Consider the following 115,343-nt stretch of genomic DNA (forward strand, 5'->3'; position numbering starts at 1 on the left):
AGACCCTTTGAAAACACCTTAAAAACCCTTTAAAAGAAAATAAATTGGTACAAAACCTGGTGTCAAAATATACAAAACCTGCTGGCAAGCTACACAAAACCTGCTGGCAAGCTACACAGCTTGAAAAGAAAATGGTAGCGGAGGAGGGATTTGAACCCCCGACACAAGGATTATGATTCCTCTGCTCTAACCTACTGAGCTACTCCGCCACATAAAAATATGAGCACATGACTTCATCTTTTGCGGATATAAGAGGTAGAATAGTAAGATGTCAAGCGTCGTTTTTAAGCTTTTCTCTTGTCATTCTATTTTATCATCGATATGGAGTATTAGGGAAATATAATTTTTATATGATGAGGTGAGGTAAGGCATAAAAATGGCGCCACGTGTAGCGGTTTTAGGATGCGGTCATTGGGGTGGGAATCATATACGAACACTCCAAAGTCTTGGGGCTTTAACAGCAGTTTCTGATGTTGATAGTGCTCGTGCAGCAAGTTTTGCGAGTATGTATGGCGTTAATGTTGTCGCGCCTAATGATATTTTCACTTATAGAGATATTGACGCGTTGGTGTTAGCACTACCTCCGCAGCTTCATACAGAAAATGTTTTGCGTGCTGTAAAAAATGGTAAAGATGTTTTGGTTGAAAAACCAATAGCTTTGAATATTACTGACGCTGAACGCCAAGTAAAAATTGCTCGTCAATACAAACGGATTTTTATGGTGGGGCATATTTTAAGATTTCATCCTGCTTTTGAAAAAATGTGTGAATTGGTGAAAAGCGGAGAACTGGGGGAGGTGCGTTATATTTATTCTCATCGGTTAGGCTTTGGAAAATTTCATACACAAAGTGATGCTCTATGGGATCTTGCGCCGCATGATCTCTCAATGATTTTGGCTGTCACGGGATGTGAACCTTCTGAAGTTCGCGGTGAGGGCGGAGCTATCATTGATCAGTGTTCTGATTTTGCTCATATTCATATGACTTTTCCAAATGGTATCCGTAGCCATCTTTTTACTTCACGCTTGAGTTCTTATCGTGAAAGGCTTTTAACGGTTGTTGGTACAAAGGCTATGCTTGTTTTTGATGATATGAAACCATGGAACTGTAAATTGGCATTGCACCGTTTTTCCGTTTGGAAAGAGAGTCAAGAGTGGGCTTTTAGCACTGATGAGGTGAACTATATTGATGTGTGTGAAGGTTTGCCGCTTACTTGTGAATTACAGCATTTCCTTCATTGTATTAAAACGCGTCAAGCACCTCGCACAAATGGTGATGATGCCATTGCTGTTTTACGGATTTTAACTGCTGCTCATGTCAACTATCAGAGATAAAAGAGATAAGTAGCCCTTTTGCATTCTTGTGATGATTAATGGAGTTAGTATGCAATTCATCGACCTTGGAGCGCAGCGTGCGCGTATTGAAGACAAAATTAATTCTGCAATTGCGCATGTGATCGCCAGTGGTAAGTATATTTTGGGACCAAAGGTGACAGAATTTGAAGAGCGATTGGCCGATTATCTTGGTGTTAAACATGTGATTGCATGTGCCAATGGAACAGATGCATTGAAGATGCCTCTTATGGCTAAAAATATTGGTCCAGGTGATGCTGTCTTTTGTCCTAGTTTCACGTTTTCTGCAACCGCTGAAGTTGTCGCTTTGGTGGGTGCTGAACCTGTTTTTGTTGATGTTTTACCTGATACATTCAATATTGATGTTGGAAAACTTTGTGATGCAATCGAAATGATTAAAAAAGAGGGGCGTCTTAAACCAAAGGCAATTATTGCTGTTGATTTGTTTGGCCTTCCTGCTGATTACGCGCAAATTGCTAGAGTGGCAGCAAAAGAGAAGCTGTTTGTGATTGAAGATGCTGCACAGTCAATGGGAGGACGAAGCGGTAATACTATGTGCGGTGCTTTTGGTGATGTGGCTGCTACAAGTTTTTATCCTGCAAAACCGTTGGGCTGTTATGGTGATGGAGGCGCTATGATGACCAATGATGATCATTTGGCAGAACTTTTGCGTTCGATTCTCTTTCATGGTAAAGGTGAAACGCAATATGACAATGTGCGTATCGGTATGAATTCGCGTCTAGACACTATTCAAGCTGCAATTTTATTAGAAAAGTTTGGTATCTTTGAAGAAGAGATGGAAAAGCGTGTGGTGATTGCTCAATATTATTCCAATCATTTAAGAGATATTGTGACAGTTCCAGAAGTGGGAGAGAATGTTCGTTGTGCCTATGCACAGTATACTCTTAAAGTAAAAAAACGTGATGAATTAAAGGACTACTTACAGAAAAACTCTATTCCTACAATGGTTTATTACAAAACTCCTTTGCATCAACAGCCCGCTTATAAGCATTTTCCTTATGTAAAAAGTTCTCTTGATGTTTCTGAATCCCTGGGAGCCCATGTTTTAAGTTTACCCATGCATCCTTATTTAACGCAAAATGAGCAGGATATGATCATTCAGAAAATAAAAGATTTTTATCATTCTTGAGAGAATATCTTTCTCTCTAAAAGTTCGTTAATAGTGGGCTTTATTTTGCTGATCTCTTGGAAATATTTTTTAAAATAAAGCCCAAATTACCACTGGACTCTTCAGTGTGTCTTTGTATCCTAAAAGACAGATGTGATGCTTTTTTATCTCAGATGGTAACGGCAATATTTATGCTACAAAGATAGAGTTAGTATTATCAATCTAGATGTTTATTTGAGCTATTTTGAAGATAAATTATGTAAGAGGTGTTTTTTTTGTGCAGGTTATTTTTTTGCGAATGCGCGATGCGAGATCGTTTGTGTTTTTGGAATTTTTAATCAATGTGCAGATGGGGGATGTAGCTCCTTCCTGTAGTGCTATTTGAGCAGCTAATGTTGCTGCTAATTCCTTTGTTTCTTCACGCAGTTCATCTAAGAGTTGCTGGTTTTCCGTTGTATCGGGCGCATTGATTTGAATTTTTTGTAAACGTTGTTGATAATGTGCGATTTTTTCACGCATAGTTTTAATTTCCCTTATGAAATTATTTGTTGAGATAAGATTTTGTTGGGTTGTGATAGCTTCCTTTGAGGAAGAAGATATGTTTTGTGTGGGAAAACATAGTTGGTAAAGCTGTTCTGTTGTTTGGCTAAGTTGTATTTTTTGTTGTGCATATTTTTTTTGCAAAAATTCATATTTTTGTTCATTGCGCGCAAGTTCCATAGCGTGTTGTGCACAGAGAAAATTGTAGTTTGCTTGCACTTCAGTGAGCGAAAATGGAATTTGTGCAGAAACACTCTTCTGCGCAAAATGAACAGCTTTACGCCAAATAAGGGGGGTCAAAAGCACCAATAACCACGCTGTGGAAGCAACTCCAAGAATAAAAAAAAGAAGCGATTGAATAAGCATAAATTCCCTTTTTAAGAACACTCCGTTTAAAATGGATTCCATGTCGGTTTTGGTGTTAATTTTAAATATCCTACATTGATGCCAAGGCGTGCACCAATACCTGTTCGGACGGGAACGAGTAAGACATTGTGGTGTTTTAGGACATGAAAACCAACACCTGCAATTAAATAGGCCGAACCTGAAATACCACCATAGCGTCCCCATAAATTATTTATATGATTAAGATCGTAAACTAAGATCATGAGACGAGAACCTTGGCCACCAAAATCCCATCCTACAGAAGGGCCTTGCCAAAAAACTTTATGTTGACCGTAGAGTTTTGTAAAAAGTCTTCCCTCACCATAGGTTAGTCCCGCAAAAAAGGCGCCAGAAGCCTCTTCCCCTAAAATATAGGCATTTGGATAACCGTATTGTGAAAAGATATTTTCAATTGCTGCTGCTATACCGCTTGTTGTTTTTCCAAAAAAAATATGACCAGAATCAATGATTTCTTGCAGAGAATAATGAGGTTCATGTTGTTCTATTGGTTGAACTTGTGCATTTGCAGTGTTGATGATGATGAATAAAAGGAAGATAAGAGATACAATGTTTTTGTACCAGCGTATTAGAAAAGAGAGGGCCATAGAGTTTTTCCCTTTTGTTGGTTACAAACAAGGAGATCATATTAGGATTTTCATTCTATTCAAATAAAAAATAAGATGTAAGGTTATTTAAATTCTTGAATTTGTTTCTAAAAAATTAGCGTGATTGTTCAATTTTTCTATATGTATGCATTGGATGTTAAGAGTTTTGCTTTAAAAGCAAGCTTGTTTTTAAATTTTTGGAGTTCTCAATAATTATGACATTAGCTGTTTCTTTGAAGCCTATGGATCTTGCGGCTTTGCTTTGTAGCCGTCTTTGCCATGATTTGATCTCACCTGTTGGTGCTATTCAAAATGCGATGGAGCTTTATGATGAGGGAGGAGCTGAAGAAGATGCTTTGCAATTGGTGCGTTGGTCCGTTGCGAGTGCTTCTGCGCGTCTACAATTTGCACGATTGGCTTTTGGCTTTGCAGGTGCAAGTGGGGGACAAATAGATACACGTACCGCTGAGCAGGTGGCTCAACAATATATGAAAGAAGAAAAAGCAATTTTAAAATGGCAAATTCCTGCTCTGCTTTTACCAAAAAATGAAGTTAAACTTTTGCTTAATTTGTTATTGATTGCAAATACAACTGTTTCTCGTGAGGGAGAAATCGTTGTTATGATTATGCAAGAGGAAAATAAACGTTCTTTTCGCTTTGAAGTTTGTGGTAAAAATCTCCGTATTCCTTCTCATTTTCTTGCATTGTATAATGGAGAAATTCAGGAAGAGCTTATCGATGCTCATGGTATTCAATTTTATTACACAGTCTTACTTGCTGAAATGACAGATATGAAAATAAATATCAATGAAACTGAGGGGTGTCTTGTTTTAGAAAGTGTGAAGAATCTTTGAATAAGATACAAGTGCCTAAGCCATATTTGGAAAGGATGGCTTAGAATATATTCGTGAGCGATGAGATTATATTTGGAAATGGGAGGGTTGAGGATCCTAAAGCTTTAAGCCTTTTTCTCTATTAAGAGATTGCTTGTATGGAAGCCTTTATTTTGTAACAGAGAAAAAATCTCGGCCCGCTACACTCCGAGATTTTACAATGTGCGTTTTCACTGCTTAAGCGGTTTTACGTACGTTTTCTTCAACGGGATCACGTAATACATAACCACGTCCCCAAACCGTATCAATATAATTTACGTGAGAAGAAACAGCTTCTAATTTTTTCCGCAGTTTACAGATAAAAACATCAATAATTTTAAGCTCTGGTTCATCCATTCCACCGTAGAGATGATTGAGAAACATTTCTTTGGTGAGTGTCGTACCTTTGCGCAGAGAGAGAAGCTCTAGCATTTGATACTCTTTCCCAGTTAAATGAACAGGACGTCCAGAAACTTCGACTGTTTTTGCATCAAGGTTAACAGTGAGATCGCCGGTAACAATAACTGATTGCGCATGCCCTTTCGAACGGCGAACAACCGCATGAATACGCGCAATAAGCTCATCCTTATGGAAGGGTTTTGTCATATAATCATCAGCACCAAAGCCAAAACCACGCACTTTATCTTCAATGGCATTCATACCAGAAAGAATGAGGACAGGGGTTTTTATTTTTGCTAATCTGAGGGTTCGCAGGACATCATAGCCTGACATATCAGGTAGATTTAGATCAAGCAAAATGATATCATAATCATAAAGCTTTCCTAAATCGACACCTTCTTCACCTAGATCAGTGATATAAACATTAAAATTTGCTGATTTAAGCATGAGCTCAATGCTCTGTGTCATTGCTTTATCATCTTCAATTAATAATACGCGCATTTTAATCCCTCACTTTGCTCTTTACGAATCAGAAAGAGCACTTTGCATTTTATCATCAGGTAAAACTACCGTTGATAAAAATAACTTACGAAACCAAACGCTTAATAATAAAGCGTTTATGAATATTTCAGCAGTACGCGTAACAATCACCACTGAATTCCCCACTATCCATGATAGTGGTTAACAAAATATTTTTATTTTTAAAAGAGGTTAAAAAATATTTTAGAAAAATAGCATATTTGTGAACTTAATGAAAAAATAAAATGCTTTTTCCACGGAAAATTGACTTTAAGAAAATCTTATAAGGGACTACTTTAATTGCTTTTTTAAAATTGCAGTTTTTGTTTACTGAGCTTTAAATCTCTTTGTTCTATAGTGAAAGCGAAAAGTGAAGAAATGGTTATTTCTTTTGAAAAAATATTGTGTTCGTCAAGTACTTTAAGGAAAGGCAGAAATTATCGTTTTAAATTTGAAAATGGATTGTTTTCGTCAGAAAAAGTCCAACTAACGTATATATTAAAGTGTGAATAGGAATTTTGAGCAGGCGTAATCAAGGAGTAGTGAGTATGAAGCCACGGGAAAGTATAGTGCGATTGAGGATGTTTCAAGTGCGTGGGAAGTATCGTGAAATTGCACAGCTTGAGATGATGATTGCAGAATTTGAGCGAATGGTGTTGGAATTAGAAGCGCAAATTATTAACGAAGAACGTAAATCTGGCAACAATGATGTTCACCATTTTGCTTATTCTGCTTTTGCTCGTGCAGCGCGGCAGAGACGCGATAATCTTGTAAATTCGATTCGTGATTTGCAGTTGCAAAAAACAAATGCTGAAATGACTCTTCATGAAATCAATGGAGAGCTACAGCGTGCACAGCTTCTTGAGGCGCGGGAAAAAAAAGCATTCACGGATGATGAGAATGTTTTAAGTCACTCTAACTCAATGACGGGCTGATAAAAACTATCGTTTAAAAATTAATATTTTGAGATGTTTATGTGTTGAGATGCGAAAAAACAGCCAAACTTTTTCAAGTTTGGCTGTTTGTATTTTAAGCTATTATCGAATCACTATCACTGGCGAATTAGTGCCTGTAATGTTGGATTTTGGTGGTTCGTAATCCAGCCAAACCGTGTTCATCGATCAAACTTTGCCATGAAAGAAATTCTTCTACGGTTAAAGTATAGCGTTGACACGCCTCATCAAGACTTAACAATCCACCTCTAACAGCCGCAACAACCTCAGCTTTGCGACGGATTACCCACCGCCTTGTGGTTTTGGGCGGTAGATCAGCAATGGTAAGCGGACTTCCATCTGGTCCAATAACATATTTCATTTGTGTTTTTATCAGGTTGGTCATTCTATCCTCTACCTTTAGTCAAGGATTTGATTCGTTTGTAAAACATGAAATTTAAAAAAGAGCTAAACGCGTTGAAAAAAAATTAATAAAGTAAGCAAGACAATAAAAAAATATGCTTCAAAGTGAAGCGCGCAAAGTAATCTTTTGTAATATTTCTATCGATTTTTTTGAAGAATAGAAAAGATTTTTATTGTGCCTTATTTTCATCATTCTTTTTTTGTCTGCAGCCGCTTTTAAGAAAGTGATGCTATTGGTTGTGGAAAGGATAAAAAAACAATATAAGAGAAGGGTGAATAGCATAAAAGCAATGAATAGCGCATATTAGGGGCATTAATATACAGGTGTCCATTAAAATAGAGAATGAATACATGTTTTTGAACAGTCTTGATTTACCAGGACGTCCTGAGAATTCCCGTATTGTTGTGGCAATGTCGGGTGGTGTTGATTCATCGGTTGTGGCAGGCCTTTTGAAAAAGGAAGGCTATGATGTCATTGGGATTACCTTGCAACTTTATGATCATGGTGCAGCAACACATCGGGTGGGGGCATGTTGTGCTGGACAAGATATTGAGGATGCTCGCCGCGTAGCAGAGACATTGGGTATACCTCATTACGTTCTTGATTATGAAAAGCGTTTTCGTGAAGCGGTCATTGATCCTTTTGCAGAAAGTTATGCTCATGGTGAGACTCCTGTGCCATGTGTGGCGTGCAATCAGACTGTTAAATTTGCTGATCTCTTAGCAACGGCGCGTCAATTAGGTGCGGATGCTTTGGCAACGGGGCATTATATTCGCTCGCGTTCCCATGGTGTGCATCGGGCACTTTTTCGCCCTCTCGATAGTGATCGCGATCAGAGCTACTTCCTCTTTGCAACGACACAAGAGCAGATTGATTATTTGCGTTTTCCGCTAGGTGACCTTCCCAAAGCACGGGTTCGTGAAATAGCGGCAGAAATGGGGTTTGTTGTTGCCAATAAGCATGATAGTCAGGATATTTGTTTTGTTCCGCAAGGAAAATATTCTGATGTTATCACAAAATTGCGTCCAGAGGCTGCTAATCCTGGAGTTATTGTGCATATTGATGGACAGGTTTTAGGAAAACATGCGGGAATTGTTCATTATACCGTTGGACAACGCCGTGGTATTGGTGTTGCAACGGGTGAAGCGCTTTATGTGGTTTATCTCGATGTAGAAAATGCGCGGGTTATTGTTGGCCCACGTGAAATGTTGGAAACACATAAACTCTTTTTGCGTGATGTGAATTGGCTTGGAGATGAGCCGTTGGATAATTTTCCCTCCGATGGTGTCGAGGTAGCTGTAAAAGTTCGTTCAACCCGTCCTCCGCATCTTGCGCGTTTGCATTATCAAGAGGGTGTTTTTTCCGTTGATTTGTTGGAACGTGAGAATGCTGTGGCACCAGGACAAGCTTGTGTTCTTTATGATGGGAAGAGTAATGAAGCGCGTGTGCTTGGAGGAGGGTTTGTAACTCGTTCAGAACGTGCTGCGGATACTGAAGTGATGTTGAAACGCCTTTTGTGCAATCTGGAAACAAAAACGGCTGTTGCTTCAGACTTTAAAACAATGGCATCTTGTAAATAAAAGTAATCTACTTACCGGATATTTTGCTATTTACAGTGGTATTGCTTTTAGGAGAGTTTTGCAAAATCGCTGAAATGGGCAAGTGCAATACCTGTTGCTGTGGCGACATTAAGGCTGTCAAAACCGTGAGCCATGGGAATGCGTAAGGTTTCTGATTTTTGTAGGACATGGGTTGGTAAGCCGTCACCTTCTGTTCCCAAAATAAGAGCTGTCTTTTTTGTTGGTTTTGCTTGCTTTAGAGTGTGGGGTGCAGAGGGGGAAAGCGAATAGAGATGAAAATCTGCAGCGTTTAGCGTTGCCATAATGTCATCAATATCCGCACCTTGCGTATAGGGCACCTTGAGAGCTGCTCCAGTAGAAACTCTGATGGATTTGCGGTAGAGTGGATCGCATGAGGTTTTATCAATGATAATACCATGGCTGGCAAAAGCAGCTGCATTGCGAAAAATGGCTCCCATATTATCGTGATTAGAGATACCACATAAAACCAGAATCAAAGCTTCAGTCGGGAGTTCTTGTAAAAAAAATTGTAATGATGGGAGTGTTGTACGTTTACCAATACCAAGCACACCACGATGTACATGAAAGCCGGTAATATCATCCATGATTTTTTGATGGACACAATAAATGGGGCATGTTGGCTGTGTTTTTTCTAAAAGGGGCATCAGGCTAGGGAGGCGTTCTCTCACTATAAGCAGAGAGAGAGCAGAAAATTCTTTGGAAGCTAGCAATGTCGATAATATAACTTTACCTTCAGCTATAAATTGATGTCGTCGTCCAACAAGATCTTTTTCACGGATATTATGATAGTCTCGCAAACGTAGATCATCAGTTTCAGAAATTGTTGTGATATTTAAATGCATAGAGGAGATTTAATATTCTTTTTTCTCAATTGCTAGATGTTTAATATTTGCTTTTGTTTGAAGGGAAGGATAAAAAAAATTTATTATTTTAAAACTTATGATAGAATTGTGTTGACAAAATACAACCATAGGTATAATGTAAGAATACCGAGTGCGGTACAATGTAGTTTGTTTTCGTATCGGATGCAGGGTCTTAGGTCCCCGCTATTTCCTAAGCTCTGCATACCCTTAATCTCTAAGGGAAAAGAATCTGGGTCCCCAATGCTCAGATTCTTTTTTTTTGGGGGGAAGCGTTCTCTTTTTTGCTCCAGTTGAGGTATGAGGTTGCATTGGAAGGTGACGCGATCTTTTTTATTGTGTGCAATGCTACTGATATATTATGCGTGTTTTGGGGCTCATAGAAAGATTGATAAAGAGTGCATAAGAGTGATGCGTTTGAGAAAAAACAGGCATTTTTTCGATGATATATTTATGAAGTTACTTAAAAGTTTATGAGATGATAAAGATAATACCTTTGATTTTTCTCAAAGGAGATTTTTATTTCTTGTTGGAGTCTCTGCGTTACTTTATTTATGGTGTTATATTGTGTAACAGCTTTGGTATTGAGATGACAATGATGCGCTGTGAGATTCGTTTATCTTGTAAAATTTCTATGAAGTTGCAGGAGTAATGGTAGTATATCAAGAATGTCACAGGGAGTAGAGTTTAAAATGCTCTTCCTTATTTTGTAAAGAAGAATGGGCGTGGTGATGGGTGCCAAAATCAATATACAGAACTTAACCCTATATTCTATCTTCGTTGCATGTATCGTTTTCGCTTTGAAATATTGGGCATATCACATCACCGGTTCGGTTGCGCTTTATTCGGATGCATTGGAATCAATCGTCAATATACTTGCATCATTGGCGGCGTGGTGGGCGGTTAAAGTGAGTATGAAGCCGGCTGATCACGATCATCCTTTTGGACATCATAAGGCAGAATATTTTTCTGCGATTCTTGAAGGAATCCTGATCATTATTGCAGCAATTATCATTTTGAGAGAAGCATGGATGGCTCTCTCAACCGTAAAATTATTACAAAAGCCCGGGGTGTGGCTCGTTATTCATGTTGTGGCAAGTGTTATAAATTGCATGTGGGGTTGGATTCTCATCCATCAGGGAAAAATTCACCGTTCACCAGCTCTTAAAGCTGATGGAATACATTTCATAACAGATGTTTTTACGTCCCTTGCCATTTTAATTGGTTTAGTTGCTGGTTTTTTCAGTGGATGGGGTGTTTTAGATCCAATTTTAGCGATTATTGTTGCTGTTAATATTCTTTTGCAAGGCTGGAAGGTTATTAACAGTGCTGTTCAGGGTTTAATGGATGTTGGCGTTGAATTGAATGAGACTATGCGGATTCGTGAGCTTATTTCTGCAAATGCACAGGGAGCACTTGAAGTTCATGATTTGCTTACCCGTGTTGCTGGTAGAGTGACTTTTATAGAATTTCATTTGGTTGTACCTGCGGTGATGTCGGTAGGAGAAGCACATCGGATTTGCGATAAAATTGAAGGTGCTCTTCAAGAAGAATTTGATAATGTGCGTATTTCTATTCATGTTGAGCCTGAGGAAGAGGCTAAGTTGCCTCCGGGTACAACGGTGGTTCCTTTTCTCTAAAAAGATTTTTTCCAATTCTCTATCGTAGCATGTAACATTATGTTTTAGGGAGAGTATAAGGCATATTTCTATACCCAAGGTGCTTTTCTGTAGCTGATTTTTTGGCATTGGCCAGATAAAGATAAGGTTGAAGTAAAATATTGATGACAAGACTTATCCGATAAGCTGGTGAGGTGGAAGCATATAAGTCGTTGGTAGGTAATTTGGGAGAAACCAATCTGCCCTTTGTTTTATGGTTAAGAATTTTTGTTCTGCTAAACGGGGAAAGAGAAAAAATTGTTTTAACCCAAAGATGTCTTTATTGTTTGCTTGTTTTTACAATTTTTAGGGTTTACAAAATGTTTAAAGATTTATTGTTTCACTACAGGCGATTTCGTTTTTTTGATTGGTGAGGCTATAGCGTTGCAATTGGCAGCGCCATTGAGAGCTTTCACCATCAATGGCAAATAAATTAAATCCTGCGGGTGGTTTTTTATCACCAAAAGCTTGTGATGCGGAGGAAACACCAACAATAGGAATTTTTCCTGTTGCGCCTTGAATGGTCTTCAATGTGGGAAGATGGGTATGTCCATGAAGAACGAGTTCACAGCCATGATGTTTGATAATGTTTAAAAAACGCTCGATGCCCCATAGTTTCTTATGCCAAAAGGTGGCGTGATGAAAGGGGGGATGATGGATAATGACAACACGAAAAAGTTTGCGTGTTGCAGCTTCATTTAAAAGTTGCGATAAAGCTTGTGCTTGCTTTTTGCCAAAATAACCAAAAGCTTGAAAAGGTGGTGTCGCAATGGCTGAGGAAGCACTGATAATAGCGACGTTCTTGCGAATACGCATATAAGGAAAAGCCTTTTTTTGAAGGGTATCACCTTCGATCCAAGGTTTGAAAAGGGTACAGGCTTTTTGAAATGCTCCACGGACATAGGCATCATGATTGCCAAATGTTAAGGAAATATTTTGAGGCTCTCCTTGGTTCAATAACCAATGACGCGCTTGTTCAAATTCTTTATCAAGAGCAAGATTAACAAGATCACCAGAGATGACAAGATGATCAGGATTTGTCTTTTTCAAGTGATCCATTAAAATGTCTAGGACATTTGTTGCCATTTGGTTCTTACGCTTTTTTTGCCAATTCAGATAGCCCGTAAGACGCTTTCCACAGAGTTCAAAGAAAGAAGGTTGCGGCAAAGGTGCAAGATGCACATCTGATATATGAGCAAGATAAAACATAGACGTTAGCATAGCGTTGAAAATGATTTAGGCAATAAAATAGGAAAAAAAAGAGAGGAGGACAAGCTGGTGCATTTCCGAGGTAAAAAAGGTTTGTAAAATGAAAGAACAATTTCTCAACAAGAGGAAGAAAAGCTTTTGAGAAAGCTATGCTTTATTGTTTTTTTACATTATAAAAGATGACTTGGATTCTCAAGGTTTTTAAATGACTTGAGATCATAAGCTTTTAAAAGTAACAAATAAGTGAATGCTGTGATAAGAATCAGAGGCATTATAAAATCATAACAGGAATTTTTGGACTTTTTAACGGCTTTCACGATACCACATGCTGTTTAACAGGATAAGACAGATAAGCAGTGCAAAGAAACCAGAAAAGATCGACAAATGGAAACTCTTGATTAAACGGGTCTCTGTTGCTTCTTTTAGTACAATTGAATGAGCAGATGAGGATGTTGTACCGGTTTGTGACCGAATCAGCTTTATAGGAGGAAGATGAATACCTTCTTTTTCCTTGTCGTGTAAACGTGCGATGTATCCGCCAGTATGTTTACTGATGGGAGCGAGTTTTTCTTTTGTTGAAATGACATCAAGTAATTCGAGATTATCAAGTACAGTTACAAAAGAGAGAGTTGTTAAGTCGCCATTTTTGATGGTAAAAACTCCTGTTTCATCAATATCTATTGTTGCAGCAAAGATCCCTTCTTGCTCTTTTGTAAGGGTGATATTTTCTTTTTTTCCAGAGGGAAAAGTTATTTCGGCTGGTTCTGGGTGATCTTTGAGTGTTTGGCGATAGATGGTTAAACGATGATGGTTGCTGGTAGCAGTTAATTTTTCCTCTTCAAGTTCTGGCTCTTTCATAAGCCAATGGGCAATTCGGCGATAGAGAGCTGCATAGGGTCCTCCACCTTCGAAACCTCTTGCCCAAAGCCAACTTTCATCAGAAAGCAACATGCCCACACGCCCCTGACCAACATGGGAAAGAAGTAAAAGAGGTTGTTCATCTGCTCCTTTCATCAGAGCAATGCCTTTGTGTGTGTTTTGAATAGCAATTTGTCGTAGCCACCGTCCCCATTGAGAGGCTGGAAAGTTAAGTGTTGCAAGGTTTTTTGTGACAGGATGGCGTTCACCTTCTTTGGTTAACTTTGGGCGAAAAGGCTTTTGAAGAATAGTACCATTGGGTAACGCGGGGAGGATGCTTATTAAAGGTGTTTTCGCAAGCGAGTTTTGTTGCGTAAACTCAGGTCCTGTTACCATTAGCAACGCACCACCCTGTTGTACATATTGCGCGATATAATCATAATAGATTAACGGGAGAACACTAGAGTGTTGATAGCCATCAAGAATGATGAGATCAAAATTGTTGATCTCTTCAACAAAGAGCTTTTTGGTAGGAAAAACAACAAGTGATAATTGGCTTAAGGGTGTGTTATCTGCTTTGTTGGGAGGACGCAAAATGGTAAAATGAACAAGATCAATATTGGAGTCCCCTTTTAAAAGATCACGCCATGTTCTCTCACCATTATAAGGTGCACCTGAAATAAGAAGGACACGCAAATTTTCTCTAATCCCTTCAATAATCGCTATGGCGCGGTTGTTTTCAGAGCTTAATTCGCCTTTGTATGTCTCTGTGGTAACTTGGATGATATTTTTTTCAGCATGGGGAAGGGTTATTTCCGTTTGAAAAATACTGCCGGGGGTTACAGAATAATGACCAACTTCTTGTCCATTGATGCTTACAGTAATATCTGCTTGCTTTGGAAGAGATTGTTGGGTTTGCCCCTTATCTTCTACTAAGATAGAGAGTATTTGTGGTTTATTGATAAGGGCAAAGCGAGGAGGAGAAATAATTTTGACTTGGCGGTCAAACTCACTGGACCTTCCTGTGATGAGGGCATTGAGTGGTGCTTGATGGTGAAGCTCTATAATATCAGGAATGTCATGGACTTGTCCATCGGTGATAAAAATTGTTCCTGCATAACGAGATGGTGGGATATCAGATATGGACTGTGTTAAAGCCTGAAACAAATTTGTTGAGGGTGCATATTGGTTATCAGCAAGTCTTCCAACTTCAATAAAGCGTGGTTCAAATTGCGGGTAATGTGCCAATGCTTTTGTAAGTTGTCTACGTGCTTCATCACTGTCGTTTGTACGTGTGCCAAATGTTTGGCTTTTGCTGCGATCAATGACAATGCCTATCGTACTTTTCAGTGGTTCGCGCTGCTCTTTGATGATCATGGGATTGAGTAAAGTAAGGAGGAGCACGATCAATGCTATAAGGCGTAATAAAGAGCCTTGACGTTGTTGAATGAGGCTAATAATGACAAAAAGGGTGGATATTCCTCCTAAGAAGAGAATCCAAGAGAGAGGCAAAAAAGGCTGAAAAGTAAAGAATGGGGTCATTGCCTTCTTTCCCTTTTAAAGCGTTCTAAAAGTGCTGGAACATGCACTTGGTCTGCTTTATAGTTTCCTGTAAGCACATAGAGAACTATATTTAATCCTGCACGAAAAGCCCATAGACGTTGCATCGGATCATTGGGAACAAGTGGATATTTCCACATGCCTTTTTCGTCTAGTGCCCAAGCACCAGCAAAGTTATTTCCAGTAATCAGGAGAGAACTGACATTATCACCCAAGCTGAAAAGACTTTCGTTTTTTTTATTGGTTGAGGATGATGTTTCAACCCACAAAGGTGAACCACGGTAGAGACCTGGAAAGTCTGGCATAATATAAAAAGAACGAGCAATCACATGATCTGTTGATGCTGGTTCAATGGCTGGGATATTTAATCCCTTTAAAATGCTTCTTAATCTTTGTGTGGCTGGGGTGGCGGTGTCTTCAAGAGTGAGGCTGGTGGTTATTTGATCGCGTGTGTCAAATAAAATTGTGCCTCCATGTTTCATAAAGCGATTTATTTTTTCAAGACTCTTTTGTGTTGGTAGAGGACTGTTTGCATCAAGGGGCCAATAAATGAGAGGATAGAAGGCAAGTTCGTCTTTCTCAAGATCAAGTGCTACCACAGAGCTTGGTGCGAGCATTGTCCGCTCTGCGATGAATCGGCTTAAGGCTTCTAGACCACTTTTACTCGTTGCATCAATTTCATGATTATTTGTTATAATGTAAGCAAGATGTGTTGCACCTGCTGCTTGTACTATGCTTTCCGTATGGCTTTCTGTGTTTTGTGCATGAACGATTGGAGTCTGTGAAAAGAAGATCATGAGACCTATTGTGAAGGGGAGAAAAAGCAGCATATTGTTTCGTCTGTTGAGAAAAAAATTGCCTCCTATCCATAAAGTTAAAAAACTATCCAAGGCGAAGAGTAACATGGCTAATGCTAAAAGTGGGCCAATAAGATGTTGTTCTTTTGTGTCGTAAGATAAAAGATTTTTGCTTAAAGAAGGTGATGGAGATTGTTTTATCAAGTGTGATGAAGGATTTAACACATTGAGTGCATAAAAATTATTTTTGACACCATAGAGTCCGGGGGGAGTACGATAGGAAGGAAGGGGTGGATATTTGGCATTAAGAACCAGTGGAACAACATGAGAGGGGGGCGTTTGTAATTGTCCATCAGCAGTTATTGTTCGCCACGGATTTTGTATGGTTGTTTGTGTTGTTATGTGTGTTGGATTTGTGTTTGCATAAGCACTCAATGTGATTAGTTTTTGCAACATTTGTGCAAAAAAGCCAGAAAGAGGAAGATTGGACCATGTGGGATCAGGGGCAATGTGGATAAGAATGAGTGTTCCTTTACCACGTCCTGATGCTGTAATAAGGGGTGTTCCATCAGAAAGAGCGAGCCATGTCTTGTCAAAAAGATCGGGGCTTGGTTCTGCTAGGATTTGGCGTGAGACCGTAATATCTTCTGGAAAGGGAAGATCAGAGAATAGGCTATTTTTTGCAAATGGCGCAAGTTTTTGCGGTTTCGTCCAAGACATAATACTACCAAGCAAACGTTTACCAGGGCGTAAAGATACTGGAAGGAGGCTATCATAGTGTTCTGCGCTACTCAGATTTTCTCCCGCAAAGCGGATAAGTGTTCCTCCTTTATTGACGAAGTCAGACAGCTTTTTTTCTGCCTCTTCTGACATGTTTACAATATCACCCATAATGAAAACAGAAGGATTTTGTTTCAGTAAGTGGTCAATATCCGTTGAAAGTTCTCTTCCACCAGCTGTTATAAGCTGTGTATGATCCTGGAGTGCTTTGATAATATAATAAAATGGAGAGAGTAACGGTTGTACCATTTCATTGGTATTTGATGAGAGAAGAGCAACACGGCTTACTCTCTTATGGCTGTCCACTAAGAAGGTCGCAGCTGCATGGGCTTGGTTGCTCACCTTTATCCAAGCAATGTCATTACGCAGTTCAAGTGGTATGCTAAAAGGAACAAAGGTGGTGGTTTTTCCCTCAAGAAAGTTTGCTTTAAATTGGCCAAGCAATTGATTGTTTGAATCGTAAAGTTCTAGTGTAGTGGGAGATTTACCGTGTGTTGTTGCACGGATAATGCGTGCGACCATGTTTCCGTTGTCATTTTCTATGGCCGTTATGCCAAATAAATCGGAAATATCGGCTAAATACCATAAGAGTGTTTCAGGTTTTAATTGTTCAATGAGAGCAAAAGTTTGATCGTCTTCCCTTGTTTGTAATCCATCACTGAAGTAAGCAATATCAAGGGGTTTTCCTTTATTTATTGCAATCAGTTTTTGTAGTGCATGCACACGATTGACGGGCCAAGGGCGGGGTTGCAAATGCATTAAATGTTGTTTTACAACTTTTGCAGGAAGAGGACCTTTATTGGAGTCATGATTTTCAGCGGTGGCAAGAAAATAAATGTCTTTTTGCTGTTTTTCTGCTTGTGCAAGGAGATTTTGAGCAAGAGAGATGCGTTTTTTCCATTCTTTTGCAGAGGCCCATCCATTATCGATAATGAGTGCAAGGGGCTGTGATCTGGATAGTATAATTGGCTTTTGATTCCAAATGGGGCGCGCTAAAGCGATGATAATCAGTGCGGCTATGGTTAGTCGTAGTAACAATAACCACCAAGGTGTGTGGCTTGCTTTTTCCTGCTGATTAATTGATTTTGGTAGAAAACGTAAAGGAGGAAAGGGTTCTTTACGCGGTGAGGGAGGTGTTATGCGTAACAACCACCAAATGATGGGCAGGGATAAAAGTCCAAGTAACAGCAGGGGAGCAGCAAAACTCAAAGCGACCTCCTGATGTGAGAGGGAGAGCTTCCCATTTGGTTTACGAGATGCAAAATAGTTTTAGTGAAGGGTTTATTTGTTGTACTTACGTGATAGGTCCATCCTTGGCGTGAGCAAAAATTTACTAATTCTTGTCGTCTTGCTTGATACAGCTTGCAATAGTTTTCACGAAGGTTTTCTGCTTTTCCAAAAGTGTGCTTTTCGTTTGTTTCGGGATCAAAAAATTCAGTACAACCTCTATAGGGAAAGTCTTCTTCTGCGGGATCAGCAACTTCAATTAAATGCGCAGTAACCTGTTTTGTAGATAAAGTGCTTAAATGTTGGATGATTTCTTCAGGATGATCGAGAAAGTCACTTATTATGATGGCATGTGAAAAACGCGTAATCGTTGAAAAATCCGGCAATGGACTTTCATTTTGATGATTTGTCAAAGTAAGCGCTATGCGTTCTATGACATTGGATGCCATGGTAGGAGGCATGAGATTGGGGATCGCAATATGTTCGCCACTTTGTGCAAGAAGTAACGCCAATGCAAGGGTCAGAATGATGGCATGATCACCTTTAGAGATTTTAGAAAGGCGCGAACAATAATGCATAGATGCACTTTGATCAGTCCAAAGCCAAATCGTTTGTGTCATTTGTGATTCATGTTCACGCAGGTAAGTATGTTCATCACGTGCTGAGCGACGCCAGTCAATGCGTGTAATGGACTCTCCTTCAATATAAGGGCGAAATTGCCAAAAATTTTCTCCCTGACCACGTCTGTGCTGTCCATGCCATCCCGTTATCAGTGTTTGGGCAATCCGATGTGCTTGTAGAAGGAAAGACGGCATTTTTGCAGTATCTTCGTGCAATTTGCTAGCAAGTGATATGGGAGAGGTTTTTGAAACTTTTTTGCCAATGGCCATTTTTAAAGAGCGTCTTTCACAAGATTGTTGATAATATCTTTTATGGTTATACCTTCGGCACTTGCAGAAAAATTGAGTGCCATGCGGTGTTGTAATACGGGATAGGCTAGTGCTTCAACATCATCAAGAGAGGGGGCTAAACGCCCATAATAAAGTGCTCTGGCGCGGACACAAAGGGAAAGTGCTTGCGATGCGCGTGGACCAGGTCCCCAAGTAACATAAGTATTTGCAAGGCTGTTATCTTTATGAGGGCGAGCCGAACGAACGATTTTTAAAATGGCTTCTATAACATTTTCTGAAAGCGGTATTTTCCGAACAATCTTTTGAATTTTTTGCAGTTTTTGCGTTGACAAAATCGGTTTTATATTCTGATTTTTCTCTCTTGTTGTTTCTAAAATAATACGCCGTTCTGTCATAAGATCAGGATAGTCAATATTAATTTGCATCAAAAAGCGGTCTAGTTGTGCTTCAGGAAGCGGGTAAGTCCCTTCCTGTTCGAGAGGGTTTTGGGTTGCAAGCACATGAAAAGGTTGTGGCAAATCATAACGCTGACCTGCAACGGTGACATGATATTCCTGCATGGCTTGTAAAAGAGCTGATTGCGTGCGTGGAGAGGCTCGATTAATTTCATCCGCCATTAGAAGTTGGGTAAAAATAGGTCCTTGAAGGTAGCGGAAAGAACGTTTACCACTCTTATCGGAATCCATAATCTCAGAGCCTATAATATCCGATGGCATGAGATCAGGGGTAAATTGGATGCGTTTTTCATCAAGCCCTAATACTGTTGCTAAAGTTGCAACAAGACGCGTTTTTGCAAGTCCTGGAGCTCCCACAAGAAGAGCGTGTCCACCAGCAAAAATAGTGATCAAAGCATATTCAATCACATGATTTTGCCCAAAAATAACTTTGTCAATTTCTTGTTGTAGAATATCCAATTCTTTGTGCACGTTATCAATATCATCAATAACCGCTTGGGCTTCATTGTTGATATTGGCCTTTTTCATAGAACTGGCTGATGTATCGTGTTGACTCATGTTTCTTCCTTAAGGCATTTGTGGCAAAATCGATAATTTTCTCTGTATGATAATGAATATTTTATGATTTGTAGCAGAAAATGCGAAGAAAAGAAGGGTAATATATTGTTTTTTTATCTTCGCACATATGTAGAGTGATCTATTTGAAACAAACAAGTGTGTTGTGTAAGGAATATATGGAAAATAGTATTCTCCAGAAAATATCTGTTTAAAGCCAAAGAAGACAATTTTTTGAAAGGTTAAAAGGTTGAGCATTAGACAAGATTTCAAACAAGTTGAATGGTTGCAACATCATGATATCCAAATGCTTCTTCGCATTTTATCTTTGGATGGTGAAGAGGCACGTATTGTGGGCGGGGCAGTGCGCAATCAGCTGTTAGGGCAACCTATTTGTGATATTGATATTGCTACAACTTGTTTGCCACAGCAGATTATAACACGCGTAGAAGAAGCAGGATTTAGAGCTGTTCCTACAGGTGTTGCGTTTGGTACAGTGACGGTGGTTTCTCAGTCATGTTCCTATGAGGTAACAACGCTTCGCTCTGATATTGAAACAGATGGTCGTCATGCGAAAGTGGCATTCGGTCGTGATTGGAAAAAAGATGCGGAACGGCGGGATTTTACCATTAACGCGCTTTATTGTGATGCTGCTGGTTGCCTTTATGATGATGTGGGAGGCTTGAATGATATTGCCAGCCAGACAGTGCGCTTTATCGGCATTGCAGAAAATCGTATTCGCGAAGATTATTTACGTATTTTGCGGTTTTTTCGCTTTTTTGCTTGGTATGGTATGGGGCGACCTGATGTGGAAGGCTTGAAGGCATGTGTTCGTTTAAAAGATGGTTTGCATAAGCTTTCATCGGAGCGCATTTGGGGAGAAATGAAAAAATTGCTCGCTGCTTTAGATCCAACGCGTGCTCTTTTATGGATGCGCCAAAGTGGCATTTTGACACGTATTTTTCCTGAAACAGAAAAGTGGGGCATTGATGTGGTACACGCATTGGTGAAAACAGAACAGGCTCTTGGCTGGAAAGTTGATCCGTTGTTACGGCTAGAAAGTCTGCTCCCTCCTGATCCTGTGCGTCTTCATGAAATGGCAAAGCGTTTGCGTTTATCCCATAAGGAAACAACGCGGTTAAAAGAATGGGCACAGTTGGAGAGGATTGCCCAAAACTGTTCAGAGTTTTTTTTACAAAAACTGCTTTATTTACATGGTCAGCAGTCTGTTTTAGATCAGTTGTCTTTGTCTATTGCTTCATCATATGTTGATGCTTCGGAGAAAAGCCAAGCTTTACAAAAAACAGAAGATTATGTCAGGCTTTATCAGCTTGCTCAAAGGTGGCAGATTCCTACTTTTCCTGTGAATGGCAAGGATTTGATCCAGAAAGGTTTTTCTAAAGGTGTTCTTTTAGGAAAAAAGCTCAAAGAGCTTGAAATGATATGGATTGAAAGCGGATTTCTTATGGATCGTAATGCATTATTAGAAAAAATTAATTTATAATATTCATTTTTTTAAATATTCTTTTATTTTTTGTTTTATAATAAATTGGTTGTTGATAGCAAAAATGATGTGAGAGAGTGTTATTTGTCGTGTCATAAATCTTATCAAGACAATGATGTAAGACGCATTTATTGCGCATTAAAGATATAGTTTTGTCTACGGTTTTATTTCAGTTGTTTGTTGTGTCACTCATGAAGTTGAGTACAATATTCAGGGGCTGTCGTTGGCGTCTATGGGATAAACATATAAGTTGGGAGCCAAGAAAAATTCACCAAGGGTAATCATTCTTCATGATAGACTGGTACTGATAAACGCCTTGTTCTTTACAAGGAGGAGATTGAATAATTTCCTTTATCATTTGGTTTGATGAATATGATTTTCCCCAATGATTTATAAAGGTGTTTTTAAACTTATTCCAGAAGCATATTGAAAAATATAAGATTTTAGTGGCATTGTAAGATTCTAGAAAGATGGCGCGCTTTCACTTTTTTGATAATCATTGATCTTGTGTAGACTATTGTGATTTCATCAATATATTGAATCCCTTACGGAGATTTTTGTATTTTCTTTGTTAAGTTTCTCCCTTTTCATAATAACCAATTTGGCGAAGTGCTTCTCCTGTTGTTATGGCCACACTCACAGCCAGATTTAAAGAGCGTGCGTGTGGTTGCATGGGAATTTTTAATGTGCAATCAACGGCTTTATGAACATAATCAGGAACGCCTGCTGATTCACGACCAAAAAGTAAAACATCATTTTTTTGATAGTGTATCTGTGTGTAGCATGTTTCTGCCTTTGTGCTCAAAAGCAAAAGACGACGCTTAAAGTGTCTCATGGTGTTGATGAAATGTTGCCAATCAATATGGCGTTCCAGCGAGGCATATTCGAGATAATCTAAGCCCGCGCGCTTAAGATTACGATCGGATAAGTTAAAGCCGGCTGGTTCAATAATATGAACACGTAAACCAAAACAGGCGCTAAGGCGCAAAATTGTTCCAGTATTACCAGCAATATCAGGTTGAAAAAGCGCAATATGAAGTGTCATGTTTTATGTAGTAGGATTTTTTCTTCGTATTTGTAAAGAAGCTCTATAGCTTATTCGAAAAATATCATTGCGAGCAGGTGGTTTTAGTGTTTGGCTGTTATTTCTTTTGGATTTTAAGGCGGGTGTACCCAAGTTTATGATAAGAGGAATCAAGTATGAACTGTGAGAGGTGATCATTGTTCAAAAAGTTTCACGACAAATGTTGCTCTTTATAAGAGCAGATTTTATCAAAAGATTTTTTTAGGACTGTTGTGTTCGTGCAGTTTTTTTTGAAACACTTATCAAAGCGGCGTATCCATTATTAATCAAGAGGACTTGTGTGATTGTATCGATTATCAAACATGCATCGCTTTTTAAACAATATCAACTGTTATATAAGTTCGATGAAAGAGGTCGCCTATTGAATGCAAAATTGCGTTTTCTTTGTACAGCTTGGCTTGAGAGGGGCTGTGTATCAATTGTTTCTTCATGACAAAGATTTTGCTGTTGTTTGAATTTTTGAGACACTGAAATGTTAGAGTTTAATAAATGAGAGGCTTTACAATAAGTGGTAATGCGAGAGCAGAGAATATATTGTGGTTGGTATCACTTCTCTTTAAGTTACATTGGAGCGGTGAACAGAAAAACTTCAGTATGGGAATATAAGTCGTAGGAGAGATAAAGGCTTAGTGAAGAGAGAAGGTAGCAGAGGGAGATTATGATTTGTTACCACTGAGTTGAGAGAGAAAAGATAAGAAGAGAACAAATTACACAAATGATAAGAAGTCTTTTCTGAAATGTTTTTTTATGGTTTAAATAACTGAGGATTGTATCATAAGGGCGGGGATGGGAGAAACTGTTTTAGGGAGTACTCTTTAGTTAAGATAATGAGTGAGCAGACAAGGCGGGATTTTCTGTTTTTATTAACAGGTGTTACAGGAGCAGTTGGGATAGGTGCTGTCATGTGGCCTTTTATCCGTCAGTTGCGTCCAGATGAAGCTGTTTTAGCCTCTTCCTCTATTGAGGTTGACCTTTCTAGTATTGAAGAGGGTATGTCAGTGACGGTCAAATGGCGTGGACAGCCTGTTGTTATTCGTAACCGAACTGCAAAAGAAATTGCTGAGGCGCGTGCTACTAAATTGAGTCTTCTCAGAGATCGTCAGGCCCGCAATCCTAATCTTGAAGGTGAAGAGGAAGCGACGGATTTAGCCCGTTCAGCAGGCAAGGGGCATGAGAATTGGCTTATTCTCATTAATCTTTGTACACATCTTGGTTGTGTAACACTTGGTCAATCGGGACGATTTGGTGGATGGTTGTGTCCATGTCATGGGTCTGTTTATGATACAGCTGGAAGAGTGCGATCGGGACCTGCTAACTATAATCTCGCTATTCCTCCTTATCGATTTCTTTCTGATACTTTACTGAAAATAGGATAAAGTGATGGCAAAATTTCCTCCCTATTTTCCTAAAACTGCTCTTGCTCGTTGGTTTGATAAGCGTTTTCCTCTTCCTCGTTTTTTTTACAATGCATTTGTTATTTTTCCGGTACCACGTAATCTTAATTATTTTTATACATTCGGCGGTATTTTGACCGTTATGCTTTTATCACAGCTTTTGACGGGGCTTGTATTATCGATGCATTATGTACCAGATGTTCATTTGGCTTTTGAAACAGGTGAACGCTTTAGGCGGGAAGGGCAGTTTGGTTGGCTTTTTCGTCCATGGCATTGTGTCGGATCATCGTTCTTTTTTATTGCTGTTTATATCCATGTAGCACGTGGGCTTTATTATGGTTCTTATAAAAATATGCGCGAAATGGTTTGGGTTACGGGCATGTTTATCTATATCACTATGATGGCAATAGCATTTTTTGGTTATGTACTGGTTTGGGGGATGATGTCTGTTTCTGCTGCTTCAGTGGTTGCTGGCTTTTTCAAAGCTATTCCTTTGGTAGGAACATGGTTGCATGAGACATTGCTTGGTGGTTATAGCGTGGGACAGGCGGCATTGAACCGTTTTTATGTGCTCCATTATCTTTTGTCCTTTGTGTTACTTTTTTTAGTAGGGCTTCATATTTTTGCAATTCACCAAGTTGGACAGGGTAATCCGACCGGTCTTGCAGTACAATCGGATGAGGAAACTGTTCCTTTTGCACCTTATGCGCTTATCAAAGATATTTTTGCTATTACTGTTTTTCTAATCTTTTTTGCTTGGTTTTTGTTTTATATGCCTGATTATATGGGACAGGCTGAAAATTATGACGTTGCTGATCCTTTAAAGGCGCCTCTTCGTGTGGTGCCGGAGTGGTATTTTTTGCCTTTTTATGCTTTACTGCGTGCTATAACTTTTAATATTGGTGCTCTTTCATCAACTTTTTTGGGGGTTATTCTCTTAGCCGGTTCGGTTTTTGTGTTGATTTGTGTTCCATGGTTAGATCGCTCTCCAATATGCTCCGCAAGATATCGTCCTATTTATAAAATTTTCTTTTGGGTATTCATTGCTGATGTTGTCTTTCTTGGCTATCTAGGTTCAAGAGAAATCAATGACAGTGTTGTTTTATGGACGCAATTGGCGACCGCTTATTATTTTATATTCTTTTTAATTATTTTGCCACTCCTCCCTCTTTTTGAAAAGGGGCGTCCTCTTCCTTCTTCCATTACTGAAGATATGAAAAAGAAAAAAAATAAACTATGGTAAAAGCTTTTATCAGATTGATTATAGTTGTGATAGGCTTTTCTTTTCACAGTTTTGCTGGTACTGTTTCTGATAAAGAGGAGGAATTTGTTTCTTTCCCCTTATATGCTCCTAAAAGACAGGAATGGAGTTTTTCAGGACCATTTGGGGTTTATGATCAAGCACAATTGCGGCGTGGATTAAAGGTTTATAAGCAGGTTTGTGCTAGTTGCCATGGGTTAAAATATGTAGCTTTTCGCGATTTAAAGGCTCTAGGCTATGATCAAGAGCAGATTAAGGCTTTGGCGGGGCAATATCAGGTGAGCGATGGTCCTAATCGAGAAGGAAAGTTTTTTAAGCGCGCCGGGGTTATAACAGATCATTTTCCTTCTCCTTTTGCTCATAAAGAAGAAGCAAGGGGTATTCTTCATGGCGCTTATCCTCCGGATTTATCACTGATGGCACGGGCGCGTGCCGTATCTTTGCCGTTTTCTACTTTGATTACTGATGTGTTAACGCACTATAATACTGCTGGTCCAGATTATATTACAGCTCTTTTAACAGGATATCAGGAGGCTCCAGAAAATACAGAAATTGCTAATGGTTCTTGGTATAATCCCTATTTTATTGCCGGAAATTCTTTGACTATGGCGCCTCCGTTGAATGATGGTGTTGTGTCTTATGAAGATGGAACTCCAGAAACTGTTAAACATTATGCGCGTGATGTTTCTGCTTTTTTGATGTGGGCTGCTGATCCTCATATGGAAATTCGGAAAAAAACCGGTTTTCGTGTTATTTTATTTTTAATCATTTTTGGGGGGCTTGTTTATATTTTAAAAACTCGTATTTGGCGTGATTTAGAAGAAAAACTGGAGAAGACGAAAGACTGAAAAGAAAAAATATTAGGATTAATGGTCTTAAAAGAGTATAAAGAGTTTAGGGAACAAATCTGATTATGATGCATTGACACTTTATAAAGTAAAAGCAAAGTAAAAATGGAGATGTTAAAATGAAAAAAATTGCCTATACTGCTCTTATATCAGTTTTGATGGTTTCTAGTACTTACGCTCAGTCTTTCGAAGTGCCTTCTAAAGCTGAAATGATTTCGTCGATGGGCACCGTACAGGTGGGATCAGATATGTCTGTGCGTTATGTTACACCTTTAGCAACGGATTTTGTTGCTTCGAGTCTTATTGGTGCAGATGTATACAATATAGAAAACGAAAATATTGGTGAAGTAAAAGATATTATTTTGCGTGAAAATAACATTGCAGGATTTGTTATTGCTGTTGGTGGGGTCCTTGGTATAGGGGAGAGTTATGTAGTCGTTTCTCCAGAAACAATCCAGATGACAAATGATTATGGTAAGTGGAAGCTTATCACCAATGCGACAAAGGATTCTTTAAAGGAAGCTCCAACATTTAAATACGAAGGACGTTGGGCACGCTAATTTTATATTTCCATTCTCTACGGTTAGAACAGTTGCTGTCATAATATATGATGGCACTGTTTTTTTACAGATCTTTTGAAGGGAAGAAAAATTTTAAGCAAAAAGTTTTTGCAGTTTCTTAAAGATATCAAAGGCAAATTAAGATTAAAGCTTAATGATTATGACGGTGCAGGAAACGAATGTTTTTAATTTATTTGGAAGAAAAGTACTTTGGAGATTTAGGGTAGCTAAAAATACCTCAAATCGGATACTTAATTCTTCATACATTAGAGAAACCATAAGAGAGGAAGGGGAATGAAAAGCTTATTCCTCTCTTTATTTCACGTTCTTCATCTTAAAAAGATTTATAAAACGACGTATTGTTGATAATAAAAGGTCGTTGTTATTTCTTTAGTAGATGTAAAATATTGAGATGAAGCGAACATTAGGTATTATGTTTAAACAGCATAATATCGCCGTCTTGTACAATGTATTCTTTTCCTTCATCGCGGGCTTTACCAGCTTCTTTTGCGCCGTTTTCTCCTCCTAAAGCAATATAATCCTCGTAGCTGATGGTTTGAGCGCGGATAAAGCCACGTTCAAAATCTGAGTGGATAACCCCCGCTGCTTGAGGTGCTTTCGTGCCACGTGTGATTGTCCACGCTCGTGTTTCCTTAGGACCACAGGTGAAATAAGTAATGAGGTCAAGCAAAGAGTAACCAGCGCGAATGAGGCGGTTTAGACTTGGTTCAAAGAGCCCTAGGGCATTAAGGTACTCTGAAGCCTCTGCGTCATTCAGTTGGGTAATTTCAGCTTCAATGGAAGCAGAAATGATAATGCTTTGAGCACTTTGCTCTGTTGCCATTTTTTCGACCGTTTGGGTAAAGTTATTCCCACGAGCGGCATCATTTTCACTTACATTGCACACATAAAGTACGGGTTTAGAAGTGAGAAGATTTAAACTCTCAAGGATGTGGTGTTCTTCGGCAGAGATATCTTTGCGTAATAACCGGACAGGATTTCCTTTTTGGAGTAAACTTAATGCTGCTTCCATCATGGGAAGAGTTGTGAGAGCTTCTTTATCTTTTCCAGTAGCACGTTTACGAATTTGTATGATGCGCCTCTCAAGACTTTCAAGATCTGCGAGCATAAGCTCTGTTTCAACGGTTGTGGCATCAGAAGCGGGGTCAATGCGTCCTTCTACATGGGTAATATCTTCATCTTGAAAACAGCGTAAAACATGAATAATAGCATCAACTTCACGGATATTGGCTAAAAATTTATTGCCCAAACCTTCCCCTTTTGAAGCGCCACGTACAAGCCCAGCAATATCAACAAAACTGATGCGTGTGGGAATGATTTCTTTTGAGCCAGCAATGGCAGCAATTTTTTCCATCCGCAAATCTGGAACAGCAACTTCACCAGTATTGGGTTCAATGGTACAAAAAGGATAATTGGCAGCTTGTGCCGTGGCTGTTTTTGTGAGTGCATTAAAAAGAGTGGATTTCCCAACATTAGGCAATCCCACAATACCGCATTTAAAACCCATGAGTTTGTCTTCTTTTCTGTTGATTTTATGATTAATATAAAGCTTATTGAGCGTTTTATAGCATATTTTGAGAAGAGTTATAGTCTCTTGTTGCTGTAGATAAGGAAAAAGTCTATGTTGAAAAAACAATTTGTTTTTTTCAACATATTGAAAAACTTTCTACTTTAATGGGTAAGAGAATTTTAAATTAACGTTAACAATGTGCTAAGTTTTTCATAGTATGCAAGTCTACATGAAGAATTAATTGGAGAAAATAGAAGAGTGTTATCGCGTCGTGCCTTTTTAATTGCAGCACCTTTGGCTTTGGTTGGATGTGCTACGCACAAGTCAAATGTATCGTTGGGTTCTTCTCAACAAATGAAGTATATTCCAGCAGAAATGCAGGCTTTATATGGTCCTATAACGAATGAGCCTTACTTATTGCCCGCTGTTGATCTTGCGACAATTGATCCCAAATTTTGGCGTCAAAGGGTCATTTATTATACTTCTTATCCTCCTGGGACACTGGTTATAGATACGCAGGAGTGTTTCCTTTACCTTATTGGTGAAAATGGAAGAGCTTTGCGTTACGGTATTGGAGTTGGGAAAGAAGGCTTAGCATTTGAAGGTGAAGGGGTTGTACAGCGTAAGCGCCGATGGCCCAATTGGACTCCTACGGTGGCAATGATGGCTAGAGAACCAGAACGTTATGGTCATTTGGGGCAAGGAATGCCACCAGGTCCTGATAATCCATTGGGGGCACGAGCACTTTATCTTTTCAAAAATGGACAGGATACATTGTTTCGCATTCATGGTTCCCACGAATCTTGGTCAATTGGCCGTGCTATTTCAAGTGGATGTATTCGTTTGCTCAATCAAGATATTATTGACCTTTATGACCGTGTTCCTGTTGGCTCTCGTGTGGTGGTGTTACAAAACAATCAGAGATCAAAAGTTTACAGCCGACAATCTGCAGCTTTTGATCCACTACAGTCAACCATTAATCCGAGTGAATTCTTTTAAATTTAAAGAATACAAGCCATTTTAATCAACATGTGGCTTAATCTTTAATGAGGGTGTTCCTGTTGGTGCGTGGTGTCGTGGTGTTGTAAAACAATGAGAGTGCTTCTAGAATTTTAAGTCAAGAATCAAGTCAATATGATTCACTATAGTCTCTTTTAAATGCAGATGGATTTTTGAGGGCGTATTTAACTCGCGCTTGATTTGATAATGGTTGGACTTGCTGTTTGCTCCTCTTCCTTTGAAAAAGAGGGAATTGCGTGTGAGAATGACACAAAAAGACTGATTCATAAAGCGATATTTTTTATGTGCCTTCGCAGAAAAGCGCCATTATCGCAGGTTTTTATTTCTCATTGTTTGTGAAATTTCATTGATAAAGAGAGATTTATCATCTTTTATAAGGAGAGCAATGTTCTTTGTAATTGTCTCTAAGAGAAGAGATAACCATTCTTGGTCAGATTTTGTGAAATTCCCTAGAACATATTGGTGGACAAGCTCTTTAGAATGAGGGCGTCCAATTCCTAAGCGTACACGGCAATAGTCAACACCGCAATGGGCATCGATAGACTTTATACCGTTATGTCCATTATTTCCTCCACCGATTTTGATACGGATCTCCCCTGGTAATAAATCTAACTCATCATAGATGATGATCAAATTTTTCAAATCAACCTTATAAAACCGCAAGGCTTCACCAATAGCTTGGCCAGAAAGATTCATAAAAGTTTGAGGCTTTAGGAGAAAAATCTTTTCACCATTTATGAGACCATTGGTGATTTCAGCTTGAAATTTTTTTGACCATGGAGAAAAAGACAAGGATTGGTAAATTGCATCAATCGCCATGAAACCGATATTATGGCGATTATTTTGGTATTGTAAACCAGGATTTCCAAGACCAGCAATAAGCCACATGCGCGCCTGCAGTAAAGTATGAGAGGTTAATCAATATCTTATTAAGTTAAGGCGGGAAATTTCCCGCCTTCTAAAATTTATGCGTTTTCTTCGTTTCCATTTTCTTGTTCGGAGCTTTCATCACTGACATCCATACCAGCAGGAGCTGCGATGGTTGCAATAGTGAAGTCTCGATCTTGAATGACGGGGGTAACATCTTTTGGGAGTTGCACCGCTGAAATATGGATAGAATCACCAATAGAATAGCTGGAAAGGTCTATTTCAATTGCTTCGGGGATAGCATTTGCTGGAGCAGTACATTCAATTTCGTGACGCACAATATTGAGAACACCTCCTCTTTTAAGCCCAGGAGCCGTATCTTCATTGAGGAAGTGTACAGGAATATTCACTTCCACAACGGATTTCGCTGAAATACGAAGGAAATCTACATGGAGAGGAAAATCACGTACCGGGTCTAATTGGTAATCTTTGGGGAGAACTGTAATTTTCTCTTTACCAATTGCAATTGTTGCAACGGTGGTACGAAAGCCACCAGCGTGAATTTTATAGAAAATTTCTTTATAGGGAACTGTGATTGCCAAAGGTGGTTGTTTTTCACCATAAATGACAGCAGGAATGAGACCGTTACGGCGAAGTTCACGGGAGGACCCCTTACCAACCCGCTCGCGTATTTCGGCCTTAAGAGTATAGCTTTTGCTCATAATTTAAGTCCTTTTACATGATTGGAGATCCATCAAAAACCAACAACAGTTTTCGCATGAATATGAAGATATGCGCTAGTCAACAGCGATTGCTCCATTCTGCGTTGCCTCCAAGGGTGTCTACGCAGAAGTTTGTTCTATAATTCAAACTCTACACAGATGCAAGAGTTGTGGGAAAAATCGATGATTTCTACCGTTAGAAAAAAGGAAATGTTACAAACATGATTTATTTGGAGAATAAATATCAGCCGATATATTCAAAAGCAAACACTGGAGATGTTATGAAAGTTGAAATCGCCTTGGGTGAGACAGCAGAATGTAATGCTTTGCGTAAATCCGTACCAGCATGTATTGATTTGGAAGAATTATTGGCGACACGTCTTTTGGTACAAGGCAATTCTGGTTCAGGAAAATCATATCTTCTGCGACGTCTTCTTGAACAAAGTGCTGCATGGGTGCAACATTGTGTGATTGATCCAGAAGGCGATTTTGTTACTTTGGCAGATAAATTCGGTCATGTTATTGTTGAAGCACAGCGCAGCGAATTGGAATTGACGCGTATTGCTCATCGCATTCGCCAACATCGGGTTTCGGTAGTGTTCAACCTGGAGGGGTTAGATACGGAACAACAGATGCGCGCTGTGGGCGCTTTCCTTGGTGCATTGTTTGATGTGGAGCGTAATTATTGGTATCCTATGCTTGTTGTTGTTGATGAAGCACAAGTGTTTGCTCCAGCAGCAGCAGGAGAAGTTTCTGATGAAGCACGTAAAATTTCACTGAGTGCTATGACCAATCTTATGTGTCGAGGGCGCAAACGGGGGCTTGCTGGTGTTATTGCGACACAGCGTTTGGCTAAGCTTGCTAAAAACGTTGCTGCTGAGGCATCAAATTTTTTAATGGGGCGAACTTTTTTAGATATTGATATGGTGCGTGCCGCTGATCTTTTGGGAATGGAACGTCGTCAAGCAGAAATGTTTAGAGATCTTGAGCGAGGGCACTTTATAGCTTTAGGACCTGCTTTATCACGACGTTCTTTACGGATTATCATTGGTCCCGTTGAAACATTGGCACGTTCTTCTAGTCCAAAATTAATGCCACTTCCAACAGAGCGAATGGATGCAAAGGAACTTGTTTTTACTGCTTCGCCAGAGGAAATTTTAATTCCCTTTAAACAATCACGAGAACCAGCGCGAGAAAAATCAATTCATGCAATATTAGAAGAGGCTGTGCATAAAAAACAAGAGTTGTTGGAAGAAAATCCGAGCTTATTTCCTGAACTTGCTGTGGTGGAGAGAGAGAGCCAAATAGAAGATATTCTTCGGGAAATTCTTGACGATCCTGAGGTATTCTATCGCTCTACAGCTTTACTTTATCAAGATTTCTTGGTTCGTTGCCGTATTCATGGTCTTTCAGGAGATCCTTTAAACCTTTCGCAGTTTCGGCGCAAATTGGCTGTTGCCCAAGCTTGTGTTGACGAACAAACTGCTGTTAGTGAAAGCTGGAAACGCCTTTTGCAGCTATCGGAAAGTTTGGAAGATGATGTTCAAGGTGTTTTTTTGCATGTGGCACAGGCTGCTTTGAGCCGAAAACCCTGTCCATCGGATGCATTTTTAGCACGCCTTTATGGAACTCATTCTTTAAGTCGTGCACGTCGTCTCTTAAGCTATTTTGAAGAACGCGGTTTTATTGTTATCCATACACATTTTGATGGTCAGCGTATTATAGCTTTTCCTGAGTTTGGTGTGGAAACAGCACCAGGAGATCCCAAAGTCCCCCTTTAACCAAATAGGCTTGAGACAGATTGTTCTGCCGCTGTTCTTGCGATTGCTTCGCCAATCAGGTCAGCGATTGGTAAAACACGGATATTGTGTGCTTTCTCTATTGCTTCTGTTGGCATAATGGAATCCGTAATAACCAATTCTTTCATCTCTGACTTGGTAATACGCTCAATGGCATTTCCAGAAAGAACACCGTGTGTGATATAAGAGGTTACACTACTTGCACCGTGTTTAAGGAGAGCACTTGCTGCATTGCATAATGTTCCACCTGAATCAACAATATCATCGAGCAAAAGACAATCTTTTCCTGAGACATCTCCAATAATATTCATAACCTCTGATTCACCGGGACGCTCCCGACGTTTATCAACGATAGCTAGCAAACTGTTCAAGCGCTTGGCAAGAGAGCGTGCGCGTACAACCCCCCCAACATCTGGTGAAACAACAATAACATTTTCAAGAGAGTAATGCATTTTGACATCTCGCGAAATAACCGGAACAGCATAGAGATTATCCGTTGGAATATCAAAAAAACCTTGAATTTGTCCGGCATGAAGATCCAATGTTAAAACACGATGGGCTCCTGCTTCGGTAATCAGGTTGGCAACAAGTTTTGCGGAAATGGGGGTGCGTGGTCCAGGTTTACGATCTTGGCGAGCGTAACCAAAATAGGGGATGACAGCAGTGATACGTCGTGCCGAAGAACGGCGAAGCGCATCAATCATGATAAGTAATTCCATCAAATGATCGTTTGCAGGATAGGATGTGGATTGTAAAACAAACACATCTTGTCCACGGACATTTTCATGTAATTCTACGAAAATTTCTTGATCAGCAAAGCGTTTCACGGTTGCTTTACCTAGAGGAATATTTAAGTAATTTGTAACATCTTCAGCAAGACGTGGATTGGAATTGCCACAGAAAAGCTTCATAGTAGGACCTCTGAGTCGTCACGGTAGAGTATGATAGGGCTTTTTAACTTCTTATTATCAAATTGCAAGAAAACAATTATAAAAATGTTACAATTTTATCTCTTATTATTAAAGAGCTCTGTGTTTTGTTTTTTCTTTTTCCAAAATTTTATTGCTTTTAGAGCAAAGTTTTTTGAGAATAAGGTAAAGAAATAGATTGATTAAACTCTTTTCTCTTATTCTCTAAAACAATATGCGTATTGTTTTCTCTATAAAAGGAATGAAGCAGAGTTCATGTTAAAAGAGTTTGCCTTAAATTTCATTATTAAGTAAATCTTGGAAAGAAGAATAGTCAAACGCTTCACATTTTGTACGTTAAGCAAGCTTGTTTGATAAAAAGTATAGTATTTGAGAGTGGTTTTTATTTCATTGTGAAAAAAAATTTTGTTTTGCAATTTTGCTATGCTTTTTAAAGGTGTAAAAAACTCATTTTATCCATTCAACATAATGGCAGAAAACTGTCGTCCATCATCTTGTTCCTTTCGGAGTGTTGCACGCCGATAAGAGAAAAAACGCTGTTCATCTTGGTAGGTGCAAAGTTCTACACAGGAAGCACTAACGCCTGCTTCTTTGAGTTGATTCATAATGAATGCCCATAGATTAAAGTAAAAGTGATTGATGTTCTCTGTTTTTACAAAATATTTTTGGAATTTACTCTGGGAGTCGATAAATTGATAGTAAAATTCCTCTGTTACTTCATAGTGGCAAGGACCAATACAAGGGCCAAGAACTGCTGTTATCGATGGTCTTTTAGCTCCTTGCTCTTCCATAACGGTAATGGTTTTTTCTATAATTCCCTTTAAGCTACCTCGCCAGCCAGCATGTGCTGCGGCGATGACACCAGCTTGTGGATCAGCAAATAAAATTGGTCCACAATCTGCTGTAAGAATGCCGATGACGAGTTTTGGTGTGGTCGTAACGAGAGCATCCGCTTTAGGAGGTTTATCAATAAAAGCTTGATTCACTACGACAACGTCACAAGAGTGTATTTGATTGACAGTAACTAAATTGTTTGCCTCAACATTAAAGTAATTGGCGATTAAAATGCGATTTCGTGCGATATGTACAGATTGATCATTTGAATGTTCTTCAACATTAAGGCTTTGAGAGAGACTTTTTGAAATACCGCATTGGCGTGTGAAAAAACCATGTCTTATCCCGTGTATATGTAAAGCAGATAGATCTTTTGCAAGGATGGGGTGGGTGATAGGATTCATAAATATTCCTTGTAGGCATGGTTGTTTTCAAAGGGAGAATGGTGTGTGAAATGTGCGTATTTGTCAATATTTATGGGCATCAAAATCTGGGAGGTACAGGTATATTTTTATCACTTACATGTAAGACTTTAAACAATTTTCCCATTTGATCTGGACTAGCTAATCGTTCGATATCTTGGCGGATTTTGTTTTGCAGTGTAGCATTTTTACCCACCCCAAGCTGTCTTGCCCGTTCTAGCAGTCCCATTTTTAAAAGAAAGTCTCCTTGCTCTGATATTTCAGCAAAACAACCTTCTTCAAGGGCTATTTTTTTTAAAAAGGAAAAGCCAACATGGGATGTTAAATCATGTTGACCTGGAGCCTCAAAAATATCACGAAATTTATGTCTTGAGAGTGCTTGTAGTGTATCGCCAAAGGCAAGATCTCGAGCACCATAATCGATGAGCAAAGCAGAACCTTGTACTTGTACTAAACGCTTGCTGATTTGTTGTATCAATTGATGGCGTGAGGGTGCATGTTCAAAAATTGTGCCATCAGGCATTTCAGAACAATAGGATTGTAAGCAAGAAGAGGAAAGTTTATGTGGGGCGGCAATAAAGATGAAATCTCCCTCTTCATTGACTGTAATGCGGCGTTCTCTCCATTCCCCATTGATTTTAATATATTGATTGATGGGGAGTGTGTCTAAAAACTCATTCGCAATTAAAAAAAGTGGTTTTGAAGGAATTTGGTCAAAACTCTTAATGCTATGGATTTTTTTTTGATAAGGTGAGAGACATTTCTTTTGTTCTTTTTTGAGCTTTTCACTTACTTCAATAAGAAAGATTTCAGCTGCATTAAATGCGGTTGAGGATAATTTTTGCATGGTACGCAAAATGTCACTCATTAAAGTTCCACGTCCTGGGCCTATTTCAGCAATAATGAAGGGGTGAGGGCAACCATGAGCTTTCCAATTTGCAAGAAACCAAATGCCAATCATTTCTCCAAATAATTGGCTTATTTCAGGGGCTGTTATGAAGTCACCAGCGCGCCCAAAGGGCTTTTGTGTTTGATAATAGCCAAATTGAGGGTCTGTGAGCGCTAACGTCATATATTGACTAACAGGGATTGGACCATGAAGGGCAATGATTTTCTTAATTTTTTCTTTCAGGGTGGACATTTTCTGTAGATTTGTCTTTGCAAGCTTGAAAAAGGAGATAGCCCCCTAAAAGGAGCATAGGAAGGGATAGAGCCATACCATAGGTGAAGCCAGTAGAATGAAAAAGCCTGGAAAACCATTCTGGATCTTCTTGGGGAGCACGGTAAATTTCTGAAACACTACGTGCTATTGCGTAACCTATAATAAATATTCCTGATACGGTGCCAGAGCGTTTTAATGCTTTGAAAGCAAAAATCACAGTGGATAAGATGACAAAAAGAAGAAATCCTTCCATGAAGGCTTCATAAAGTTGGCTTGGATGGCGTGGTAAATAGTAAGGGTCTAGGGGAAAACAAACTGCCCAAGGCTGGGCGGTAACATTGCCCCATAATTCTTGGTTAATGAAGTTGCATATCCGTACAATACCGATACCAATAGGGGCACCGGAAGCAATGATATCAAACATTGCGCGTATCTTGATATTATTTTTACGGGCAAACCAGATCATTGCAATGATGATGCCAATGAGTCCGCCATGAAAGGACATTCCTCCATCCCATACTGCGATGATAGCGCTTGGATGGCTAAAATAATAAAGGGGATCCCATACAAGCACTTGTCCTAAGCGTCCACCAACAACAACACTGATCGCAGACCAAACAACAAAATCCCCTATCTTTTGCTTATCCATAGGAGGTTGTTTAGCGGACCATAGAGATTGTTTTTCTAATAACTTCTGCGCATACCACCAAGCAAAAAGAATGCCCACTACATAACCAAGTCCATACCAATGAAGAGATAAGGGACCTAAACGGACAATTACCGGATTAAAAAAATCTGGAAAAGCAATGGCTGGACAGACAAGATTGTTCATGAGTTAAGCATTTTTTCTTTTAGGTTATATGATGGTCAGGAATGACAGATGAATGTATAATGGTCAAGCGGGGAGAGTGGTAGATTTCCACTGGTTTCTCCTGTTAAAATTTTATGATGGTAAAAAGAGTGTAAAAGACTTAAAACAAAATCTGCATGGTAGGGCAAAATTTACAGGGCAAAAGGAACAAATACAGTATCTAAATGTTATGAAAATACGCTATAATGCGTGCGTCAATAATTTAAATTTAAGGAAAAACATTATGCGTAATGGATCAAACCGTATTCTTGATGAATTGGCAAAATTAGCAACAGATGCTGCTGATATTGTGCAAGGTATACGACGTGAAGCTGGAACGGCTTTTCGTTTGCAGGCTGAAAAAATAGCAAATAAACTTGATCTTGTTTCACGCGAAGAATTTGAAACCTTTAAAGAAATGGTGCTCAAAGTAAATGCTGAAAATGCGGATGTAAAAAAACGTCTTGATGATCTAGAAAAAAACACAGACACGAAAGAAGTAAAATAATTTTTATTAGAAAAAATATCCCCAATTTTTCAGTAGGATTCCTGAAACTAAAAAATGCTTAATCTTGAGTCTGTTAGAGGAAAGTATCCATTTATTTTTGTTCGTCTTTTGTAAAAAAAGACATTTTTTTAGATCGGGGGATTGGCGCTGTAAAATTGTATCAATACACTGAAAAAGCTTGATGATTCGTTTTATGATTATCAGGTTCACTTTTGAAGCGTGATTGAGTTTCGAGTACTTGTGTACTGTCGATGTTTTTAATGTGTATTTGTTTGGTGTAAAGGCTTTGATTGTAACAAAATGTTGTTACAGTTGAGGTGGTTTGTATTCTGTTGAAATGTTTTTAATATGATTGAGGATTATAATGAGGCTTGCATTTTGCGCCACAGAAAGAGAAGAGCATCCTGTTGACTTTATTGAACAGATTGCTTGTAAATATAATTGGTCGTTTGAGCGTGATGCACAAGATGAAATTCGTGTTTGTGTAGAAGGAAAACGGACCAATTATCGCCTTGCGTTTTCATGGATGGAAGAGCAGGAAGCGCTTCATTTGGCTTGTGCATTTGATCTTTCTATTGAAAATGCTCAAACGGCAGAAATATATCGCTTATTGCTGGCAATTAATGAAAAATTGTTACTGGGGCATTTTGATTATTGGCGAAGTAATAATTCGGTTATTTATCGGCAAGGGCTTTTACTGGCTGGAGGGGTTCATCCATCTCATATACAAGTTGAGACATTGTTGATACACGCACTAAAGGTCTGTGAAAGCCATTATGTTGCATTTCAGATGGTTGCTTGGCGTGGCGAAAGTGCTTATAAGGCACTGCAATATACTTTGTTTGAAACTGTAGGAAATGCCTAAATTACGACAGTTTGTTGAGTGTTTTTTTTAACGATTTGTGAAGTTTTGCTTATAGGGGGATATCAATAATAGCGCGCAAGCCCCCTAGTGGGCTATCTTCTAGTTGAATGTTTCCTCCATGGCTACGGGCTATATCTTGGGCAATAGAAAGGCCAAGTCCCGTTCCACTTGCATCTTGGTTCCTTGCTTTGTCGAGTCTAAAAAATGGTTTAAAGACTTCTGTACGCATATTTTTATGAATTCCAGGTCCATCATCGTCTATCATTAATATAAAGGATTCTTGGTAAGATATAGCTGTCAGTTTAATAGTGTTGGCGTAGTAAAATGCATTTGAGACAAGATTGCTTACAAGGCGTGTGAAGGCGCGGGGACGTACTTGTATTTGTGTAGGACCTTCAATGGTGTAGGAAAATTGACGTTTGTGAAGATGTGCATCGGTGGAAAATTTTTGCATGAGAGTGTTTAAATCAAAGGTTTTAACGCTTTCATTTCCTTCACCACGAGCAAAAGCAAAATAATCTTCTAACATGTTTTGCATGTCGCTTATATCTTGCTCAAGGGGTTTAATATCAAAGTCAGTATTTGCTAAGGCGAGCTGAAGTTTAAAACGTGTGAGAATCGTTCTTAAATCATGGCTTACACCTGAAAGCATCATGGTACGTTGTTCAATTTGGCGTTCAATACGTTCACGCATGCGTAAAAAAGCAATGCCAGCACGACGGACTTCATCTGCTCCTTGTGGTTGAAAGCCCTCAGGTAAAGGGCGACCACGTCCAAAACTTTCTGCTGCTTCAGCCAATTGTTGAATTGGCTTGATTTGGTTGCGCAGAAAATAAATCGCTATCAGTAATAAAAAAAGCGCTGTTCCTACCATCCAGCTTAAAAAAATAGCAGTATTGGAAGCATAGGCTTGGCTACGTGGTGCAAATACGCGTAAGATACCGTGTCCAAGGTGGATGCGGATTTCGACAAGATCAGAATCGCCTACTGTATCAATCCAGAAGGGACGATTAATTTGACGGGTGATTTCTTCACTGAGAAAATAATCAAGAATTGCGAAAAATGGTTTCGGACCTGGTGGAGGAAGAGGGGAAGGAGGTAGGAGAGCTATGTTTAATCCCATACGTTGTTGTGCAATACGTTTGATGTCTTCGTAGTTATCTTGTTGCGGATATGTTTCAATGATATCGATAATAGCTGAAATATCATGGACAACAGCGGTAGAAAGGCGCTCGGTCACCATTTGCCAGTGACGTTCCATAAAAACATAAGCAATCACTGTTTGTAGGAGGACCATGGGAGCAATAATGATGATCAAAGAGCGCGCATAAAGCCGTTTTGGCATCTTCTTTGTCAGCCAGCGGATAAATTCTCTTACAGGTGTGATCATACTATGCTTGTTCAATTGAAAGTTTATAACCTATTCCTCGTACGGTTTGGAGCCATATCGGGAGTGCTGGATTTTCTTCGATCTTACGGCGAAGGCGGTTGATTTGTACATCAATTGCACGTTCGCCAATATTTTTATCATCCATTGCAAATTTATGGCGTGGAATGATATCTCCTGCATTTTCGGCAAAAATAACCATCATTTTTTGTTCGTTATCTGTCAATTTAATAATTTCTCCTCCTTTCTTGAGTTCGCGCCTTGCAATGGAAAAGATATAGGGTCCAAAAACAATTTGCTCGATTTTAGGTTGTTGTAGTGGAAAACCACGTCGTAAAATGGCATTAATGCGAAGGAGAAGCTCACGAGGGTCAAATGGCTTAGCAAGATAGTCATCAGCCCCTGCTTCTAGTCCATGGATGCGATTGTCTGTTTCTGACAAAGCTGTGAGCATGAGGATAGGAACGTCTCTTGTTTGACGAAGTGAGGTGGTGAAATCAATGCCGTTTTGTCCAGGCATCATGACGTCAACTATAAGAAGATCAAAATCTAAGCTTGCAAGTTGCCGTTTTGCTTCATCAGCATTAGCTGAAATTGAAACACGAAATCCATTTTTAATGAGAAATTGCAATAAAAGATTACGAATGCGGGTGTCGTCATCAATCACAAGAAGGTGAGGAGCATCATCACACAAAACTTGAACGTGATCGGTCATTCTTCAAAACCTTAACAAAATGGTGTTTTTATAAAGTTCAAGTTTACATAAGTTGCATAAAGCTGTCGAGCAAGCTATTTTACTCTGTAAAGAAGAAAATTCTCTCTCATAAAGTTGAAAAAAATTTACTTTGAAAAGGATATGATGAGCAATTTTAGTACACATATTATTCCGGTTACACCTTTTCAACAAAATTGCACTTTGCTTTTTGATAATGAAAAAAAAGTGGGGGTTTTAGTGGATCCTGGTGGTGATTGGCTTCAAATTCAAGAAGTTATCCAAAAGATGGGCGTTGTCGTTGAAGCTATTTGGATAACACACGGGCATTTTGATCATGTGGGAGCAGCAATGCAAGCAAAAGAAGCTCTTGGTGTTAAAATTATCGGTTCACATCAGGGTGATAAACCTGTGATGGATGCTGCGTTTGAGAGTGCAAAAAGCTACGGTATTACTGATGCACGCAATTGTGTCCCTGATCAATGGTTGGAAGATGGCGATACTCTTCGTTTTGCTGAACATGTGTTCACTGTTTTTCATACACCTGGTCATTCTCCTGGTCATGTCATTTATTTCAATGAAAAACAACGTTTTGCTCTCTTGGGTGATGTGCTTTTTCGTGGTTCTATTGGACGGACGGATTTCCCTTTCTGTTCTCATGAAGCGTTGATGAAATCACTTCGAGAAAAAGTTTTGCCTTTAGGCGATGATGTCCGTTTCATCTGTGGGCATGGACCAGGTAGTCACTTAGGCTATGAGCGGCAATGGAATCCTTTTCTTCAAGAGTTTAATGCATAACCAGAAAAACACTCTAAAGTGTTTTTCTGGTTACTTAAACTTTTTTAGTAGCCTGCAACAGAAGTTAATTTACTGGAGCATAACAAAAGTGCTCTCGTCCGTCACTACCTCGAAAAGTTCCTGTTTGGGGATTGAACGAACGGTATTTTTTCTTACAATATTGAAGCCAATTATAAGTTTGTGATTGCTGGAGGGGACGATATGTTGTTGTTGACTGAACTTCATAAATAACCTGATTTTGTGGAACTGTTTGATAAATTACTTGGGGTTGTTGTGGGGCTTGATAAATAATTTGTGGCTGTTCTGGCTCTTTGAAAATATTACTAAGAATTGCACCTGCAGCAAGACCAAGAATACCTGCTGCTAAAGCATCTCCTGAGTTTTTGCGAGATCCATAATGCTTGTGGGTATGATGATGATGTGTTGTCGTATTGCGTTCACTATAATGATATGTTCTGTGCTCAAAATGACGATGATGATGTTGGCTTCCTGTATAGGCTACACGTTGAAGAGGACGACGATGAGAAGAAGGAAAAGAATGAGAAGAGAAGTGAGAATCAACTTCTCTCTTCACACGATTCATATGATCATCTATTTCCTTTTGTACACCCTTCATATGATCATCTATTTTTTTTTCTATACCCTTCATTGTCTTCGTGATAGTTTCATCTTCATAACTCCATGTATCTGCAAGCGTTGTGCTTAGTGGCATAAAAACAGTTACATTTGTCATTGCTGATAATACCGCTAATTTGATTATTTTTTTCATAGCGATGCTCCTTATTATGTAAATTCGTATTTTTTCATATTCTATACGTGTCAAACTGAACACAATCTGAACGGTTTGTGATTTATTTTGACAAAACGAATAAAAAAACCTTTGGATAAATATCAACACAAAATCATGACAAAAGTTTGGTTTAAAGAAATATACTTTGCTTATTTTCATTTATAATATTGTATTGATCTTTATTAACTTTGAATATGTTAATAAAATTTGATGTAAAACTGTCTTTTTATTTTTCTTTTATTAAAAAACTTGAAAAATTAACGAAATAAACGTGAAAAAAGAGAGCACTCTTGTTATCATGCTATAAATTTTATTCAATTGCGTGTTTCATAAGAATATTCTCTTGTTTGATGGTTTTGTAAGAAGCTGATTATAAAAATTAGGTTTAGACTCTATATTTATGGCATATGGGGTGTTTGGAAATATGGAAGAGATATTTTTTGATTTGGTTGTTCCTGCTTTAAAGTTTAAAAATATTTTAGGGAGGTCTCTGATCACTTTTATGAAAAGATCATTATGAGAAATGTTTTCTTATACCATTTCTTTGTTAGGTTGTTTGCTCAATTGGGGCAGAATTGGCATTCAAGCTATTTATTTATGGGATGGTGTTATTTATGAATGATATCTTATTAAGACTTTAGAGAGCAAAGATTTATTTTAAATAGCTTGGCAGCTTTAGGTTATTGATTAGTCCGAATTTTTCTTGTGTTTTTTGTTGTTTTGTTAAGAGTATTTTTTGAGAACTTTTTTACTTTTCGATTTTCCAAAATACCAGTATCCATTGTTGGCCCCATGTGATCAAGATCTGGCTTTGTAAAAAGATTTGCTTGTATCATGGGTTCAGGGATAGATTGTTCACTATGATGTGTTAAAGGATTGTTTGCTAATGCGAGTTCTATTTTCTGTAGTTGTTTAATTTCATCACGAAGTCGTGCTGCTTCCTCAAAGTTCAGATCAGCGGCTGCTTTACGCATTGATTTTTCGAGATATTGAATATGGGTTGTTAAATTATTGCCAACCATATTATTCTGCCTAATAAAATCAGGAAGTTTTCTAGGTGTATGGTGAGTTTCTCCTCCTGAATTGAGAATATCGTCGATATTTTTTCTGATACTGGTGGGAGTAATATGATGTTCTTCATTATGGGCTATCTGTTTTTGTCGACGTCGTTGTGTTTCTTGTAATGCTCTCTCGATAGAGCCAGTAATGGTATCAGCATAAAGAATAACGCGCCCGTCTACATTGCGTGCAGCGCGTCCGATTGTTTGCACAAGTGAGGTTTCAGAGCGTAAAAAACCTTCTTTGTCTGCATCTAGAATGGCAACAAAACCGCATTCTGGAATATCCAAACCTTCTCGAAGCAGGTTGATGCCAATGAGAACATCAAAGGTACCAAGCCTGAGATCGCGAAGAATTTCAATACGCTCTAATGTATCAATGTCAGAATGCATATAGCGTACTCGAATAGCTTGTTCGTGGAGATATTCTGTCAAATCTTCAGCCATACGTTTGGTCAGTACAGTGACTAAGGTACGGTAGCCTTTTTGAATTGTTTTACGAATTTCGTTTACAACATCATCGACTTGGTTAGAGGCGGGGCGTACTTCTGTTGGTGGATCAACAAGCCCTGTTGGGCGAATAATTTGCTCAGCAAAAATGCCGTGAGATTGTTCCATTTCCCAACGACCAGGTGTTGCGGAGACAGCAATGGTTTGTGGGCGCATAGCATCCCATTCTTCAAAGCGCAGAGGGCGATTATCCATACAGGAGGGTAGCCGGAATCCATATTCTGCTAAGGTTGCTTTTCTGCGAAAGTCACCTCGGTACATGCCACCAATTTGAGGAATCGTGACATGGCTTTCATCAATAAAAACAAGAGCGTTGTTTGGAATATATTCGAATAAGGTTGGTGGTGGTTCTCCAGGTTGTCGTCCTGTTAAATAGCGTGAATAATTTTCAATTCCTGCGCATGAGCCGGTTGTTTCTAACATTTCTAAATCAAACATTGTACGCTGTTCTAAACGTTGCGCTTCTAAAAGCCGTCCTGCTTTGTTCAATTCATCAAGACGTTGAACCAATTCCATTTTGATAGCTCTCATGGCTTGATTTAATGTTGGTCGTGGTATGACGTAGTGTGAATTGGCATAAATTTTAATGGATTGAAGCTCAGCTGTTTTTTGTCCTGTGAGAGGATCAAATTCAGTCATTGTTTCTACTTCATCACCAAACAGTGAAAGTCGCCAAGCACGGTCTTCAAGATGGGCAGGAAAAATTTCGATGGTGTCTCCTCGGACACGAAAAGAACCACGAATGAAGTTTATGTCTTGTCGGTAATACTGTTGAGAAACTAAATCAGCTAGGAGTTTTCGCTGATTGATTTTATCTCCTTTTTTTATTTGTAAAGTCATGGCTGTATAGGTTTCTACCGAGCCAATCCCGTAGATACAAGACACAGATGCCACAATAATGACGTCATCACGCTCTAAGACAGCGCGTGTTGCAGCATGGCGCATCCGGTCGATTTGTTCATTAGTAGAGGATTCTTTTTCAATATAAGTATCAGAGCGTGCAACATAGGCTTCGGGTTGATAATAGTCGTAATAAGAAACAAAATATTCGACAGCGTTGTGAGGAAAAAAACTTTTAAATTCTCCGTAAAGTTGTGCAGCTAGAGTTTTGTTTGGTGCTAAAATGAGAGCTGGACGCTGGGTTTTTTCAATAATTTTAGCCATTGTATAGGTTTTTCCTGATCCGGTAACTCCTAAAAGCACTTGGGTCCGTTCATTTTTTTCAATACCCTCAACCAGAGTTTTAATGGCTTGAGGTTGGTCACCTGCTGCTTCAAAGGATGTTTTAAGTTGAAAGGGAATACCGCCTTCAGATTTTTCAGGACGAACAGGGCGGTGAGGTGTCCATAATACACCATTCTTAAAAAGAGGATTTCCTGAAGAAATCAGAGCAGAAAGAGCTTCCACTGTTGCTGTGACACCATTTTTCATTGTTGCATCCTTTGATAGCGAAGTGTTCATAATTTTAAAGGAAATAGCAAATTTTACAACTTAATCGCGATAACAGAAAAACGTTCCGGAGCAATTTTATTTCAGCGTCTTGAATCTTTCATAGGATATTCATTGCGTTTTGAATGTGAAATGCGCTCTTTCGATATTTGGTGCGTGATGACATTTGTGGCTTTTCATGTTCATCATTTTTCTTGCATTATGATGTTGTCTTGTAGAGTTTTGGTTATTCCCATGGGGTGTTATGAAAATGACTGTGCGCCTTTTGTTTTGTGACTGAAAACCCTGTGTATGTATGATAAAGATCATTGCCATCTTTAAATGAAAGGTAACGAGATGATACCCAACCTGTTTGGGCATTATATTTAATATGGCACCAGTTTCCTTTACAGGTTTGCACAAATACCAATTCTCCGGCACGGATTAAACCACGAAGGGCGTGCGTTGTACTTGGTCCTGTTCTCAAATTAAGATTTCTTGTGACAACAGCATCCGCAGCTCCGGATACGGTTGTGGCTAAAAAGAGAGGGCCAAACACAAAAAAAACTACGAACTTTTTCATTTTTCTGCAGAGGATTCCTTTAGAGATTTCCTTTCCTTCTCTCTTTATACAAGTTAAGTTATGATAAAACAGCAAGAAATACAATTATTTCTTCTGAAGGATTTTGAATCGTGAGGGCGAAATTTGATCTTTTAGACGCCCAAATTATGTGATGGCTTCAATATAAAAAGTGGTGAATGCTTTATCCTCTTTTTTATTTTTATATGGAAAACAAGGATGCTGTACTATATAATAAAAAACATTGTGGTTTTCGGATTCCAAAAGTCATTTTGGAAGCCGTTTTTTGTATTTTATTGAACCTTCCGTGTAACAGAAAGGGACGGATTATGGAAAAAGTTCCGATGACTACAGCTGGTTTTGAAAGTCTTAAAGAAGAGTTACGTTGGCGTCAACAACAGGAGCGTCCACGGATTATTGAAGCAATTTCTGAAGCGCGTGCCCATGGTGATTTGTCAGAAAATGCCGAATATCACGCTGCTAAAGAAGCACAAAGTCTGAATGAGGGGCGTATCAATGAGCTTGAGGATTATATTGCGCGGGCAGAAGTTATTAATGTCTCCCGTCTTTCCGGCGATAAAATTAAATTTGGAGCCACTATCAAGCTTTTGGATGAAGATACTGAAGAGAAAAAAGTTTATCAGATCGTTGGTGATCAAGAAGCTGATGTGAAGACTGGTAAAATCTCTATTTCCTCGCCTATTGCACGTGCACTTATTGGGAAACAAGAGGGTGATGTTATTGAAGTGAATGCACCAGGTGGTGCGCATAATTACGAAATTATTGAGGTTCAATACATCTAAATTGTTATGCGTGTATCTTTGCAAGAAACGGAGATTATTGCTCCTCACTTTAAAAAACGTCTATCAGGAGTGACATCAACCGTTATTCAGCTCATTCCTTTGCAACGAGAAGAAGGTATACTTATATCTACTTTTGGATTTGGATTACCTAAAAATTTACCGGCTCTTGCCTTTAAGGACCTTTTCGGGCTTTGGAAAAGCCCGGTGGGTAGGCCGTTTCGTATTTGGCATGCACGGCGCAATATTGAGATGCTTTGTGGCGTTTTTTTGCGCGATGTGTTGAGAATGAAACTTAAACTTGTCTTTACATCGGCTTCTCAACGTCATCATAAATCTTTCACAAAATGGTTGATTCGGCGTATGGATAGGGTGATTGCGACCAGTGTCCGTACGGGAGCCTATTTAGAAGTACCTCACACAGTTATTGTGCATGGGATTGATGTTAGGCGTTTTTCTCCCCCCAAAACTCTTGATGATGGCTTTGCTTCGTCAGGACTTCCTGGAAAATATGCGGTGGGGTGTTTTGGGCGTCTGCGCTACTCAAAGGGCACTGATTTGTTTGTGGAAGCAATGATCGCTTTATTACCGCGCTATCCTGAGTGGACAGCACTTATTGCTGGTCGAACGACAGAACAACATTATAACTTTGAGAAAAAATTACGCCAAAAAATTGCTGAAGCGGGTTTGGATCATCGCATTGTTTTTCTTGGTGAGCTGCTCAATACACCTTTGTGGTACCGTCGTTTGTCGCTGTATGTCGCACCTTCTCGTACAGAAGGGTTTGGTTTAACCCCTTTGGAGGCAATGGCATCACAGACAGCTGTTGTAGCGAGTGATGCGGGAGCTTATAAAGAATTGGTGGTGGAAGGAACAGGAACAGTTGTTCAAGCAGGGGATGAAGATGCTTTAACGGCAGCAATTGAACCTTATTTTGCTGATTTACAAAAAACAATAATGGCGGGAGAAAAAGCTTTAGCCCATGTGCGTGCCCACTTTCCTTTGGAAAAGGAGGCTGCAGCCATTGGGAGCGTTTATGCGGAAATATTTGCGGAAAAAACACTTTAAATATATCGGGGTTGTGGTTTGAGTCGTGAAATGGATGCATGATCTTGAAAAGTTTTCTTTCATCACCCAAGTCAACAACAATCATAAAATATTATTTCACAAAACGCATCATATTCTTATATGCTATGATCGTAGGTGGTCAAAGTTTTTGATAAAAGACTTGGAAATTTATACCTCTTGAGGAGCGTGAAGGGTATCGTAGGATTACAGAATCGCGGTGATGTTTTTTGATTTTAGCAATATTGTATCAGAAAAGAATTCTTTAATGCTTTCAAGCCTAATGGTTGTGGGTGTCTCTTGGTAGCTATCGAGCTTGTGTCATTGCTTTTAGAGTACCGGCTTTATGAAAAGAAATTTTATTTGAGAAGATTATGCGCTATTCTTTTTAGGGGAGAGGGATGGTCGTGTATTCTTCAATAATAAAAATTGATAGCAGGGAAACTGTGATAAAAAACATTTTTATTCAAAATTTCTGTGTTTGTTCTCGATCAAAAGTTATTGGTAAAATATACTGGAATATTATGTGAAATAGTTCCCTTTTTGATTAAGAGAAGTTAATGAATAAGAATGTTATGAGACCATAATATGCTTGAAAAGTTTTTGAATGATATTTGACAATTCATGTTTTACATCTTTTTAAAGAATGGCTTATGCATTAGGAAAGATTATTCAAGAATCTCATTTTGTATGAGTATTATACTGCTTGTATGACTTACGTGTTTAACGCTCTTTAAAGATTCTTTTATTGATTGAAGAAGGGCTTAGTTTTAGAATGTAAATTATTTGTCTTTTAGAGCTTTGTTCATTTTTCATTTGATGCTGTACATTAGAATTGTTCACGCCAAAAAGCGGGAATAAAAAGTACGAATATCGTTATAATTTCAAGACGTCCAGCCAGCATGAGAAAACTTAAAATCCATAAAGCACTATCATTGATTGTAGAAAAATTGCCAACAGGACCGATAATATTTCCAAAACCTGGACCGATATTGGAAAGAGCGGTCAGGACTCCTGTAAAGGCAGAAGTAAAGTCAAGTCCGGTTGTAAGCAAAAGTGCTGTGCCAATGAGAAGAAAAAACATGTAAAGACAGACAAAAAATAACACTGCTTTAGCAACATCACTTGAAATGTTTAAATGATCGTAGCGTGCTTTTACAATGACATTGGGAAAAAGGAGCTTTTCTATATTTGTTTGTGTAATACGCCAAAGAATAATGAGGCGATTGATTTTCATTCCACCAGAGGTGGAACCCGCACATCCACCTGTAAAAGAAACAAGGAAAAAAATACCAAGTGCAAAAGGACCCCAAAGTTGGTAATCTTCAGCGCTATAACCAGTGGTACTGATGATGGATGTGATATGAAAAATGACATCAAGAAAAACTAAATAAAAAGCGCGATGATCATGAAACTTTAGCCATGCTGCCAAAGCAAAGCTGAAAAGAAAAACAATATAGAGAAACACAATGACTTGCGAATCAATGAAACGTTTTGAGCGGCCAGGAAGCACTAATTTAACATAAAGTACGAAGGGTAGTGCAGAGAGCAACATAAAAATTGTTGAAATGATTAAGATGGCTGGTTTGTCAGAAAAATAGCCAAAAGAGGCATCGTGAGTTGAAAAACCAGCTGTTGCTATCGTGCTCATTGCATGATTAATGGCATCAAATAAACTCATGCCAGAAGCAAAATAGGAGAGCATACAAGCCAAGGTTAGTCCAACATAGGCTATGATAATTCCGTTAGCAATTTGGTTGATGCGAGGCAATATTTTTTCGGATTTATCTGATGATTCCATATGAAAAAGTTGTACTCCACCAACACGCAGTGAAGGCAACAACAATAAGGCTAAACCGATAAAACCAATGCCTCCAATCCAGCATATGAGAGAGCGCCATAACAAAATACTGCGTGATAAATTATCAAGATCGTTAAGTACTGTGGAGCCTGTGGTGGTAATTCCAGAGACGGATTCAAAAATTGCTCCTGCTAGGGAAATGGGAAGAGGAGAAAGGTAAAGAGGTAGGGCACCAACGATACTGCCTGTTAGCCAAAGACAAACAGTAAGCATAAAACCAAGTCGTGCTGAAAAACGACAGGTGGCACCTCTCGTTGCTAAAAGAATTAGCGTTGCCAACATGGTGGTTATGGCGTAAGAGTAGAGAAAGCTTATCCAATTATGGTTATTGTCGTGCAAATCGACAAAAATTGGCAGAAGCATTGCTCCTCCCATGATTAAGGCAAAACGTGCACAAACATTGATGATAAATTGAAAAATGATCGTTCCCTATCTTTGTATCATTTTCGTTACGGTTTTATGCCCATAAAAATTTACGTTTTTCTCTTTATACCATAAAAGATCAACTTCTATATTAAGCATGCTTTGATGTATTGGCAATCAGTGCCTTTTCATCAAACTGGAAAAGAAGTACATATATACCATAATTTAGGCTGTTGAAATTTTTTTTTAAAGGCTGCATTTCATTATAGTTTATAGAATAATTAAGTAAGAAAAAGTGTAAGGGGATTCTATGGTACAATCGCATATTCGCCTGCTTATTATTGGCTCTGGTCCAGCTGGTTATACAGCGGCGGTCTATGCGGCAAGAGCAATGCTCAAGCCCGTTTTAGTTACTGGTTTGCAGCAGGGGGGGCAGTTGACGATTACAACTGATGTGGAAAACTATCCAGGTTTTGCTGATCCGATTCAAGGACCGTGGTTAATGGAACAAATGGCAAAACAAGCTGAAAATATGGGGACAAGAATTATCTATGATAGTATTACAAAGGCTGATTTATTGAAGCATCCTTTTACCTTATATGGAGATTCTGGAACGCAATATTGTTGTGATGCCCTTATTATTGCAACGGGGGCACAGGCGCGCTGGCTTGGTCTGGAAAGTGAACAGACTTTTATGGGAGGAGGCGTTTCTGCTTGTGCTACATGTGATGGTTTTTTTTATCGTGGTAAAGATGTCATTGTTGTAGGGGGGGGAAATACAGCCGTTGAAGAAGCTCTTTATTTATCGCATTTGGCTAAAAGTGTAAGTGTGGTTCATCGGCGTGGTTATTTTAAGGCAGAAAAAATTTTGCAAGATAGATTATTTGCTCGCGATAATGTACGTGTTCTTTGGGATCATGTTGTAGAAGAAATTGTTGGTGTACCAGCCCAAGATTCAAAGGGAGCTGTTGTAACAGGTGCACGTCTTAAAAATATTAGAACCGGTCAAGAAATGAAGGTGAATGCAGAGGGAATATTTATTGCCATTGGGCATGATCCCGCTGTTTCTTTATTTGAGGGGCAACTGAAACAAAAAAGAGGCGGTTACTTATGGACAGAACCAGATTCAACGGCAACAAGTATTGCTGGGGTTTTTGCTGCTGGTGATGTCACAGACGAAACATTCCGCCAAGCTATAACGGCAGCGGGAAGGGGATGCATGGCGGCATTGGAAGCAGAACATTTTTTAGATTTAAAAGCATAACATTTATTGAAAAAGTAAAAAATAAGAGGTGAGTTTGTGGCGTCACCATTGGATTGGGATAAGTTAAGGGTTTTTCATGCCGCCGCAGAAGCTGGTTCTTTTACCCATGCTGCTCAAAGGCTTCATTTATCTCAATCAGCCGTTTCACGACAAGTTTCAGCTTTAGAGCAAGAGGTAGGGGTGCCCCTGTTTCAGCGTCATGCACGTGGTTTGATTCTCACCGAGCAGGGTGAAATTCTTTATCGAACAACGCATGATGTTTTGATGAAGCTTGAAAATGTCCGATCGCAATTAAGTGAAAGTTGTGAAAAACCAACGGGACATTTGCGGGTTACATCGACTTTCGGAATGGGGGCGGGGTGGATTGCAGAGCGTATGCCAGAATTCTTAAGTCTTTATCCTGATATGCGGATTCAGCTTTTGCTTTCTGATGAAGAACTTGATTTAACAATGCGTCATGCAGATTGTGCCGTTCGTCTCCATCAACCTCAGCAGCCCGATCTTATCCAAAGAAAACTCTTTACAATTCATATGCATGTTTATGCTTCGGAAAACTATCTTGCAAATTATGGTAAACCAGAAAAGTTATCTGAACTTGATGCGCATCGTATTATTTCATTTGGTGAACCTGTTCCACATTATTTGTCTGGTTTAAATTGGCTGGAAAAGGCTGGTAGAAGTGATGGATCTTTGCGCTCTTCAGTTCTGCGAATCAACAATATTATTTCAATTAAGAATGCGCTTATGCGTGATCTTGGTATTGCGGTGCTTCCTGATTATATCGTCAATAATGATGAGCGTCTTGTGCGTCTTTTCCCTGATATGGTGGATATTCCTTCTTTTGATACCTTTTTTTGTTATCCTTATGCTTTAAAGAATTTGGCAAAGCTAAATGCTTTTCGAGATTATATTTTTTTAAAAGCACGTCAGTGGTCTTTTTAATGAAGCACTCTTGAAGAGCTATGTGTTTAATGCATAGCAGGTGCGCATAAGTCTTTATTGTACTTTTTCTTATAAAATGACATAGAAGGCTATCTCTTGATTATGTTGCCTCCCATTGCATTTTCTTGAGTGTTCCCTTACGAAGATCTGTCAGATTGATTTTATCTCTGGGGATTTTCTAAATTTGCCGGACATTTGTCCGGCTTTTTTTTAGTTTCTTGCTTCTATCTAACAATGTGGATGTCTTCAAAGATGATCAAAAGCTCAAAAAGTTCTAGGCACATTGTATGATGGAAAAAATATTGGGATTATTATGACCATTTCAAAAGACAAAAGGTTGGCGTGAAAGGCGTGGTATTTGTAGTGCGCAATTTTGTTTAATGTTATGATTTTCGTTGAGGATGTATACTTTACAAGCATTGTGGTCATCATTGAAGCTCACTGTAAAATTCGACAAGAGTTATGTTTGCTTATAGAGTAAAAATAGCCAACAGTATAAGTTTTCATGAGGGAGAAAAAAGATAGAAATATACTTGATAAGAACATCATTTTTTAATGACTTATATTTTTATCTCACTCGTGTGAAGAGGGCTATTTCTTTTATTCCGTTCTTGGTATAAGTTATTGCGCAGTTTTCCCCATAGATATTTTCTGTAGAATCCATTTGTTTTCACTATAGTCCAACAGCCAAAAATCTTTCAGAGAGACTAGTGGGTAAGAAAATTGTAACGATAGACAAGCAGCGTATTTTAAAGCAAACTATTACAAAAGCGTTGAATACGTGAGCAAGCTTCTGCAAGTAATTCTTCTGATGTTGCATAAGAAATACGAAAAGCAGGTCCAAGTCCAAAAGCAGAGCCATGGACTACAGCGATTGATTCTGCCTCCAAAAGTGCTATGACAAAATCTTCATCATTCGTGATGACTTTACCTTCAGGTGTTTTTTTTCCGATAAGCTCTGCACAGGAAGGATAAACATAAAAGGCTCCTTCTGGTGTTGGACAGTTAATACCGGGAGCTTGGTTTAACATGGAAACGACAAGATCACGGCGTGTTTGGAAAATACTTTTATTTTGAGCTATAAAACCTTGTGGACCATTGAGTGCTTCAACGGCAGCCCATTGAGAAATAGAACTGGTACCAGATGTTTGTTGCCCTTGAATGGTATCCATGGCTTTAATTAATTCTCGTGGTCCACCTGCGTAACCAATCCGCCAACCCGTCATGGCATAGGCTTTAGAAACACCGTTCATTGTGAGTGTGCGCTCGTAAAGCTGTGGTTCCACCTCGGCTGGTGTGACAAAAACAAAACCTTCATATGTTAGATGTTCATAGATATCATCGGTGAGGATATAAACATGCGGGTATTTTACGAGAACATCTGTTAGTTTTTTTAATTCGTCATGCGTATAAGCGGCACCAGATGGATTTGAAGGCGAGTTAAAGATGAACCACTTCGTTTTTGGGGTAATGGCTGCTTCTAGCTCTTGCGGTTGAAGTTTATAAGAAAATTCGGCTTTTGTTTCTATAAAAACAGCTCTCCCCTCGTTGAGGGTAACCATTTCTGGGTAACTAACCCAATAAGGGGATGGAATGATGACTTCATCCCCTTTATTTAAAGTTGCCATCAATGCATTAAAAAGGATTTGTTTGCCACCGGTAGCAACAATAATTTGCTCTGGTTGGTAAATGAGATTGTTTTCTCTTTTAAATTTTGTTGCAATTGCTTGGCGTAATTCTGGAATACCGGATATGGGTGTATATTTTGTTTCACCACGTCGAATAGCCTCAATAGCAGCATTTTTGATATTATCGGGTGTATCAAAATCCGGTTCTCCTGCACTTAAAGCAATAACATCACGCCCTAACGCTTTCAAATTACGTGCTTTTTGGGAAACAGCAATTGTTGCAGAAGGTTTGATACGGGAGAGCCGATCGGCAATGAAAGCCATAATTCTAATCCTTATATGATATCAGCAAATGATTGTTCATTTGAAAGCATTCTATAAGAGATTGCTTGGTATGCAATAAAAAATTGCAGGGAAATTGTGAGGCTTTGTATAACTTAAGTAAAATTTGAGCTAAAGATGGATAAGTGGTAATATTCCACTTACAGAAAAGGAATATTATCAGAGAGAAAACTTATATTAAGAGTAGAGATTTGCAAGAGATGTGTGATTTATTGGGAAAACTGCTGTGATTGGTGTAAAGACAGAAATCTTTCTCATCGTTTTATTGAAGATATTTATTTTAAAAATGAGAAATTAATGGTGAGATTTTCTTCTTTCCGCAGGCTTAATATCCATAAATATTTTATGTATTTTGATGTCAGACAAAAGGGCTAGAATCAAGATTTTAGGAGAACTTGCCAAGGGCTATCAGTGTAAATTGTTTATGGATGATGCTTTTGTCTGTGCTCATCTCAGCCCTTCTTTCTTGTTCAAATCACAAAATCTCGCATAGCTATGATGAAGAGTTTTTAAAAGAATGAAGGGGATTTTGCATGGTTTTCATGTCGCAAACAATTTTTGTCTTTGAGAGCTTTCATAAGGAGTATTTTTCCTGCTTTTATTCATATGCAAACTCTTCTGGTGATGTGCAAGGAAATGGCTTTGATTGTTTCAATATAAGTGCGTTTTAATCAAGGAAATTTTATGATGTTTAGTTTTTTTTATTCATTCTGCAAAGATATAGTTATGGTTATAAATCAATATGTTATCATGTAAAATGGATATTCTGTCGAACGTTTTTTTTAATAAAATCAATAATTAAGATGTCTTTTTTGCGATTCAAAAACTGCTTCTTTTACGGGATTTTTATATCATTTTTTAATTTTCTTTTGGCTTAAGATTTCGAGAAATTTCGTTTCAAGTACAGAATCTATGATGTCTATGAAGATTTTGTAAAAAAGCCGTTCGTGGTGGTTATGAAAGATTTAAAGGGAAAAACAAGAATAGCTTAGATTTTAGATTATTGTGTAATATCAAAAGCCAGTGCTTTTTATAAAGATCAATTGTGCTTTTGCAAGAAACAAAAAACTCGCCCCTGAAGGCGAGGATTTTGTATTGATATGTAGCAGAATTTTAAAAATTAAAGCGCTGCAAGGTTGCCAGCGGCAAATTTTCCAGAACGACGATCTTGAAGAACATCATAAGAAACTTTTTGTCCTTCATTAAGATTGTTTAAACCAGAACGTTCAACAGCGGAAATATGTACAAAGACATCTGCACTTCCATCACTCGGCTGAATGAAACCAAAGCCTTTTGTTGTATTAAACCACTTAACTGTTCCTGTAGACATAGGAAACTCCTTAGAATATATAATTGTATTATGTACTGAAGTCACAAAGTGCTTCTATACGGTTTTAAATCGAAATTAGGTGGGAGAAGTTTCGCCGAAAGTGCAGAATGCACAGGAAAGAAAGTCACATAACCGAAAGTTCGATGAAACTTAATATAAAAGTCTTTGGGATAAAAAGCAAGCCTTAATCGGTATTTTTACAAATAAAAGGTTGCAAGAAAATATAAAGGGACTATTCATATGTTTGTTTAAAGGTATATCTTTTAAGGTATTCAAGCCCATTTTATAATGGTATCTGCGAATGGTATAATGGTAAAATCATATCACCATCTTTACCTTTATGAAGGGGCAAGACGATACCATCATATTCTTTATCAGCTGCCAATATTGCAGGTTATCTTCAGCAGCTGAGGCGATTCGTGCGAGGTATTTTTATTCTTTCTCTTTAAGCCTTTTGGTTTATATGCGCATGCCGCTTGTGATGTGTGCACAAGTGATTTTAATTTATGCAACATATACAGATTTAAAATGAAAAAATTCTATGGTATCAAAGTCTCCCATTCAAGTTGCAAAATAATGAATTATCATTATCAATCAACGCATTGCTTATGTTTCCCCATAGTGAAAAAATCAAGAGAAATAACTTTGTAGTGAACGTACTTCAAGGTGGCTGTTTTTAAGTGCTTTGATAGCTTCCACTGCAGCTTGTGCTCCAGCTATTGTTGTATAATAGGGAACTTTTTGCATGAGTGCGGCATGGCGTAATGATTTGGAGTCTGAGATGGCACTGGGCGTGCTGGTTGTATTGAAAATTAATTGAATTTGTCGATTGCGAATGGCGTCCTCAATATGAGGATGTCCTTCTAGAACTTTGTTAATTTTTTCTGCTTCTACATGATGTTCGGTTAGGAATTTTTGTGTTCCACTTGTTGCTAAAACAGAAAATCCCAGTTTCGTTAAAAGTTTCACGGGTTTTAAGATGTGTTCTTTATCTTCATCTCTCACAGAAACGAACAAAGTTCCCTCCTTTGGGAGCTCAACACCGGCTCCAAGTTGGGCTTTAGCGAAAGCAAGGGCAAATTCATAATCAAGTCCCATAACCTCACCAGTTGAACGCATTTCTGGACCAAGAAGCGTATCGACACCTGAAAAACGTGCAAAAGGAAAAACAGCTTCTTTGACAGCAATATGTGGTTTTTGTTGAGGAGAAGGTAAGCCTCCATAAGCTTGAAGAGCTTTTTGAAGCGTTTCTCCTGCCATAATACGCGCTGCTATTTTAGCAATAGGGCGACCAATCGTTTTTGCGACGAATGGAACAGTACGTGAGGCTCGGGGATTAACTTCTAAGACGTAAATTGTGCCATCTTTAATGGCATATTGTACATTCATTAAGCCATGAACATGAAGTGCTTGTGCTAATGCTTTAGTTTGATGTTCCAATTCAACGACAATTTTATTGGGAAGCGTATGTACTGGTAGAGAACATGCCGAATCACCAGAATGGATACCAGCTTCTTCAATATGTTCCATAATGCCAACAACCAGTGTTTCTTCTCCATCGGATAGGCAATCAACATCAACTTCAATAGCATCGGTTAGATAAGTATCAAATAAAAGTGGATTCTTATCAAGCAAGGTATTGATCTGTTCCGTTTTATCATTTGCATAACGGGCTTTGATATCCTCTGGAATCAATTCAGTTACATTTTCAAGCAAATATTTTTGCAAACTACGCTCATCACGGATTATTTGCATAGCACGTCCTCCTAAAACATAAGAAGGGCGCACAACCAATGGAAAGCCTAGTTCATGGGCGATGAGATGTGCTTGATCAATCGAATGCGCTATACCGTTTTTAGGCTGTGTTAAGTGAAGCTTGAATAACAATTTTTGGAAGCGATCTCTATCTTCGGCTAAATCAATGGCGTCAGGTGAAGTCCCTAAGATGGGGATATTATGTTTTTCTAGGGCGCTTGCTAACTTCAGGGGCGTTTGTCCACCAAATTGAACGATAACTCCAACCAATTCACCTTTTTTCTGTTCTGTTTCTAAAATAGCGATAACATCTTCTGTTGTTAAAGATTCAAAATAAAGACGATCAGAGGTGTCATAGTCTGTCGAGACGGTTTCAGGATTGCAATTAATCATAATAGCTTCAAAACCGGACTCACGGAGCGCAAAAGCAGCATGACAGCAACAATAATCAAATTCAATGCCTTGTCCGATACGGTTTGGTCCACCACCTAAAATGGCAATTTTTTTGCGTTCAGAAACCTGTGCTTCTGAGTGTTCTACACCTGCAAAGGGAACTTCATATGTCGAATACATATAGGCTGTAGGAGAAGAAAATTCAGCTGCACACGTATCAATCCGTTTGAAAACATGCTTAACATTAAGTGATTTGCGCAAAGCAGCAATATCATCGGCTTCTTGTCCTGTAAGAGTGGCTAAACGCGCATCCGAAAATCCCATGGCTTTTAACATGCGTAGATTGTCTGCGTCTTGGGGCAAGCCATAGGCGCGGATGCGCTGTTCCATTTCAATAATGGAGGCTATTTGCCCTAAAAACCATGGATCAACTTTGCTGATTTGATGAATTTCATTTAAGGGTAAGCCCGTGCGCATTGCTTGGGCAATGTAGCGCAAACGATCAGGACTTGGTATTGCAATGGCAGAGCGTATGGAACTTTTTTCATCACCTTCAGCATGTTCTGGAATGGTAATTTCATCAAGACCGGTAAGACCTGTTTCAAGCCCCCGGAGCGCTTTTTGCAGAGATTCCTGAAAAGTGCGTCCAATTGCCATCACTTCTCCTACAGATTTCATCGCAGTTGTTAAGACAGGTGATGAACCAGGAAATTTTTCGAAGGCAAAACGGGGAATCTTCGTAACAATATAGTCAATAGAAGGTTCAAAGGATGCTGGTGTTGCCCCACCTGTAATATCATTTTTTAATTCATCAAGTGTGTAGCCAACAGCTAGTTTAGCCGCTACCTTGGCAATGGGAAAACCTGTTGCTTTTGAAGCAAGCGCTGAAGAGCGGGAAACACGAGGGTTCATTTCAATAACAATAAGGCGGCCATTTTCGGGATTAATAGCAAACTGTACATTGGACCCACCCGTTTCAACACCAATTTCACGTAGAACGGCAATTGAAGCATTGCGCATAGTTTGATATTCTTTATCCGTTAAGGTCAGGGCAGGAGCTACAGTGATCGAATCACCGGTATGAACACCCATGGGATCAATGTTTTCAATGGAACAGACAATAATACAGTTATCGTTCTTATCGCGAACAACTTCCATCTCATATTCTTTCCACCCCAAAACACTTTCTTCAATTAAAACCTCTGTTGTCGGCGAAGCTTCAAGTCCGCGTTCAATGATTTCATAAAATTCAGAACGATTGTAAGCGATACCACCACCGGTACCGCCAAGGGTGAATGAGGGACGAATAATCGCTGGAAGACCAACAATATCAAGAGCTTGAACTGCTTTTGCTGTTGCATGTGCGATATAATGTTGTTTACGTTCTGCTTCTGTTTGTCGCCAATTACACTCAAGTTCTTCTAGCGCTTGGTCAAGTGCATCACCAGAAAATTTTGCTTTAAGTTCATCACGCGTTTTTGCATGCAGTCGGCGATTTTCTTCTTTGAGTTCTGTTGCATTGGCTAACATAGAACGTGGTGTTTCCAAACCAATTTTTTCCATCGCTTGGCGAAATAAAGCTCGATCTTCCGCTTTATCAATGGCATCCGCGTTTGCACCTATCATTTCAACATGATAGCGGTCTAGGATACCCATACGCTTTAATGATAAAGCAGTGTTGAGAGCTGTTTGTCCTCCCATAGTTGGTAGAAGGGCATCAGGACGTTCACGAGCAATAATTTGTGCAACAATTTCAGGAGTAATGGGCTCAATATAAGTTGCATCAGCTAAATCTGGATCTGTCATAATAGTGGCAGGATTAGAGTTAACCAAAATAATTCGGTACCCTTCTTCTTTTAATGCTTTACAAGCTTGTGTGCCTGAATAGTCAAATTCACATGCCTGCCCAATAACAATAGGTCCTGCTCCAATGATAAGAATAGATTTTATATCTGTGCGTTTTGGCATGGTTTCTCCCTATGACAAATATCCGTACGTGATTGCGGCAGACAGTTAAATTTTAAGGCTAAAATAGTTTTATAGGTGAAGTGACAAAGAAAGTAAGCACTAAAATGCCTTTTCCATGTTTTTTTTTCATAGAGTTGGAGGTCAATGTCTTCTTTGCGGGATGAACAACTTTATATGTGTATAAAAATATAAACTTTAATAAAAATAATAATATATGGATCATGTTTAAGATAAAATTCTAATAAAATAGAAAGAATTCTTATAAAAGATAATATAATTTATCATAATCACTATGTTAGTGTTTTTTTATTATAATAATTTTTACTTTATTTTTTTAGTAAAAATATTTATATTTAATGAAGTGTTATGCATAAATTCCTACAAAAATTATAATTACAAATTTCAAGTTTTGTTTATAAACGAATAAAGTAATAAATTTTTATTGTATAACTTACACAAATTTAAATATTGATCTTCATAATTTCACTACATATATTGATATATGGAAGCTCATCATAGGTTATTGGAGAGCTCTTAAAACAATAATTCCTGGTGTTTTTGCAACATAATCCATAAAAGGCGAGTCAACGACCTTTTTATTCTCTTTTCGTGAGGAAGCATTTCGTAGCATAGGACCATGCTCTGTCATGATAAAGAAGCCCACATGTGTTACATCTAATCCAGCAAGTTTGGTATAAATACCAATGAAATCACCAGTTTGTAAATGGCTTATAACCTCTTCATCAATAAAGTTACTTGGGATATAGGTTATATTGCGTTTAACAACTGGTAATCCAGGAAGATAGTTTCCACCATCAGCTTTTTTATTGAGATATTTTTCAATGTTTATTGCATTAGGACTTATTTGGGCGGTAATATCAGTAGCAAGTTTGTATTCTTTATAAGCCCAGTCAGTAAAAAAATGCTTTCGATTTAAAAAACTAACGTTACCATCAACATAACGTGTTCGTATGACATCATCAATGAATGCTGTTTGTGATGTTGATTTCCGTAATGCTTCAACATAGTCTAGATAAGTGAAGCAATCTAAGCCTCTAAAGTCAATAATCAGTTTTTCCGGTGTATTTTCTGAACCATGTAACATGTTTGCCTGATATGGTGTTCCTAAAAAAGCTTCAGAAAGTAAGCCAATCATTTCACCTGTTTCATGGTGGTTTGCTTGTGGGCGTTTTTTGAGAAGATCATTTAGTTTCTCTAAAGTATACGAGTCTAGCTTTACTCTGATTGTTTGTTGTGTCTCCATATTGTTTTTTGCAATATCTTTGTTCGTATGAGAAGCCCGAACATCATATCCTGTAGCAAAAACTAAGATTGAAACTAATTGGAATATTTTTCGTACTCTATACATCATTTTTTATATGTTTCTCTTTGAGCGATTTATATGTGCAGATGCGATATTTTATTTTTCTGGTGGCTCCTTTTATGGAGAGTTTTGGTGCGCTTGTTGTTGCTACGATAGTTTTTATCTTATGAGTATGCTCATCTGTTGGAATTCTTGCTGGTAAAAATATTTTCCAAGGTAATGGAAAAGATAAACAGTCCTACCTCAAATAGACTTTACACTTTTTTTTGCCTTTTATCAAAGTAATTTTAGGGAGGTAGGATTGCCATTTATTGTACTGCAAAGAGGTCTGTTTGTAGGATAGCAAGAGGATATCATTTGATGAGGAAAGGAGCCCAATGAATTAAGCATTCAGTTAAGCTATTTTTTTATAGTTCATAATAAGATCACAGAAGTGTTGAAAGAGATAGTGACTGTCTTGGGGGCCAGGGGAAGCTTCAGGATGGTATTGAACAGAAAAAACTGGCTTTCCAATGATCCGGATACCACAGTTTGAACCATCAAAAAGAGAAATATGTGTTTCTTGAATATGTTGTGGTAAAGATGTCCTATCTACAGCAAAACCATGGTTCATCGAGACAATCTCGACTTTTCCAGTATTAAGATCTTTAACAGGGTGGTTGGCACCATGATGCCCTTGGTGCATTTTTATAGTTTTCGCGCCAACCGTGAGAGCAAGAAGTTGATGGCCCAGACATATACCGAAAAGCGGTAGATTGTGGTCAATCAATGTTTTAATCGTGGGAATAGCGTATTGCGCTGTAGCAGCTGGATCACCTGGTCCATTGGAAAGAAAAATACCATCAGGCTTCATTGCTAGAATTTCTTCTGCACTTGTGTGGGCGGGCACAACGGTAACGCGTGCATTTTGTATCGTCATAAGACGAAGAATATTACGCTTAATGCCATAATCGATGGCAATGATGTGAAGATTGTGCACAGTATTTTTCGTATATCCTTTATTCCATTCCCATGGCTTTTCATCCCATTGCCTTGATGATAGAGATGTAACTTCTTTTGTAAGGTCGAGATTGACAAGACCGGACCATTGCTGCGCGCGTTTGTGTAAAGAAGGGATATCGAAATTCCCTTCAGGATTATGTGCGATAACGGCATTTTGCGCACCTTTTTCACGAATAAGAATGGTTAGTGCGCGTGTATCAATACCACAAAGTGCAATAATTTTACGTGCTTTGAGCCATTGATTAAAGTTTTCATTGGCACGGTAGTTAGAGGGATGGGTAATATCTGCCTTAAAAATAGCACCAATTGCACCATGACAGCTGGGAGGAGTGAGATCTTCAATATCTTCACTATTTGTCCCTACATTTCCTATATGAGGGAAGGTGAAATTAATAATTTGTTGCGTATAGGATGGATCTGTGAGGATTTCCTCATAGCCTGTTATGGCAGTGTTAAAACACACCTCACCCTCAGCAATACCCGTAGCACCGGCTCCTTTCCCTTCAATAACTGTTCCATCGGCTAATACTAAGAGGGCTGTAGGTTTATTTATATTCCAAGGATCAAGAGATGTGATGGTTTGTGTCATAGTGTGCGTCCACAATTTATTTTTTGAAAGATATAATGATCAACGTTACATAAAAAGCACAACCATAACAACTGTTGTGTATATTGTTTTTATAAGGGTTCACCTAAGAACGACAAGTATAAGTATCTTCTGTGAAGAGGTAAAGTCCTGTTTTGGATTTTCCAAGGTTTGGATGATCATTATTTCTTGTGCATTGTGTAAGACATATAAAATTGGCTAGGGGATGCCGTTTCATTTGAATCACATTGGATGATAAATTTCTGTTGGGTAACAAGATTGGTATTGCCTTCAAAAGGTTGTAAAGGTCTAGGATGATGCGTATTTTACTACCCTTGTTTTATATATGCTGTGGTAAGAGATTATGATATTCTTTATGGATGATTATCAAATACCATTTGTTTTCACTCGAGGGTTTTCATGATGTGAGGTGGCAAGGTGCATTGATAAAGAATATTATTGCTTCAAATTAGAAGAGGAAAATACGCGGAAATGGAAGTTATATGCACGTTCTTTCTTATGAGTTTGAAGAAAGGAAATTGCATAAGTGATGTATAGAGCTTTGTTATAAAAAATGGACGAAAGATTATGGGTTATCGGTAAAGTTATGGCATGATTCTAGAAATATCATGGGGAAAAATGATTTTTTTTAAAGTCTATAAGAGTATTGTAAAAATTAAGATAAATCTTATCAATTTATAAAAGGATATTGGTAAAATTTTTTATTGTGAGCAATCTGCTCAGGAGAGAAAGCGTAAAGAATATTTTGATATGCAACACTTGTTCCATAAAAGTTATCACGAAAAACTATTTTGAAATAAATAAGTTTGTGTTTCTTTGCTACTGATAGCAAAATGAACTTTTTCTATGTAGATTCTGCTTTTCTCATAGTGTTTACATTCTTCACAAGGCTTTATTTTCATTTTTCTACAAAAGTTTTACTATCTTCAATATAGAAAAGTTATTTAGAGCAAATAAAGTGTTTAGACCAAGTCTTTCGGATATGCAGTTAGTTTTTGGGGAGGGAGATGTGTTATTGCCTTTTTGAATGTTTCAGAGCGCTTTTCGTTAAGAGCTAAGGGATTTGAAAAGAAAATTATTACTTTCATCTGTTATTTAAATGCAAATGCTCTATTCGAAGCTGATTAAGGGTGAATTTGTGTGATGTTTTGGTGATTATGCTGAGCTAGGAAGTTTTTGAAAAAACTTGTTTTTAAGGTGCACTATTGGGGCGTGGAGATGATTTAAAAAGCATCGCAAAAGCGGAGACTTTATTGATAGTATGTCGTCCAAACAGGTTTAAAATGTATGTCTGTTATCTTAAATAAAATATAGAGAACCAATAAATTGAGCATAGTACAAGAAGAGTAGTATTCTCCAATTTATATTTAGGCTGGATTTGCTATGTACAGTGGTGAAGCTGTTAAAAACATTTCCGTGAGTAACAATGGTTTGCCTGTTAATCGCAATCGGGAACGGCGTGCCCAGAGTGTTCCTTTTTGGCCGATGTGAATGTAGTCACGAGTCAATTTGCCACTGTTAAATAAATAATGCCCTAATGGTGTTGTGCCCAAATGCATCAATTCTTGGTTTTGTTCGAGAAGGGTTTCTTGGGGGATTACGGTGCGTCCAAGAAGCCAAGGTTGATTATCTCCCATCAGTATGATTTCACGTAGCCAGTAACGTGCGCTTTGAGGTAAATGCTCTGCTTCATCCTGCAATTTATCCTGCGTGATAAAACATTCACGCTGTGGTTCAATACGTATGTTGGCACAGTGTTTTTTTAATCGAAGCGTCATCGAACCAGGTTCCATGAGCCAATCACGGATGTTTTGGGGCACAAAAGAGTTTTGATCGGAGAGCCATTCTAGAGGCGGTATGATGGAATCTCTAAGATGAGACATTACTTCACTCTACACCTAAAATCGTATTTCGTATGTTATTATGTTAGGGTGATATAAACAGATATTTCTCATTCTAATGCGGAAATGTTCAGGCAGCAAGATTTGAAACAAGAAGAGAGAAGAAAAATTTCAGCAAGGGGTATTTTATGAAAATATGTTGTAGGCGGAAGTTTAATATCTCTTATGAGTAAAACTTAGAACACAATAAAAGGAAAATGAGAAAGATATCATTTTTATACTCTCTTTTTTCGTTTCATTGATATGGGGAAAAATTCTCTTTATTATTGATAATAATTCAAAGGGATTATTTAAGTTTTTTGGTAAAGTGATTGCGTTGGTAGAATGCAGAGAAGCTAAATGTTACGTGATAGAATTTTAAAGCATCAATTTTATAATAATGATGGAGCAGTTGTGTTCGCCTTACAGTAAGATAAGTAGCTTTAATGGTGGTTGGTATATTTACTTAGAAAAATTTTAAGTGTTGGTAAGGTGTGGAAGCAATCAGATATTAAACAATGAAATATTAAAAACAGCGATGTGTGCATTGTAAATGCAATTATACCAGCATTGTACTAAAATAATGTTATTGTGGCTCATGCTATAAATGGGTTGTCGTATATTGGTTAGAGATGGTGTGTTGTAAAACTGTGTTGTCCTTTAATAATATCATGATGGTGATGCAAAAGAATTGCGGCTTAAGCATCTCACCATCATTTCTCTTTGCGGCAACTTTTTAAGTTATTGCGGAAACATTTTAACTGTTTTCCTCAGCACAAAAAGGTGTTAAAAAAAACGCTCTATGATCGGATTTTACGTCCTATCCATATCAAAATACAGGCTCCTATAAAACCTGAAACAAGATAGCCAAACCAACCAGCAAAGCTTACTCCTAAAAGACCAAAAAGAAAACTCGCTAATGCGGCTCCAATAACTCCTAAAATAATATTTAGCAACACTCCTGTTTGGCTTTTCATAAGATACTGTGCAGCCAATCCTGCAAGCCCCCCGATAATAATAGCTGCAATCCAGCCGATATTTGCGTCTTCCATTATACCCTCCTTTGTCTAAGTCTAGACTGTTAGTTTTAACTAGGGTAAGTTTTGCAAAGGTCAATGTTCACTTTTGCTCGATGAAGGGATATTTCTGCTGGAAATTTTGTTACACCACTCCTTTGCCGTTTTTCAACTCACGTGAAGATCTTATGCGTACAATGTTATGTCTATAATATAATAAATAAAGACCATCTCTATTATAATACTAAAAAATGCTAAAATGAGCAATTATTTTACGTAAAATAGTATCTACAAAAGTATTTTTTATAATGAATTCTATATTTATGAGAATATTTGTTACAATTTTTGTTACAATTTTTGAAAAAAATGAGAATAACCTGACTTAATGAACATATAAAATATATATTCAGAAAATTTACTCGTATAATAGCAATAACGCTTGAATAATTAAAGATATTTTTATTTTATTCTTTACAAAATACTGTATAGATTTATCTTCTTAGAATATTGATATTACCATTGCAATTTTAGAGATATTTACAATTCTGATGGTAGGCTTTTTTCTTGATGATCATACAGTAAAGGGGCGTTTTTTTACAAGAGCATTTGATTTGACTTTAGACATTTGAATATGCACAATTCATGATTGCTGTGGTCCATGTATCGTTCAAAGATTTTTAAAATGAAGATTTGCTTGTTTGTTGGTCAGTAGGATTACGCAGGCGAGAACTTTGAAGCAGTCCTTGTGCTTCTAAAATTGGGTAGATCATTGATGTTAAAAGAGAGTTGATTTGTTTTAGATCACGTACAGTGTCAAGATGAAGACTGGACGATTCTACATTTTTAAGATCTCCTTCACGAAGGCGTTTAAAATGCTTTAAACTCATCTCTTTTTCTAAATTTCGCAGTTGGTCTTTTTTCTGTACCAGCAAATGTGCGGTGTGGGTGTCACGTGAGACAAGAACATTAAATGCAATATGTGCATTGGCGAGAACAATGGAATGGAAACGAAGAAGGTCATTCCATCCTTCGCTACTAAATTGTAGACCTTTTTGTTGTTTCTTTTTAACTAGCATAAGCATATTATGAATAATAATATCTCCAGCTTGATCCAATTTTATACAAGCACCTAGAAGCTCTTGTGTTTGAAGGGCTTCTTCATCAGACAATTTTTGTCCAGCTAATCGTGCAAGATAAAGTTTTATTGCGATATGCTTTTTGTCCAATATAGTGTTTAGCTGGTTGAGTTCACGGATGATGTCGAGATCTGGTTTTTCATAAAGTCCCATGATTTTTTTTAACATGATGTCTACAAGATCACAAATATGGATGACTTCACGCATGACATTCGAAAGTGCTAAAGTTGGACGTTCAAGAACGCTCTCATCAAGAGCTGTTTGATGAGAGAGATTAAGTGTTTTATCAGTTTGCGTTTTTTGGGCACTTAAATGGACAATTTTTGTGGTTAGTTTTAAAACCCATTTCGAGAGGGGTATTCCAGCAAAGAGAATGAAAATATTGAAGATGATATGGGCGTTGATCACTTGAGAAGCTGCATCGTGACCAAGCCATGTGATGGGTGGTTGAAAGGAGAGAAATAAGATGAGGACAAGGATTGAACCGGCTCCACGCATGAGTAAATTTCCCAAGGGAACGAGACGCGTATTAGGAGAGGCGTTGCGTGTGAGAAGTGGTGCTATAAGAGAAGAGCCAAAGTTAACGCCAAGAACCATGATAACACAGAGTTGAGCGTGAATAAGATCATAGTTAGCAAAATTGACGAGCAAAATAATTCCTGCAATGGATGAATGCAAAAGATAAGTCAATATGGCTGCTAGTAAGAAAGAAGAAAGGGGATCGGTTGAAAGATAACGAATGATGCTAGGCAAAATTTCGCTCTCACGTAAGGGCTCTGTGGCGGTGCTTATCATTTGTAAAGATAAAATTAAAAGACCAATACCGATGACAATACGTCCTATTTGACGCCAATTACGTTTTTCAGTGGTCATGAAGATACAAGTGCCGATTAAAAGACATAAGGGTACAACGATTGTGAGATCATAGGAGAGAATTTTGACAACGAATGCTGAGCCTAATTCTCCTCCACGTACGGCCATAAGTCCTGCTAATCCAGAGACAAAGCCAGACTCAACAAAAGAACCAACAAGCAGCGTTATTGCTGTAGAACTTTGTAAAAGCATTGCTGAAAAAAGTCCAAAGCTTATAGCAAATAATGGTTTGGAAATAACATGACGCATTTTGTATTTTAGCTTGTCTCCATAGGTCCGTTCAATGCCTGTGCGGACCATGCGTGTAGCCCAAAGAAGTAAAGAAACAGCACCTGCAAGATGAAGGAGTACCAAGGAGCCATTCATGATCCTTTTTCTTTCTCTGTTGTTATAAATATGATTGATCTAAAAAATTGACGAATTGTGTTTATCGTTTTAGGGGTCTTTCGCTTCTAATACATGACGAAAATCATAGCCACTTGGATTTTGAAAAATCTTTAGACCAAAACTTGGAAGTATCGAATAAAGATGATCAAAAATATCAGCTTGAATTTGTTCATATTCTAGCCAAACAGTTGTGTTGGTAAAGCAATAGATTTCCAGGGGCAAACCATTTGGGGTAGGCGGTAATTGCCGTGTCATCAGTGTCATATTTTGTTCGATATGGAGATGTTTTTTGAGATAAGCAACAACATAAGCACGGAAAGTTCCAATGTTTGTTAAACGTCGGGTATTGGCTAACACATCATGATTTTTATCTAATTGTGTGTTCCATTCAGTGATTTCCGGTATTTTTTGTGTGAAATAATTTTCCAACAAATTAAATCGGGAAAGATATTCTTGTTCTTCTTCTGTGTGAAAACGAATACTTGACTGATCAATGAAGAGGGATCGTTTAATGCGCCGTCCCCCCGATTCTTCCATGCCACGCCAATTCTTAAAAGGATCCGTGACTAGTTTACGGATCGGCACAGTTGTGATTGTCTTATCAAAATTTTGTACTTTAACAGTGTGAAGTGCGATTTCAGTGACATCACCATCTACATCGAGACTAGGGATTTCAATCCAGTCACCGACGCGTACCATATCGGTGGAAGAAATTTGAATACCTGCAATGAGAGAAAGCAATGTATCTTGAAAAATCAACATGAGGACAGCGGCCATTGCGCCAAGACCGGATAAAAGAATAAGAGGGGAGCGGTCAATTAATGTGGCTACCATCAGAATCGCAGCTACAGTAAAAAGCGCAATTTTAGCGATTTGAATATAACCCTTTATTGGCTTTAACCGCGCTGTTGGTTGTTGTTCATAAAGAATATTAATAACATTCAGAAAAGATGAAATAGCTAAGACAACAACAAAAATAATGAAGGCGTTTGCGACATTGCCTATAATAGTGCTGAGTGTCGGGGGAAGGGTTGGAATGAAGTTAATACCGATGGAGAGAGTAAAAGCTGCAACAATATTTGCTATGTAATGAATGGTATTTTCAATATCAACGGTTGTCTTTTTAGGAAGAAAAGAAGAAAGCCGTTTTGCTCCGTGAAAGAGAAGGTTGCGTGCTAAAAAATTGACTAAAAATGCAATGATGATAAGAATAATAAGCCAAGCAATAGATTCTAGCAGTGGATATTGAACAAGAAATTTGATCACTTTTTCATTCTCCATTTCTGAAAAATATGCGGTTGGAGCTTAATCTTTTAACCGCTTAAGAGGAAGTCTTGGAATTATGCTCTAAAGTCGTTAAATATGCAAAAAAGAAATTTAAAACTCTGTGAGAGATAATGCGATTTACGTCCGATTTCCTTGATGAGCTCCGCACAAGATTACCAATTTCAACAGTTATTGGACAAAGGGTGGTGTTTGATCCCCAAAAAAGCAAGCCTTCGCGAGGGGATTTTTGGTGTTGCTGCCCATTTCATGGTGAAAAGACTCCCAGTTTTCATTGTGATGATCGTAAAGGACGCTATTATTGTTTTGGCTGTGGTGTCAGTGGCGATATTTTTACTTTTCTTTGTGAACTTGATGGATTGCATTTTTCAGAAAGTGTAGAGCGTTTGGCTGATTTTGCAGGGGTAAAACTCCCTGTTTTTGATCCACAAAGTCACAAACATCATATGGAAAAAGCAGACCTTTATGATGTTATGAGAATAGCTACGGATTTTTTTCAACAGAGTTTACATGATAAAGAAGGTGTGCAGGCGCGTCGTTATCTTGATGCGCGTGGTGTAACGCTAAAACTTGCAGAGCGTTTTCGAATTGGTTTTGCTCCGATAAGGCGTACAGCTTTAAAAGAAGCTTTAAGCGCGCGGGGTATTTCTATCAAACAAATGGAAGATTGTGGACTTCTCAAATTGGCTGAGGATAATACGGCTTCTTATGATCGATTTAGAAATCGTATTATGTTTCCTATTGAGGATTTACGCGGACGTGTGGTGGCTTTTGGAGGGCGTGCATTAGAAAAAGATACGCCGGCGAAATATCTTAATAGCCCTGAAACAGTACTGTTTCATAAAGGAAACATGCTTTACAATGCAGCCTCTGCTCGTAAAAATAGCCGCTTTGTTGGTGATGAAAAAGTCCGTTCAATTCTTGTGGTTGAAGGTTATATGGATGTTATTGCACTGACTAAAGCTGGTTTTGAGGGAGTTGTAGCACCTTTGGGGACAGCATTAACAGAAGCGCAAATTGGGCTTTTATGGCAGATGGCAGCTGATCCTATCTTGTGTTTTGATGGCGATGATGCTGGTTTAAAAGCGGCTTTTCGTGTTGCTGATCGCGTGTTGCCTCTTTTGAAGGCGGGGGTGTCGGTACGCTTTGTTTTATTGCCACAAGGTAAAGATCCTGATGAAATTATTTCTGCTGGTGGTGCACAACTTTTTTCTTCTTTTTTACAAAAAGCAATTCCATTGATTGAGCTTTTGTGGTGGCGTTCTACTTACGGAAAAAACTTTGAAACTCCAGAGGCACGAGCTGCGCTAGAAAAACAACTGAAACAGCAAATTTTTACCATTAAGGATGAAGATATACGTCGCTATTATTTACAGGATATAAAAAAACGGCTTTTTGATTTTTTTCGTCCTTTTTTTTCGAAAAAAAAATCTACAGGACAGTATCATCAGTCTTCCCAAAACAGAATATTTAAAGATCAATCTTTTTCTATTTTAGCAAATTCCGGTATTGTGCGCCACTCTTCGGAATCTATTCCTCTGCGTGAGGCCGTTATTTTATTGCTTTTAGCTTACTATCCTGAGTTGTGGTATGAAAATTTTGAAGTTTTGGCTGAGTTAGAATTACAAAATACTCAATTGGTATGTTTTCATCAGTCTATGTTAGAAATTCTCGGCAATCAACAGCTTCATGATAAGGAGACAATGGTTGCACTCTTAGAAGAAAGAGGACACAAAGCGCTCTTGGAACGTATGAAACATCTTGTGCAAAATATCGGTATGCGTACGGTCTTTATGGGGGTGCCCATTGAAGATGCTCGTGCTATATTAAAACAGGCTGTCTACTTGCATCTTCAAGAATACCACCTACATAAGAGACTACAAGATATTGAAGAGCAACTGGTAGAAAGTCCTAACAGTGAGGTTTTTGATTTGCTTCGTGAAATAAAAAGTGAGTTAGAGCAAATGCAAGCGACAGAAGCGTTAATTGAAGGATTTGGAAGTTGGTTGGATGGAAAAATAGACGGGAATAAGCAAGATACAATAAAATGATTCGCTTTTTTGATGCGAATCAGTCACCTAAGGCTTAGTATGAAGAAGTTATATAAAGCGACATTTTTATAAAGAATGACGACTGAATTTTAGGAAAAGCGGGAAATTGGTTCTTACTATAGGGTACAGAGATTATCTCAGAAAGGCTGAGAGGTGTCGGGGAAACTTCTAGAGTTTTCCCGCGTTTTTGTGTGAATGACAAGGTGTATACGATATGTAGTCTTTCAAATGGTAATCTTTTCTAAGAGGGGGTATATTATAGGAAACTGTTCGTACGCTTAAATGAGAACGCAAAAAGTTGGTCACATGGAAGCTGTGGAGTGATCAAGTGGAGTTATGGTATGGCAACAAAGGTTAAACAGAAAGATAATGTAGAAGTATCAAGCCAAGCAAGTTTGGATAGTCCTCTTCTTGATTTTTCTGATGATGCCATCAAGAAAATGGTTAAACTTGCCAAAAAGAATGGTTATGTGACGATGGATGAACTGAATGCAGTTCTTCCTTCTGATGAGGTTACATCTGAACAAATTGAAGATATCTTGGCGATGTTCTCCGAGATGGGGATTAATGTTGTGGACGATGAAGATGAAGTCGATTCTAGACATTATGATGAAGAAGTAACGGTGGAAGGAGGCGATTTAGTAGAGGCCTCTAGTCACGCAATTGCAACGACAACGAATAAGCGTGAGGTGACAGATCGTACTGATGATCCAGTACGCATGTATCTGCGGGAGATGGGAGCTGTAGAGCTGCTTTCGCGGGAAGGCGAAATTGCTATTGCTAAGCGTATTGAAGCAGGACGTGAGACAATGATTGCAGGACTTTGTGAGAGTCCTTTAACTTTCCAGGCCCTTATTATCTGGCGTGAAGAATTAAAAGAGCAGCGTATTCTTCTTCGTGAAATTATTGATCTTGAAACAACTTATGCGGGACCAGAAGCTAAGCTGGCCCCTTTTGTTGAACGAAGTGAAGTTGATAAGATAAAAGAGGACAAGACATCTGCTGGTGTGCGTAATATCGAGGGTATTGCCGGTGATAGAGGCGTTGAGGATGATGAGGAAGAAGAGGATGATGTTAATTTATCGCTTGCAGCAATGGAGAATGAACTTTGTCCTCAAGTTATGGAAACATTGGACTTTATCGCTCAGACCTATGTAAAATTGCGAAAATTACAAGATCAGCATGTTGAGAGCAGTTTAGCGGAGCGTAAAGAAGGTGCTCTTTCACCTTCTCAGAAGAAAAAATACATTCAATTAAAGAGCGAGTTGATTCAAGCAGTAAAATCTCTCTCTTTGAATCAAAATCGTATCGAATCTTTGGTTGAGCAACTTTATGATATCAATAAAAGATTGATTCATAATGAAGGGAAGTTGAAACGAATTGCTAACAGTTATGGCATTGGCCATGAGAATTTTTTAAAAGAATATCAAGGCCGTGAACTGGATGCTGATTGGACCAATTATATTGCGACTTTGCCAGGAATAGGGTGGCAAGAATTTTCTATGCGTGAAGCAAAAGAAATTCAAAGGTTGCGTAGCGAAATACAGAATCTTGCCCAAGAAACGGCTATTTCCATTAGCGAATTTCGTCGGATTGTTACACAGGTGCAAAAAGGTGAACGCGAATCAACTATTGCTAAAAAAGAAATGGTGGAAGCTAATTTGCGCTTAGTGATTTCAATTGCAAAAAAATATACTAATCGTGGTCTGCAGTTTCTTGATCTTATTCAAGAAGGCAATATCGGTTTGATGAAAGCCGTCGATAAATTTGAATATCGGCGGGGCTATAAGTTTTCAACTTATGCAACATGGTGGATTCGTCAAGCAATTACCCGCTCAATTGCTGATCAGGCACGCACTATCCGTATTCCTGTTCATATGATTGAAACCATTAACAAAATTGTACGTACATCGCGCCAGATTTTGCATGAAATTGGTCGAGAGCCTACACCAGAAGAATTGTCTAGCAAGCTTTCTATGCCATTAGAAAAGGTGCGAAAAGTTCTTAAAATTGCAAAAGAGCCTATTTCCCTTGAAACCCCTGTTGGTGATGAAGATGATTCCCATTTGGGTGATTTTATTGAGGATAGGAATGCATTATTGCCCATTGATGCAGCTATTCAGGCTAATTTGCGAGATACGACAACGCGCGTCCTTGCTTCCCTCACGCCACGTGAAGAACGTGTGCTGCGGATGCGTTTTGGTATCGGTATGAATACTGATCATACATTGGAAGAAGTTGGTCAACAATTTTCAGTAACCCGGGAGCGTATTCGTCAAATTGAAGCAAAGGCGCTTCGCAAATTGAAACATCCTAGCCGTTCACGCAAATTGCGTAGCTTCCTCGATTCTTGAACAAAGGAACTTGTGTATTTTCAAAAATGTTTTCTTTCTTGAGGCATGTGAGTAAAAAGTGTATCATATTGTTCTTGAAGCACTTTTTTGAGAGGAGGCAGGGTGCTGCATGCAGAATTTGCGGTATCTAGTGTTTTGTATGTTTTTGATCTTTGGACGATTGTTTATAAAATCAGCAAAGAATGTGTGTAATTTGTAGAGTGATTTCTTAAAACAATGAATGATATCTAAAGAATATTATTCTGCATGTAGTGGTCAATTGATTCAGAAACATGATACTAAAACATCACTGATGTTGGAAGGTATCAACTTTTTTATTGAGTAAGATGCTCTTATACTGCAAAAGCATTCAGATAAGCGATTTATGTGAATGTGTGGGAGTTTAAAGATTTCATTCAGACTGCTTACTTTTGATTGTAAAATATTTTCATTTGCATGTTTTGATTGTGTTCTGTGTTTGTTTATGAGAGATATTTTAATGCATTATTTTTCTGTATGTGAAATCTTTATTCAAAATAGTGTGTATCTTTGATTGAATTTGTTTAAAAAGTTTGTCGTAAGGCAGTGTCGCAAATTTATTTTTTGCTTTTTAATCGTTTTTTCTAAAAAGATATGGTTGATTTATGAGTAAAGAAAATCCCTTTTGGAAAGTCAAAAAATTAGAAGAAATTTCACTTCTTGAATGGGAAAGTCTTTGTGATGGGTGTGGATGTTGTTGTTTGCATAAAGTAGAAGATGATGATACGGGTGATATTTATGCAACTAGTGTGGCTTGTCGTCTTTTAGATAGAGAAACTTGTCGGTGTCAGAATTATGTTCATCGTCAATCAATTGTTCCAAATTGTATAGCGTTGGATGTTGCGACGGTTAAAACAGCTCGTTGGCTACCAGAAAGTTGTGCTTATCGGTTGATTAATGAGGGAAAAGATCTTCAATGGTGGCATCCGCTCGTGTCAGGAGATTGTCAGACGGTACATCAAACACAATTTTCTGCACGTGGGCAGATAGAAGTTTACGAGGATGAATTATCGTCTGAAGAAGCTTACCTTGAGCACATCACTGGTCTTCTTTGTGAAGGCCAGTGATTAATGATTGCACGCAATAATTGATGATATTACATAACTTAGTTTATAGAAAATACCACGGTAATACTGACGTTATAGCCCAATTCACCCCCTGAAAAATTTGTGTCTGTATAACTTGTATCCGCTGCTCGGCTCATAAGGCGTGGCTTTGGATAATAGGGATCGTTATTTTCATTGATTTCAATGATCTTTCCTAATTTTACGTCTGCTGCTTGTGCTATCGTTTTTGCTTTTTCAATGGCCTCAGCAATAGCTTTTTTACGTGCTTCTTGATAAAATGGTTTTGGATCGGCGTTGGTAAAGGTAATGCCATTAACCGAATTAACACCAAGCGCCATTGCTTGATCAAATATTTTACCAGCATTGGCGAGATCTCGAATACGCACTGTTAAAGAATTTGAAACATGATACAGTTTTCCAGTGTGCTGTTTTTCGTGATGTTTGTCGGGGGTATATTGATAAATTGATAAGCCTGATGTTTGTAAATCATTTGCTTGGATACCATTGTTTTTGAAAGCGTTTACAATATCATTCATAGACTTATTATTGGCGGCTAGCGCTTGTTGAGCAGTTTTGTCATCTGTAACAACGGCTAAACTGATAATTGCCATATCCGGTGCTGCTTGGCTTTCGCCTGTTGCCGTCACTGTAATTGTTGCGTTTTTCATTTTGCTTTCTTCAGCATGGAGAGGGAGTGAACTGATGAGCAGTGTGAGTGCCATCATCGCTATTTTGATTCTATAGTGATGCAATGAATGGAAAACTGTTTTTGTCATATCTATTCCTTTATATTTATCATTTACTACTTTCTCATTTCTGAGAGTTCTTGTAAAGAAATTAGAGCATTGGAAAAAAAACCAAGAGAAAAGAGAAAAAGATGGGTTATAATTTAGGTAGGCTCTTGTGTCATAGGGCATTTTAGTTTAGAGAAGAGCAACCTATGTGGGGCCTGTAGCTCAATTGGTTAGAGCCAGCGGCTCATAACCGCTTGGTTGGGGGTTCGAGTCCCTCCGGGCCCACCATTCATAAAAAGAATAGGTTCTATAGAAGTCTTTGATTTTCTGTCTCACTGTTCTGCTGGTTTATTTTTCTGTCGGTTCTGTTTTTTCATCTTTAATTGTTTTCTTGTAAGTGATTTTCTTTTTACAGTTTTGCTCTAGAGTGGTGCTATGCTCTTTTTAGTCTAACCAAAAAGCCTTTTATTTGACGCCATTATTGCATCTACGCTAATTAATATATATCTTTAAATTTTCTGCTACATTACATTCTTCATGAGGCACAGGGGAATTGTCCTTGATACGTTTTTATTGCCGCTTTTCTCTTCTGCTTTTCAATAAACGACATTATCTATGGTGTCTTTCTGATTATTCAAAACTGCATCATTACGATTTAATTCTATGCAAAAGAACAGAATTTTCAGATGGTTATGTTATAGCATATGTTCAGTGATTAATAATATTTGTTATCGTTTTCTTTTTTCAAGCTGAGAATTCATTCTTCTTTTGGTAAATGCTTGTGCAATGTATAGCAGCTATCATTAGGGCTTGACCCATTGTCTCTTTTTCAGTATTGCCATTTTTGTTCATGATAGATCTCTATGTCAATATTTTTAGTGGACTTCAGAGGTGCAATAACCTTTTACGCAAGGTATGCCATAGGGTTGTAGGCAGCACTGCTGTTCATAAGAACTGTACGTATTGCATTGCTCTATTTTTGCATATGCGATATCGTTTGAAAAACATAGATAGTGCTGTGTAGAATAAAACTGTGATATATTCTTCTTTTAAAATAAGCTTTTTTGTATTCTTTCACATAGAGAGCAGTAGCGTTTTCAGAGATATCTTCACATTCATCAGTTATTGGTGCGAATCGTTGGATTTGCATAACATTCTTAACGTTGTTGATAAAAGTGATAATGCCAGTTTTTTCACAAAAGGATCTGGATCGTGCGATGTTTTCTGTTTCACTATGGTACATAACCAACAGAATTCCATCTAATTTTATAAAACCAGTTTGTATACAACTGCTTCCATACTGCTTATTGCAAATATTTTTTCTAAGGTATGGGATATGTGCAAACGTTTTAGCGTTATATAGTTTGACTACCTGGAGTATAACTATGAAGAATGACGAAAAATTTGAGGCAGCTTTATCTGATATTATCGTGAAATGGGAGGCTTTGTCTACGACTCAAAAGCAAAAGATATTGAAAATAGTAGAAAGTTCTACAAATTCTGCTCAGTTAACAGAATACTTAAAGCTTCAATCTTCTTTTTATCTCCAGAGGAAATCAAAGCGATAAGTTTTAAATCTTCATCGGAGATGTTAAAACCAGTTATTACATATATGGCGCTAGCATTTCCAAGTGTGTTAAGAATAGCCATGAGCTTATCTACAGAGGGTCTTTTTCCTCCCTTTATCATCTGTTGTACATAGTTTTGTCCACAGCCTGCTGCTTTACTTATTTGAATCATTGTGCGTCCGTCACTTTCTATTAATTCAATTAAGCGTTGGAACCAATCTTTTTCAGTCTTTTTCATTTTTAGACCTTTACACATTTACGCTATAGCGTTAATATTACACTGCGAATCCAGAATATATGAGATAAGGAGCGTGAAAATACCCATGCGTAGCTTTTCGCTTATGAAGGATACAGAGTTGTTTTTAACTAATAACAAAATGTCCCCATACACTTTCAGATTCGAATCAATAAAAAATGGTTGCTTAGTTTCACGATTGTGACAGGGTGGGTGCGTATGACCATAAATGGAAATACACTTGGTGTGTTCATGAAATATTACTGATAGTATACGCAGCGTCATTATAAATCAAGATATCCCCTAACATTGGCATTTATAAGAAATTTCTGCATTTGGTGTGTGGATAGAGTGGATTTCTGTGCTCTGGAGAAAAAAGATCATGGCTGTAGAAAGTACAAACTCATGGGAGCAGAATACTTGTTTTTCTTTTGTTTTAAGAGATTCAGTTACTGTCAGAGATGGTATATCGCATGTGGGCGTTAAGAGAGTTTAAAAACATCAAAAAAAGTAATCTTGATAATTTTATAGAGATGAAGGTACTTTCAGTTATGAAGATGTTTATTGGGGAAAGTGTCATATTAATGGTGGAGGTTTTATCGAAAATGGGTGTGTTTTGGCTGATCCCATAGTTTGTGATGATGTTCCTTTTAGCAGGGACATTTGTGTTTATGATAGCACGCAGATATATTGCATGTTACCTGTATTCACCATTCTTCATGTGTGTAGTAATGCACAAATATATGGTCGTGGAACAGGCAACAGTAGGCTGTATATTTGCAATAAGATAAAGATTTATTGTAATTTGAAGGTGAGTAGCAATGCACGTGTTAACGGCTATGATCTTGTTTATAACTGTGTAGAGATTCTCAAAAATTCTAAAATTTATATCAATGTTTTCGTTTGCTCTTATATAAAGGTTCATGAGAAAGAAAGAGTTTACGGTTATCTTGAAGTTTATCATTGTGCAGATTTTTGCAATGAAAAAGAGATTTGGATAGGGAGTTGCATTCTCCATAATATAAAAAAGGTAAATAAAAACGATACCAGGGAGGCATTTGCTGAACGTATTGGGCTGCTTGCATTATTTGAAATCATTTGTGGTTTTGCATTTTGTCTCAATCAATATGATGCAAGTAATTGGTATAAGGGGATGGATTTAGGTAGCTTTATGAGGCTGCCCTGTATCATTTTTTAGCGTGTTTTGATGGAAGTGAATAAGGAAACCGAGCGTGATTTATTACACTTGGCAGGCGGTCTTTTGCATTCTTTTTTTGATGGAGGGCGAAACAAAGAATTGGTCGAGATGGTCAATTTAATGGCAATTAAAGGAAATCCAAATGAGTGTAAATGAAATTTTATTAGGAATGGTGATTGTTGTTTTGTTTTTTAGTGGATTCGTATTTCGGTTTGCTCTTTATTATCGCGATCAGGTTAAAGCTTTTAAAGAACAGGTACGAAAGATAAACCATGAGTTCTTAAGAGATTCTATGAAGATGACTGAAGAGCGAGATAGGGCAATTAGAGAGCAAAATATGGTGATTAAAAGACGCGATCAAGCAATTGAAAAACTAAAAAAACAAGTTAAGCAGTACGAGGAGATTATAAAGCAATATAAGGAAGCGCTTCAATCTGGAGATGATGTGAAAAAGTAATTATGCACATTGTATATTGGAGCTTTTGCATGACAAGATTTTTAGAGTGTTAAGAAAGTTATGAAAAAGTTTAGGGATAACGGAAAAGGTAAAACTCCGTCATGAAAGCGAATGTTGAGTTGGTGATGAAATTATATTTTTGAATGTTCAAATTTACTTTCATGCTGTGGTTTATAAAAATACTCAAGTATATGGAAAGATAATTTGGGGCGGTGATGTAAAAGTTTATGATGATACACTGATTTATAGGTCTGTGAAGTTGTTATAACAATACAATATATAATTTCGGAACTATCTTGAAGAGCTAACGTTTTTTGTGACGAACCATTGCTAAAAACAATGGGGGAGGCGAGATGTCTTATGAAGGAGTAAGTCACCACCCTCATACTCTTTACTAGCTCTAAGAGTTGTACAGTTCTTAGGTTAAAGAGCTTTCATAAGAGGCATTTTAGTTCTTTCTTGTACAATTTTTTACCCACGCGCCATCCCCGCTTGTGATGTGCAAGTGAATAGTTTTGATATAAATCAATATGAAATTATGATGTAGGGAGGCACATAACAAAGTAAAAATTCTGTCTTCAGGATCAATAATATTAAAATTGTAGCTCTCTAATGAGAGCTTTATGCGTAATCTCTTTTATCTGCTCAATATTCATTAGGATATCTTGTTTTGTTGGATAACCTTTACTAGAAAAAGCGATTTTTTGCTCGTCTCCTGAGATTAAACGCCAATACCACTGATTGTGAACTCCTTGAAACACCTCAAAATACATGCTTCTCACCTCATAAAATAGCCAATAATTTGCAGGATAAATATTCAAACACTCTGACTATAGATATTAAAGTATGTCTCTATAATAAGTCGTCAATATATTCCCCTTATTTTTTTGCTCTTAAGCAATAATTTCTATGAGGGTTATATCTTTGTAACAAGAAAGTACTTATTGTCAATAAGAAGAAAACGGGTATTTTATACTATTTATAGCAGAAACTTCCCTTCATTATCATTTGGCAAAATTATCCCGTATTTCTACTATTGAAGCAAAATTTTTACAGATATCAAACTCTATCAGCATGGAAAAATGCTTTTTTCCGTGCTGATTAAAGGTTTACATTTTTTATATCCTTTGTGATCAGGATATTTACTGATTAGCTGTGATTTCTTTTTGAGATACGCTTCGAATGAGTAAATCAATGAACAAGCTAAGGGTATAGGAATTAGCCATTTTTGCTTTCATATCAATCAGAGAGGTTGCAGCTTTTGGGTTAAGACTATTCGATAAGCCCTGCTTTGACAAATATTGCTGCAATTTCTCGTAAGAACTATCGATTTTTTCCTGATTTGGTTTTTCACTACGATCACTACTGGCAAGAATTTCCTCGAGTCCTTCGATTTTTTTTATAAAATAGTTCCAGTCAAAGTCACCTTTAGTATATTCGGTATCAAACATTTTCCCCTGTCCGGTTAAAAGCCAGTTAATATTGACACCGTATAACGTACGGTATGTTTGTAAAACACTAAGATTGGGTTCTCTTTCGCCACGTTCATAAAAAGCGATAGAGTTTTTTGTCATGCTAAAATTTTTAGCCAAGGTTTCACGTGATGGATCTCCTAAAGCGAGACGTACATAACGTAAACGTTTGCCAAAGATAGTTTTTGATTCAGTTTCAGGACGTGCCACGAATTATCTCCCTCAGTAAATCATCATGGTATAGACTTGTGATGAATAAAGCCACACTATGTATTAATATCTCATGATGTAATGTCAATATTTATAGCTTTATTTTCCTTTATTTTTTTAATTTTAGTGGATAGAAAGTCATTTTAAACTGATTAGTTTGTACCTTAATTTAAGGTAGATACTCATTTTTTTAATAAAATGAGAGAATCACTTAATCTTTCTCTTGTTTTTTCTAAAGGGCATTTCCATATAAGCACGCCGTGTAGGTTGTCGTTATTTTTCTATGAACAGATGCCATTTTTCGATGTGCACTCTACAGATAAATGAAAAATAAATTTTGAGGTATGATCATGACCTTATTAGGTTATTTTAGATGGGCTTTCTTTTTTACAGTTGTTGGGGTTTTTCTAGGAGGCATTATTGGTTGGTTGGAAACAGGGAGTATTACCGGCTTTCTTAGATATTTTTTTATTTGCTGTGTGCTAGGAATTTTAGAAATTTCCTTATCTTTTGATAATTCTATTATCAATGCCCGTGTTCTTGGAAAAATGGATTTTGTATGGCGTCGTCGTTTTTTGCTATGGGGCATTTTAGTGGCTGTATTTGGGATGCGGGTTGTTTTTCCATTACTCGTGGTTGCTGTTGCTGTTAGGATTAATCCAATTGCGGCAGTAAAATTAGCAATATGGGAACCACATCAATATGCTGCAATTTTAACAGATGCACATATGGGGATTGCGGCTTTTGGAGGAACTTTCCTCATGATGGTCGGTTTGAAATATTTTTTTGATTCGCAAAAAGAGGTCCATTGGTTTTCTTTTATAGAGAAACCTGCTCAAAAATTGGGGGCGCTTGTTGGTATTGATGTTGCAATTGTTTTGGCTTTGATATTATTCTTTTCCACACAGATTGTCACAGAAGATAAAATAACTTTCTTACTTGCTGCGCTTTATGGACTTTTGACTTTTATAGGAATCGAAGCAGTGAGTTCACTTTTGGATGCTCCTAAAACGACTCTTAGTACTGTTACAAAAGGAGGAGCAGGCGCCTTTCTTTATCTCGAAATTCTAGATGCTAGTTTTTCTTTCGATGGGGTGGTTGGTGCTTTTGCTTTTTCACACAATCTTTTTATTATTGCAATTGGTCTTGGTATAGGGGCGTTCTATGTTCGTTCTATGACGATTATGTTAGTTGAATCTGGAATATTGTTGCATTATCGTTATTTAGAGCATGGTGCTTTTTATGCCATTTTGGTGCTCGCAGTTATTATGTATCTGCAAACAACTATATCTGTTCCTGAAGTGTTAACAGGACTAGTGGGAGTTTGTATTATTGGAATGGCATTTTATTCGTCTCTTCGTTTTAAGCGTCATCATCTCAATAAGCATCTTTAACCTAAGTAAATTAAAATTTTTTTATACATGGCAATGGTAAAAGAAGAAGGGATTTTAGGAAGCCATTAAGAGTTCTATACCGGATTCGTTCATAAGTTTAAGCATTGTATTGAGAGAACCATTTACATCAATGCCAGCGCAGGCATTTAATGAAACGCTGACTTTAAAGCCACATTGTATGGCGTGAAGTGCAGAAAGTCCTACACAAAAATCTGTTGCCAAACCACACATAGCAAGTTTTGTGAAGCCGTGTTCTTTGAGATAAACTTGTAAGCCTGTTGGTGTTTTCTGGTCATTTTCAAAAAAGGCGGAATAGCTATCAATTTTTGGGTTATAGCCTTTTCGAAGGATAAGTTGCGCCTTTTCAACTTTAAGAGATGTATGAAAGTCTGCTCCTTTGGTTCCTTGTACACAATGATCGGGCCAAAGTATTTGAGAGCCATAGTCAAGATCAACGGTATCATAGGGCTTTTTATCAGGGTAGGAAGATGCAAAACTACAATGGTTTTGAGGATGCCAGTCTTGGGTTAAAATGACATGATCAAAGTGGTCTATGAGATTATTGACAGCCGGTATAATGATATCGCCTTGTGGTACTGCAAGTGCTCCACCTGGTAGAAAGTCGTTTTGAACATCAATGACGATTAAGGCTTTTTTTTTCATAGACATATTCCTGTGGGAGATTTACTTTATGTGGTACTTTTAAAAAGTTATATTTTATTTTGAAGTTTTGAGATAATTTGGCGGATATTGGTATTACCTTTATAATTATCAAGCCAAAAAAGAGGGATGGATAAGTTTTTACAGTTCGCTTTATAGTTTTTTACGAACTGTAACCATCTTCCAATGGGGAGTGCACTATAGTCACTTCTTGCTACATGTTGGTGCAAAGCTTTCATGACCATAAGGCTTGGGACGTCAGATCCCATAAGACGGCGATCGTTTTGTAAACGCAGCTTAAGTCCCATCAAAGAAAGAGGTGAAGTCCATTGTTTTCCGTAACACAAAATTAATGAAAAAAGAGCGGGCTTTTTTACTGCATAGTGTAAAGCCCATAAGGCAAAAAAAGAAGGGGCATAGAGAATGAGCTTTTTATGGGGCACCATATTACATTGGTAAGACGGCTTAATACGATAAAAACACAATGTTGTATCGGGTATAGAAAAAAGAGGTGATGTTTGATAGCATGTTTCAGGTACAGCTAAAAACAGCTGTTCTCTATTTTTTGATGAGATGTTTTTTTGCATGCAGAACCGTAGTAGGGCTTGTGAGATGAGAAAAAATGTATCAATATAGAGTGAGAGGCTTTTGATACAAGGAAAGCACTCTTTACTGCGTAGTTGAAAAAAGTGAAAGCACTTTTTTCAAGGTTCTGATTTTTAATACCGAAAATATCAAAGAGAAATTTATGGCACGTCAATTTATCTATCACATGGCTGGGCTTAATAAGGCTTATGGCAATAAAAAAATTTTAGAAAATATTCATTTGTCTTTTTATCCAGATGCAAAGATTGGTATTTTAGGACCCAATGGTGCAGGTAAATCAACAATTTTACGTATTATGGCTGGGCTCGATAAGGAATATACGGGGGAAGCATGGCTTGCTGAAGGGGCACGTTGTGGCTATTTGCCGCAAGAACCTATTCTTGATACGAGCAAGGATGTGCGTGGCAATGTGATGGAAGGTGTTGCAGATAAGCAGGCAATTGTTGAGCGTTATAATGAATTGATGATGAATTATAGTGAAGAAACGGCTGATGAGAGCGCTCAGCTGCAAGATATTATTGATAGTCAAAATCTTTGGGATTTAGAAAGTCAAGTAGAAATGGCTATGGCTGCTCTTGGTTGTCCGCCTGCCAATGAGAGTGTGATAAAGCTGTCAGGAGGTGAGAAACGGCGCGTTGCTCTATGTAAATTGCTTTTGTCAAAACCTGATTTATTGCTTTTGGATGAGCCGACAAACCATTTGGATGCAGAAACGACAGCTTGGCTTGAAAGACATCTGCGTGAATATCCTGGCGCGGTACTTTTGGTAACCCATGATCGTTATTTTCTCGACAATGTCACAGGTTGGATTTTAGAAGTAGATCGCGGTAAAGGTATTCCTTATGAGGGGAATTATTCTGCTTATTTGGCGGCAAAAGCCAAACGTTTGGCTCAGGAAGGTCGTGAAGAGGCTGCGCGTCAGCGTGCATTGTCACGTGAGCAAGAGTGGATAGCTTCTAGTCCAAAAGGGCGCCAAGCAAAATCAAAGGCTCGGATTAAAGCCTATGATGAATTGGTGCAGGCAGCACGGGAGCGCCGTCCTGGAGAGGCACAAATTATTATTCCTATTGGAGAGAGATTGGGGCAGGTTGTCATTGAAGTTGATCATCTTTCTAAAGCATATGGTGAGCGTGTGTTAATTGATGACCTCTCTTTTAAGCTTCCTGCTGGAGGGATTGTTGGAGTCATTGGGGCTAATGGGATGGGAAAATCTACTCTGTTTAAAATGCTGACGGGCCAAGAACAGCCAGATTCAGGTCAAATACGTATTGGGGAAACAGCTCACATGAGTTATGTTGATCAGAGTCGTGATGCATTGGCAGGTGATAAAACTGTTTGGGAAGAAATTTCTGGTGGAAATGATATTATTAAATTAGGCAAATATGAAATGAATAGTCGCGCTTATTGCGGTGCGTTTAATTTTAAGGGAGCAGATCAACAGCAAAAGGTGGCAAATTTATCAGGGGGGCAGCGTAATCGCGTTCATTTGGCTAAGCTTTTAAAAGAGGGAGGCAATGTTCTTCTCCTTGATGAACCAACAAATGATCTTGACACTGAAACATTAGCTGCATTGGAAGATGCATTGGAAAATTTTGCTGGTTGTGCGGTTATCATATCGCATGATCGTATGTTTCTTGATCGATTGGCAACGCATATTTTGGCTTTTGAAGGTGAAGGCCATGTGGAATGGTTCGAAGGTAATTTTGCCGAATATGAGGCTGATAAGATTCGCCGTTTTGGTGCAGAGTCCCTCAATGTTAAGCGTGTTAATTATAAGCCTCTTACGCGCTAAAATTTTTTATCTTGTTTAAGCTTGATTTGAGAAAATGATGGTGGTTGCTGGTATTTTCTTTGCGTTTAAAACAGTATACCATAGGGTAAATTTTGTTTTTCACTTCTGAGATAACAAAGAAAGCTTAGAATTCTTATTATATTCTTTACAGAATATTTTATTATGTTTGAGATACTGATAATACATAATAATACATATAAATCTCTCTTATTCGTTACATTATCGTGGAGGATTATAAGTTTTTACAAAGAGTTTTGTGATTGCTCTATAAGGTGTGTCACTATTATCTTGAGGAAATAGCGCTGGGAGGAACTGTTCATTTTTCATATTATTATAACAACAATCCACACAGTCTTATGCAACCTTATGCCTTCTGCTTGATTTTCTATTCGTTAGAATAAATGTTTATCTGAGTTAAGGAATATTGATGAACAAGACAGTAAGTTTAGATGCAATGATTGAGTTGCTGAAAACGATGGCAGAAGTAAGTCGTTTGCGTATTTTAGCGCTGTTGTGTCAAGAAGATTTAACAATTTCTGATCTTACTTTTATCTTGGCACAGCCGCAATCGCATGTCTTACGGCATCTCCATTTATTACGTAAGGCGTGGTTGGTGACATGCTATCAGAAGGGGGGAGAGAATTATTTTAAGTTTTGTTATAATTGTTTAAGCAAAGACATTGTGATGGCTGTTATTTCAGCATTGCCAAAGCATGACGTAATGTTAGTGCGTGATTTAGAACGTTTAGTGGAGGTAAGAAAACAGCGCCAAAGAGTGGGGAAAGAGCATTTTTTACGAAAAAAAGCAGAGTGGAAGGCTTTACGGTTATCCTATATTGCCGATCAGGTTGTGGAAAGTGCTTTACTTGAAATTATTGGCGATGAACCGTTTGAGACTATGCTCACTCTTGGTATGGAGACAGATGCTGTCTCAAAATTATTTTCAGATCTTTATAGGCATAGTGTTGAAGTGGAGCTTGAAAGCAATGTTTTGCATCTTTCTGTTGGGGAGAAAATTTTTGATGTGGTCTTTCTTCATTGGGTTCTTCATTTTCTTGACAACCCTGAGATGGCTCTTCATGAGGTGGCGCGTGTTTTGCGCCCTCATGGGCGTTTGTTGATTGTAGATTTTGTTGGGCAAAAAGTTGCTTCTTCACATGTTTGCCACGCCCATATATACCGTGGATTTTCAGATGCACAAATAGAACAATGGCTTGAAAATGCTGGACTTATTCTAGAACAAACGCTTTGTCTTGCTCCTATGCAAAATGAAAATAATAAGGGGTTTATGCCTACAATTTGGCTTGCCCGTGATCCACGTTTACTCATAGATGATATCAAAGATAAAAAAGTAGATTTTGCATAAATCATCTTTGGTTAACGTGCTTTATTCTCTGTTTTTTAATTAAAAGCAGGAAAGGTGAGGCTTTGGTGAGTTTTTAAAGGGGTATTGTTTTTTGCACGCGATTTACTGGTGTTTTAAGAGGTAGTATGGGGGATAACTCAAGATATTCTTACAGAGATGGCTTTTTCTGGAAGCATTTAATGTGTGTTGATACAGTACGTGATTGATAATATATTGAATTTATGAGTGATCATTCATTGTTTTATAATTTGAATGAAAATTGTGAATATAGGGATATTTTCTCGTTTCAAGCCTTTTGATACATAGGTCAAAGAAAGCTTATTGAGTTCCCATAAGCGGGCAATGTATGAGTGCGACTGTTAAAGAAAGAGGTAAGATATGCTTTTTGAAGTGTTATTTTAATGCAAGAGCTAATTCAATGTTGAGGGATGGTAAGTGTAATAATATTTCTGCTTTGTCGCTTCATTCACTGGACAGATGCAGGTCTTAATGGGTCTCGTCTTGTATTTTTCATAAACAGGGCTAGAAAATGGACTTAAAAGCGAAGTGAAATCTCTCTCTTTAAGCAAGTAGGTGAGTGAGCAGTATAATCAGGTAAGGTTTTGTGAGAGGTCTGATTTTATACAAAACGTGAACAGCAAAAAATTATTGGCTCATCCTCTTTATAAAGAACAGAATACAGCAATTTTCAACTATAGAGTGACTATTGCATCATGTTGCAAGAGAGTAACTACAAAGTAGTATGTGGAGAAAAAACATCTCTATGAATCATAGTCTTTTATGATAATGCGTTGGATTTTTTTTGATTGTAAAATAACTTTTAATCACTCTAGGTAGCAATAGTGAGTGATTCGGTGTAAATGATGTTGGGGGGCATTTTTTGTACCATTTTTAAAGGGCTAAAAGGCTTGTATTTTGAGTTTTGGTAAAGACTGTTCAGCGAGTATTTGTTGCTTTTATAGGTTTTGTCTGTGCCATAGGTAAAATGCAGAAAAATCTGCTTACACTTTAAAGTTTTTTATAATCACAGAAATTTCTAAAAAAATATTGAAAATTATAATGATTGTAGATTCTTATTTCATTCTTCTTGAAATAAAATTGCTTCAAATTGGATCATTTTAAATATTTTTTGCCTAAATTTTTCCATTTTTAAACGATTTATAATTTTTTTTATGTTTTTTTGCATAGAAGGTGATAAGAATTTCTTGTTGTTTAAAACATTTTATTCCATAGCAAGAATATTGCATTGATCACTTAGTGGTTGATGTGAGAAGACGATCGGGGAACCTCCTCCCCCCCCCCGCGTGGATCCCCTAGATTGTCTTGCCTGGCTGAGGAAATCCTCAGCCAGGCTTTAAGGGAGTGGTATTGATTTTTGGGGGATGCAATAGCAGTATGTAGTGTTTGAGAGGGAGAAATTGCAAATTGTGTGGCTGAGGTACTATTCTTTTTATCGATGATGGAGATTGTTTTTCTTGAAAGCCACTAGATATGATGGGGTTGTTTTTGCTTTGTGTGTTATGATCTTTAGGTAAGAGTAATGAGGTCTTGCGGAAATCGTATCATTTTTATTTTTTTTGTGTTTTCCGTTTTTGGTGCCAGCCTTTTTGTTTCTCGGAGTGTTACGGCTTATCGGTTTTTGTCCGATCGCTCTTTTTCTTCTCCCCAAGTTAATATTACAGAGGAAGTGCTTCTAGAAAAATTTGCAGTATCTTTTCCCGATGTTATTATGCAACTCTCTAAGTTGAAGCCGGAGCAGCAAAAGAAATTAATTGAGAAAATGCGCCATGACATAATTGCTCTTGCTTCTGCAAGTGGTCAAAACAGTGAGCAGGCTCAGAAATTAGGTAGGATTGTTGCTGTTATTCTATCAAAAGCGATTTCTCATCCTTCCATTGTGGATACTTATTTTTAGCTATGTCTTTCACGAGTTGTATATTTGCAGTTAATTTTATAAAGTTTTCTCACATTTTTTGCGTTTTTTGAAAAGCAGCCAGAAGGATTGCACTGTTTGGTATGTTTCCTAAAGAGAGGGATAGGTGTTATAAATTTTTATGTAGAGGGTATTCGGATTCCTGTTTTTTTATAGATAAAAAACAGAGAAAATGATTACGAAGCTTTATTATAGGCTTAAAAGTGTTTTTTAGTGTGTATCCAAGTAAATCCCATTGGAATGACCGATTTTGCTCCCTGGCTTTTCTAGCAGAAGTTTTCTGCTGTGGGTGTTTAGCTGTGTATGGAGCAAGTGGGTAACGGTTTCTCTTTCTCATTAAATATTCTGAAATATCAAAAGTGTTCGGTGAAAGACTTTTGTTCTGTGTCGCTTTTTGTAATGAGCGATTGATTTTAATGAAAGCTTTTAGAAATTCTGTATAAGAATGAACAGCGGTATTTTAAATGCTGTTTTTTTACTACAAGTAAGCCGTATGATAGATGTATGAAAAATGGGTAATCTCTATCGTATTTTTATTAGGTTTAAATCTCTTATAGAGTTTCTTTTTGTTTTTATATTTTATGAAATAAAGAAGTATATATTATTTTTTAAGAGATTTTCTTTTGTTATAAAAAATATCTTGAAATTGTCTTAATATTTTCATTTTCAAGCCGCTCTTTAGCTTTTTTTTTCTGTAAAGTACATCGGTAAAGTCATTACGGCTAGGATTTAAGAATGTCTTAATAAAGAGAGAGAAAATGCAATTTTTGAAAGTCTTTTTAAATGCAGCATTTGCTGTATTTTTTGTATTCGATATCAGTTTTGCTCATACTGTCTTCAATGTTGCAGGATCAAGTGAAAACTCAGTGAATAGTGCTCCTAAGATTTCTGTGCGTCCTTATGAGTCCCTTATTCAGAAATTTGCAAATAAGCATAATGTTCCTGTTAATTTGGCTCATGCTGTTGTAAGAGTTGAAAGTAATTATAAGGCACGTACAAAGGGGGCCGCTGGTGAAATAGGCTTAATGCAAATTAAACCTTCTACGGCGCGAGGGTTGGGTTTTAATGGTTCTGTACAAGATCTTTACGATCCTGCGACTAATCTTGAATATGGGATGCGTTATTTGGCACGGGCATATAAACTCAGTGGTGGAAATACCTGTGGTACGATTCTTAAATATAATGCAGGTCATGGTGCAAAGAAAATGAATGCTATTTCAGCAAAATATTGCTCAAAAGTAAAAACTTATTTGGCTTCATTGAAATAAAAATGATCTTGAAAGTGATGCATTTGCTCTAAAAATTCTTGGAGATACTATTTTCACGTCATGAAAAATGTTTTATAAGTGCCATGTCAGTCGGCTGGGCAGCCGCGCTTGTCCAATACTTAAAGGGGACAGGTGAGGAAAGTCCGGGCTCCACGGAAAAACGGTGCCGGGTAACACCCGGCGGGGGCGACCCTAGGGAAAGTGCCACAGAAAGTAAACCGCCTATTTTTATAGGTAAGGGTGAAAGGGTGGGGTAAGAGCCCACCGCGCATTCAGTAATGAATGTGGCAAGGTAAACCCCACCGGGAGCAAGACCAAATAGAAATGACGCGCAAGACTTAACTTGCAGCTGGTTTCCAAGCGAGTCATTCGGGTAGGTTGCACGAGGCGGATGGTAACATCCGTCCCAGATGAATGGTTGCCATATAGAGTGTAAGCTTTATGATACAGAACCCGGCTTATAGGCCGACTGATCTTTTTTGACTGAATGTGTTTTATCTCATTGATTATTGTAAAAAATGGGCGTTGTACGCAGACTTATTCTATGCAATCAATGGGTGCTTTTAGAGTGTATACTTTAAAAAAGCCTTTTAAAAAATCATAACATTTCTTTAAGTATAATGCGTTAGGATATGTGCTGGACTAACTTTGGCTTTATGTTCTTTCATTGTGAAAGGTGAAGTTTTGGTTATTCTAATATCAGTTTCCATGTGAGAGCTGTTTATTGTAAATAAGCATAAATCAAGACGGATTATTTTGACAAAACAAGGTCACAGAGCTGAACGCCATATTCCAGTGTTGTTACAGCCAGTTTTAGCTGGGCTTGCGCCATTGGTTGGGGCAAGAGTGATTGATGGCACCTTTGGTGCTGGTGGTTATACGCGTGCTTTGTTAAATGCAGGCGCACAGGTTATTGCTCTTGATCGTGATCCTTATGCTATTGTTGCGGGACAATCACTTGTTGATGAATTTTTTCCACGACTTCATTTAGTGCAGATGGAGTTTTCAAAGTTGGAGAGCGTCGTTGAAGAGAAGGTGGATGCTGTTATTTTGGATATTGGTGTTTCTTCAATGCAGCTTGATGAAGCTGAGAGAGGTTTTTCTTTTCAAAAAGATGGTCCATTAGATATGCGAATGGCTCAGACGGGTTTTACTGCTAGTGATGTTGTCAATCGTTTAAAAAGTAATGAATTAGCGCGTATTTTTAAAATATTAGGAGAAGAACGTTATGCGGGGCGAATTGCACGAATGATTGAAAAACGTCGCTCTATCCAGCCTTTTTTGCGTACTGGTGACCTTGCTCATGCCATTGAAGCGTTGGTGGGGTACAAAAATGGAGAGCGCATTCATCCTGCAACACGTGTATTTCAAGCTCTTCGCATTTATGTGAACGATGAAATTGGTGAACTCGCGCGTGGTTTATTTGCTGCTGAACGCGTTTTGAAACCAGGAGGTCGTTTGGGTGTTGTGAGTTTTCATTCTCTTGAAGATCGTATGGTCAAAAGATTTTTTTCTGCTCGTTCAGGAGAGAAGGGGAGATCACGCTATCTTCCTGAAATAGAGACGGTTCCAGCAACATTTTTTCCTTTGTTTAAAGGTGTGATCACTGCAAATAAAGAAGAGCTTCAAAAAAATCCTCGTTCACGTTCTGCAAAGTTGCGTATTGGTGTACGCACACAGGCGGAGAGTTTTGCAGCAGATATGAAATTATTTGGTTTCGCAGAAATTGCCAGTTTTGAGGGTGGCAAGAAATGACAGTTTTTCGCACATTTGATATGATTTTAGTGATCATTATGATTTGTATGGCAGGTCTTACTTATAAGGTAAAATATGATGTCCAAAGGCGAATGAGCGAAATCCGCCATCTTGAACATGAAATTGCTGCAGCGAAAAATACGGTGAGTTTATTACATGCTGAGTGGGCTGTGATGATAGAGCCTTCACGTCTGCAAAAACTTGCAAAACGTTATCAAAAAGAGCTTGGTTTGGAGATCATACAGCCTCGCCAAATCGTAGAGTTTAAAGATATTCCAGTGCGTGTACATGATCCCATTGAAGAAGTGATTAAACAAAATATTTTGGAGGAAAGGCGAGATATTTTGGCGAATAATCGTACTTCTCAGATGAATAGTGTTGTACAAAAAGGCGTGCGGTGATGAAATTATCCTTTCCATTCTCGCAAAAGAAAAGGCGCTTAAATAATAACCAGTTCACTCTTGATGGTTTTCCTGTTTATCGCTCGTATTCTGGTCGTCCACGCTTGCTTTTTTCTTTGTTCTGCTTTCTGGCTTTGTATAGTATTATAGGAGCTTGTCTTATTTCTTATGGGCTTGAAGGTGGGCAGATTGAAGAAGCAAAAGGGCCAACGGCTGTTCAGCCCACTGCTCGACCTGATATTGTGGATCGTAATAACCGTTTATTGGCAACGGATATTAAGACTTATTCGCTTTTTGCTGAACCGCGACGTATTATTGATGTGGATGAAACCATTGAATTGCTCTCAACAGTTTTGCCCAATCTCAATTGGCAGGAGACTTATAAACGTCTCAAAAAAAAGTCCAGCTTTTCTTGGATTCAGCGTGGATTAACGCCAATGCAAAAGACAAGGATTATGGCTCTTGGTATTCCAGGGATTGGTTTTCGTACGGAAATTCGTCGTTTTTATCCAAGTGGATCTATGGTTTCGCATATTCTCGGCATGGTGAATGTTGATAATCAGGGCATAGCTGGTATGGAAAAATATATTGATGATGCTGGCTTGAGTGCTTTGCGTGCTGCTGGTCTTGCAACAGAAGAATCATTAAACCCAGTTCAGCTTTCAATTGATGTGCGACTTCAGGCCATTGTGCATGATGAACTTGTTAAGGCCATGAAGCGTTATAAAGCGATTGCTGCAGGAGCTGTTATTTTAAATATCCACACAGGAGAAGTTTTGGCTTTGGCATCACTTCCAGATTTTGACCCTGGAAATCCTGCTGATGCTCTGAAAAGTGATCGTTTTAATAGAATGACAGCTGGGACTTTTGAAATGGGATCTATTATTAAAAGTTTTACAACCGCAATGGCACTTGATTCAGGACTTTTTCATTTGAATAGTGTTATTGATGCTTCAAACCCTATTCAGGCAAGTAAAAATTACTTCATTCGTGATTTCCATGGAAAAAATCGTCCCTTAACAGTTTGGGAAGTTTTTATTTATTCTTCCAATATTGGTTCTGCTAAGGAGGCTTTGGCGGTAGGAATTGACGGACATCGTGATTTTTTAAAACGACTTGGTTTACTTGATCGATTGACAATAGAATTGCCTGAGGTCGCCCATCCTGTCGTGCCACATCATTGGAAGGATATCCATTCTATGACGATTTCTTTTGGGCATGGTATGGCAACAACGCCTTTGCAAACAGCTGTAGGTGCTGCTGCTCTTATGAATGATGGTTGGTGGATTGATCCTACTTTTTTAAAACGCACAAAAGAACAAGCTTTGCAACATGCGAAAAAAGTTTTACAGGCCAAAACGAGTCAAAATATGCGTTATCTTTATAAATTAAATAGCAATATAGGTTCTGGACGTAATGCAAAAGTAGAAGGTTATCGTGTTGGTGGTAAAACAGGAACAGCTGAAAAAGTTGAAAATGGAAAATATTCTAAAACAAAAAATTTTAATAGTTTCCTTTCTGCCTTTCCTATAGAAAATCCTTCTTATGTTGTTTTAACTATTATCGATGAGCCTCAACCTGAAGAGGGGCAGCGTTCAGCAACAGCAGCAATGAATGCAGGGCCAATGCTTGCTAATATCATCCGCCGTTCAGCGAGTTTTTTGGGAATAAAACCAGATTTCGAAAAAGAATACGAGCCTCTTTTGAGCACAAAGAACAATTCGAAATTTGTTAAGCAACGACAGAATTAAGATAAAGGTACGTTATCATGTTGTTTGGAACAGTTTTTGCAGAATGTTTTGAAGATGAAAAGCTTTCTTCAATGGAAATAACAGGAATAACTGCAGATTCTCGGCAAGTTTTGCCAGGTTATGTTTTTGTAGCTATTCAAGGAAATCAAGCTGATGGCAAACATTATATTAATGATGCACTAAAACGTGGTGCACGAGCAATTGTGACAGATTCTCATGTTGTCTTTAAGGATTTATCTGTTCCCCTTTTACGTGTTGGTAATGTTCGTCATAGTTTAGCAATAGCAGCGGCACGTTTTTATGGTTCTCAACCTGAAACGGTCGTTGCCGTGACAGGGACAAGTGGTAAAACATCTGTTGTCTCTTTCATTCGGCAGATTTGGACTCACGTTGGATTATGTGCGGCAAGTATAGGAACGGTAGGTGTCATTTCTCCTCATCGGAATGATTACGGTTCTCTTACAACACCTGATCCAGTTATTTTACAACGTCTTCTTTCTGAAATTGCTCATGAGGGTGTTACTCATGCTGCCCTTGAAGCATCTTCGCATGGAATTGATCAAAATCGACTTGATGGGGTCCATTTAACTGCTGGCGCCTTTACCAATTTAGGGCGTGATCATATGGATTATCACGCATGTGTAGAGGATTACTTATGTGCTAAAATGAGGCTGTTTGATACGCTTTTGCCTGAAGATGCTCCTGCTCTGATTTTTGCCGATGATATTTATTCGCAAAAGGTTATTGATACCGTCAAGAAAGCACGCCGTCGTGTTTTAACAGTTGGGCGTAAAGGGCAATTTATCACTATTAATCGTGTTGAGCATCAACGTTCAAAACAGTGTATTGAGTGTCGTGTGGAAAACGATATCTATACATTTGATTTGCCTTTAGCGGGAGATTTTCAGGTGACCAATGCGCTTATGGCGGCGGGACTCGCAATTGCAACAGGTGTTTCTCCAGATAAGGTGTTTCGTTCTTTGGAAAGTTTGCAAGGAGCACCTGGGCGGTTAGAGTTGGTTGGAAAGACAGAGAATAATGCTCCTGTTTATATCGATTATGCGCATAAACCAGAAGCTTTAGAACAGGTATTGCTTTCTGTTCGTCCCTTTACGCAAGGACGTTTGATCCTTGTTTTTGGTTGCGGTGGTGATCGTGATCAAGGAAAAAGACCCTTGATGGGAAAAATCGCAGAAAATAAAGCTGATATTGTCATTGTAACGGATGATAATCCTCGCACGGAAATACCAAAAAAAATTCGTCAAGATATTTTACAAGCAGCGCCCAAAGCCATCGAAATAGCAGATCGTGGTGAGGCTATTGCTTATGCAATTGGGCTATTAAAAGCAGGGGATACATTAATCATTGCTGGAAAAGGTCATGAGAATGGTCAAATTATAGGGCAAAAAACATATCCTTTTTCAGATCGCTTGAAAGTGATTGAGGCTTTACAGGAACGGATTAAATGACAGCTTTATGGAATAAACAAGCACTTGTTTCTGCAATCGGTGGTTTTGTCGTGGGGCATTTGCCAGAAACTTTTTCTGGAGTTTCTATCGATACTCGTTCTTTAGAAGAAGGCGAGATTTTTTTCTGTATTAAGGGGCATCATCTTGATGGCCATGATTTTGCCCTGCAAGCTTATGAGCGAGGTGCTGGTGTTCTTATTGTTGCGGAAAATCGTTTAGCGGATATGGAAAAAATATCTGCTCCACTCATTGTTGTTCCTGATGTTTTACAAGCCTTAGAAAAGCTTGGAAAAGCTGCGCGTAAGCGTTCAAAGGCTAAAATTATTGCGGTAACAGGATCTGTGGGGAAAACAACAACAAAAGAAGCTCTCAAACAAGTGTTGACAGCTGTTGGGAGGGTTCACGCTAATCCTGCTTCTTTGAATAATCACTGGGGCGTGCCGCTTACCTTGGCACGAATGCCTGAGGAGAGTGATTATGGTATCTTTGAAATTGGTATGAATCATAAGGGTGAAATTCGCCCTTTGGTTAAGTTGGTTCATCCACATATTGTTCTCATTACACATATTTCTGCGGCGCATATGGGTTTCTTTAAAAACCTTGAGGAAATTGCTGATGCAAAAGCTGAAATTTTTGAAGGACTGGATAAGGAGGGGATTGCTGTTTTAAATGCAGATAGTGATTTTTTTTCTTATTTAGTCCAAAAAGCAAAGCAATGTGGTGTGAAAAAAATCTTAAGCTTTGGTGAGACTCAAAACGCTGATTATCAGGCTCGAGATATACGTCTTCTCACAGAGAATTCCTCTGTGACTGTCCGTATTTTGGGGCAAGAGAGAGAAATTCAAATCGGAGCTCCTGGACGACATATTGTACAAAATAGTTTAGCGGTTATTGCTGTTTGTGATGCTCTTGGTGTTGATTTGGAATCCATTTTACTTTCTTTAAGTGGTTTTTCTCTTCAGAAGGGGCGTGGTGTTCGTTATCGATTGGCTTTACCAAATGGGGGCGAATTTTCTTTAATTGATGAAAGCTATAATGCAAATCCTGCATCTATGTGTGCGGCTCTTGATTTGCTTGCTATAGGGCCGGTAGGGAGCTGTGGTCGGCGAATTGCTATTTTGGGTGATATGCTGGAGTTGGGTGCTTATAGTGAAAAACTCCATCGTGATTTAGTAAAGCCAGTCTCTCTTTCTGGTGCTAATCCCGTTTTTTTATTTGGTGAGGCAATGAAGTTTTTGTCCTCTGATCTGTCTGCCTCTGTGAAGGTTCACTATGCTGAAAATGCTGAAAAAATTTTACCGCTTATTTTTGCAGAAGTTTCCCATGGAGATCTGCTTATGATCAAGTCATCCAATAGTCTTTATTCATCAGATATTGTGAGGGCATTGCTTGATCGCTATAAGGTTGTTTCTTTCTCGTTGAAATAGGTTTTTTTATATCATGATGCTGTTTTTATCTTTGCTTAGTGATTGGCTTCCAGGAGTCAATGTTTTTCGTTATATTACTTTTCGCACTATAGCAGCTATGCTTACATCTGGGCTTATTGTGTTTTTGTTTGGTCCTAGCATTATTGCCTCTCTTAAATTGCGGCAGGGAAAAGGGCAACCTATTCGCGCTGATGGACCTCAAACGCATTTTAAAAAGGCGGGAACACCTACTATGGGTGGGCTGATGATTTTAACGGGCATTGTGGTATCTGCGCTTTTGTGGTGTAATTTATCAAATATTTATTTTTGGGTATCGCTGTTTGTTATGCTTTGTTTTGGAGTGATCGGCTTTTATGATGATTATCTTAAGGTTACAAAACAAACACATAAAGGGTTTTCTGGTAAAGCACGGTTAAGTTTGGAGTTTCTTGTTGCGGCAATGGCTGCTTTTATATTCTTACAAGTTGGCTCGCCGGGATTAGCTTTGCCCTTTTTGAAAGAATATTTCATCAATTTGGGTTGGTTTTTTATTCCTTTTTCTGCTGTCGTTGTTGTTGCAACGGGAAATGCGGTTAACTTGACTGATGGTCTTGATGGACTTGCTATTGTTCCTGTCATGGTTACTGCTTTGTCTTTTGCTCTGATTGCTTACCTTTCTGGTAATATTAATTTTGCTGATTATTTACAAATTCATTATGTCTCAGGAACAGGTGAATTGGCTGTTTTATTGGGCGCTGTTGTTGGTGCAGGTCTTGGCTTTTTATGGTTTAATGCACCACCTGCGGCTATTTTTATGGGGGATACTGGCTCGTTGGCTCTTGGTGGACTATTGGGTAGTGTTGCTGTCGCCACCAAGCATGAAATTGTTTTGGCGCTTATTGGGGGACTTTTTGTTCTAGAAGGTTTTTCAGTTGTTATTCAGGTTGGTTATTTTAAATTAACCAAAAAGCGTGTGTTTCTCATGGCTCCGATACACCATCATTTTGAGAAAAAAGGATGGACGGAAAGCCAAGTAGTGATACGTTTTTGGATTATTTCGATCGTGCTTGCATTGATTGGTCTTTCAACACTTAAATTGCGGTAAAGCTTTGATTTCTGTTACATGTTATAAGGGAAAAAAAGTTGCCCTGTTTGGATTAGGGCAATCAGGATTAGCAGCTGCACAAGCGTTGATGCGTGGTGGTGCGCAAGTGGTTGCTTGGGATGATAATCTTTCCAGCATACAAGAGGCTTTTCAGAAAGATATTCCAACAAGAGATCTTCGTCATGAAGATTGGTCAGAGTTTGTTGCATTGATTTTGGCTCCCGGTGTTCCTTTAACTTATCCTAAACCTCATTGGGTTGTTGAAAAAGCGCGTCAAGCAAATATAGAAATTATTGGCGATATTGAATTATTTGTGCGTGCACGTTATCGTTTTTTACAGCATTATGGTTTTTGTGATAGGGATGTTCCGTTTATTGCTATTACCGGCACAAATGGGAAGTCGACAACGACAGCTTTACTTACGCATTTATTAGAACAAATGGGTTATGATGTGCAGATGGGCGGAAATATTGGAACAGCAATATTGATGCTTAAGCCATTTGTAAAAAAACGTATTTACGTGATTGAATGTTCATCGTTTCAAATTGATCTTACTCCTTCTCTTCGACCAACTATTGGGATTTTATTGAATTTAACACCTGATCATATCGATCGCCATGGTAGTTTTGCGCATTATGTGGAAGCCAAAAGACATCTCGTTGCTAGAGCATCTCGTGCTTTTATTTCAGTAGATGATGCATCTTGTCAGGCTTTGTATAAACAATTGCTTGATGAAGGTCATCACGTTGAAGCAGTTTCCAAGGAACATTTGCTAGAAAATGGTTTTTATGCGGATGGAACTAAGCTCTTTTCTGTTTGTCAAGGACAGTCTCAGATGTTGGCAGATCTCGCATCTATGACGGCATTGCGCGGTCGTCATAATGCGCAAAATGCTCTTATGGCATTAGCGACATTACAGGCTTTAAAAATAACTGATCCACATATGAATCAGTATTTAGCAAGTTATCAAGGGTTGCCTCATCGTATGCAGCAGGTGCGTCAAATGGGATCAGTTCTCTTTATCAATGATAGCAAGGCAACTAATGCCGATGCAGCTTCTCCCGCACTTTCTGCTTTTCATGATATTTTTTGGATTGTTGGGGGGCTGCCAAAAGAAGGTGGAATTGATTCTCTTAGAGGATTTTTTCATAAAATTCACAAAGCTTATTTAATTGGGAGTGCAGCAGAAGAATTTGCCGGTGTTATTGGATGTTCTTTTCCTGTTTCAATGAGCTTAACTTTGGAACATGCGGTGCGTGAAGCTGCTGCTGATGCAAGGCTCTTTAAGGCGAAAGAGGTTGTGGTCCTCTTTTCACCGGCTTGTGCAAGTTATGATCAATTTAAAAATTATGAAGAGCGTGGGGAAGAATTTATTTCTTTTGTTATGCAGTTAAAAGAAACATGAATTTTAAAAAAGCCTTTTCACGTTAATACTCCGGAATCTTTTTTTGTGTAATTTAGTTTTTGAAGTGTATGTTACAGGGAGTGGGAACCATATCGCTTTGAAGAGAATTATGACAAAGATAAGGTAGATATGATGGTTACGCGTGCTGATAGAGACCCAATTGCTAATTGGTGGTGGACGATTGATCGCTCTATCTTTGCTGCTTGTTTGATTCTCATGGGGATTGGCATCATGCTGTCTTTTGCTGCGAGTCCCACTATCGCAAAAAAAATCGGCATAGCTGATAGTTTTTATTTTGTACGCTGGCATATCATTTTTAGTATTCCAGCGTTTTTTACGATGATTACTGTTTCTTTTTTTTCACTTCGTAATATTCGCCGTTTATGTGCTCTTTTGCTTGTTGTAACGCTTGTTCTTATGGTTGCAACCTTATTCTTTGGTCCAGAATTAAAGGGAGCGCGGCGCTGGATTCCTCTGTTTGGTTTTTCTGTACAAGCTTCAGAGTTTATGAAACCCGCTTTTGTGGTGATGTCTGCTTGGCTTTTTTCAGAACAGATAAGGCGTAGAGGTATTCCTGGCTATACGCTTGCTACTGTACTTTATGCTTTTTGTTGTGTGCTTCTCGTTTTACAGCCTGATATTGGTCAAACACTTTTAATCAGTGCAATATGGGGCGGTCTGTTTTTTGTTGCTGGTGTGCCTCTTACTGTTATTTTTCTCTTTATCATTTTAGGATTGCTAGGAATTGTTTTTGCTTATTTTTCTCTGCACCATGTCCGCGAACGTATCAATGCTTTTTTGACAGGCGAAGGTGATACCTTTCAGGTGGATGTTGGACGTGAAGCTATTTTGAATGGTGGTTGGTTTGGGCAAGGTCCAGGAGAGGGGACGGTAAAACGTATCATTCCTGATAGCCATACAGATTTCGTGTTTTCCGTTGCTGCTGAAGAATATGGTATTATCCTTTGTCTTTTCATTATGATGCTGTTTGGCTTTATCGTTATGCGCTCATTGTATATAGCAATGAATACGCGTGATTCATTTATACGTCTTGGTATTACTGGTATAGCGATGATGATTGGCTTTCAATCAGCGATTAATATGGCTGTTAATCTTCATTTAATACCTCCAAAAGGTATGACATTGCCGTTTATTTCTTATGGTGGTTCCTCTATGATGGCGATTGCATTTTCGATGGGGATTTTGCTTAGTTTAACACGTCGCTGGCCAGAAGCACGCCTTTCAGCTTTTTCTTCTCCTTCTGTTTTGGATACCGCTTATGAGTGATAAAAAAGTTGTGGTTTTGGTGGCTGGTGGTACAGGAGGACATCTTTTTCCTGCTGAAGCTCTTGCTGCTGAATTAAGACAGCGTGGATATGATGTTCATTTGGCAACGGATGGAAGGGCTCAAGGTTTTGTACGCTGCTTTGATGAAACGCACACACATATTATTTCATCGGCAACATTTACACGACGTCATCCTTTTGCATTGATAAAAACATTTTGGACTTTGTTAAGGGGAATGAGGCAATCTTTGCTGCTTTTTTATAAACTGCGTCCTGTTCTTGTCGGTGGATTTGGAGGCTATCCTAGCTTTCCTCCTGTTGTTGTTGCTGCTTTCATGCGGCGGGTAACATTTATTCATGAACAGAATGCCGTTATGGGACGTGCTAATCGGGCGTTAGCACGTTTTGTGCGTGCAATAGCAGGTGGTTTGTTATCGCAAAATAATGCTTACGCTCATAAAATATTTTTGACAGGAAATCCTGTGCGTGAGGCTGTTCTTAAAGCAGCAGAAGTTCCTTATCATCCTTCTGCAAATGAAGATCCCTTTCATTTCTTGGTTTTTGGTGGAAGCCAAGGGGCTTCTGCTTTTTCACGAATTGTTCCTGAAGCAGTTACTTTGTTGGATGAGGGGATACGTAAACGCTTACGAATTGTTCAGCAAGTTCGAGGTGAAGCTGAAGAGTTAATAAAAACCTATCACGAGTTAGGTGTGCAAGCAGAAGTTGCCTCTTTTTTTGATGATATGGCTGAGCGTATGGCACGGTCTCATTTCATTTTATCACGTGCTGGTGCCTCATCTGTTTGTGAAATAGCTGTTATTGGTCGGCCTGCTTTGCTTGTTCCCTATCCCCATGCTTTAGATCATGATCAGGCAGCAAATGCTGCATTGCTTGCGCGTGTGGGGGGAGCTCAAATTGTATCAGAAAAAGATTTGAACGGACAAAGACTTGCTGCTCTCTTAACAGAAGCTTGTTGTAAGCCACACTTATTAGAAAAGCAGGCGCTTGCTGCAAAAAAAGTTGGACAACCTCGTGCAACTATTCGCCTTGCTGATATGGCTGAAGCATTGATTGCAGGGCGCTCATTATCAGATATAAAAGAGGAGTTTTTTGATGAAAATGCCGCTTAATATAGGTGTGATCCATTTTGTTGGAATCGGTGGTATTGGCATGAGTGGAATTGCAGAGGTTTTTCATAATTTTGGCTATAAAGTTCAAGGATCAGATCAGGTTGATAGCGCAAATGTAGAGCGTTTACGGAAAAAAGGAATTACCATTCATATAGGTCATCATCCTGAAAATTTAGGGAATGCAGAGGTTGTTGTATTTTCTACAGCTATTAAGAAAACAAATCCTGAATATATTGCTGCGAAAGAGCAGCATTTGCCACTGGTGAGGCGTGCGGAAATGCTCGCGGAGCTTATGCGCTTTCGTCGGGCAATTGCTGTTGGAGGTACACATGGTAAAACAACAACTACATCCATGATAGCAGCACTTCTTGATGCTGGTTGTTTTGATCCGGTAGTGATTAATGGCGGTATTATTAATGCTTATGGCACCAATGCTCGTATGGGGGAGGGTGATTGGATGGTTGTTGAGGCCGATGAGAGTGACGGTACATTTTTAAAATTGCCTGCTGATATTGCGGTTATTACCAATATTGATGCTGAGCATTTGGATCATTATGGAAATTTTTCGGCTTTGCGTCAAGCTTTTCGGAAGTTTGTCGAAAACGTTCCTTTTTATGGCTTTGCTGTTTTATGCCTTGATCATCCAGAGGTTCAATCGTTGGCTAGCCGTATTGATGATCGTTGGGTGATTACTTATGGCGCAAATCCACAAGCAGATGTCCGTTTTTTAAATCTTTCGATGGAAGGTCAAAAAACGCATTTTGATGTTCTTATTCGTTCACGCAAGACAGGGAAAAAGACTGAGTTGAAAAATTTGACTTTGCCCATGTCTGGGCAACATAATATTTCTAATGCAACGGCGGCAATTGCAATTGCTCATGAACTTGGTATTGCAAATGAAGCTATAAAAAAGGGACTAGCAGAATTTGCTGGAGTAAAACGGCGTTTTACGCAAACAGGAAGTTGGCATGGCGTTGAAATATTTGATGATTATGGGCACCATCCTGTTGAAATAAAGGCTGTTTTACGTGCTGCGCGTGAGAGTGCAAAAGGGCGCGTGATTGCTATTGCACAACCCCATCGTTATTCACGTTTGTCTAATTTATTTGATGATTTTGCTGCTTGTTTTAATGATGCAGATACAGTGCTCATTGCACCCGTTTATGCAGCTGGTGAAGAGCCAATCGTTGGTTTTGGAGCTAGAGAATTGGTGGAACATATTAAAATGGCTGGTCATCGTGATGTGCGTTTGATTCACGGTCTGGAAGATGTTGTTTCTATTGTCTCTACATTTGCCCAGTCTGGGGATTATGTTGTTTTTCTTGGTGCTGGTAATATCACACAATGGGCTTGTGCGTTGCCTCATCAGTTGGCGGTATTTGATGGAAATGATGAACTTTCAACAGATTGATGGTGAGGCGCTGTTCGCGCGATTGCAACTGCTGTTTTGCGGAGTAAAAGGAAAACTTACGCCTAATATGGATATGCGTAAGGTAACGTGGTTTCGCACAGGTGGGCTAGCAGAGCTTTTTTATCAGCCTGCTGATGAAGAGGATTTAGCCTTTTTTCTGCAAAATTTGCCTGAATCTATTCCTATAACAATTGTAGGGATTGGTTCTAATCTTTTGGTGCGTGATGGAGGAATTCCTGGTGTTGTTATTCGTCTTTCAGCCAAAGGTTTTGGGCAAATACGACAAGTTTCTGCAAAGCGTTTTTTGGTTGGTGCTGCTACCGCGGATAAACATTTAGCAGCAGCAGCGCTAGAAGCTGAAGTTGCAGGTTTTCATTTTTATTATGGTATTCCTGGTGGTCTTGGAGGGGCTCTCAAAATGAATGCAGGAGCTAATGGTGTTGAAACGGCTGCTCGTGTTGTTGAGGTTTATGCATTTGATCGTAGAGGACAGCGTCATATTTTAAGTCTCAAGGATATGCACTATTCTTATCGCCATTGTGTCGTTCCTGAAGATCTTATTTTTACCGCTGCTTTGTTGGAAGGTGAATTAGGAAAGTATGACAATATTCGTGCTGCTATGGATGAAGTTGCACTGCATCGAGAAACAGTACAGCCTGTTCGCGAAAAAACAGGTGGTTCAACTTTTAGAAATCCTGAAAATACATCTGCATGGCGTGTTATTGATGAAGCAGGATGCCGTGGTTTGCAGATTGGTGGAGCTCAGATGAGTGAAATGCACTGTAATTTTATGATCAATACTGGGCACGCAACAGGTTATGATCTTGAAGCTTTGGGAGAGGCAGTGCGTGCTCGTGTTTTTGCTCATTCAGCCCACCTTTTACAGTGGGAAATACAACGTATTGGTCAATTTAAACAAGGACGTATTGTTCCCTCTTTTGACCCGTTTCATTAATTGATTCGGTGTATAAAAAATTGGTAATAAAAAATTGAGTCATTTCAAAGAGATAATGAAAAAAATCCATTAAGAATCAATAAATTAACAAAGAAACTCTTGCGTCATGCGCTTCAGTCTGATTCATTATGCAAAATGCTAGGCTATTGATTCGCAAGGATAAATCTTAGCATTTCCCGTATATGGTGTTAGTGGTTTTTATGTAGTCTATATCTAGTAGACATAAGAGGGCAAGTTGTTATGAAAGATGAGCATATAGCTATATTAATGGGAGGGATTTCTTCCGAACGGTCTGTAAGCTTATCTTCAGGTAATGCTTGCGCTGATGTTCTTGAAGCACAGGGATATCGTGTAAGTCGGGTGGATGTTGATAGCCATATCGCTTCTGTTCTTGAACAATTGCAACCTGATGTCGCTTTCAATGCATTACATGGTTTATTTGGTGAAGATGGTTGTATTCAGGGTATTCTTGAATATTTAAAAATTCCCTATACGCATTCTGGAGTGATGGCGTCTGCATTGGCGATGGATAAGGGGCGTGCAAAAATTATTGCTGCGAGCGTTGGGATTTCAGTTGCACCTTCTGTTGTTATGAATCGTTTTGCTATTGGGCGGGAGCATCCTATGGAGCCTCCTTATGTGGTTAAGCCTGTATGCGAAGGGTCGAGTTTTGGGGTTGTGATTGTAAAGGAAAATGAGCTTTCACCACCACGTCATATTGTCGCGACTGAGTGGAGTTATGCAGATGAGGTGATGGTTGAAAAATATATTCCTGGTCGTGAACTTACTTGTGCTGTTTTGGGAAATGAAGTGCTGGATGTTTGTGAAATTCTTCCTGATCCGCACTTTCAATTCTATAATTATGAATCAAAATATAAAATTGGTGGTTCTCGTCATATTTGTCCTGCACAACTTTCATCAAATATTTACCAAAATGTGCAAAGAATGTCTTTAGCAGCACATCAGGCGATAGGTTGTCGAGGCGTTAGTCGTTCTGATTTTCGTTTTAATGAGGAAACGGGAGAATTGGTTTGGCTTGAAATTAATACTCAGCCCGGTATGACATGTACTTCTCTTGTTCCTGATATTGCAAAAGCAAGTGGTCGTACTTACGGCGATATTGTTCAGTGGATGGTGGAGGACGCGTCATGTATGCGTTGAATGTTAATAAAATAAATGTTCCGATGGAGGTGCTGTTAGTGCCAGCTTTGCCACGACTATATCGTCGCTTTCTTCGGTTTATGTTTGAGTTTTTCTTTATTAATATTCATGTTCCACGCCATTTCGGTTCTTTTGCTGTTGTCTTGTTTTTCTTTGTTACGGTGTTTTATGGGCTTTCATCAAGTGGTCATATGGGAATGGTGATGAAGGCAGCGGTATCGGATGTTGGTTTTGTGGTTACCGATGTTGATATCAGTGGTAATAAGCGATTGGTAAAACAGGAAATTTTAAAAATTTTAGAGCTTGAAGCTGCGCAATCTATATTCGCTTTTAATGTTGATAGGGCGCGTTCTCTTTTAGAAAAACAGGCTTGGGTTCAATCTGCCAATATTCAGAAGATTTATCCCAATCGTGTGCGTATTTCTCTCGTGGAGCGTGAACCTTATGCCATTTGGCAGCATGATGGCGTGATGGATGTTGTTGATAGTACAGGCCGTGTTATTGTGCCCTTTAAAGGGGGAAATGTTCGAGATTTGCCTCTTGTCGTTGGTCAGGGGGCGCAAAATTCTGCTAAAATGTTTATTCAAGCGCTGTCCGTATATCCAGAAGTTTACAATCGTGTTCGTGCTTTTGTGCGGGTGGGCGATCGGCGTTGGGATCTTGTCTTGGATAATGGGGTACGCGTTATGTTGCCTGAAAAGGGCGCACTTGAACGACTTGCTTCTTTGATGAAGACAGGTACAGTACAAGATCTTTTTTCTCGTGATGTTCTCAGGATTGATCTGCGTCTTTTTGACCGCGTTACAGTTTCTTTGTCAGACGAAGCGTTGGAGCGTCGTCGTGCTGCTGTGGCAGAAGAAGAGCGTATTTTAAAAGTACGAAAGGCAGGGAACCTATGATGTTACTCAGGTCACACCATCTGGGGGGACGTAAAACACGTTTTTTGACGGTTCTTGATGTCGGCTCAAGTAAGATTGTTTGTCTTATTGCTTGTTTGCGTCCTTTGAAGCATGCGCATTATTTACATGGTCGTACGCATTCTATGGAAATTTTAGGCTTTGGAGTGCAACGTTCACGCGGTATCAAATCCGGTGTTGTAATGGATATGTTTGCAGCAGAGCAATCTATAAGATTAGCAGTTGATGCAGCAGAAAAAATGGCCGGCTTGGTCGTGGATTCGGTGATTGTTAATTTTTCTTCAAGTCGGTTACAAAGTGCTCTTATCAACGGTATGGTACGTTTAAATGGTCGTGAAGTAACTCAGCGTGATGTGCGTGTGGCATTTTCAGATGTTTCACGCAAGGCTTTTGATGCTGAGCGTCATATTATGCATTCAGTTCCGGTCTCTTATGTTTTGGATGGAGATAAAGGAATTTCTGATCCTGTTGGAATGACGGGGGAAACATTTGGTGTGGATGTGCATGTGGTGACAGCAGAAACTGCACCTTTGCGTAATTTAGAAACTTGCATTAATCGTGCGCATTTAAGTGTCGAAGCAATGGTTGCAACACCCTTTGCAAGTGGTCTTGCTGTGTTGATGAATGAGGAGGCACATTTAGGAGCAGCATGTATTGATTTTGGTGGTGGAACAACGACATTTTCAGTGTTTTTTGAGGGAAAGTTTGTCCATGCTGATGCTTTGGCAGTTGGTGGAAATCATGTGACTCTTGATGTCGCGCGTGGATTCTCTATGTCTCTTACAGAGGCAGAACGTTTAAAAGTTGTCTATGGTTCAGCACTTCCTTCAAGTGCTGATGAGCAACATATGATTAATGTGGCGGAGATAGGGAGTGAACAGTGTGAAACGCAATATCCGCGTGCTGTTCTTGGTCGTATCATTCGTGCACGTGTTGAAGAAATCTTAGAGATGGTACGTGATTGTTTAAATCGTTCTGGTTTTGCTCACATTATTGGTAAGCGTGTCATTTTAACTGGCGGAGCAAGCCAATTAACAGGATTGCCAGAGATGGCACGTACTATACTGGGAAGAAATGTTCGTATCGGGCGGCCTTTGGGTATTTCGAGGCTTCCTTCTCTTGCAAAAGGGGCGGCGTTTACATCTGCTGTTGGATTGTTAATTTATCCACAATTGGTGGGTTTTGAAGAAAAAACAATGAAGACTGCAGTGAATCATTTATCGGTGGGCACGCGTGGGTATTTACAGCGTGTTGGTCAGTGGTTGCGTGAGAGTTTTTAGTTAAGTTTGTAGGTACAGGAAGTTAAATTTCATCGCTTGGGCTGGCGATGTCTTATGGGAAGGAAAAGGAAATGACGATTAATCTGCATCGGCCAGATATCGCGGAATTAAAGCCACGCATTACCGTTTTTGGTGTTGGTGGTGGTGGCGGGAATGCCGTGAATAATATGATTAATGCTGGTCTTCAGGGAGTTGATTTTGTTGTTGCGAATACAGATGCGCAGGCTTTGGCTATGTCAAAGGCGGAACGTGTTATCCAACTTGGTGCAGCAGTCACAGAAGGATTAGGGGCTGGTGCTTTGCCAGAAGTGGGACAAGCAGCTGCAGAAGAATGTATTGATGAAATTATTGATCATCTGGCAGACTCCCATATGGTTTTTATTACTGCTGGTATGGGGGGAGGTACTGGAACTGGGGCGGCACCTGTTGTGGCTCGCGCTGCGCGTGAAAAAGGTATTTTAACTGTTGGTGTGGTGACAAAGCCATTTCAGTTTGAAGGTGCGCGCCGTATGAAAACGGCAGAGGCTGGTATTGAAGAATTACAAAAGTCTGTTGATACCTTAATTGTTATTCCTAATCAGAATCTGTTCCGTATCGCCGATGAAAAGACAACCTTTGCTGATGCTTTTGCTATGGCTGATCAAGTGCTTTATTCTGGTGTTGCTTCCATTACAGATCTCATGATTAAAGAGGGACTTATTAATCTTGATTTTGCTGATGTTCGTTCTGTTATGCACGAAATGGGGCGAGCGATGATGGGAACTGGTGAGGCGTCTGGTGAAGGTCGTGCTTTGAATGCTGCTGAAGCTGCTATTGCAAACCCACTGTTGGATGATACTTCTATGCGTGGTGCCCGTGGTTTGCTCATTTCCATTACGGGTGGTCGTGATATGACGCTCTTTGAAGTTGATGAGGCTGCTAATCGTATTCGTGAAGAAGTAGATGCGGATGCAAATGTTATCTTTGGTGCTATTGACGATGAGTCCTTAGAGGGTGTTATTCGTGTATCTGTGGTTGCAACGGGTATTGATCGTGAGATGAGTGATGTGATTCAATCCTCTCATCCTCAAAATCACAGACCAGCAGCTCCAATTCGCAAAAGTGATCCCAGTATGGCGCAGAGTTCTTTTCATGTTCAATCACCTCCATTGCGTTCTGAGTCAATGGTAGAGGTAATCGAAGCTCTTGAAATAGAAAAAGGGAAATCGACTGGGGAACAGTTTCGTCCTAAAAGTCAGATTTTTGCACAGCCTGCAGATGCTGTTGCTGCACGAAATGCGAGCGCTGCTTCTTATGGATCGAGTGCTGTGCATGGGCAGATGGCAAATGCGCCACGTATGCAAGTAAGCCGTGGTTCTCAGCAGTCTGTGGTTGCACCAGTGAGTATGGAGGCAACAGCGCATGTTCTTGATGAGATGGCAGATGTTGTACAGCAGAAAGAGAAGCAAGTGCAACAAAGACAAGCACAACAGATGCAAGCGCGTCAACCTATGCGTATGCCTGAATTAAAGGATTTTCCTCCTGTTGCGCATAGTCAACAGGAGAGATCAGCAGCTAGCGAACAGGGACCTCGCAATCTTTGGCAGCGTTTGAAACAAAGTTTGACACATCGTGAGGAAGCTGAACCAGAAGCTCGATTGGAGCCTGCTGTGAAATCTTCTCAGCAGCAAGAAACACAGGCTTATAATAAAAATTCTCGGGCGCTTTCTCAAGATGCTTCTGTTTATGTTCCACGTCGTTCTGGTGCGTTGCAGCCCCATGTGCCGCAAGATCAGCGTAATTTTATAAATGAAGAGGATCAGTTGGAGATACCGGCATTTTTGCGTCGTCAGGTCAATTAATTGGACAAAAGGAGAGGAAAGAGAGAATTTTATTACTTTTTCCGTAAAGTATAGAAGCTTTATAGGGTTAGCTATACTGCACTTTTGAAAAAATATTCTGTTTTTATGAACCCGCTTAGTAATAAGCGGGTTCATTATTTGCTATGAATATCATTTTTATCACTTTATAAATATTTTTACGTTTCTAAAAAATATTTATAAAGTGATATAATGACGTTGCTGCAAAAATATCAGTCTACTCTTAAAAAAGCTGTGACATTTAAGGGTTATGGTGTTCACAGTGGGTGTTTATCTGTGGTGAAGGTTTGTCCAGCTCATGTGGGAAATGGTATTGTTTTTAAGCGTTGTGGATTAGACGGAAAAGAACAGATATTTCAAGCACATGCATCGCAAACAGGAGCAACTGAACTATCAACAGTGCTTGGACATGGAGAGTTTAGAATTGAAACGATTGAACATTTAATGGCTGCAATCGTTGCTTACAATTTGGATAATCTCATTATTGAAGTGTCGAGTTATGAGATCCCTATTTTGGATGGTGCTGCTTGGCAATATTGTCAAGCTTTTGAAGAAGCTGGCGTTGTACAGCAGAGTGCTTTGCGTTGTTATTTCATTATAAAAAAGCCACTGCGGGTTGAAGAGGCTCATGGTATGGCAGAGTTTTTGCCATTTGATGGGCGTCGTTTCGATATAACAATCTCTTTTCCTTCTTCTGTTATTGGAAATCAATATTTCAATTTTGATCTTACCACAAAAGGGTTTCGAGATGAGTTGTCACGTGCTCGTACTTTTGGTTTTGTCAAAGATGTGGAAAAATTATGGAGTTCTGGAAAGGGGCTAGGTGCTTCGTTAGAAAATTCTCTTATTATCGGTATTGATGATAAAATCATGAATTCAGATGGTCTTTATTGGCAAGATGAATGTGTGCGGCACAAAATGCTTGATGCGATTGGTGATACCGCTTTACTTGGTGCGCCTTTTATTGGATTATTTCGTTCCTATTGTAGTGGACATAGGATAAATTCGCAATTGGTGAAGGCTGTTTTAGCAGACGAATCGTGCTATGAAGAAAGCTATTTATAGGGTGGGGGCAAAGAAATTGAAAAGATTTCCTTAAAGTCTGTTTGATTTTTAAGGGGATGATCCATTTTAAGCTGCTAAATTGGTTAGTGGATTCTCAAGTGATATGGTATAAAAATCTCTCATAAACAATTTTTGCTACAAGGTGACATTTTCTGGAGGCCGGAAGAACTATGATAAAATCTCATGTATGTATTGAAAATATGGCATATAGGAAATCTAACATTGTACGCAAGGTATTGGGGGTGATGCTTTTGGGGAGCTCCTGCATGTTAGCGGGTTGTTTATTTAAAGAGAAAAATACCCTTGATCCATCTGCGTATGTTTTAAAAATGGATCCACCAGATGTTCTCTATAATCAGGCACTCGCAAGCCTTGAGAGTGGAAAACTTGGCGATGCGTCGAAAAAGTTTCTTACCATTGAAAAGCAGTACGCTTATACGGATTTTGGACGTAAAGCCTTAGTGATGGGTGCTTTTACAAATTATCGACTCGGCAAATATGATGATTCAATTAGTATGGCTCAGCGCTATATTACTCTTTACCCAGGGTCAGATGATTCTGCTTATGCTTATTATATTATAGGTCTTTCTTCTTTCCGTCGGATTCCTGATGTTACACGGGATCAGCGCGATACAAAACGTGCTATTGCTGCTATGCAGCTTCTTATAGAGCGTTATCCGAATTCTGAGTATGTCAAGGATGCTCAAGATAAAATACGTTTTGGGCGAGAACAGTTGGCTGGTAAAGAGATGCAGGTTGGTCGTTATTATGAAGAAGGTCGGCGTTATCTTGCAGCAAGTAGAAGATTTCGTACAGTTGTTGAGGAGTATTCCGATACAAATCAGGTTGAAGAGGCACTTTTTCGCTTAACAGAAGTTAATCTTGCTCTTGGTTTGACAGCAGAAGCGCAGACAGCAGCCGCTATTTTAGGACGTAATTATCCAAAAAGTGAGTGGTATAAATTTGCCTATAATCTGTTGCACAAGAATAGCCTATCACCACAGGAGCATAAATCTTCTTGGATCTCACATGCTTTAGATGGTGAGAAGAATAGGGTACGTTGATTCTCTATGCTGGTACAGCTTTCGGTTCATAATATTGTTTTGATCGAAACGCTCGATATTCATTTTACAGCCGGTTTGTCTGTTTTAACTGGAGAAACGGGTGCTGGAAAGTCTATTTTACTGGATGCTTTGTCGTTGGCTCTGGGCGGACGTGGTGATGTCTCTCTGGTGCGTCATGGTGCTGCTCACGGGCAGGTGACAGCTGTCTTTGATGTCCCTGTTTTGCATCCTGTGCGTCAGTTGATTCGTGAAAATGGTTTTGATGATGAAGGCGATATTATTTTACGGCGTGTGCAATCGAGTGATGGTCGTAGTCGTGGCTTTATCAATGATCAGGTAGCCAGTGTTGCTTTGATGCGTAATATTGGACGTCAGTTGGTTGAAATTCATGGTCAGCATGATGATCGCGCGCTTGTTGATGTTGCCACACATCGTCAATTATTAGATGCCTTTGGTGGGCTTGAGGGTGAGACAGAAAATGTGCGTCAATGTTATCAGGTATGGCATGAATGTGAAGAGCGTTTGCAGCAACAGCGTCTTAAAATAGAAAATGCAATGCGCGAGGCTGAATATCTTCGTGCCTGTGTGGAAGAACTTGAAAAGCTTGATTTTCAAGTTGGTGAAGAGGATGCTCTCTCTCTTCGCCGTGCAGATATGCTTAAATTAGAAAAAATAGCCATGGATATTAAGGAAGCTGATGATCTTTTAAGGGGGCAAAAATCGCCCATTCCGGTTCTTTCTAATTTGGTGAGGCGCTTGGAGCGAAAAATTCCTGAAGCGCAAGAGCTTATTGCACCTGTGGTAAAATCTATTGATGAGGCATTGTGTGCTCTTGCAACAGCACAAGAAGGGATCGAGGCCGCTGTGCGGGCATTGGATTTTGAACCTGATGAATTGGAACGGATAGAAGAACGTCTTTTTGCTCTTCGTGGTTTTGCTCGCAAATATCAGGTTTCTGCCGATGAATTGGTTCTGTTGCGCGATAAAATGAATGCTGAACTTGCTGATTTTGAAGAGGCTCAAATCACATTAGCGCGTTTTGAAGATGAAGCGGGGCAAGCAAAGAAAAATTATGATACATTAGCACAAGCTTTATCAATAAAGCGTCAAGAAGTAGCAAAGCACTTGTCTGAAAGCGTTATGGCAGAGCTGCCAGCATTGAAATTAGAAAAGGCAGAATTTATTGTTGGAATGCAAAGTGATGTTGAAAGACGAAGTGCAGAAGGGATAGACCGCATTGAATATTTTGTTCGGACCAATCCTGGAGCACGTGCTGGACCAATGTTGAGTGTTGCTTCTGGTGGTGAGTTATCTCGTTTTTTATTGGCATTAAAAGTTGTATTATCCGATCATGGATCGGCTCCCACTCTGATTTTTGATGAAATTGATACAGGTGTGGGGGGAGCTGTTGCCGCAGCTATTGGGCAACGATTACAGCGTTTATCGGAGAGAATTCAGGTTTTTGCTATTACACATGCACCCCAAGTCGCATCAAAAGCGCACAGTCATTTTCTTATTTCAAAGATGGAAAATGATGATAAAGGCTGTTTTGTGACAGCTATTCATAAAATGGAAGAGCATGAGCGTGCAGAAGAAATTGCTCGTATGTTAGCAGGAGAACAGATTACTGAAGAGGCGCGTGCAGCTGCTCAAAAGCTGCTCGCATAAAGATTGCGTCATAAAATATTGCTTATCCATGAACTCATGAAAAAGCACGTGTTTATGGGGATTCTGTATGTGACAAAGAATTAAGATTCTTATGGTTATAGTCCATCATTTGGAATAGATTTTTATGAATAAGGGTGAAATTAAAAATCTCACTGCTGCTGAAGCAGAAAGTGAGTTAGAGTGGCTGGCAAAAGAGATTGCACGTCATGATGTGCTTTATAATCGTGATAACCAACCTGAAATTTCTGATGCAGAATATGATGCTTTGCGTCGGCGAAATGCAGAAATTGAAGCTCTCTTTCCTGAACTTATGCGTACCGATTCTCCTTCACATAAAATTGGAGCACCGGTTTCTGAAAAGTTTGAAAAATCTGTTCATACACAGCCAATGCTTTCACTTGATAATGCCTTTAGTTCTGAAGATGTCAGTGAGTTTATTGAGCGTGTTCGTCGCTTTTTGCGGTTACCAGAAACGCAAGTCTTGGAAATAACAGCAGAGCCAAAGATTGATGGTTTATCTTTATCTTTGCGCTATGAAAAAGGGCAGCTTGTGTGTGCTGCAACACGTGGTGATGGAACTGTCGGTGAAAATGTCACGGCAAATGCACGAACAATTTTTGATATTCCGCAAGTTTTGCAAGGAAAATTTCCTGATATTCTTGAGGTTCGTGGTGAAGTTTATATGCGGCGGGAGGATTTCCAAGCACTTAATAGGAATCAACAAGAGAGGGGAAAATTAGCTTTTGCTAATCCTAGAAACGCAGCAGCTGGTTCGCTCCGTCAGCTTGATTCACGGATAACTGCCAGCAGAAAGTTGCATTTTTTTGCTTATGCGTGTGGTGAAGTGAATGAAGTGTTTGCAAAAACGCAAATGGAGATGATGGAAAGGCTAAAAGAATATGGGTTTGTCATCAATCCATTCACAAAAGTTTTTAAGACTGTAGCAGAGATTATTTCCTATTATCACGATATCGAAGAACACCGTCATGTTCTAAGCTATGATATTGATGGAATTGTTTATAAGGTTAATGATTTGCTGCTACAAACGCGTTTGGGTTTTGTCTCTCGTTCGCCACGTTGGGCAATAGCGCATAAGTTTCCAGCAGAAAAAGCTATGACTCTTTTAGAGGGGATTGATATTCAAGTTGGTCGCACGGGAGCTTTAACCCCTGTTGCACGCCTTGCTCCTATTACTGTTGGTGGTGTGGTAGTTACTAATGCAAGTTTACATAATGAAGACTATATTAAGGGCATTGGCCATAAAGGAGAACCCCTTCGTGAAGGGCGTGATATCCGTGTAGGCGATAGGGTGATTGTACAGCGTGCTGGTGATGTCATTCCTCAAATTGTTGATATTGTCGCTGAAAAGCGCCCTAAAGACACTTCTGCTTTTGTTTTCCCTCATATTTGTCCAGCTTGTGGGAGTCATGCTGTTCGTGAGATAGGGGAAGCTGTGCGTCGGTGTACGGGGGGGCTGATTTGTCCAGCACAAGCGATTGAGCGTATTCGTCATTTTGTTTCACGCAATGCCTTTGATATTGAGGGACTTGGAAAAAAACAGGTGGAGTTTTTCTTTCATGTTCAAGATGAGACGCTTCGTATTCATACACCAGCTGATATTTTTACTTTACAACGGCGCCAAGAAAATTCTTTGGTACGTTTGGAAAATATGGAAGGTTTTGGTGCTGTTTCTGTGCGTAAACTTTATGATGCCATTAATGCGCGTCGGGAAATTCCTTTAAGTCGTTTTTTATTTGCCCTAGGAATTCGTCATGTTGGAGAGGTTAATGCACGCCGTCTTGCACGTGCTTACCAAAATTATACGGCTTTTGAGACAGTGGTAAGGGCAGCAATTATACCATGTGAGAAGAAATATGAAGAAGGCAATGAAGCTTGGTTGGAACTTACCAATATTGAAGGAATTGGATCACAGGTAGGGAGTGCAATTGTTGATTTTTATGAGGAAGTACATAATCGTCAGGTGTTGTCTGTCTTGCTTAAAGAAGTAACGCCTCTTGATGAGGAGCCTATTTTAACAGATTCTTCGCCTGTGGCAGGAAAGGTCATTGTTTTTACTGGAACTTTGGCACGTATGTCACGCGATGAAGCAAAGGCATTGGCGGAGAGATTAGGGGCAAAGACCTCTGGATCTCTTTCTAAAAAAACTGATCTTTTGGTTGCTGGACCTGGAGCAGGATCAAAGTTAGCTAAAGCACAAGAGTTAGGTGTTGAGGTTATTGATGAAGAAGCTTGGCTGAAGTTGATTGAGGGATAGGGGGGTGTTGTCAAGAAGATGAATGCAGTAGTCCTAGTTATTCTTCACAATACTGGATTTTATTAATATTAAGAGGCAATATGTTATTTTTTGAAGAAGCTTACCATTATTTTTTAATACTATAATTTTTTTTCAGAATGGTGACATAATAAAAAGATTTTTCTGCTCGTTGCTTCAAAGAAAAAATCGCATCACAAATGCAATTGAAGCACTTTAGGGTTATTACCAAGAAATAAATATATTTTTTAAACCCTGTCAAATTTGAAAAAATAGTAGAGTAGGATCAAAGAAGCTTTGTTAAAAGGGGATTTTTTGATAAGGATTTTTTTATTGAAAATTTTTCGCAATGGTATGTTTGAATTATTGACTGAGTGCGTTTTTTTGTGTGCTATTGATGATTACGTAAAAAAGACCTTTAATGAGGTTTGTTGTTTGTAATAGCAGTGTACTATGAACTTTATAATTATTCAGTGTTAAATAAAAATAATATGCATTGATGCTAATATGATATTTTAGTTATTATTTCACGAAGAATATATAAAATCTCTTCTCAAAAGAGAGAGATGCTCATTATAAGGCAAACTGAAAGGGCAAAACTGTCAACAAATACACAGAAATTTTGAATCGAAACATCATAATAAATTGATTATGGTAGGCATGATGGAGATTATATTAAGGATTATAATGAAAGTTTCCAGATAAGGAAAATAAGAAATATAAATTTGTAGAGGCAGTAAAGGATCTTTGTTAAGATTAAGAGTGTCCAAACGATTACATCCTGTTTTACGTGGAGGCGTGTTGTCATACCAGAAAAAAATGAAGCTTCTAAAAAAATATTTCCTGATAGTCAATGCGTATTCTTTTCTTAAAGAGAAAAGATGCAGTTTTCTGTAAGAAGCGCTAGAAGATGTTCATGCTCCTTCATTTAAAGGGGCATGGTTGCTTCTTTTGCCCATTCTTTCTCTTCTTTATTTAAGTGAAGTGCATTTGTTTGATAGACATGCGCATGGTAATCATTGAGCCATTGTCGTTCTTCCTGTGTTAAAAGCTCTGGAAGAATGAGTTTTCGGTCAATGGGACAGTTTGTGAGTGTTTCAAATGAGAGCATTTCTCTCTCTCCGCCATTGATTTTTTGTGCAGGTTTTACAATGAGCAAATTTTCAATACGAATGCCAAAAGAACCTTCGCGATAATACCCAGGTTCATTAGAAACAATCATTCCAGGAAGCAATTCCTGGCATCCTTTGCGTGAAATATTTTGCGGTCCTTCATGGACAGAGAGATAGGAGCCAACTCCATGACCTGTGCCATGGGCGTAATCAAAACCA

Annotated in this window: 92 protein-coding genes, 2 tRNA genes and 1 other RNA gene (1 of these 95 running past the window's edge); 53 read left to right on the plus strand and 42 right to left on the minus strand. The window is 38.7% G+C overall.

Going from position 1 to position 115,343, the window contains the following annotated elements:
* Positions 1 to 132: 132 nt before the first annotated feature.
* Positions 133 to 209 (minus strand) — tRNA-Met (locus tag PVV68_RS00760).
* A gap of 167 nt (positions 210 to 376) precedes the next feature.
* Here PVV68_RS00760 and PVV68_RS00765 point away from each other — a divergent pair.
* Both PVV68_RS00765 and PVV68_RS00770 read left to right on the plus strand, forming a co-directional pair.
* Entirely contained in the window at positions 377 to 1,333 is a 957-nt protein-coding gene (locus PVV68_RS00765) for a Gfo/Idh/MocA family protein (protein ID WP_273719767.1), read from the plus strand.
* Positions 1,334 to 1,382: 49 nt separating this feature from the next.
* Positions 1,383 to 2,501: a DegT/DnrJ/EryC1/StrS aminotransferase family protein gene (locus tag PVV68_RS00770; protein ID WP_273719768.1), complete on the plus strand. Its 1,119-nt coding sequence runs from the start codon at positions 1,383 to 1,385 to the stop codon at positions 2,499 to 2,501.
* 234 nt (positions 2,502 to 2,735) lie between these two features.
* On the opposite strand, the gene PVV68_RS00775 is transcribed toward PVV68_RS00770, so the two are convergent.
* Both PVV68_RS00775 and PVV68_RS00780 read right to left on the minus strand, forming a co-directional pair.
* A complete protein-coding gene (locus PVV68_RS00775) occupies positions 2,736 to 3,386 on the minus strand; it encodes a hypothetical protein (protein ID WP_273719769.1) in 651 nt (216 codons plus the stop codon).
* A gap of 26 nt (positions 3,387 to 3,412) precedes the next feature.
* Positions 3,413 to 4,009, minus strand: a complete 597-nt coding sequence (locus tag PVV68_RS00780; protein WP_273719770.1) for a DUF1134 domain-containing protein — start codon at positions 4,007 to 4,009, stop codon at positions 3,413 to 3,415.
* 215 nt (positions 4,010 to 4,224) lie between these two features.
* Between PVV68_RS00780 and chpT the strand changes: the two genes are divergently transcribed.
* On the plus strand, positions 4,225 to 4,863 hold the full coding sequence (gene chpT / locus PVV68_RS00785; RefSeq protein WP_273719771.1) for a histidine phosphotransferase ChpT: 639 nt from the start codon (positions 4,225 to 4,227) through the stop codon (positions 4,861 to 4,863).
* A 216-nt stretch (positions 4,864 to 5,079) separates the two neighbouring features.
* On the opposite strand, the gene ctrA is transcribed toward chpT, so the two are convergent.
* Together ctrA and PVV68_RS00795 are read right to left on the minus strand one after the other, a co-directional pair.
* The gene (ctrA, locus tag PVV68_RS00790; protein WP_273719772.1) at positions 5,080 to 5,781 is read right to left on the minus strand and encodes a response regulator transcription factor CtrA; all 702 of its coding nucleotides are present in this window, start codon (positions 5,779 to 5,781) and stop codon (positions 5,080 to 5,082) included.
* Between the two features lie 21 nt (positions 5,782 to 5,802).
* Complete coding sequence (locus PVV68_RS00795; protein ID WP_273719773.1) at positions 5,803 to 5,934, minus strand: hypothetical protein; 132 nt, start codon at positions 5,932 to 5,934, stop codon at positions 5,803 to 5,805.
* Positions 5,935 to 6,347: 413 nt separating this feature from the next.
* On the opposite strand from PVV68_RS00795, the gene PVV68_RS00800 reads away from it, so the two are divergent.
* The gene (locus PVV68_RS00800) at positions 6,348 to 6,734 is read left to right on the plus strand and encodes a flagellar export protein FliJ (protein WP_273719774.1); all 387 of its coding nucleotides are present in this window, start codon (positions 6,348 to 6,350) and stop codon (positions 6,732 to 6,734) included.
* A gap of 127 nt (positions 6,735 to 6,861) precedes the next feature.
* On the opposite strand, the gene PVV68_RS00805 is transcribed toward PVV68_RS00800, so the two are convergent.
* The gene (locus tag PVV68_RS00805) at positions 6,862 to 7,137 is read right to left on the minus strand and encodes a DUF1153 domain-containing protein (protein WP_273719775.1); all 276 of its coding nucleotides are present in this window, start codon (positions 7,135 to 7,137) and stop codon (positions 6,862 to 6,864) included.
* Positions 7,138 to 7,505: 368 nt separating this feature from the next.
* Between PVV68_RS00805 and mnmA the strand changes: the two genes are divergently transcribed.
* Positions 7,506 to 8,735 (plus strand): tRNA 2-thiouridine(34) synthase MnmA, encoded by a 1,230-nt coding sequence (gene mnmA, locus PVV68_RS00810; RefSeq protein ID WP_273719776.1) that lies wholly within the window; start codon positions 7,506 to 7,508, stop codon positions 8,733 to 8,735.
* Positions 8,736 to 8,782: 47 nt separating this feature from the next.
* Here mnmA and PVV68_RS00815 read toward each other — a convergent pair whose 3' ends face one another.
* The gene (locus tag PVV68_RS00815) at positions 8,783 to 9,598 is read right to left on the minus strand and encodes an RNA methyltransferase (protein WP_273719777.1); all 816 of its coding nucleotides are present in this window, start codon (positions 9,596 to 9,598) and stop codon (positions 8,783 to 8,785) included.
* Between the two features lie 749 nt (positions 9,599 to 10,347).
* Between PVV68_RS00815 and PVV68_RS00820 the strand changes: the two genes are divergently transcribed.
* Positions 10,348 to 11,256, plus strand: a complete 909-nt coding sequence (locus tag PVV68_RS00820) for a cation diffusion facilitator family transporter (protein ID WP_273719778.1) — start codon at positions 10,348 to 10,350, stop codon at positions 11,254 to 11,256.
* A 342-nt stretch (positions 11,257 to 11,598) separates the two neighbouring features.
* Here the strand turns inward: PVV68_RS00820 and PVV68_RS00825 are convergent, their stop codons facing one another.
* The 5 genes from PVV68_RS00825 to PVV68_RS00845 form a co-directional block, all read right to left on the minus strand.
* Positions 11,599 to 12,495 (minus strand): metallophosphoesterase, encoded by an 897-nt coding sequence (locus PVV68_RS00825; RefSeq protein ID WP_273719779.1) that lies wholly within the window; start codon positions 12,493 to 12,495, stop codon positions 11,599 to 11,601.
* A gap of 291 nt (positions 12,496 to 12,786) precedes the next feature.
* Positions 12,787 to 14,883, minus strand: a complete 2,097-nt coding sequence (locus tag PVV68_RS00830) for a hypothetical protein (RefSeq protein ID WP_273719780.1) — start codon at positions 14,881 to 14,883, stop codon at positions 12,787 to 12,789.
* Complete coding sequence (locus PVV68_RS00835; RefSeq protein ID WP_273719781.1) at positions 14,880 to 17,687, minus strand: DUF4159 domain-containing protein; 2,808 nt, start codon at positions 17,685 to 17,687, stop codon at positions 14,880 to 14,882. The genes PVV68_RS00830 and PVV68_RS00835 overlap by 4 nt, the downstream gene beginning before the upstream one ends.
* Positions 17,684 to 18,595 (minus strand): DUF58 domain-containing protein, encoded by a 912-nt coding sequence (locus PVV68_RS00840; RefSeq protein WP_273782574.1) that lies wholly within the window; start codon positions 18,593 to 18,595, stop codon positions 17,684 to 17,686. The genes PVV68_RS00835 and PVV68_RS00840 overlap by 4 nt, the downstream gene beginning before the upstream one ends.
* A 2-nt stretch (positions 18,596 to 18,597) precedes the next feature.
* Positions 18,598 to 19,629 (minus strand): MoxR family ATPase, encoded by a 1,032-nt coding sequence (locus PVV68_RS00845; protein ID WP_273719783.1) that lies wholly within the window; start codon positions 19,627 to 19,629, stop codon positions 18,598 to 18,600.
* 247 nt (positions 19,630 to 19,876) lie between these two features.
* On the opposite strand from PVV68_RS00845, the gene PVV68_RS00850 reads away from it, so the two are divergent.
* Positions 19,877 to 21,130 carry a CCA tRNA nucleotidyltransferase gene (locus PVV68_RS00850; protein WP_273719784.1) on the plus strand — a complete coding sequence of 418 codons (1,254 nt, stop codon included), beginning with the start codon at positions 19,877 to 19,879 and terminating at the stop codon, positions 21,128 to 21,130.
* A 571-nt stretch (positions 21,131 to 21,701) separates the two neighbouring features.
* Here the strand turns inward: PVV68_RS00850 and PVV68_RS00855 are convergent.
* Positions 21,702 to 22,175 (minus strand): tRNA (cytidine(34)-2'-O)-methyltransferase, encoded by a 474-nt coding sequence (locus tag PVV68_RS00855; protein ID WP_273719785.1) that lies wholly within the window; start codon positions 22,173 to 22,175, stop codon positions 21,702 to 21,704.
* A gap of 866 nt (positions 22,176 to 23,041) precedes the next feature.
* On the opposite strand from PVV68_RS00855, the gene petA reads away from it, so the two are divergent.
* The 4 genes from petA (at position 23,042) to PVV68_RS00875 (ending at position 26,277) form a co-directional block, all read left to right on the plus strand.
* On the plus strand, positions 23,042 to 23,590 hold the full coding sequence (gene petA / locus PVV68_RS00860; RefSeq protein WP_273782575.1) for a ubiquinol-cytochrome c reductase iron-sulfur subunit: 549 nt from the start codon (positions 23,042 to 23,044) through the stop codon (positions 23,588 to 23,590).
* 4 nt (positions 23,591 to 23,594) lie between these two features.
* On the plus strand, positions 23,595 to 24,851 hold the full coding sequence (locus PVV68_RS00865) for a cytochrome b N-terminal domain-containing protein (RefSeq protein ID WP_273782576.1): 1,257 nt from the start codon (positions 23,595 to 23,597) through the stop codon (positions 24,849 to 24,851).
* A complete protein-coding gene (locus tag PVV68_RS00870) occupies positions 24,845 to 25,717 on the plus strand; it encodes a cytochrome c1 (RefSeq protein WP_273782578.1) in 873 nt (290 codons plus the stop codon). The genes PVV68_RS00865 and PVV68_RS00870 overlap by 7 nt, the downstream gene beginning before the upstream one ends.
* 119 nt (positions 25,718 to 25,836) lie before the next feature.
* Entirely contained in the window at positions 25,837 to 26,277 is a 441-nt protein-coding gene (locus PVV68_RS00875) for a PRC-barrel domain-containing protein (protein ID WP_273719789.1), read from the plus strand.
* 424 nt (positions 26,278 to 26,701) lie between these two features.
* On the opposite strand, the gene ychF is transcribed toward PVV68_RS00875, so the two are convergent.
* Positions 26,702 to 27,805, minus strand: a complete 1,104-nt coding sequence (gene ychF, locus PVV68_RS00880; protein ID WP_273719790.1) for a redox-regulated ATPase YchF — start codon at positions 27,803 to 27,805, stop codon at positions 26,702 to 26,704.
* Between the two features lie 261 nt (positions 27,806 to 28,066).
* On the opposite strand from ychF, the gene PVV68_RS00885 reads away from it, so the two are divergent.
* A complete protein-coding gene (locus PVV68_RS00885; RefSeq protein WP_273719791.1) occupies positions 28,067 to 28,807 on the plus strand; it encodes a L,D-transpeptidase in 741 nt (246 codons plus the stop codon).
* Positions 28,808 to 29,134: 327 nt separating this feature from the next.
* Here PVV68_RS00885 and pth read toward each other — a convergent pair whose 3' ends face one another.
* Together pth and PVV68_RS00895 are read right to left on the minus strand one after the other, a co-directional pair.
* A complete protein-coding gene (pth, locus tag PVV68_RS00890) occupies positions 29,135 to 29,716 on the minus strand; it encodes an aminoacyl-tRNA hydrolase (protein ID WP_273719792.1) in 582 nt (193 codons plus the stop codon).
* 77 nt (positions 29,717 to 29,793) lie between these two features.
* Positions 29,794 to 30,417, minus strand: coding sequence for a 50S ribosomal protein L25/general stress protein Ctc (locus PVV68_RS00895; RefSeq protein ID WP_273719793.1), 624 nt, complete (start codon positions 30,415 to 30,417; stop codon positions 29,794 to 29,796).
* Between the two features lie 281 nt (positions 30,418 to 30,698).
* Between PVV68_RS00895 and PVV68_RS00900 the strand changes: the two genes are divergently transcribed.
* A complete protein-coding gene (locus PVV68_RS00900; protein WP_273719794.1) occupies positions 30,699 to 32,198 on the plus strand; it encodes an ATP-binding protein in 1,500 nt (499 codons plus the stop codon).
* On the opposite strand, the gene PVV68_RS00905 is transcribed toward PVV68_RS00900, so the two are convergent.
* The 4 genes from PVV68_RS00905 to lgt all read right to left on the minus strand — a co-directional run bounded on the left by PVV68_RS00905 (position 32,195) and on the right by lgt (position 36,395).
* The gene (locus PVV68_RS00905; protein WP_273719795.1) at positions 32,195 to 33,127 is read right to left on the minus strand and encodes a ribose-phosphate pyrophosphokinase; all 933 of its coding nucleotides are present in this window, start codon (positions 33,125 to 33,127) and stop codon (positions 32,195 to 32,197) included. The two genes, PVV68_RS00900 and PVV68_RS00905, sit on opposite strands and share 4 nt — an antisense overlap.
* Positions 33,128 to 33,597: 470 nt before the next feature.
* On the minus strand, positions 33,598 to 34,383 hold the full coding sequence (pgeF, locus tag PVV68_RS00910; protein ID WP_273719796.1) for a peptidoglycan editing factor PgeF: 786 nt from the start codon (positions 34,381 to 34,383) through the stop codon (positions 33,598 to 33,600).
* A gap of 79 nt (positions 34,384 to 34,462) precedes the next feature.
* Entirely contained in the window at positions 34,463 to 35,542 is a 1,080-nt protein-coding gene (locus PVV68_RS00915; RefSeq protein WP_273719797.1) for a class I SAM-dependent methyltransferase, read from the minus strand.
* Positions 35,517 to 36,395 carry a prolipoprotein diacylglyceryl transferase gene (gene lgt / locus PVV68_RS00920; protein ID WP_273719798.1) on the minus strand — a complete coding sequence of 293 codons (879 nt, stop codon included), beginning with the start codon at positions 36,393 to 36,395 and terminating at the stop codon, positions 35,517 to 35,519. The genes PVV68_RS00915 and lgt overlap by 26 nt, the downstream gene beginning before the upstream one ends.
* 262 nt (positions 36,396 to 36,657) lie before the next feature.
* Here lgt and PVV68_RS00925 point away from each other — a divergent pair, with 262 nt between their 5' ends.
* Entirely contained in the window at positions 36,658 to 36,921 is a 264-nt protein-coding gene (locus PVV68_RS00925; protein ID WP_273719799.1) for an accessory factor UbiK family protein, read from the plus strand.
* A 364-nt stretch (positions 36,922 to 37,285) separates the two neighbouring features.
* The gene (locus tag PVV68_RS00930) at positions 37,286 to 37,786 is read left to right on the plus strand and encodes a YbjN domain-containing protein (RefSeq protein WP_273719800.1); all 501 of its coding nucleotides are present in this window, start codon (positions 37,286 to 37,288) and stop codon (positions 37,784 to 37,786) included.
* 49 nt (positions 37,787 to 37,835) lie between these two features.
* On the opposite strand, the gene PVV68_RS00935 is transcribed toward PVV68_RS00930, so the two are convergent.
* Together PVV68_RS00935 and PVV68_RS00940 are read right to left on the minus strand one after the other, a co-directional pair.
* The gene (locus PVV68_RS00935; RefSeq protein ID WP_273719801.1) at positions 37,836 to 39,176 is read right to left on the minus strand and encodes an ATP-binding protein; all 1,341 of its coding nucleotides are present in this window, start codon (positions 39,174 to 39,176) and stop codon (positions 37,836 to 37,838) included.
* A gap of 1 nt (position 39,177) precedes the next feature.
* Positions 39,178 to 39,888 (minus strand): response regulator, encoded by a 711-nt coding sequence (locus PVV68_RS00940; protein WP_273719802.1) that lies wholly within the window; start codon positions 39,886 to 39,888, stop codon positions 39,178 to 39,180.
* Positions 39,889 to 40,032: 144 nt separating this feature from the next.
* Between PVV68_RS00940 and PVV68_RS00945 the strand changes: the two genes are divergently transcribed.
* Positions 40,033 to 40,683: an MBL fold metallo-hydrolase gene (locus PVV68_RS00945; protein ID WP_273719938.1), complete on the plus strand. Its 651-nt coding sequence runs from the start codon at positions 40,033 to 40,035 to the stop codon at positions 40,681 to 40,683.
* 64 nt (positions 40,684 to 40,747) lie between these two features.
* Here PVV68_RS00945 and PVV68_RS00950 read toward each other — a convergent pair whose 3' ends face one another.
* The 3 genes from PVV68_RS00950 to PVV68_RS00960 form a co-directional block, all read right to left on the minus strand.
* The gene (locus tag PVV68_RS00950) at positions 40,748 to 41,452 is read right to left on the minus strand and encodes a BA14K family protein (protein WP_273719803.1); all 705 of its coding nucleotides are present in this window, start codon (positions 41,450 to 41,452) and stop codon (positions 40,748 to 40,750) included.
* Between the two features lie 701 nt (positions 41,453 to 42,153).
* Positions 42,154 to 44,472, minus strand: a complete 2,319-nt coding sequence (gene uvrB / locus PVV68_RS00955) for an excinuclease ABC subunit UvrB (protein WP_273782579.1) — start codon at positions 44,470 to 44,472, stop codon at positions 42,154 to 42,156.
* Positions 44,473 to 44,716: 244 nt separating this feature from the next.
* On the minus strand, positions 44,717 to 45,052 hold the full coding sequence (locus PVV68_RS00960; protein ID WP_273719805.1) for an SH3 domain-containing protein: 336 nt from the start codon (positions 45,050 to 45,052) through the stop codon (positions 44,717 to 44,719).
* A gap of 326 nt (positions 45,053 to 45,378) precedes the next feature.
* Between PVV68_RS00960 and greA the strand changes: the two genes are divergently transcribed.
* The gene (gene greA, locus PVV68_RS00965; protein WP_273719806.1) at positions 45,379 to 45,852 is read left to right on the plus strand and encodes a transcription elongation factor GreA; all 474 of its coding nucleotides are present in this window, start codon (positions 45,379 to 45,381) and stop codon (positions 45,850 to 45,852) included.
* Positions 45,853 to 45,858: 6 nt separating this feature from the next.
* A complete protein-coding gene (locus PVV68_RS00970) occupies positions 45,859 to 46,917 on the plus strand; it encodes a glycosyltransferase family 4 protein (protein ID WP_273782580.1) in 1,059 nt (352 codons plus the stop codon).
* An 826-nt stretch (positions 46,918 to 47,743) separates the two neighbouring features.
* Here PVV68_RS00970 and PVV68_RS00975 read toward each other — a convergent pair.
* On the minus strand, positions 47,744 to 49,138 hold the full coding sequence (locus tag PVV68_RS00975; RefSeq protein WP_273719808.1) for a TrkH family potassium uptake protein: 1,395 nt from the start codon (positions 49,136 to 49,138) through the stop codon (positions 47,744 to 47,746).
* 310 nt (positions 49,139 to 49,448) lie between these two features.
* Here PVV68_RS00975 and trxB point away from each other — a divergent pair, with 310 nt between their 5' ends.
* Both trxB and PVV68_RS00985 read left to right on the plus strand, forming a co-directional pair.
* Positions 49,449 to 50,402 carry a thioredoxin-disulfide reductase gene (gene trxB, locus PVV68_RS00980; protein WP_273719809.1) on the plus strand — a complete coding sequence of 318 codons (954 nt, stop codon included), beginning with the start codon at positions 49,449 to 49,451 and terminating at the stop codon, positions 50,400 to 50,402.
* Between the two features lie 36 nt (positions 50,403 to 50,438).
* Complete coding sequence (locus PVV68_RS00985; protein WP_273719810.1) at positions 50,439 to 51,344, plus strand: LysR family transcriptional regulator; 906 nt, start codon at positions 50,439 to 50,441, stop codon at positions 51,342 to 51,344.
* A gap of 749 nt (positions 51,345 to 52,093) precedes the next feature.
* Here the strand turns inward: PVV68_RS00985 and PVV68_RS00990 are convergent.
* The 9 genes from PVV68_RS00990 to PVV68_RS01030 form a co-directional block, all read right to left on the minus strand.
* Positions 52,094 to 53,296, minus strand: coding sequence for a pyridoxal phosphate-dependent aminotransferase (locus tag PVV68_RS00990; RefSeq protein ID WP_273719811.1), 1,203 nt, complete (start codon positions 53,294 to 53,296; stop codon positions 52,094 to 52,096).
* A gap of 1,138 nt (positions 53,297 to 54,434) precedes the next feature.
* Positions 54,435 to 54,644, minus strand: coding sequence for a cold-shock protein (locus PVV68_RS00995; RefSeq protein ID WP_005864850.1), 210 nt, complete (start codon positions 54,642 to 54,644; stop codon positions 54,435 to 54,437).
* Positions 54,645 to 55,274: 630 nt separating this feature from the next.
* Positions 55,275 to 58,760, minus strand: a complete 3,486-nt coding sequence (gene carB / locus PVV68_RS01000) for a carbamoyl-phosphate synthase large subunit (protein WP_273719818.1) — start codon at positions 58,758 to 58,760, stop codon at positions 55,275 to 55,277.
* Positions 58,761 to 59,280: 520 nt separating this feature from the next.
* Complete coding sequence (locus PVV68_RS01005; protein ID WP_273719820.1) at positions 59,281 to 60,132, minus strand: DUF1460 domain-containing protein; 852 nt, start codon at positions 60,130 to 60,132, stop codon at positions 59,281 to 59,283.
* A 346-nt stretch (positions 60,133 to 60,478) separates the two neighbouring features.
* Positions 60,479 to 61,675, minus strand: coding sequence for a glutamine-hydrolyzing carbamoyl-phosphate synthase small subunit (gene carA / locus PVV68_RS01010; protein WP_273719821.1), 1,197 nt, complete (start codon positions 61,673 to 61,675; stop codon positions 60,479 to 60,481).
* 1,385 nt (positions 61,676 to 63,060) lie between these two features.
* Positions 63,061 to 63,576, minus strand: coding sequence for a chorismate lyase (gene ubiC, locus PVV68_RS01015; RefSeq protein ID WP_273719823.1), 516 nt, complete (start codon positions 63,574 to 63,576; stop codon positions 63,061 to 63,063).
* 797 nt (positions 63,577 to 64,373) lie between these two features.
* Positions 64,374 to 64,625, minus strand: a complete 252-nt coding sequence (locus PVV68_RS01020; RefSeq protein ID WP_273719824.1) for a GlsB/YeaQ/YmgE family stress response membrane protein — start codon at positions 64,623 to 64,625, stop codon at positions 64,374 to 64,376.
* Positions 64,626 to 65,266: 641 nt separating this feature from the next.
* On the minus strand, positions 65,267 to 66,964 hold the full coding sequence (locus PVV68_RS01025) for a Na/Pi cotransporter family protein (protein WP_273719826.1): 1,698 nt from the start codon (positions 66,962 to 66,964) through the stop codon (positions 65,267 to 65,269).
* Between the two features lie 69 nt (positions 66,965 to 67,033).
* Positions 67,034 to 68,251 carry a mechanosensitive ion channel family protein gene (locus PVV68_RS01030; RefSeq protein ID WP_273719828.1) on the minus strand — a complete coding sequence of 406 codons (1,218 nt, stop codon included), beginning with the start codon at positions 68,249 to 68,251 and terminating at the stop codon, positions 67,034 to 67,036.
* A 131-nt stretch (positions 68,252 to 68,382) separates the two neighbouring features.
* Here PVV68_RS01030 and dnaG point away from each other — a divergent pair, with 131 nt between their 5' ends.
* The 3 genes from dnaG to PVV68_RS01045 all read left to right on the plus strand — a co-directional run bounded on the left by dnaG (position 68,383) and on the right by PVV68_RS01045 (position 73,759).
* Positions 68,383 to 70,320, plus strand: coding sequence for a DNA primase (gene dnaG, locus PVV68_RS01035; RefSeq protein WP_273719829.1), 1,938 nt, complete (start codon positions 68,383 to 68,385; stop codon positions 70,318 to 70,320).
* 341 nt (positions 70,321 to 70,661) lie between these two features.
* Positions 70,662 to 72,674, plus strand: coding sequence for an RNA polymerase sigma factor RpoD (gene rpoD / locus PVV68_RS01040; RefSeq protein WP_273719831.1), 2,013 nt, complete (start codon positions 70,662 to 70,664; stop codon positions 72,672 to 72,674).
* Between the two features lie 623 nt (positions 72,675 to 73,297).
* On the plus strand, positions 73,298 to 73,759 hold the full coding sequence (locus PVV68_RS01045) for a YcgN family cysteine cluster protein (RefSeq protein WP_273719833.1): 462 nt from the start codon (positions 73,298 to 73,300) through the stop codon (positions 73,757 to 73,759).
* A gap of 38 nt (positions 73,760 to 73,797) precedes the next feature.
* Here the strand turns inward: PVV68_RS01045 and PVV68_RS01050 are convergent, their stop codons facing one another.
* Positions 73,798 to 74,535 carry an SIMPL domain-containing protein gene (locus PVV68_RS01050; protein ID WP_273719834.1) on the minus strand — a complete coding sequence of 246 codons (738 nt, stop codon included), beginning with the start codon at positions 74,533 to 74,535 and terminating at the stop codon, positions 73,798 to 73,800.
* Positions 74,536 to 74,704: 169 nt separating this feature from the next.
* Between PVV68_RS01050 and PVV68_RS01055 the strand changes: the two genes are divergently transcribed.
* Together PVV68_RS01055 and PVV68_RS01060 are read left to right on the plus strand one after the other, a co-directional pair.
* Positions 74,705 to 74,781, plus strand: a tRNA-Ile gene (locus tag PVV68_RS01055).
* Between the two features lie 1,097 nt (positions 74,782 to 75,878).
* A complete protein-coding gene (locus PVV68_RS01060) occupies positions 75,879 to 76,061 on the plus strand; it encodes a hypothetical protein (protein ID WP_273719836.1) in 183 nt (60 codons plus the stop codon).
* On the opposite strand, the gene PVV68_RS01065 is transcribed toward PVV68_RS01060, so the two are convergent.
* Positions 75,985 to 76,299, minus strand: a complete 315-nt coding sequence (locus PVV68_RS01065; protein WP_273719838.1) for a helix-turn-helix domain-containing protein — start codon at positions 76,297 to 76,299, stop codon at positions 75,985 to 75,987. The genes PVV68_RS01060 and PVV68_RS01065 overlap by 77 nt on opposite strands.
* Before the next feature lie 613 nt (positions 76,300 to 76,912).
* On the opposite strand from PVV68_RS01065, the gene PVV68_RS01070 reads away from it, so the two are divergent.
* Genes PVV68_RS01070 through PVV68_RS01080 form a run of 3 tightly spaced genes read left to right on the plus strand, consistent with a single transcriptional unit; the run spans position 76,913 to position 77,951 of the window.
* Entirely contained in the window at positions 76,913 to 77,494 is a 582-nt protein-coding gene (locus PVV68_RS01070) for a hypothetical protein (protein ID WP_273719840.1), read from the plus strand.
* A gap of 15 nt (positions 77,495 to 77,509) precedes the next feature.
* Positions 77,510 to 77,650: a hypothetical protein gene (locus PVV68_RS01075; RefSeq protein WP_273719842.1), complete on the plus strand. Its 141-nt coding sequence runs from the start codon at positions 77,510 to 77,512 to the stop codon at positions 77,648 to 77,650.
* Positions 77,637 to 77,951, plus strand: a complete 315-nt coding sequence (locus PVV68_RS01080) for a hypothetical protein (RefSeq protein ID WP_273719844.1) — start codon at positions 77,637 to 77,639, stop codon at positions 77,949 to 77,951. The genes PVV68_RS01075 and PVV68_RS01080 overlap by 14 nt, the downstream gene beginning before the upstream one ends.
* 593 nt (positions 77,952 to 78,544) lie before the next feature.
* Here the strand turns inward: PVV68_RS01080 and PVV68_RS01085 are convergent.
* A complete protein-coding gene (locus tag PVV68_RS01085) occupies positions 78,545 to 78,724 on the minus strand; it encodes a YegP family protein (RefSeq protein WP_273719845.1) in 180 nt (59 codons plus the stop codon).
* A 369-nt stretch (positions 78,725 to 79,093) separates the two neighbouring features.
* Positions 79,094 to 79,633 (minus strand): helix-turn-helix transcriptional regulator, encoded by a 540-nt coding sequence (locus PVV68_RS01090; RefSeq protein ID WP_273719847.1) that lies wholly within the window; start codon positions 79,631 to 79,633, stop codon positions 79,094 to 79,096.
* 350 nt (positions 79,634 to 79,983) lie between these two features.
* Between PVV68_RS01090 and PVV68_RS01095 the strand changes: the two genes are divergently transcribed.
* Complete coding sequence (locus PVV68_RS01095) at positions 79,984 to 81,027, plus strand: DUF475 domain-containing protein (RefSeq protein WP_273719849.1); 1,044 nt, start codon at positions 79,984 to 79,986, stop codon at positions 81,025 to 81,027.
* A 54-nt stretch (positions 81,028 to 81,081) separates the two neighbouring features.
* On the opposite strand, the gene pncA is transcribed toward PVV68_RS01095, so the two are convergent.
* Positions 81,082 to 81,690: a bifunctional nicotinamidase/pyrazinamidase gene (pncA, locus tag PVV68_RS01100; protein ID WP_273719851.1), complete on the minus strand. Its 609-nt coding sequence runs from the start codon at positions 81,688 to 81,690 to the stop codon at positions 81,082 to 81,084.
* Positions 81,691 to 81,737: 47 nt separating this feature from the next.
* Positions 81,738 to 82,274, minus strand: coding sequence for a hypothetical protein (locus PVV68_RS01105; RefSeq protein WP_273719852.1), 537 nt, complete (start codon positions 82,272 to 82,274; stop codon positions 81,738 to 81,740).
* A 161-nt stretch (positions 82,275 to 82,435) separates the two neighbouring features.
* Between PVV68_RS01105 and ettA the strand changes: the two genes are divergently transcribed.
* From ettA to ligA, 24 genes are all read left to right on the plus strand, one after another.
* Complete coding sequence (gene ettA, locus PVV68_RS01110; RefSeq protein WP_273719853.1) at positions 82,436 to 84,085, plus strand: energy-dependent translational throttle protein EttA; 1,650 nt, start codon at positions 82,436 to 82,438, stop codon at positions 84,083 to 84,085.
* A gap of 427 nt (positions 84,086 to 84,512) precedes the next feature.
* Positions 84,513 to 85,451 carry a methyltransferase domain-containing protein gene (locus PVV68_RS01115; RefSeq protein WP_273719855.1) on the plus strand — a complete coding sequence of 313 codons (939 nt, stop codon included), beginning with the start codon at positions 84,513 to 84,515 and terminating at the stop codon, positions 85,449 to 85,451.
* Positions 85,452 to 86,991: 1,540 nt separating this feature from the next.
* On the plus strand, positions 86,992 to 87,366 hold the full coding sequence (locus PVV68_RS01120; protein WP_273719856.1) for a hypothetical protein: 375 nt from the start codon (positions 86,992 to 86,994) through the stop codon (positions 87,364 to 87,366).
* A gap of 776 nt (positions 87,367 to 88,142) precedes the next feature.
* Complete coding sequence (locus tag PVV68_RS01125) at positions 88,143 to 88,652, plus strand: lytic transglycosylase domain-containing protein (RefSeq protein WP_273719857.1); 510 nt, start codon at positions 88,143 to 88,145, stop codon at positions 88,650 to 88,652.
* Between the two features lie 86 nt (positions 88,653 to 88,738).
* Positions 88,739 to 89,129, plus strand: an RNA gene (gene rnpB / locus PVV68_RS01130) — RNase P RNA component class A.
* A 279-nt stretch (positions 89,130 to 89,408) separates the two neighbouring features.
* On the plus strand, positions 89,409 to 90,407 hold the full coding sequence (gene rsmH, locus PVV68_RS01135) for a 16S rRNA (cytosine(1402)-N(4))-methyltransferase RsmH (protein ID WP_273782582.1): 999 nt from the start codon (positions 89,409 to 89,411) through the stop codon (positions 90,405 to 90,407).
* Positions 90,404 to 90,808: a hypothetical protein gene (locus PVV68_RS01140; protein WP_273782583.1), complete on the plus strand. Its 405-nt coding sequence runs from the start codon at positions 90,404 to 90,406 to the stop codon at positions 90,806 to 90,808. Before rsmH ends, PVV68_RS01140 begins: the two co-directional genes overlap by 4 nt.
* Positions 90,808 to 92,559 (plus strand): penicillin-binding protein 2, encoded by a 1,752-nt coding sequence (locus PVV68_RS01145; protein ID WP_273782584.1) that lies wholly within the window; start codon positions 90,808 to 90,810, stop codon positions 92,557 to 92,559. Before PVV68_RS01140 ends, PVV68_RS01145 begins: the two co-directional genes overlap by 1 nt.
* Positions 92,560 to 92,576: 17 nt before the next feature.
* Entirely contained in the window at positions 92,577 to 94,028 is a 1,452-nt protein-coding gene (locus PVV68_RS01150; RefSeq protein ID WP_273719863.1) for a UDP-N-acetylmuramoyl-L-alanyl-D-glutamate--2,6-diaminopimelate ligase, read from the plus strand.
* The gene (locus tag PVV68_RS01155) at positions 94,025 to 95,455 is read left to right on the plus strand and encodes a UDP-N-acetylmuramoylalanyl-D-glutamyl-2,6-diaminopimelate--D-alanyl-D-alanine ligase (protein ID WP_273782586.1); all 1,431 of its coding nucleotides are present in this window, start codon (positions 94,025 to 94,027) and stop codon (positions 95,453 to 95,455) included. Before PVV68_RS01150 ends, PVV68_RS01155 begins: the two co-directional genes overlap by 4 nt.
* Positions 95,456 to 95,468: 13 nt before the next feature.
* Positions 95,469 to 96,539: a phospho-N-acetylmuramoyl-pentapeptide-transferase gene (gene mraY / locus PVV68_RS01160; RefSeq protein ID WP_273719867.1), complete on the plus strand. Its 1,071-nt coding sequence runs from the start codon at positions 95,469 to 95,471 to the stop codon at positions 96,537 to 96,539.
* 4 nt (positions 96,540 to 96,543) lie between these two features.
* The gene (gene murD / locus PVV68_RS01165; RefSeq protein ID WP_273719869.1) at positions 96,544 to 97,944 is read left to right on the plus strand and encodes a UDP-N-acetylmuramoyl-L-alanine--D-glutamate ligase; all 1,401 of its coding nucleotides are present in this window, start codon (positions 96,544 to 96,546) and stop codon (positions 97,942 to 97,944) included.
* 132 nt (positions 97,945 to 98,076) lie between these two features.
* The gene (locus PVV68_RS01170) at positions 98,077 to 99,231 is read left to right on the plus strand and encodes an FtsW/RodA/SpoVE family cell cycle protein (protein WP_273719940.1); all 1,155 of its coding nucleotides are present in this window, start codon (positions 98,077 to 98,079) and stop codon (positions 99,229 to 99,231) included.
* Positions 99,224 to 100,360, plus strand: a complete 1,137-nt coding sequence (gene murG, locus PVV68_RS01175; RefSeq protein ID WP_273719871.1) for an undecaprenyldiphospho-muramoylpentapeptide beta-N-acetylglucosaminyltransferase — start codon at positions 99,224 to 99,226, stop codon at positions 100,358 to 100,360. Before PVV68_RS01170 ends, murG begins: the two co-directional genes overlap by 8 nt.
* On the plus strand, positions 100,344 to 101,771 hold the full coding sequence (gene murC, locus PVV68_RS01180; protein ID WP_273719873.1) for a UDP-N-acetylmuramate--L-alanine ligase: 1,428 nt from the start codon (positions 100,344 to 100,346) through the stop codon (positions 101,769 to 101,771). The genes murG and murC overlap by 17 nt, the downstream gene beginning before the upstream one ends.
* The gene (murB, locus tag PVV68_RS01185; RefSeq protein ID WP_273719942.1) at positions 101,749 to 102,726 is read left to right on the plus strand and encodes a UDP-N-acetylmuramate dehydrogenase; all 978 of its coding nucleotides are present in this window, start codon (positions 101,749 to 101,751) and stop codon (positions 102,724 to 102,726) included. Before murC ends, murB begins: the two co-directional genes overlap by 23 nt.
* A 240-nt stretch (positions 102,727 to 102,966) precedes the next feature.
* On the plus strand, positions 102,967 to 103,887 hold the full coding sequence (locus PVV68_RS01190; protein ID WP_273719875.1) for a D-alanine--D-alanine ligase: 921 nt from the start codon (positions 102,967 to 102,969) through the stop codon (positions 103,885 to 103,887).
* The gene (locus PVV68_RS01195; RefSeq protein WP_273719877.1) at positions 103,875 to 104,786 is read left to right on the plus strand and encodes a cell division protein FtsQ/DivIB; all 912 of its coding nucleotides are present in this window, start codon (positions 103,875 to 103,877) and stop codon (positions 104,784 to 104,786) included. The genes PVV68_RS01190 and PVV68_RS01195 overlap by 13 nt, the downstream gene beginning before the upstream one ends.
* Positions 104,783 to 106,084 (plus strand): cell division protein FtsA, encoded by a 1,302-nt coding sequence (gene ftsA / locus PVV68_RS01200; protein ID WP_273719878.1) that lies wholly within the window; start codon positions 104,783 to 104,785, stop codon positions 106,082 to 106,084. The genes PVV68_RS01195 and ftsA overlap by 4 nt, the downstream gene beginning before the upstream one ends.
* A 71-nt stretch (positions 106,085 to 106,155) precedes the next feature.
* Complete coding sequence (ftsZ, locus tag PVV68_RS01205) at positions 106,156 to 107,925, plus strand: cell division protein FtsZ (RefSeq protein ID WP_273719880.1); 1,770 nt, start codon at positions 106,156 to 106,158, stop codon at positions 107,923 to 107,925.
* Positions 107,926 to 108,135: 210 nt separating this feature from the next.
* Positions 108,136 to 109,008, plus strand: coding sequence for a UDP-3-O-acyl-N-acetylglucosamine deacetylase (lpxC, locus tag PVV68_RS01210; protein ID WP_273719883.1), 873 nt, complete (start codon positions 108,136 to 108,138; stop codon positions 109,006 to 109,008).
* A 170-nt stretch (positions 109,009 to 109,178) separates the two neighbouring features.
* The gene (locus tag PVV68_RS01215) at positions 109,179 to 110,072 is read left to right on the plus strand and encodes an outer membrane protein assembly factor BamD (protein WP_273719885.1); all 894 of its coding nucleotides are present in this window, start codon (positions 109,179 to 109,181) and stop codon (positions 110,070 to 110,072) included.
* Positions 110,073 to 110,078: 6 nt separating this feature from the next.
* Positions 110,079 to 111,740 (plus strand): DNA repair protein RecN, encoded by a 1,662-nt coding sequence (gene recN / locus PVV68_RS01220; protein ID WP_273719887.1) that lies wholly within the window; start codon positions 110,079 to 110,081, stop codon positions 111,738 to 111,740.
* A gap of 124 nt (positions 111,741 to 111,864) precedes the next feature.
* On the plus strand, positions 111,865 to 114,015 hold the full coding sequence (ligA, locus tag PVV68_RS01225) for an NAD-dependent DNA ligase LigA (protein WP_273719888.1): 2,151 nt from the start codon (positions 111,865 to 111,867) through the stop codon (positions 114,013 to 114,015).
* 925 nt (positions 114,016 to 114,940) lie between these two features.
* Here ligA and PVV68_RS01230 read toward each other — a convergent pair.
* On the minus strand, positions 114,941 to 115,343 hold the 3' portion of the coding sequence (locus tag PVV68_RS01230) for an aminopeptidase P family protein (RefSeq protein WP_273719890.1). Its footprint extends 1,424 nt past the window's final position; only the last 403 of its 1,827 coding nucleotides appear in the window; its start codon lies off the right edge, out of view; the stop codon is at positions 114,941 to 114,943.

It is taken from the genome of Bartonella sp. ML69XJBT (assembly GCF_028618515.1).
Lineage (GTDB): Bacteria > Pseudomonadota > Alphaproteobacteria > Rhizobiales > Rhizobiaceae > Bartonella.

Bases quoted from the DNA above. Each gene is read 5' to 3' on its own strand.
- PVV68_RS01120 (WP_273719856.1), top strand. From the start codon at position 86,992: ATGAGGTCTTGCGGAAATCGTATCATTTTTATTTTTTTTGTGTTTTCC.
- PVV68_RS01155 (WP_273782586.1), top strand. From the start codon at position 94,025: ATGACAGCTTTATGGAATAAACAAGCACTTGTTTCTGCAATCGGTGGT.
- ctrA (WP_273719772.1), bottom strand. From the start codon at position 5,781: ATGCGCGTATTATTAATTGAAGATGATAAAGCAATGACACAGAGCATT.
- carA (WP_273719821.1), bottom strand. From the start codon at position 61,675: ATGACACAAACCATCACATCTCTTGATCCTTGGAATATAAATAAACCT.
- PVV68_RS01095 (WP_273719849.1), top strand. From the start codon at position 79,984: ATGACCTTATTAGGTTATTTTAGATGGGCTTTCTTTTTTACAGTTGTT.
- pgeF (WP_273719796.1), bottom strand. From the start codon at position 34,383: ATGAATCCTATCACCCACCCCATCCTTGCAAAAGATCTATCTGCTTTA.
- PVV68_RS00995 (WP_005864850.1), bottom strand. From the start codon at position 54,644: ATGTCTACAGGAACAGTTAAGTGGTTTAATACAACAAAAGGCTTTGGT.
- PVV68_RS00800 (WP_273719774.1), top strand. From the start codon at position 6,348: ATGAAGCCACGGGAAAGTATAGTGCGATTGAGGATGTTTCAAGTGCGT.
- ligA (WP_273719888.1), top strand. From the start codon at position 111,865: ATGAATAAGGGTGAAATTAAAAATCTCACTGCTGCTGAAGCAGAAAGT.
- PVV68_RS01020 (WP_273719824.1), bottom strand. From the start codon at position 64,625: ATGGAAGACGCAAATATCGGCTGGATTGCAGCTATTATTATCGGGGGG.
- PVV68_RS01025 (WP_273719826.1), bottom strand. From the start codon at position 66,964: ATGAATGGCTCCTTGGTACTCCTTCATCTTGCAGGTGCTGTTTCTTTA.
- ychF (WP_273719790.1), bottom strand. From the start codon at position 27,805: ATGGGTTTTAAATGCGGTATTGTGGGATTGCCTAATGTTGGGAAATCC.
- dnaG (WP_273719829.1), top strand. From the start codon at position 68,383: ATGCGATTTACGTCCGATTTCCTTGATGAGCTCCGCACAAGATTACCA.
- PVV68_RS00855 (WP_273719785.1), bottom strand. From the start codon at position 22,175: ATGACACTTCATATTGCGCTTTTTCAACCTGATATTGCTGGTAATACT.
- PVV68_RS01105 (WP_273719852.1), bottom strand. From the start codon at position 82,274: ATGCAAAAAAACATCTCATCAAAAAATAGAGAACAGCTGTTTTTAGCT.
- PVV68_RS01005 (WP_273719820.1), bottom strand. From the start codon at position 60,132: ATGATGTATAGAGTACGAAAAATATTCCAATTAGTTTCAATCTTAGTT.
- PVV68_RS00900 (WP_273719794.1), top strand. From the start codon at position 30,699: ATGAAAGTTGAAATCGCCTTGGGTGAGACAGCAGAATGTAATGCTTTG.
- PVV68_RS01215 (WP_273719885.1), top strand. From the start codon at position 109,179: ATGATAAAATCTCATGTATGTATTGAAAATATGGCATATAGGAAATCT.
- PVV68_RS00765 (WP_273719767.1), top strand. From the start codon at position 377: ATGGCGCCACGTGTAGCGGTTTTAGGATGCGGTCATTGGGGTGGGAAT.
- PVV68_RS00840 (WP_273782574.1), bottom strand. From the start codon at position 18,595: ATGGCCATTGGCAAAAAAGTTTCAAAAACCTCTCCCATATCACTTGCT.
- PVV68_RS00820 (WP_273719778.1), top strand. From the start codon at position 10,348: ATGGGTGCCAAAATCAATATACAGAACTTAACCCTATATTCTATCTTC.
- mnmA (WP_273719776.1), top strand. From the start codon at position 7,506: ATGTTTTTGAACAGTCTTGATTTACCAGGACGTCCTGAGAATTCCCGT.
- PVV68_RS00930 (WP_273719800.1), top strand. From the start codon at position 37,286: ATGAGGCTTGCATTTTGCGCCACAGAAAGAGAAGAGCATCCTGTTGAC.
- PVV68_RS01190 (WP_273719875.1), top strand. From the start codon at position 102,967: ATGAAAGATGAGCATATAGCTATATTAATGGGAGGGATTTCTTCCGAA.
- PVV68_RS00940 (WP_273719802.1), bottom strand. From the start codon at position 39,888: ATGACCGATCACGTTCAAGTTTTGTGTGATGATGCTCCTCACCTTCTT.
- PVV68_RS00830 (WP_273719780.1), bottom strand. From the start codon at position 14,883: ATGACCCCATTCTTTACTTTTCAGCCTTTTTTGCCTCTCTCTTGGATT.
- PVV68_RS01115 (WP_273719855.1), top strand. From the start codon at position 84,513: ATGAACAAGACAGTAAGTTTAGATGCAATGATTGAGTTGCTGAAAACG.
- PVV68_RS00845 (WP_273719783.1), bottom strand. From the start codon at position 19,629: ATGAGTCAACACGATACATCAGCCAGTTCTATGAAAAAGGCCAATATC.
- PVV68_RS00905 (WP_273719795.1), bottom strand. From the start codon at position 33,127: ATGAAGCTTTTCTGTGGCAATTCCAATCCACGTCTTGCTGAAGATGTT.
- ftsA (WP_273719878.1), top strand. From the start codon at position 104,783: ATGATGTTACTCAGGTCACACCATCTGGGGGGACGTAAAACACGTTTT.
- PVV68_RS01125 (WP_273719857.1), top strand. From the start codon at position 88,143: ATGCAATTTTTGAAAGTCTTTTTAAATGCAGCATTTGCTGTATTTTTT.
- ubiC (WP_273719823.1), bottom strand. From the start codon at position 63,576: ATGTCTCATCTTAGAGATTCCATCATACCGCCTCTAGAATGGCTCTCC.
- trxB (WP_273719809.1), top strand. From the start codon at position 49,449: ATGGTACAATCGCATATTCGCCTGCTTATTATTGGCTCTGGTCCAGCT.
- ftsZ (WP_273719880.1), top strand. From the start codon at position 106,156: ATGACGATTAATCTGCATCGGCCAGATATCGCGGAATTAAAGCCACGC.
- PVV68_RS01060 (WP_273719836.1), top strand. From the start codon at position 75,879: ATGAAGAATGACGAAAAATTTGAGGCAGCTTTATCTGATATTATCGTG.
- PVV68_RS00775 (WP_273719769.1), bottom strand. From the start codon at position 3,386: ATGCTTATTCAATCGCTTCTTTTTTTTATTCTTGGAGTTGCTTCCACA.
- carB (WP_273719818.1), bottom strand. From the start codon at position 58,760: ATGCCAAAACGCACAGATATAAAATCTATTCTTATCATTGGAGCAGGA.
- PVV68_RS00945 (WP_273719938.1), top strand. From the start codon at position 40,033: ATGAGCAATTTTAGTACACATATTATTCCGGTTACACCTTTTCAACAA.
- rpoD (WP_273719831.1), top strand. From the start codon at position 70,662: ATGGCAACAAAGGTTAAACAGAAAGATAATGTAGAAGTATCAAGCCAA.
- PVV68_RS00865 (WP_273782576.1), top strand. From the start codon at position 23,595: ATGGCAAAATTTCCTCCCTATTTTCCTAAAACTGCTCTTGCTCGTTGG.
- PVV68_RS00970 (WP_273782580.1), top strand. From the start codon at position 45,859: ATGCGTGTATCTTTGCAAGAAACGGAGATTATTGCTCCTCACTTTAAA.
- PVV68_RS01145 (WP_273782584.1), top strand. From the start codon at position 90,808: ATGAAATTATCCTTTCCATTCTCGCAAAAGAAAAGGCGCTTAAATAAT.
- recN (WP_273719887.1), top strand. From the start codon at position 110,079: ATGCTGGTACAGCTTTCGGTTCATAATATTGTTTTGATCGAAACGCTC.
- PVV68_RS00975 (WP_273719808.1), bottom strand. From the start codon at position 49,138: ATGCTTCTGCCAATTTTTGTCGATTTGCACGACAATAACCATAATTGG.
- PVV68_RS00770 (WP_273719768.1), top strand. From the start codon at position 1,383: ATGCAATTCATCGACCTTGGAGCGCAGCGTGCGCGTATTGAAGACAAA.
- PVV68_RS01140 (WP_273782583.1), top strand. From the start codon at position 90,404: ATGACAGTTTTTCGCACATTTGATATGATTTTAGTGATCATTATGATT.
- PVV68_RS00960 (WP_273719805.1), bottom strand. From the start codon at position 45,052: ATGAAAAAGTTCGTAGTTTTTTTTGTGTTTGGCCCTCTCTTTTTAGCC.
- pth (WP_273719792.1), bottom strand. From the start codon at position 29,716: ATGTGGCTTATTGCTGGTCTTGGAAATCCTGGTTTACAATACCAAAAT.
- PVV68_RS00815 (WP_273719777.1), bottom strand. From the start codon at position 9,598: ATGCATTTAAATATCACAACAATTTCTGAAACTGATGATCTACGTTTG.
- murC (WP_273719873.1), top strand. From the start codon at position 100,344: ATGAAAATGCCGCTTAATATAGGTGTGATCCATTTTGTTGGAATCGGT.
- PVV68_RS00805 (WP_273719775.1), bottom strand. From the start codon at position 7,137: ATGACCAACCTGATAAAAACACAAATGAAATATGTTATTGGACCAGAT.
- PVV68_RS01195 (WP_273719877.1), top strand. From the start codon at position 103,875: ATGTATGCGTTGAATGTTAATAAAATAAATGTTCCGATGGAGGTGCTG.
- PVV68_RS01050 (WP_273719834.1), bottom strand. From the start codon at position 74,535: ATGACAAAAACAGTTTTCCATTCATTGCATCACTATAGAATCAAAATA.
- ettA (WP_273719853.1), top strand. From the start codon at position 82,436: ATGGCACGTCAATTTATCTATCACATGGCTGGGCTTAATAAGGCTTAT.
- PVV68_RS01045 (WP_273719833.1), top strand. From the start codon at position 73,298: ATGAGTAAAGAAAATCCCTTTTGGAAAGTCAAAAAATTAGAAGAAATT.
- mraY (WP_273719867.1), top strand. From the start codon at position 95,469: ATGATGCTGTTTTTATCTTTGCTTAGTGATTGGCTTCCAGGAGTCAAT.
- PVV68_RS00950 (WP_273719803.1), bottom strand. From the start codon at position 41,452: ATGAAAAAAATAATCAAATTAGCGGTATTATCAGCAATGACAAATGTA.
- PVV68_RS01085 (WP_273719845.1), bottom strand. From the start codon at position 78,724: ATGTATTTTGAGGTGTTTCAAGGAGTTCACAATCAGTGGTATTGGCGT.
- lpxC (WP_273719883.1), top strand. From the start codon at position 108,136: ATGACGTTGCTGCAAAAATATCAGTCTACTCTTAAAAAAGCTGTGACA.
- PVV68_RS00925 (WP_273719799.1), top strand. From the start codon at position 36,658: ATGCGTAATGGATCAAACCGTATTCTTGATGAATTGGCAAAATTAGCA.
- PVV68_RS00870 (WP_273782578.1), top strand. From the start codon at position 24,845: ATGGTAAAAGCTTTTATCAGATTGATTATAGTTGTGATAGGCTTTTCT.
- PVV68_RS00780 (WP_273719770.1), bottom strand. From the start codon at position 4,009: ATGGCCCTCTCTTTTCTAATACGCTGGTACAAAAACATTGTATCTCTT.
- PVV68_RS00915 (WP_273719797.1), bottom strand. From the start codon at position 35,542: ATGTCCACCCTGAAAGAAAAAATTAAGAAAATCATTGCCCTTCATGGT.
- PVV68_RS01080 (WP_273719844.1), top strand. From the start codon at position 77,637: ATGAGTGTAAATGAAATTTTATTAGGAATGGTGATTGTTGTTTTGTTT.
- chpT (WP_273719771.1), top strand. From the start codon at position 4,225: ATGACATTAGCTGTTTCTTTGAAGCCTATGGATCTTGCGGCTTTGCTT.
- pncA (WP_273719851.1), bottom strand. From the start codon at position 81,690: ATGAAAAAAAAAGCCTTAATCGTCATTGATGTTCAAAACGACTTTCTA.
- PVV68_RS00825 (WP_273719779.1), bottom strand. From the start codon at position 12,495: ATGCTAACGTCTATGTTTTATCTTGCTCATATATCAGATGTGCATCTT.
- PVV68_RS00990 (WP_273719811.1), bottom strand. From the start codon at position 53,296: ATGGCTTTCATTGCCGATCGGCTCTCCCGTATCAAACCTTCTGCAACA.
- PVV68_RS01065 (WP_273719838.1), bottom strand. From the start codon at position 76,299: ATGAAAAAGACTGAAAAAGATTGGTTCCAACGCTTAATTGAATTAATA.
- murG (WP_273719871.1), top strand. From the start codon at position 99,224: ATGAGTGATAAAAAAGTTGTGGTTTTGGTGGCTGGTGGTACAGGAGGA.
- petA (WP_273782575.1), top strand. From the start codon at position 23,042: ATGAGTGAGCAGACAAGGCGGGATTTTCTGTTTTTATTAACAGGTGTT.
- PVV68_RS00895 (WP_273719793.1), bottom strand. From the start codon at position 30,417: ATGAGCAAAAGCTATACTCTTAAGGCCGAAATACGCGAGCGGGTTGGT.
- lgt (WP_273719798.1), bottom strand. From the start codon at position 36,395: ATGAACAATCTTGTCTGTCCAGCCATTGCTTTTCCAGATTTTTTTAAT.
- PVV68_RS01170 (WP_273719940.1), top strand. From the start codon at position 98,077: ATGGTTACGCGTGCTGATAGAGACCCAATTGCTAATTGGTGGTGGACG.
- uvrB (WP_273782579.1), bottom strand. From the start codon at position 44,472: ATGAAAAATGGTGTCACAGCAACAGTGGAAGCTCTTTCTGCTCTGATT.
- PVV68_RS00935 (WP_273719801.1), bottom strand. From the start codon at position 39,176: ATGATCACACCTGTAAGAGAATTTATCCGCTGGCTGACAAAGAAGATG.
- PVV68_RS01150 (WP_273719863.1), top strand. From the start codon at position 92,577: ATGTTGTTTGGAACAGTTTTTGCAGAATGTTTTGAAGATGAAAAGCTT.
- greA (WP_273719806.1), top strand. From the start codon at position 45,379: ATGGAAAAAGTTCCGATGACTACAGCTGGTTTTGAAAGTCTTAAAGAA.
- PVV68_RS00875 (WP_273719789.1), top strand. From the start codon at position 25,837: ATGAAAAAAATTGCCTATACTGCTCTTATATCAGTTTTGATGGTTTCT.
- murB (WP_273719942.1), top strand. From the start codon at position 101,749: ATGATGAACTTTCAACAGATTGATGGTGAGGCGCTGTTCGCGCGATTG.